The sequence below is a fragment of the Bacillus sp. ISO11 genome, assembly GCF_003458115.1.
GTDB classification, from domain to species: Bacteria; Bacillota; Bacilli; order Bacillales; family Bacillaceae_G; genus Bacillus_A; species Bacillus_A cereus.
The window spans coordinates 1-84,152 of sequence record NZ_QXCO01000026.1 but is presented as its reverse complement, the minus strand read 5'-3'; the positions used below and the strand labels follow the sequence as shown (position 1 = coordinate 84,152).

Below are 84,152 nucleotides of genomic sequence, written 5' to 3'. Positions count from 1 at the left end.
GCTTAAAAGGAATTGAAGCGAATGAAGATCGCTTAAAAGAGTATGTTGAGAAAAGTGTAGGAATTATTACAGCCGTGAACCCTCATATCGGTTATGAAGCAGCAGCTCGCGTTGCGAAAGAAGCAATTGCAACAGGCCAATCCGTTCGAGAACTTTGTGTGAAAAATGGTGTATTGTCACAAGAAGACTTAGAGTTAATTCTAGATCCATTCGAAATGACACACCCAGGGATTGCAGGAGCAACTCTTTTAAAGAAAAATTAAAAGAAGAGGGGGGACAATCCCCTCTTTTTTGTTTACAATATAGAAATGCTATATATGAATAGAGGTAGGGATGTTATGAGCAAGTTTACAGTAGCTTCTAATGGTGCATTAGAAACAACATTAAGAGGAGCAGAAGTATTATCAACACCACTTTTAAATAAAGGGGTAGCTTTCACACAAAATGAAAGAGAAGAGTTAGGTTTAAAAGGGTTATTACCGCCAGCGGTTTTAACGTTAGAAGAACAGGCACGCCGAGCATACGAACAATTTAGTTCTCAGCCGGATGATTTATTAAAGAATGTATACTTAACTGCGTTACATGATCGAAATGAAGTATTATTTTATCGTATATTAACAGATCATTTACGTGAAATGTTACCGATTGTATATACACCAACTGTCGGTGTAGCAATTCAAAGATATAGTCATGAATATCGTAAACCACGTGGTGTTTATTTATCAATTAACGATCCATCAGGTATCGAAGAAGCATTCACGAATATCGGTGCAACAGCTGAGAACATTGATTTAGTCGTTGTAACAGATGGAGAAGGCATATTAGGAATTGGTGACTGGGGCGTTGGTGGTATTAACATCGCAATCGGAAAATTAGCTGTTTACACTGCTGCAGTTGGAATCGATCCTAGTCGTGTATTACCGGTAATTTTAGATGTAGGTACAAACCGTGAGGAGCTATTAAACAATCCATTTTATATTGGAAATCGTCACCCTCGTATAACAGGTAAAGCTTACGATGAATTTATTGATACGTTTGTACAAGCGGTAAACAAACAATTCCCGAAAGCACTTTTACATTGGGAAGACTTTAGCTCTCGTAACGCACGAAAAATTTTAGATAAATATCGTCATGATGTTTGTACGTTTAATGATGATATTCAAGGTACAGGTGCAGTTTCACTTGCGGCAGTATTATCGGCAGTGAAAGCTTCTGGTGTACCGCTAAGTGAACACCGCGTTGTTGTATTTGGTGCTGGTACGGCTGGAATCGGTATCGCAGATCAAGTTAGAGATGCGATGGTCCGCGTAGGCGTATCTGAAGAAGAATCATATAAGCGTTTCTGGTGTATTGATCGTAACGGGTTAGTTACAGATAATATGGAAGATCTTCTTGATTTCCAAATTCCGTATGCAAGAAAAGAAGTAGAAGTAAGTGGGTGGAAGCAAAATGATGTGATCGGACTTGCTGAAGTTGTGAAACATGTAAAACCGACAATTTTAATTGGTACATCTACTGTTGCAGGTGCATTTAAAGAAGAGATTATTAAAGAAATGGCTTCTCACGTAGAAAGACCAATTATTTTACCAATGTCGAATCCGACGCCACTTGCTGAAGCAAAACCAGCAGATTTAATCGAGTGGACAGAAGGAAGAGCGTTAGTTGCAACAGGAAGTCCATTTGAACCAGTTACATATAACGGTGTAACGTATGTGATTGGACAATCAAATAATGCACTTATTTTCCCAGGTCTTGGTCTTGGAACAATTGTAGTACGAGCAAGCGTCATGACGGATGGAATGTTCGCAGCAGCAGCTGAAGCAGTTGCAAGTATGGTAGATACAAGTCAGCCAGGAGCACCTATTTTACCAGAGGTCGAAGAATTACGTAATATCTCAGAAATGGTTGCAATTGAAGTAGCTAAAGTTGCAGTTGCAGAAGGTGTTGCAAGAGTGAACTTAAGTGATAACGATATCAAGATGGCAGTGAAAGAAGCAATGTGGAAGCCAGAGTATCGCCAAATAAAAGCGGTAGAAAAGGTTAGAATATAGAAAAAAAGCCCGTTTATAACAATAAGCGGGCTTTCGCTTTTACTACTGAAAAAAAGTATAGGAAGTGTCACCTTTGAATTGGAATCAATTATGGAAGAAAGATATGTCCCTTTTAATTATATTAATGGTCGTTGTTCCGATTGCTGGGGAGCTGAACTTTCATCCCTTTAATGATACGTTTCGAGTTAGCTTCGGTACACCGCTATTCTTCTTTTTATTATTATTTTTAAGAAGAGTACCAGCAGGAGTTGCAGGTATTCTTGTTGGTATATCTGTAGTCTTATTCCGAGTATGTCTTGACTGGATCATGCAAGGTTCATTTCATATGACAGAATCATTTTATTTGCGTTATCCTGTGTTCTTCTATTATTTTATTTATGGCAGTTTTTTTTCGCTTTGCAGGGTAAATAAGTTCCATCAGAAACCAATCATTATTGGATGCCTTGGAATTTCAATTGAAATTGTTGCAAGTATGTCAGAACTTGCGTTTTATCACATGTTAGTACTAGGTACAATAATAACGATTTCTGAAGTAAATAAACTCATCATTATTGCTATTTTTCGTAGTTTCTTTGCACTTGGTTTTTTAAATATGATGAATTTATATGAAACGAAATTAAAAGAATCGCAAGTTCGAAAAGAAAATGAAAATATGTTAATGCATCTTTCTAATTTATATGTGGAATCTGTTCATTTGAAAAAGACGTTACAAAATGCGGAGTTAATTACACAAGAAGCATATCAACTATATCGAAATTTACAAGTAAGCGCTGATTCAAGTAGTAAAACAGCATTGAAAATAGCGGGGGAAGTGCATGAAATAAAAAAGGATAATCAAAGGATATTTGCAGGATTATCTAAACTGTTATTAGATAAAAATGTGGCTGAATATGTAGAAGGACATGAGTTAGCAGAAATGATTGTTAGAATAAACGAGAAGTATGCTGAAATGCTAGAAAAGGATATACGTTTTTCTAAACATATAGAAGGTGAGCATGCTGCATATCACGTGTATACAGTTCTATCAATTTTTAATAACCTCGCTGCAAATGCAGTTGAAGCAATTGAAGATAAAGGTGTCGTTATTATTAAGCTATATAAAAGAGATCAACATATATTTTTTGAAGTAATTGACGATGGACCTGGTATTGCACAAAAGTATAAGAAATTAGTATTTAAGCCAGGGTTTACTTCCAAGTATGATCAAACGGGAACGCCGTCAACTGGTATTGGGCTTTCTTACATAAATGAAATGGTAACAGAGCTAGGCGGAGAAGTGAGATTAGAAGGCCGAGAAAATAAAAGAGGATGTAAGTTTATCGTTTGTTTACCGGAGGGTAGTTTAAAGCGGGAAGGGGAATAGATTTGTTTTATTATATCGTAGACGATGATGAAGTTTTCCGTTCGATGCTTTCGCAAATTATTGAAGATGGAGATCTTGGAGAAGTAATTGGTGAGGCGGATGACGGAGCTTTTATTGAGGCGGATCAACTAAATTTTAAAAAAGTAGATATTTTATTTATTGATTTGTTGATGCCGATGAGGGACGGAATTGAAACAGTTCGTCACATTGCGTCAACTTTCACGGGGAAAATCATTATGATTTCTCAAGTGGAATCGAAGCAGCTTATAGGTGAGGCATATACACTTGGTGTAGAATATTATATTACAAAACCATTAAATAAAATCGAAGTTGTATCGGTTGTACGCAAAGTGATGGAGCGTATTAGATTGGAGCGTTCTATACACGATATTCAAAAATCATTGAATAACGTGTTTCAGTGGGAAAAACCGCAATTGCGTACTGAACCAGTGCAAGAAGGAAAAAAGATAGGGGATTTAGGGCGCTTTTTACTATCAGAACTCGGTATTGCGGGAGAGAATGGAAGTAAAGATTTACTTAGTATGCTGGAATATTTATATGGTCAAGAAAAGGCACAGACATTTGAGTTTGGCTTTCCTGCGTTAAAAGAAATTTTCCATCATATTACGATAAGAAAATTAGGGGATTTAGCTTTAGAGGCGGATATTGATAAAGAGAAAAAAGCGTCTGAACAAAGAGTACGTCGAGCTATTTATCAGTCGTTAAATCATTTGGCTTCTTTAGGATTAACAGACTTTTCAAATCCAAAATTTGAAAGCTATGCTCCAAAATTTTTCGATTTTACCGTAGTTAGAAAACGGATGACAGAAATGACGAAAGATGAACTCGCATCTTCTGGTCATACGCGAATTAATACGAAGAAGTTTATTCAAGTATTGTATTTTGAGGCGAAGAGGTTGATGGAGATAGAGTGAAGAAGATGCTTATAAATAAGCATCTTCTTTTGTTAAATCAACATTTTATATTTTCTCGTGGAGCATGTAAAATGTTAAGTAAGAGAAAATGGTTTTATATTAAGGAAGTGTCAAAGCGATGAGTTTCACATTGAATAAATCGATTATTAAAGAAGTGTGCGGAGAGACCTCATATAAAAGAGGTGAAGCCTATTATAAATCAAATAAAGTGATAATAGATCAGTACGATGAAAATAAAGAAATTTGTGAGGCGACAGTAAAAGGGAACGAGGATTTCCATGTTACAGTAGCAAAAGCCAAAAAGGGTGATGTTGTTGCAAAATGTAGTTGTCCTTCATTAGCGTCTTTTCAAACGTACTGTCAACATGTTGCAGCAGTATTAATACAAATAAACTATAATCAACAAACAGGTGGAATGAGCTCCACTAGTAGCAGAAATGATCAATTGACAAGTGGTATGTTTCAGCTGTTTGCAGACAAACCACTGAGGCCAAAAAGTAAACAACACCGTTTTGATACACGTGAAATATTAGATATTGAGTTTATATGTACACCAGTAGCTACGAGAAGTGGTGGGGCTCTTCTTGGAATTCAATTGAAACTTGCCAAAGTGTATTTCATAAATCATATTAGAGAATTTCTTTCTAAGGTGGAGAAAAGGGAATCTTTTCATTGTTCAAATGAATTTACATATACACCAGATGTACATAGTTTTAAACAAGAAACGGATGCAATTATTCAGCAGCTCATTAAAATGTATCATAATGAAAAAATGTATGAAGATACGCTAGAAGTACATGCGAAACAAGATGAAAGTATGATATTTATACCGCCAGCTTCGTGGAAGGATATGCTCTCTTCACTTTCTAAAGTTGAATATGTACAGCTGAAACAAAATGAACAACTGTTTCAGGGATTACAAGTTTCAAAAGGTTTGTTGCCGTTACACTTTGAATTTACGAAGGGAAATAATGGCGGATTTACACTTCATATAGATGGTCTAAATCGTGTACAAGTTATGGATATGTATAACAATGCACTTTACGATGGGAAATTATATCACTTACACATTGAAGATTGTATGCGACTTATTGAATTACAAAAGATGATGAGTCGCTCAAATAGTAATCAGTTTTATATTCCAGAAAGTAAGATGGAACATTTCGTCGCGAAAGTTGTACCAGGATTAATGAAGCTCGGAACTGTACACATTGATGAAGTAATATCGGATCGTGTTGAAACACCTTCGCTAAAAGCGAAATTGTATTTAGACCGCGTGAAAAGTCGCTTATTAGCAGGTCTTGAATTTCACTATGGGAACGTCATGATTAATCCGCTAGAAGAGGATGGACAGCCGTCTGTTTTTAATCGTGATGAGAAAAAGGAAAAAGAGATTTTAGACATTATGAGTGAAAGTGCCTTTGCAAAAACAGAAGGCGGTTACTTTATGCATAATGAAGAAGCTGAGTATAACTTTTTATATCACGTCGTGCCAACATTAAAAGGTTTAGTTGATATTTATGCGACGACAGCAATCAAATTGCGAATTAGTAAAGGGGATGCAGTTCCTCTTATTACAGTGAGAAGAAAAGAAAGAATTGATTGGTTGTCATTTCGTTTTGATATAAAAGGAATACCAGAAGCAGAAATTAAAGGTGTATTAGCGGCCCTTGAAGAGAAACGTAAATATTATCGATTGGCGAACGGTTCGTTTTTATCGCTAGAGAGTAAAGAGTTTAATGAAATTAATCAGTTTATAAAAGAATCAGGTATTCGGAAAGAATTTTTACATGGAGAAGAGGTAAATGTTCCACTTATTCGGAGTGTAAAATGGATGAACGGACTTCATGAAGGCAATGTTTTAAGTTTAGATGAGTCTGTTCAAGAGTTAGTAGAAAACATTCAAAACCCGAAAAAATTAAAATTTGCTGTGCCAAATACTTTAAATGCAGAAATGAGAAAGTATCAAGTATATGGGTTCGAATGGATGAAAACACTTGCTCATTACCGTTTTGGCGGTATTTTAGCAGATGATATGGGACTTGGAAAAACGTTGCAAAGCATTGCTTTTATAGATTCTGTTTTGCCTGAGATTCGAGAAAAGAAACTACCTATATTAGTCGTTTCACCATCATCTCTTGTTTATAATTGGTTTAGTGAATTGAAAAAATTCGCCCCGCATATTAGAGCAGTTATTGCAGATGGAAACCAAGCAGAGCGCCGGAAAATTTTGAAAGATATAATGGAATTTGATGTCGTAATTACGTCATATCCATTACTGAGAAGAGATATAAGATTATATGCAAGACCATTTCATACACTATTCCTTGATGAAGCGCAGGCGTTTAAAAACCCTACAACGCAAACGGCAAGAGCTGTGAAAACAATTCAAGCTGAATACCGTTTTGGGCTAACGGGTACACCTGTAGAAAATTCATTAGAAGAGCTATGGTCTATCTTCCATGTCGTCTTCCCAGAATTATTACCAGGAAGAAAAGAGTTCGGTGATTTAAGGCGTGAAGATATAGCGAAGCGAGTGAAACCATTCGTATTAAGACGATTAAAAGGGGACGTATTAAATGAGTTGCCAGAGAAAATAGAGCACTTACAATCATCGGAGTTATTACCCGATCAAAAGAGTCTCTATGCTGCTTATTTAGCGAAGCTAAGGGAAGAAACGTTAAAGCATTTAGACAAAGATACGTTACGTAAAAATAAAATTAGAATTTTAGCTGGTTTAACGAGATTGCGACAAATTTGTTGTCATCCTGCTTTATTTGTTGATGATTACAAAGGAAGTTCAGCTAAATTTGAACAACTGTTAGAGATTTTAGAGGAATGTAGAAGTACAGGGAAGAGAATATTAATTTTTTCTCAATTTACGAAGATGCTTTCCATTATTGGTCGTGAGTTAAATCGACAAGCAATTCCATACTTTTATTTAGACGGGAGTACACCAGCGCAGGAACGTGTAGAGCTGTGCGATCGGTTTAACGAAGGAGAAGGAGATCTATTTCTCATTTCTTTAAAAGCTGGTGGTACCGGACTTAATTTAACTGGTGCAGATACAGTAATATTATACGATTTATGGTGGAATCCAGCTGTTGAACAACAAGCGGCCGATAGAGCGTATCGAATGGGACAAAAAAATACAGTGCAAGTTATAAAGCTAGTAGCTCAGGGAACAATTGAGGAGAAAATGCATGAACTGCAAGAAAGTAAGAAAAATTTAATTGCTGAAGTGATTGAGCCGGGAGAAGAAAAATTAGCATCCATCACGGATGAAGAAATACGAGATATTTTAATGATTTAATATGAAAAAGCTATGCTTTCACATGTGAAAGCATAGCTTTTTGTTGTAATAATTATATTTTGTTTTGTGCAAAGTAAAGAAATCAAATGTTATTTAAATTACTTCTTTGTACCTTTACTTTTGTATGGCTTTGCAGCTGCCTTTTTCTTTGCACTTGATTGCCAACGGTTCCATCCTTTACTTCCTGTACCTTGTCCTACACCTTTTTTCGGTTTTGCCTTCGTTTTACTCATATGATCACTCCGTTATTTAAAAATCTTATTTGATAATAGTCAATGATTTAGAAAATACTCTTTATAAATGACTATGATTGCTTTAAGTAAAAATAAACTGCTTGAATGCTATAGTATATCATGAAATTGCAAGTAAACTGAAAGGAATTATAAAGAAAATGAAAATAATAAGAAATACTGCGGATTCTATATTCCGAACGATCACATTAATTATTGTGTATACGTTAGTTTCGGTCAGTGAAACATTTTTTGGATTGACGAGGCAGAAAAAGTAAAGATGTTAAATTAACAACAATCAATAAAGCCGTAAAATAAAGAATTGAAAAATATTTTAAAACTTTTTGTTGACTTTCTTTATTTTTTGTATAGAATAATCATTAATAAAATGTTTCAGAGATGTGACAACAAAACGACTATGAAAGGACGAGTAGTAGTAGGACGTAGTTTAAGCGAGTCAGGGGTGGTGTGAGCCTGATACGAAGCCTATTATGAAGAACCTCCTGGAGTTGCTAACCGAAATCCTTTATAGGAAAGTAGACTTAGCCGGGAACTTCGCCGTTACAAGAAGAACAGTATCGAGATATTTCATCTCCGTATTGTATAAGTGAGCAACCTCTGTTGCTAATTTGGGTGGTACCGCGGAACCAAAGCCTTTCGTCCCAGTTTTTTGGGAAAGAAGGGCTTTTTTTGTTGGCTTCTTTTCACAACATCCAAACATTTTAGGAGGAAACCACCATGTATCAATCATTAATGACAGTAAGAGAGACTCAAATTGCAATTAAGGAAGTTAAAACATTTTTCGAGGACCAATTAGCAAAACGCCTTGAACTATTCCGCGTATCTGCACCATTATTCGTAACGAAAAAATCAGGATTAAACGATCACCTAAACGGTGTAGAACGTCCAATTGAATTTGATATGTTACATTCAGGAGAAGAATTAGAAATTGTTCATTCACTAGCGAAATGGAAACGATTTGCATTACATGAATATGGATATGAAGCTGGTGAAGGTTTATATACAAACATGAACGCGATTCGTCGTGATGAAGAACTTGATGCAACGCATTCCATTTACGTTGACCAATGGGATTGGGAAAAAATCGTTCAAAAAGAATGGCGTACTGTCGATTACTTACAAAAAACAGTACAAACAATTTATGGAATATTCAAAGATTTAGAAGATCACTTATTTGAAAAATATCCGTTCCTTGGAAAGTATTTACCGGAAGAAATTGTTTTCGTTACTTCTCAAGAATTAGAAGATAAATATCCAGAATTAACACCGAAAGATCGTGAACATGCAATTGCGAAAGAACATGGTGCAGTCTTCATTATCGGAATTGGTGATGCACTTCGTTCAGGTGAAAAGCACGACGGACGCGCAGCTGATTATGACGATTGGAAATTAAACGGTGACATTTTATTCTGGCACCCAGTACTACAATCTTCATTTGAATTATCATCAATGGGAATTCGTGTTGATAGTAAATCACTTGATGAGCAGTTAACGAAAACTGGTGAAGACTTCAAACGTGAGTATGATTTCCATAAAGGTATACTAGAAGACGTACTACCATTAACAATCGGCGGTGGTATTGGACAATCAAGAATGTGCATGTACTTCTTACGTAAAGCTCATATCGGTGAAGTTCAATCTTCTGTATGGCCTGACGATTTACGTGCAGCTTGTAAAAAAGAAAACATTCATCTGTTTTAATAGAAGTGAGGGAATAGCTTAAATATAGAGCTATTCCCTCTTTTTTATAAAACATTACTTATTTATTACCGAGTTCTTCCGCTAAACCGATTAAAATTCCTTCGACTCCACGAATGTAGCAGAGACGATACGAGTTCTCATACTGAACTACTTCACCAACGAGCTCTGCACCATGCTTAGTGAGTCTCGATACCATTTCGTCAATGTCTTCAACGGTGAACATGACGCGTAGATAACCGAGGGCGTTTACAGGAGCAGTTCGGTGATCTGATATAGTAGGTGGGGTGAGAAATCGCGAAAGTTCAATTCGGCTGTGGCCATCTGGAGTGACCATCATAGCGATCTCTACGCACTGAGAACCGAGTCCAGTTACGCGACCAGCCCATTCACCTTCGACATTGGCTCGACCTTCGAGATTCAAGCCAATCTCCTCAAAGAAAGAGATTGCGTTATCAAGGGATTCTACAACGATGCTGACATTGTCCATTCGTAGTAATTTGTTTTTTGCCATAGTCTTATCTCCTTATGTATAAAAGTCTATTATTTAATTATCCTCATAATTATACTACTAAGTAGTTACAAATTCCTTTCAGTCAAAAACACCTTGTCACAGTATAGGAAAATGTGACAAGGTGTTTTTTAATATGTCATATAGCATCGTGTTAACGAACAGCTTTTTATTTAATAGGAAGGTAATACATTAATATGATTTTTTTAGCATTACTAAATATATCAGATTAGCTCATTTGCACTAAAGGCTCAATTTTCGCCATAAATGATTGATGCAGCGCCTCAACGCCTGTTACTAAATGAAGGCGGTCAATAACGACAGACACTTTAATTTCTGATGTACTTACCATTTTAATATGAATATCTTCTTCTTTTAAAGTAGTGAACATATTTGCAGCGACACCTGGGTTAGATACCATGCCAGATCCTACGATTGATACTTTTGCTAAGTGATTTTCATGTTCTACAGATTCATAGTGAAGAGTTTCTTGATTTTGTTCCAAAACTTCTAAAGTTTCTCTTAAATCATTCGAATGAATGGAGAAGGAGAGGTGTACAGTTCCTTCATTTGTAATACTTTGAATGATGATATCTACATTAATGTGTGCTGCTGCTAATGTAGAGAAAACTGTTGAAAGCGAGCCTTGTTCTAATCCTTTAATTGTGACACGTGTAATGTTATCCTCAAATGCAATACCTTTAACGATTGATTGTTGTTCCATGTTACATTCTCCTTTTACAATTGTTCCGTTTTCTTGTTCCATACTTGAGCGAACTTCTAAAATTACATTATGATTTTTAGCAAACTCAACAGCGCGCGGGTGTAATACGCCAGCACCGAGATTAGCAAGCTCTAACATTTCGTCATAAGAAATTTCGTCTAATTTGTAAGCATCTTTTACAACTCGTGGGTCCGTCGTATATACACCTGTCACATCCGTATAAATATCACATTTTTTTGCTTTAAGTGCAGCAGCTAATGCGACAGCAGTCGTATCAGAGCCACCACGGCCAAGCGTTGTAATTTCATTTTCTACACTTATACCTTGGAAACCAGCTACGATAACAATCGTACCTTCAGCAAGATAAGATTGAATACGATCTGTATGAATGTCAGTAATCCGTGCACTACTATGTACAGATTCTGTCGTAATACCTGCTTGCCACCCTGTTAATGAAATTGCATGATAGCCTTTTGCTTGCAGTGCCATTGTTAATAATGAAATAGTTACTTGTTCTCCTGTAGATAGAAGCATATCCATTTCACGTTTATTTGGATTTTCTGTGATAGCGTTAGCGAGTGCGACAAGTTCATCTGTGCTTTTTCCCATTGCTGAAACGACAGAGACAATGCTATGACCTCGTTCATATTCTTCAATAATTAAATTTGCTACATGTTGAATGCGTTCGACGCTTCCGACAGAAGTGCCACCAAATTTTTGAACAATTGTTTCCATTACAAATTCCTTCTTTCGTCTATTTTTAAGAATAGATTAGGAAATATATAAATCCCCAATACTCCTGTAGTTACCAGAAAGACAAACAAAAAACACCATCTCAAATAAGTGAGGATGGTGCTGTTACAGGAAAAGGGAAACAGAAAACGGAGCTAATAAAAAAACCGCCAAAAAAGGAATATCATAAAAAAATGATATCTCTTTTTTGTAGATAGCTCTTCATACGTACACGTCTGTACATATGACAGTTCTGTTTCTATTCGAAAACAGCCCCAATTGATAAATGCAGAGAAATTTATCAATTTCGGCAATACTTCCTTTCATCTAAGTTCATAGACATCTCTGTGTCTCCATTAGAATACTCATAAGTATCGCAACCTCTATCTCACGTTTTAGGCGAGAGTGTTTGATTTATGAAGTTGTTGGTAACATTTGTTTTATAATAATTTAAATTTTTCGTGGAATCAAGTGTTATATATATATTTTAAAAATTCTTTCTTTTTTTGAGGAAGTTTGTGAAAAATGTAGCAAAATAAATTCATTGCATGTACATTAAACTTATAGTGCATAGGAGGTGGGGAGAATGAAAAGGAAACAGCCTATTTATGTTGCGACAAAAATGAACACGACGATGGAAAAATCATGGGAATATACGCAAGAACCAGATATACATACAGAGTGGGATGCTCGCTTTACTGAAATTTCGTATTTAGAGAAAAAAGAAGGAGAACCACAGAAGTTTTTGTATAAAACAAAGATTGGATTTGGGCTTGAAATAGTTGGAGAAGGGGAATCAATAGGTGAAATAAGAAAAGATATTTTAATGCAGTTATGCAGTTTGATGAAAACGAAAATGAAATTGTAGATTATTTTGGTGAACCACATTTACTCGTTTCTACACTGCATTTTCATATCGATGAGTTAGGGGCAATGCATATTTCTTCAAAGAAACAATGGTTTTATATGTTTGGAAGAAAAATGCCGTTACCAAAATTTTTGTATGGTGAGGCAAAAATTGTTGAAAGTTATGATGAAACACTTCAGTGTTTTCGAATTCATGTACAAGTACGAAACCCGTTAATTGGTTCGCTTTTTTCATATAAGGGAACATTTGTGGAAAGGGAATAAACGATATGAAAAATATAATATTTGGGCTTGCTTGTTATGTTGTTTTTCTAATATGTGAGTGGTCGAATATAAATCCTGTTGAAGCAATTATATTATTATCTGTTTTATTATTTATACCAATGTCATTTTGTATTATTGATAAAAGAAAAAGAGATGGATCGCAATTATTATTTTATAAATCCGTATCATTTTTATATCCAATCGCAGCAATTTGTGCAATGCTAGCTTTCGTCACAAATCACTATTTATTTGCGCTAGTTTGGTTTGTATATACAGGAATTGTTGCGTTATTTGGTGTAAGTAGATTGCTAGAAAGAGGATGGAAGCCGTTAGAAGAGATCGCCATAGATAGTGCGTTTATTTATTTGTTTTTAGGTGGTTTTTGGTTTTCTGCTTCAGTAGCAAAACTTTCAATTATGCATTTTAGCTCTGACATTGTTTTACTCACAGCTGCACATTTTCATTATTCGGCGTTTCTATTGCCATTATCAGCTGGTTTAATAGGGAGAAAAAGAGAAAAGAGAAGTAAAGTGTATGATGCTATTATGTTTATCATCATGATTTCACCTATGACAGTTGCAATAGGAATTACATACTCAAGAATATTTGAATTTTTTGCAGTGTTCCTATATTTATGTGCAATTTATGGGTATGGATTTTACGTTTGGAGAGCAAAATTTAATGCTATCAGTGCAAAGATTCTTCTAATCGTTTCGTCTAGTACACTCATGGTTACAATTATGTTCTCACTTATATATTCATATGGAAATTTGAAGCATGTAATGACGATTACAATTGCTCAAATGGTTTGGATTCATGGTGTTGTCAACGGAATTGGAGTAGCTTTACCGGCATTTATCGGCTGGGTGATTGAAAAGAGTGTTCCGAATTATAAATACTATGGGAAACCAATGAGTAAGTTAAGAGGAAATGTGGCAATTGGTGAGGCTTATTTATATAGCAGCAATTTAGTAGACAGTAAGGAATACAACGGTTTAGTTGATAAAGTAAATGACTTTCATAGTGAGGCATTTGATGTGACGAAGGTTCCTTTAAGTATTATTCATTTTTATGAAAATACAGTAGAGTATGAATTGCAATCGAATATTAAATGGGCTCGTTGGTTCCGTCCGTTCGCACTTTGCTATGAGAAAATGAGTAAGCGTGTAGAACAAATACATTTAGGAATGGGCGGCAATTGGGAAACGATGCATGGCTCTATCATTAGTGTCATAGATGAGAAAGATGGAAGAGAGAATGTAAGGGCTTGGCTAAGAAAAAATGAAGCAGGTAAATCTATTTTTGTAGCTCTTTATTCAAAGCATACAAATAAGAATGAGACATATATGAATATCGCCTTACCTTTACCTTATTCGAATATGACTGGTATTTTGAAACTATATAATGATAGTCATGATTTAATTATTACTAGTAAGTTAAGAGAAAATGGTCAGGGAGATGAGGGGATTTATTTACATACTCGGTTCTTGACAATCCGTTTACCGTTAGCAGAGACTTTTATTATAAAAGAGCGCACGGATCACATACTAGAAGCTAATCATAGAATGTGGATATTTGGAGTTAAGTTTTTAGAAATTGATTATAAGATTAAGAAAGTACAGGAGAAGTAAGAAAAGCTTGGAGAGATTCCAAGCTTTTTTACGTATGTGTAATTGTTATAGCAACTTGTTTATCTAGCTCATTATCCCAAACACGTTGAATTTCAAAGGTGCCTTTTTCAAAAAATAATGGGAATCTTTCTTTAAACCAATCTTGCATAGGAAGCTTTAGTGCTGTATCGATTGGTATCCATAATAATTTGCCCTCAGGTGGGTTTAAAAGAAGTTCACCTTCAAATGAGTCTGTCCAGTAGTTAAATACCATGTACCGAACATTCCCTTTCGGATTTACATATTCATCTAATCCCTTAAAATTTAAATCCGAAACAAGTAATCCGGTTTCTTCTTTTACTTCCCTTATAGCGGCTTGAACGATACTTTCGGGAAAATCTACTTTGCCGCCAGGAGCTATGTAGCCAGGGAAACCTCGATGATTGGGTCGTTTTACGAGTAAAACTTCATTGTTGCGCTGGATCATACACATTGTATAGATTTGGTGTTCGATGTTATGTGAATTTGGAGGCATAATGATGCATTCTCCTTTATATTTTTTTGATAATTTTACCATAACATAATGGTTTCTTATATAATTGGAAATATAATATTATGAATTTTCAGTCGTATATTATGTATTCTATAGTCATTTGAAAAGAGGAGAGAGACATGCAAGGGGAAATACAAAAGGAGAAAAGTTTAAGTTATATTGGAAAATTATTATTACCAGTTAAAGTATCAACGCACTTTAAGTTTTTATGGATTGGACAATTACTCTCGGCCTTAGGTAGTTCGATAACTATGGTCATACTTCCAGTTGTTGTGTATTCATTAACTGGCTCAACAGTTGTAATGGGGATGACGATGGCAATGTACATGCTACCTAATATTCTTGCTTTACCGTTTGCAGGTTTAGTTGTAGACCGAATTGATCGGGTTAAATTAATGTTATTTACGGATATAATCCGCTGTATATTAATGCTATTACTTGCATCGCTTATATTTATGGATTTATTAACAATTACGATTTTATATATTCTCGTTGCCATATACGGACTTATGGAAGGGATATTCCAACCAGCATATTCTGCTGTAAGGGCGAAAGTATTCGTTCCTGAAATTCGTAATGCAGCTAACGCACTCACTCAAATGAGTAATCAAGGTATACGATTGATTGGGCCAGCACTTGGTGGGTTAATCGTATCGGTTGCATCTGCAGGGATAGGTTTCGGACTAGATGCAGCAACGTACTTATTATCATTTTTATGTTTATTATTTTTAAAAGAAATTAAGTTTAAAAAAGTAAAACCCATTGAAAAGAGTAAGCTTACTTACAAACAAGAGTTTATGGAAGGTGTTTTAGTTTTAAAAAGTCATCCGTGGCTGTGGATTACAATTTTAGTTTTTTCTTTTATAAATATTTGTTATGCCGGCATTATCGTCGTATTAATTCCATGGTTATTTAATGTTCATCATCATTTTGAAGCTTACGTGTATGGGCTTGGCATGGCCTTTTCTGGTGGTGGGGCTATAATTGCCGCAGTAATATTTGGTGGGAAAGAGCGGTGGCATAAGAGAGGATTACTGGCTTATGGAGGTGTTTTAATGAGTGGCATTGCTTTATTAATTATGCCATTCATTTCTTGGGCACCCGCTTTAATATTCTTAATGGCAATTGAAGGATTTGGCATGATGATATTTGGACTCATTTGGGAAACGAGTTTACAGGAGCTTGTACCAGAAGAAGCATTCGGAAGAGTGGCAAGCCTTGATATGTTGGGTTCTTTTGCTTTATTGCCATTAGGGTATGTAGTTGTAGGCTGGTTAGCTACTGTCATAGGTGGCGAAATAACTATTATAACACTAGCTAGTTTAGTAATTTTAACAATTGGAATAGCATTGTCTGTACCGAGTATTCGTCGATTTAATTGATTATATGGGAAAAGAGGGCTAGACCTATATAGAAAATAACTTAGCATATAATCAACTAGTATTAATAAAACACCTTTGTAATGAAAAACTGTCCGTACATATTTGGCACAACAAAATTAGAAATCACAAAAGAAGTGACGGAAGCGATACAAGCAGGTTTCAAAAAAGAAGACTAAGCCCTAAAGAAATTAGGACTTAGTCTTCATTAAATACAAATGTTTGTTTCATTTTTTTACCTTCATTTACCGGATGGCCATTGTAAGAGAAATTCTTTTCTTCCCAAGTGATTACAACTTTAAAATTATGACTATTAAAGTCTAATGGGAATACCATGTAGTCAAAGCTTGTATGACTTTTAGAAATATTTTCATTAGGTGTAGTAGGTTTAAAGGTAGCTTTAGAGGTAGGGTTGTTATCAAGTATTTCCACAGATACGTTTGATACATCATGACCGATGTTTTTTACGAGTAAACTATACGTATCAAATACACCTTGCTTTGGCTGGATTGCTTGCTTGTTTGAGTTATGAGATTTATCAATTTCGACATACCATTGTTTAGACTTTGACGCAATCGGTAGTGACTGAAATGTGTAAGCACTAGCTTGTATTGGTAGTGCTAAGCATAAAAGTGTAAAGAGAGTTAATATTTTTCGTTTCATTTTTTTAGAGCTCCCATTCTTTAATGGATTTACTTGTTATTATCTTCTTTTTACGAGTAAATATACCATATAATGTAAAGTGGCTATAAGAGTAGTGAATCAATATCTTATTCAATACTCTTATAGCCGGCATAATTACGTATGTAGTAAAAAAGAATAAATTTGTTTTTCTATACTTAGATTGCTGCCCTTTTTAAAAGGACTATTTTTACGTTTTAATAAAAAGAATATACTAAGAGTTCAGTATAAATTATTTATTTTAATGTAGTTAAATGTGCTTATATATGTGAAATTAGAGAAGGAAGCTGTGTAGAGATGTTTCTACACAGTTTTTTTAGGATATGAAAAAATTACCAAAAATATGTTAAAATAACATTGTCATACAACAAGGGGGATTTGTTTTATGGAAAATGGACATCTTGCTAAAGTAGACTTAACGAAAAAAATTGAATCAAAATCTAAGTACAATAAGAAATTAGAAAAATATCAAAGGCGCTTATTAGCATTACAGCAAATTTTGAAAGAAGAAAAAATCGCGGTTATGCTTGTTATGGAAGGATGGGATGCGGCTGGTAAAGGTGGGGCAATTAAGCGGGTGACGGAACATCTTGACCCGCGTGGGTTCCAAGTAAATCCAATTGGAGCGCCTGCACCTCATGAGAAACGTTACCATTATTTGCAACGTTTCTGGCGCAAAATTCCACAGTACGGGCAAATCACCATTTTTGATCGCTCATGGTACGGTCGTGTGTTAGTTGAGCGTGTTGAAGGATTTGCTACAAAGGAAGAGTGGATGAGAGCATATGATGAGATTAATGATTTTGAAAAACTACTAACAGATGACCATTACATAATAGGGAAGTTCTTCTACCATATAAGTAAAGAGGAACAGTTAAAGAGATTCAAAGATAGAGAGAAAAATCCTTTGAAAAGATGGAAAATTACAGACGAAGATTGGCGTAATCGTGAAAAATGGGATGAGTATGTTGAAGCAATGGAAGACATGTTTGAAAAAACAAGTAAGCCAAATGCAAAGTGGCATATTATTGAAAGTAACGATAAATTGTATGCTCGTGTGAAAACGTTAAAAATTATTATTTCATTCATTGAGGATTATTTCTTAGAACATGGTATAGAATTGCCTTCTTATTATTATGAAATGAAAGAGGATATTGAAGTTTTGCAAGGTGTAGGTGTTAAAGAGTAAATAAGAAAATGGCCCTGTGAATTGGTGAAACCAAATTATGGGGCTTTTTTATTTAGAAACATTTTACAATTAACAGAATAAGGTATATAATCAATAATCATATTAACAATGTTAATATGATTATTGATTATATACTATGTGGGGGTTTTACTTTGAAGGGAAGAGATGTTGTTTTAGGTTTATTAATGGAAAAGGAATTGTCTGGTTACGATATTAAAATTGTGTTTGAAGACGTATTTACTCATTTTTTTGATGGAAGTTTTGGAATGATTTATCCAACGTTACGACAATTGGAGAATGAAGGGAAAATAAAAAAAGAGGTTGTCATGCAAGAGGGGAAGCCAAATAAGAAAATGTACTTTATTACGGATGAAGGACGTGAAGAGTTTTATCAATACATGCAGACGCCTATAGAGAAGGATGTTTTACGTTCGGATTTTTTAATGAGAATGTATTTTGGCAACTATAGTGATGATGTAACAATAAAAAAATGGATTAAAGATGAAATTGAAAGAAAAGAAGCGTACATTGCAGATCTTCGATTGAAATATGAAAAGTGGAGAGTAGGTATTACTTTCGTCGAAGAAATTTCACTAGATGTAGGTATTGCATCGTATAGTGCACAAGTGGAGACTTTGAAGAAAAAATTAGAAGAGTTAGAGGCGAAAGAAAACAATAAAACAGAAGAATGAAAAACGCATTCACAATAAATAAAGGGGTATATAAAGATGGAGCAATCAAAGGGTATTAAGATTGTCTTTTTAATGTGTCTAGGTATCTTTCTTTGTATGATTGATACGACAATTATGAATATAGCTTTACCGGCAATACAATCGAGTGTAAATACTTCATTAGAAAAGATGTCTTGGGTATTAAATGTTTATACAATGACGATTGCAGTACTTGCCATTCCGTTAGGGCGGATAGCTGATATCTTTGGAAAAGCAAAGATGTATATTCTTGGTCTGGTGATTTTTGGGGGTGGATCGGTACTTTGCGCTTTTGCTAATACAGGTGATTTTCTTATTTTTTCTCGTTTTATACAAAGTATTGGGGCAGCAATTTTATTTCCAACAAGTATGGTAATTGGTGTATCAGCTATGCCGTTAGCTAAAAGGCATGTTGCACTTGCAATTTTAGGAGTAACACAAGGATTGTCAGCTGCTATGGGGCCAGTAATAGGTGGAATTATTACGCAAAATTTAGGATGGAGATGGGTGTTCTTCGTTAATGTTCCGGTTTGTATAATAGGAATTGTGTTATGTTGCATCATGCTACAAATAAAAAATGAAGAACGTATTATCTCAAAAATAGATTGGATAGGACTACTATTAAGTAGCACAGCAATTTTTTCATTTACTCTCATATTAGTAAAAGGTAATACATGGGGATGGCAAAGTAATATTGCTTTGTCTTGTTATGCAATTAGCACTATTTCTCTTATTCTATTTATTTTAGTAGAACGAAAGATTCATAACCCAATGGTGAATTTAAAGTTATTTCAAGATCGAATGTTTGTCGGAGCGTCGATCGTTGTTATATTGAGTAATTTATTTTTAATTGGAGTTACTGTATTGCTTCCAACGTTCTTGACGAAACTACAAGGTCGAACGGAAATTGAAGCGGCTTTTTTAGTGACACCTATTTCAGCGATGATATTTTTTGTCTCACCAGTTGCAGCAACTTTAATTAAAAAACTCGGAAAAGTAACTATTATTTTGTCAGGATTTCTTGTTATGGGGCTTTCCTACTATTGGTTGCAAATGATTGATGTTCATTCAACAAATATAGAAATTATTATTCCATGTATGATATTAGGTGTCGGATATGGCTTAGTTGTGGGGCCAATTACAGTTTTAAGTGCGTCTTCGTTTGAAGGAGAATTATTAACTGCTTCTCAAAGTGTTGTATCAATGTTACGACAAGTTGGAATTGTATTGGCGGTCGCAATATTTGTCTCTAACTTAACTCACAATTTAACTGTAAATAAAGAAAAAGTATATCGTTATGCAGAAGAAAAGGTGCGGAATATTCATGTGAATAGTACTGAGCAAACTGAAATTTTACAAATGACTAAAGAAAAAATAGAGAATCAAAGTTTAGAGTCGAATATAAATAAGAAACAAAATGCAATGACAATGGGATTAAGTAAAGAGAAAAAGGAAGAATTGATTCGCGACAAGACGGATGAAATATTAAGAAAAGTTCCAGTAGAATATAGGGATGTAAAAAGAGAAGAAGTTATGAGGCAAGTGACAAAAGAAGTTGAAAAACAAGAGGAAAGTATAAAGAAAGAGGTACTCACATTTTCGAATGATGTGAATCATTATGCCAAGAATCAGATGGCTATGAGTTTTACAGATTTATATAAAGCAAGTGTGCCAATTATTTTAATTTGTGCTTTCGTAAGTTTGTTGTTTTGGGAAGGAAAAGCTTTAAGTAAAAAGAGAAGGGGAAGATTAGTAGAAGATGCGTAAAGAAAAACAGGCTGCTATTAGCCTGTTTTTTCATTGTTTTCTCCTTGCATATTGTGAATAGTAGTATTTTTAATATAGCATGGGATAAGTCGAGTATGATTAGAAAGTTTTTTAGAATGAAAGGTATGAATGGAAAATGCCATTGAATATGTAACATTATACATAGTACATTAACAAGAGGGATTAATTTTAAAAGGAGGATGGAGAATTGCTAGATAAGGCAGGGGCTTTAATAGATAATCATGTGTACACAGAAGAAGAGCAACAAAAATTATACAAACGAACGTTAATAATCGTCAGCATTTCACAAATGTTTGGCGGTGCAGGACTAGCTGCTGGTATTACAGTGGGAGCACTTCTTGCGCAGCAAATGCTTGGAACAGATGCATTTGCAGGATTACCAACTGCTATGTTTACATTGGGATCAGCATTAGCAGCTTTCATAGTAGGGAAGCTTTCGCAACGATATGGACGCCGGATAGGTCTTGCAACAGGGTTTATAGTAGGTGGATTTGGAGCAATTGGTGTTGTAATGGCAGCTTTAACGAATAGCATTATTCTTTTACTTATTTCTTTACTCATATATGGTGCCGGTACAGCCACGAATCTACAAGCTCGTTATGCAGGTACAGATTTAGCAGATAAGAAGCAGAGAGCAACGGCTGTTAGTGTTACGATGGTAATGACGACTTTCGGTGCAGTTGCAGGACCAAATTTAGTAGGAGTAATGGGTAGTTTTGCGCATTCAATTGGAGTTCCTAAACTTGCAGGTCCGTTCATACTATCGGCAGCAGCATTTATACTGGCGGGTCTAGTTCTTTTTGTTATGCTTCGTCCAGATCCGTTAATTATTGCTAACATAATAGAAAGATATAAACAGGAACATACATATAAAGGGCAACCAATAACAGACGAAGTGAAAGAAAATAAACAAGGTATTACAGTTGGAGCAATCGTAATGATACTTACGCAAATCGTGATGGTTGCGATTATGACGATGACGCCAGTTCATATGGGACACCACGGTCACGGTTTAAGTGCAGTAGGACTTGTGATAGGTTTTCATGTAGGTGCAATGTATCTTCCATCTCTCGTTACAGGAATGTTAATTGATAAAATTGGCCGAACTACAATGAGCATAGCTGGTGGAGTGATTTTACTTGCAGCGGGTGTCATAGCTGCGATAGCGCCAAGTGATTCTTTATTATTATTAATCGTTGCTCTGTCTTTACTTGGGCTAGGATGGAACCTCGGATTGATTAGTGGTACAGCACAAATCGTTGATTCCACAACACCGTCTACACGTGCTAAAACACAAGGGAAAATAGATGTTTTTATTGCGCTAGCTGGAGCTTCTGGTGGAGCGATGTCAGGTATGGTAGTAGCGAATTCAAGTTATGCGGCATTGTCATTGGCTGGAGGCGTGTTAGCGTTATTACTTATTCCTGTTGTGATATGGTCTCGAAAAGGGGCAAGAAATTAAATGAAAAAGAGGTTCTAGTTACTGACTAGAGCCTCTTTTTATACACTTAAATTAAATTCCACTCTACAATAAGTCCTAAATGTGTAAGACCACCACCGAATCCGTATAGTAAAAGTGTGTCTCCATTATTTAACTTCCCTTCTTTTATAGCTAAATCTAGAGCGAGTGGAATGGTGACTGAAGAGGTATTCCCCATATATTCCACGCTCGTTAATGTTTTTTATATTGGAATTTGAGATTTTTCGCAAATAGATTCAATCATTCGTAAGTTAGCGCTGTGGGGTATGAACCAGTCTATATCATCTACTTGCATATTTGCGGTATGTATTAAATTTTTTATGCCTTTTGGCACTGTACGTGTTGCCCATTTATATACTTCTCTTCCATTTTGAACGATTTTTTCATTTGTTTGCAGTGGTGTGCCATTCATAGTAGTAGATAAGTTTGTTCTATATAGATGAATGCCGCCATCACCGTTTGTTCCCATGTGAGCAGCGATAAAGCTTGGGGTGTCTTCATCTCTTTCTAATAAAATAGCTCCAGCACCATCACCGAATAAAATACAGGTCGTTCTATCGGTATAATCAGTAACTTTAGATAATGTCTCTGTCGCTACGACAAGTACTTTTTCATGTGATCCAGAAGTGATTAAGCTATTACCGACGTGTAGTCCATATGTAAAACCAGCACAAGTTGCATTTAAATCAAAAGCTAGTGTATGAGGTATGTTGAAGTATTGTTGTATTTGGCAAGCAACACTAGGGAAAACGTAATCAGCAGTAGTAGTAGCGACAATGATACAGTCGACATCTTCTAAGTTTTTCTTATATGTTGTACATAAATTTTTAATTGCTTTAATGGCTAAGTTTGAGGAATATTCTTCTTCGCTAGCGATTCTTCTTTCCTTCATTCCTGTTCTTTGTACAATCCATTCATCATTCGTATGGACCATCTTTTCTAAATCGTTATTAGACAATATTTGATCTGGAACATAAGTACCAATTGCAGTAATACGAGATTTAGAATGCATAGGAACATCTCCTAATTTTTATTTTTATAACCTGATACTAATATTAGGTTATAAAAATGTCAATAAAGATTTTTGTTGTATTAAAACGATAATACTTAACTTACTATGAAGGAATTTGGCGAGTGCTGTAAAAATAATATACGAGAAGTTTCTAAAATTGATAATTGCTTTTGTTATTTTTATTGTGAGAAAAACTCGCAAAAAATGACGATTTTCTTTAGTGCGATATAGGTTGTTAAACCTTGTGAAAGCGAATTACTTATGCTACACTTTATGTAAATTAAAATGAACGGAGGGGCTTCCTTTGATCTTAATCAGATTACGTCTCAATACTTTGTGCCAATAATTGAATAGCGCTCAAAGGCTCTGTCTGTGTACAGAGTGAACGGGATTGGTCTGCCTATTTTAAAGGAACCCTTTATTAAGCTTATATGTGAAAAAGAGGGAGGGACGAATACGCCCTCTTTTTGTTTTGCCTTTATAAATAGAATGGGATTGTATAGGTGAACGCTTATTGTGTATACGTATACGATCTTGGGACTTTTTGACTATAAAATAGGATGAAAGCATAGCTTTCTTCTATTTCTTTGGTGAACCCTTATCCGTTTACGAAAACACAGGCAGCGACCTGTGTTTTTTATTTTACGTAATCGAAATGGAGGAATAAATATATGGAAGAAGTATTACAAAGAGCAGTTTTAGTTGGAGTAAATGTAGGTAATGAAGATGATTTTGCATATTCGATGGAAGAGTTAACAAATCTTGCGGAAGCCTGTGATGTAGAGGTAATTGGGCAAGTAACGCAAAATTTACAACGAGTAAATCCATCGCATTATATCGGAAAAGGAAAGATTGAAGAAGTAGCAGCGTATGTACAAGAAATAGATGCGAATATGGTCATCTTTAATGATGAATTATCTCCTTCACAAATTCGAAATTTAGAAGAGGATTTAGATTGTAAGGTAATTGATCGTACCATTTTAATTTTAGATATTTTTGCGCAACGTGCGAAAACGAAAGAAGCACAGCTACAAGTAGAAGTAGCACACCTTCAGTACATGATGCCTCGTTTAATCGGTCTTCGTGAATCGTTAGGGAGACAGAGTGGCGGCGTTGGTACGAAAAATAAAGGTGTCGGTGAGAAGAAGTTAGAGTTAGACCGTCGTAAAATTGAAGAACAAATTTCAGTTTTGAATAAAGATTTAGAAGCGCTCGTTGCCCAGCGTCAAACGCAGCGAAAGCAACGTAAGAAAAATGAAATACCTGTTGTAGCATTAGTAGGTTATACGAATGCAGGAAAGTCAACGACGATGAATGCAATGCTTGAAATTTATAATGGTACAGAAGAAAAACAAGTATTTGAAAAAGATATGTTATTTGCGACGTTAGAAACATCTGTACGAAATATTGATTTGCCAGATAATAAATCATTTTTATTAACAGATACAGTTGGATTTGTAAGTAAATTACCACATCATCTTGTGAAGGCGTTCCGTTCAACGTTAGAAGAAGTAGCGGAAGCAGATTTACTTATTCACGTCGTAGATTACGCAAATCCAAATTATGAACAATTAATTGATATTACAAATGAAACGTTAAAGAAAATTGGAGTAGAAAATATTCCAACGATCTATGCTTATAACAAATCAGATATGGTGGATGTTGAAATTCCGAAAGTACAAGAAGACCGCGTGTATTTATCTGCGAAGAAACATGTTGGAATTGAAGAGCTTGTAGAAATGATTCGTTCCCATATTTATAAAGAATATACGAAATGTGAAATGTTAATTCCGTATGATCAAGGACAGGTAGTTTCGTATTTCAATAATCATGCGCACGTTTTATCAACGAGTTATGAAAATGAAGGTACGAAACTAGAAGTGGAATGTAAGACGAGCGATTACGAGAAGTATAAGCGTTTTGCAATTTAATGTAAGAGGCAACCCAGTTTGTGATTGGGTTGCCTTTTTCTATAATGTTTTACTGCTGAAAGTTACAAGGATGCAAGTCAATGATGTGAGTTAAGTTATATTTCTGGAAAAAGAAATGAAAGCAGTATAGAATAGAAATGTTTCAAAAGTCAGAATTTATTACACCTACTGTAATAAATATATATTTTGTACAGAAAGGAGCGATTCACATATGCAGGCAGTTTCACAAAAAAACACAGTAGAAACACCGACAATATATCGAATATTATTTGCGATTAGTTTCGGACATTTTTTAAATGATTCGATGCAAGCAGTTGTGCCGGCGTTGTTTCCTATTTTGGAAAAAACGATGAATTTATCCTATATGCAAGTAGGGTGGATTGCGTTTGCGTTAAATATGACGTCATCGATTATGCAACCGGTGTTTGGTATGTATTCAGATAAGAAGCCGTCACCATTTTTATTACCACTCGGTATGTTTTCAAGTATGCTTGGAATGATTGGACTCGCGTTTGCACCAAACTTTATTATTGTTATTATTTCTGTTTTATTTATTGGCTTAGGTTCCGCAGTCTTTCATCCAGAAGGCGCTCGTGTTGCGTATATGGCGGCAGGTGCAAAACGAGGGTTAGCGCAAGCGATTTATCAAGTTGGGGGAAACACGGGGAATTCTTTAGCTCCTATTTTTACAGCGCTAATTTTCGTTCCACTCGGTCAAATTGGTTCATTAGGTTTTACAGCATTTGCAGCAGTAGGAATTGCATTATTAATTTTCGTATCGAATTGGTACAAAAATGAATTAGCAACCGGAGCTGTAAGAAGGAAGAAGAGAGCTGCGCTTGAGGCGGAAAATGCAATTGTAAGTACACACATTAAATTTGTTATTATACTTCTTGTTTTTCTTACTTTTGTGCGCTCTTGGTACGGTGCCGGTATCGGGAATTTCTATCAATTTTACTTAATTGAGCATTATGGTTTATCTATAAAAAATGCCCAGTATTTCGTATTCGCATTTATGATTGCTGGTGTGTTAGGCACTTTCTTCGGGGGACCGTTAGCAGATCGATTTGGTAAGAAAAATATCATCGTATTTTCAATGTTAGGTTCAGCGCCACTTGCGCTGTTATTACCACATGTCTCACTTGTGTGGGTCGTACCTTTATTTTTATGTATCGGTTTTATTAGTTCAAGTAGTTTTAGTGTAATTGTTGTATACGCGCAAGAGCTTGTTCCGGGAAAAGTAGGGATGGTATCAGGTCTAATTGTAGGTCTTGCGTTCGGCCTTGGTGCTCTAGGTGCTGTAGTACTAGGAAAGTTAGCTGATATATATAGCCTTCAGTTCATTATGATATTATGTAGTTGTTTACCGTTAATTGGACTTACTTCATGGTTATTACCAAGTGATAAGAAAACGATAGAATAGGGGATGCACTATGAAATTATGTGAAAACGTAACAGAATTAATAGGAGATACACCTGTCGTCCGATTATCTAAATTTATTCCGGAAGACGCAGCGGACGTGTATGTGAAACTAGAAATGTTTAATCCATCACGTAGTGTGAAAGACCGTGCTGCTTATAATTTACTTCACGTTGCAGAAGAAAATGGTCTTATTAAACCAGGGGATACAATTATTGAACCGACAAGCGGGAATACAGGAATTGGTTTAGCGATGAACGCAGCAGCTAAAGGGTATAAAGCGATTTTAATTATGCCAGACAATATGTCAAAAGAGCGTATTAATTTATTGAAAGCATACGGGGCAGAAGTAGTTTTAACACCAGCAGAACAAAGAATGCCAGGAGCAATTGCGAAGGCGTTAGAACTGCAAAAGCAAATACCGAATAGTTTTATCCCGCAACAATTTGAAAATCCAGCTAATCCGAATATTCACCGTTATACGACTGCACTTGAAATTTACGAACAAATGGATGGAGAGCTTGATGCTTTTGTTGCAACGGCAGGAACAGGCGGAACGATTACAGGGACTGGTGAAACGTTAAAAGAGAAATTACCAAACTTATATATTGCAGTAGTGGAACCGAAAGGATCTCCCGTTTTATCAGGTGGTGTACCAGGTCCTCATAAACTAGTAGGAACAAGCCCAGGATTTATTCCGAAAAACTTAAATACAGAAGTGTATAACGAAATTATTCAAATTGCAGACGAAGAGGCTTTAACGACAATGAGAAACTTAGCTAGACAAGAAGGATTATTAGTTGGGCCATCTTCTGGAGCATCTGTTTACGCTGCAATCATGATAGCGAAACGTCTAGGCGTTGGTAAAAAAGTTTTATGTATTGCGCCTGATACAGGTGAACGTTATTTGAGCATGGGGTTATTTGAATAAAAAGGATAGAAACACCTTAATAGTGAATAGCTGCTATTAAGGTGTTTGTTTTATGGAATGAAGAGGGGGAGAAGAACAATGAAACTATTAAAACCAACCCATGAATATAGTGAGCGTATTACGGCGTATAGACAAGCGTTTTTACACTCAGGGGAACAACCACATGGAAGTAGTTCTTTACAAAACTTTGATTCTCTTGATGAATGGTTTGAAAAAGTGAGTAAACAAGAACTAGGAGAAAATTTACTAGCTAATCGAGTGCCATCTAGTCAGTTTTTAAGTTTTGAAAAAGGGGATCTTATAGGTTTTGTGAATATTAGACATAGATTAAATCCAGAATTATTACGGGAAAGCGGTCATATTGGATATAGTGTCCATCCGAATAAACGTCGCCACGGTTACGCTACGAAACAACTACAACTTGCATTAGCTGAAGCGCAAAAATTAGGATTGCAGAAAGTATTAATAACTTGCGATAAATCCAATATCGGTTCTGCTAAAACGATTCAAAAGGTTGGAGGTGTGTTAGAAAATGAAGTAGTTTCTTCTCGTACTGGTGAAGTTATTCAGCGCTATTGGATAGAAATATGATTAAGTAGGAATTTGAAAAGGTAATGCAAGCTGTAATATCGAAATAGATAAATGAAATATAGGGGATTACTGCAATTTTAGGGGGAAATGAAATGGGATTAAAAGAGAGAGCGATAGAGATGTCAGAGATTTATAGGCAAAATCCGAAAGTAGAAGCTATTATTTTAGCGGGTTCAGTAGCTAGAAAGCTTGAAGATGAACATTCAGATATAGAATTACATATTTTATGGTCAACACCGCCGGAAGATGAGGATCGTAGGGCCCCTATTTATCATATTGATGGGAAAATATTATCGTATCATCCGTATGAGGAAGAAGAATGGTCGGAAACGTATTTAACGAAAGAGGGAATTAAATTAGAGATTAGTAACTTTTTAACAGAGACAGTAGAGAAAGTAATTTCGGATGTGGTGGATCAATATGATATAAATTATGAAAAACAATGTATTGTATCATCCATTCATGATGGTGTTAGTTTGTATGGAGAAGGGAAAGTGAATGAATTAAAAGAAAAAGTAGCGGCATATCCAGATGAACTAGCAAAACTGATGATTTCAGAAAATCTATGGTTAAGTAATCGTTGGCACAATCGAAAGGCGCTTTTAAAACGGAAAGATTGGCTTATGCTTTATGACGTTATTTGCGAAGTACAAAGGAACGTATTCGGTGTTTTATTTGGTTTGAATAAAATGTACGTACATCATCCAGCGTTTAAATGGATGCCTAATAATGTGGAACGAATGACTATTAAACCTGAAAAATTATATGAACGTATGGCGGACACATTAATAGGGAATCCAGAAAAAAGTGTGCAGGAGTTAGAGTTGCTAATAGAAGAAGTGTTGCAACAAGTTCATACATACGCGCCAGGAGTAAATGTGGATGAGCAAGAAAAATCTATTTTTTATTTTGTGAAATAGAAAATAGTAATAAGGGGGAAGTTATGGGTTTTTTTAATAGGTTTTTTAAAAAAGTTGAAAAAGTAAATGAGCAAGAAGCTACTCTTCATGAATTAAGTGAAGAATTGTATGTTGAATCACCGGTAGAGGAAGCGACTAGTTACTGGGCATCAATGGCACAAAATATAATTGTTAATGCTGTAAAAGCGGCTGACAATGATGTGGAACGTGCCTTCGTGTTATTGAATTTGAAGAAAGGTGAGGCTTCATTTGATATTTTTTATCAAATAAATGGGCAATTGTATTTCTGGGATCAGCTAGAAAATGAGACGATAAGAAATAGAATTCAGAACGAGTTGTTACCGCAAGCTCCAGAAGTTTCAAATGCAGTAAATGAGCAATTTCGTGGAGCTGATCACCCTATAATTTCGTTCGCACAATTGCAGTTTGAATGGGAAACGAAAGCCTGGTTCTCACATATAATTTGGGAAGATAGCCTTGCTGCTCAATTGCCCAAAACTCAAATTCTAAATGAATGGTTTCGTGTAATTAAAGAAGAAACGAAAAATAGACCACTGGATAGTGATGCGAAATTTTCTTGGTATCCATCAAACTCTTAAAAAATGAATACAGAGAGACAGGTTATGTTTCTAGATGATTTGTATTATTGAATAAGTATCAATAATACGTAATTCTTTTTCTATTGCCTGTTAGAATTCGTTATGTACTAAGCTACTTGTTTTCTAAACTAAAACTTATATTTCGAATTTTTAAATAGATTGTAATACATAAAAATTCGAAATATAAGTTGACACTATTTTTAATGTGTGATAAAAATGATAGTAATCAATTCGGAAAATAATATTTGGGCAATGAAAGGGTATAGTAGTGAATATCTCCCTATTTCAGAGAGCTGATGGTTGGTGTGAATCAGTATATAGATTATTCATGAAGTTCGTCCTGGAGCATCTTTCATAAATCTCATATTTTGAGGAAATGAAAGACGGTAGTTTATACCGTTATCAAATAAAGTGGTGAAGATTTTTTCACAACTAGGGTGGTACCGCGATATTTATCGTCCCTACGTATTTACGTAGGGACGTTTTTTATTTAGGTCCTAACTTTGGTGTGGCTTCATAACTAGGGTGGTACCGCGATATTTTATCGTCCCTACGTTTTTGCGTAGGGGCGTTTTTATTTAGGTGGTTTCTTAGTGTTCTTCACAACTAGGGTGGTACCGCGATATTTTTGTCGTCCCTACGTATTTACGTAGGGACGTTTTTTTATTATTAGGGAGGAAGTGAACGTATTAGAAAAGAGTATTGATAGAACAATATAAATACCGAATTGTAACAAAGAAAAAGAGATAGAGAGGAGATTAACAAATGAATTCACAGCAATGGACATCGAAATTAGGTTTCGTATTAGCTGCAGCAGGTTCGGCAATTGGTCTTGGGGCGATTTGGAAATTCCCATATATGGCTGGCATTGGAGGAGGCGGAGCGTTCTTCCTAATTTTCATCGGTTTCACATTATTAATTGGTTTACCGCTATTATTAGCTGAATTTGTTATTGGAAGAAGTACACAAAAAGAGGCTGTTGATGCATATAGAGAGATTGCTCCTAAAACGTTATGGCCTTGGTTAGGTAAATTAGGAATTGTAACATGTTTCATATTACTTTCTTTCTACAGTGTTGTGGGAGGCTGGATTTTATTATATTTATGGAATGCAATTACAGGTAGACTATGGGAAGGAAATGGAGCATACGAAGCTACGTTTGGTGAAATCATTTCCAATCCATATTTAGCAGTTGGATCACAGCTATTATTCATTCTTATTACTATTTTTATTGTAAGTAAAGGTGTACAAAATGGTGTTGAAAAAGTAAATAAATATTTCATGCCAGCACTATTCGTTTTATTCTTTGTATTAATCGTTCGTGCACTTACGTTAGATGGTGCTGGAGAAGGCGTTCGTTTCTTCTTACAACCTGATTTCTCACATGTAACATCAGAAGTTATTTTATACGCAATGGGGCAATCGTTCTTCTCATTATCTGTTGGGGTAGCCGTTATGGTAACGTATAGCTCATACTTACCGAAAGAAGAAAGCTTACCACGTTCAGCATTTTCTATCGTGGCCTTAACTCTTGTTATTACATTACTTGCAGGACTTGCAATTTTCCCAGTTGTGTTCGCATTTGGAATGGAACCATCTCAAGGACCGGGACTATTATTTATCGTATTGCCAGCTATTTTCAGTAAAATGGCGTTCGGAAAATTATTCTTCATCGTTTTCTTATTACTATTCTTCTTCGCTACAATTACATCAGCAATTTCGATGTTAGAAATTAGTGTTGCATCGTTAACATCAAAAGGTAAAGGGAAACGTGAAAAAATGGCCTTAATCGTAGGGTTATTAATCTTCGTTGTTGGGGTACCATCAGCGTTATCATTCGGTATATTAAGTGATCTGAAGATTTTCGGGAAGACAGTCTTTGATTTAGCGGACTATGCGGTAAGTAACGTATTAATGCCACTTGGTGTATTATTAGTTTCTATCTTTGTTCCTTTAAAAATGAAGAAAGATGTATTAATGAAAGAGCTAGGTGTAAGTAAAAATAAAGGTTATAAACTATTCGTATTATGGTTATTCTTACTTCGTTATATCGCACCAATTGCGATTATTATCGTATTCTTAAATGTACTTGGCATTATATAAAAAAAGGTAGCGTATCATACAAAGATACGCTACCTTTTTATTTTGCTCTTTTTTGCAATTCATTTACTGTTACGAACTGATAGCCCTTCTTAGATAAAATTTCGTGCTTTAAGAAGGGTGTGGATGCAAGGAGAAGGAATTTATCATATAATAAAATACAAAAGGTATATTAGGAGGTGTTTATATGGCGATTATAATTCAATTGCCAGACACTGCAACGTCTCATGCAAAGCCAAGTATGGAAATGGCGATACTTTGCGTGAGGTAGACAAGTAATATACAATCGCCTATATGAGCTCGTATCATTTTTTATATTTGGCTTTGCACCTTATTGAAATGAACCATAAAAAATAAGGGGCGAGCAGAAATGAAATACGTAAAAGCTAATGCTGTTTTACCGGAGAGTTTAATTACTGAAATTCAAAAGTATATACAAGGTGAAACAATTTACATTCCGAAACAAGAAACGAAACATTATAAATGGGGTACACGATCTGGCGGAAGAAAACAATTAGATGAAAGAAATAAAGCAATTAAAGAAGCGTTTAAAAGTGGGATTGCTATTCATCAACTTGCAGAAGAATATTTTCTTTCTGGGGAAACGATTAAAAAGATTGTGTATTCTAAATAAGAGGAAAAGAGTCTGATTCATATATTACTTTGAATCAGACTCTTTTTGTTTTATATGTATTGGATATATGAAGTGTGAACGGGCATGATAATAGAAAAAATGTGCCGTTTTTTTATTAAATGCTATACAGAACATTTGAAGAGTAGAAAGGTGAACATATATGAATCATATTGGACAAATAACGATAGAGCTTTTAATTGGTTTTTTTGTTCTATTAATTGCTACAAAAATATTAGGGAAAACACAAATATCTCAGCTAACGCCCTTTGATTTTATTTCTGCAATCGTCCTAGGTGAGCTCGTTGGAAATTCAATATATGATCCTAAAATTAAAGTATGGTCTATTTTATATTCAGTATTTGTTTGGGTAATTTTAATTTATACTATTGAAGTGATAACACAAAAAGTAAGAGGGACAAGAAGGTTTTTTGAAGGATATCCTTCAATTATTATTCGTAATGGAAAGATTGATCGTGAACAATTAAGCGTAAATCATTTGGATATAAACCAATTACAACAAATGCTTAGGCAACAAAAAGATATATTTTCAATCCGAGAAGTTGAATATATGATATTGGAACCTAACGGAAACATAAGCGTTTTGAAAAAAAGTAAATACGAATCTCCTACTGTAAATGATTTAAGTTTAAAACATAAGCCTGTATACTTACCAATTTCATTAATTAGTGATGGAAAAGTAGTTAAGGATAATTTGAGGGAAGCGGGATTTGATGAAGGGTGGCTTTATAAACAAATAAAGCAAAAAGGAATTACTAAATTTGAAGACGTATTATATGCGGAATGGAAAACAGATGATGGCTTCTTTTGTCAGGAAATGCAGCGGTAGAGAATAAGTGATATATGTAATGTTTGTTTCTAAGTTATCTTTTACATATCAAAAAACGTAATCATTGTATACAATAAAACTAGATCAACAATTTGTATGGAGTGATAAAGATGGAAGCGTTTATTAGAAGTGATCAATATAATTTTATAAAATCACAAGCTTATATTTTAGCAAACGGGCATGCAACGGCAAATGATAGAGGTGTAATTCAAGCGTTAAAATCGCTTGCGATTGAAAAGATAATACATGTATTTGAGAATTTAACGGATGAACAGAAAGAGTTAATTGATACGGTATTAACAGTTCAAAATAGAGAAGATGCAGAATCATTTTTAATGAAAATAAATCCGTATGTAATTCCGTTTCAAGAAGTTACAGCACAAACATTAAAAAAGTTATTTCCTAAGGCGAAAAAGTTAAAACTTCCTGATATGGAAGAAATGGATATGAAAGAAATATCTTATTTAAGCTGGATTGATAAGGGATCAAGCAGGAAATTTATTATAGCGAAAAATGATAAAAATAAATTTGTTGGTCTGCAAGGAACGTTCCAAAGTTTAAATAAAAAAAGCATTTGTTCATTATGTCATGGGCATGAAGAAGTAGGAATGTTTTTAGTTGAAATTAAAGGCGATGTACCAGGAACTTTCGTTAAAAAGGGAAACTACATTTGCAAAGATGGTGTAGCTTGCAATCAGAATATGAAATCGCTAGATAAATTGAACGATTTTATTGACCGCTTGAAGAAATAACGAGAAAACCTCTAGTATTTAAACTGGAGGTTTTTATTTTTTGAAGAAGTAAAATAAGCTTTCTTTGTAAATGTAGATTTATAATGAAATTTGATAAAAATATCTATTATGATACAGTTGCTTATATGCAAGGAGGTAAAACATGGATTACCTTTTATCGAAAGAAAAAGTGAAGCGATGGCCCAAAGATATGATAGCGGCGGGGCGTTGTCATACTGTTGGCCTTAAATCGGATGGCACGGTAGTAGCGGTGGGCCGGAATAAAGAAGGGGAATGTAATGTAAGTGGCTGGCGAGATATTGAAGCAGTCGCAGTGGGCAATGTTCATATGGCAACGAACACGGGTAATGCTCATACAATCGGTCTTACATGTGACAGTACTACGGTAGCAGTGGGTTGGAATAAGCATGAACAATGTGATGTAAACGATTGGCATAATATTGTAGCGGTTGCGGCAGGGTGGCGTCGTACTATTGGCCTTAAATCGGATGGCACGGTAGTAGCGGTGGGCCGAAATAAAGAAGGAGAATGCAATGTAAGCAGTTGGCAAGGTATTGTGGCAGTCACAGCGGGTGACTGGCATACAGTCGGTCTCAAATTGGACGGCACATTGACGACTGTGGGGAATAATCGATATGGTCAATGTAATGTAAGTAGCTGGCGAGGTATTGTAGCGGTCAAGGCTGGGTATCTTCATACTGTTGGTCTTAAACGAGACGGTACGGTGACAGCAGTGGGGAATGATAAACATAACCAGTGTGATGTAAGTGGCTGGATAGATATTGTAGCAATAGCGGCTGGTACGAATCATACAATCGGACTAAAATCAGACGGTACCGTGGTGGCAGTGGGCTGGAATGAGTATGGTCAATGTAACGTAAGCGATTGGCGCGATATTGTAGCGATAGCGGCTGGTTGTGCACATACAGTCGGACTAAAATCAGACGGCACGGTGGTCGCGGTAGGTAATAATGAATTTGGCCAATGCGATGTAGGTAGCTGGCGCGACATTCGGTTGCCTGGCAAATAGTCAATTTACAATCAATGATTAGTAATATTATTCTATTTTAGGAGTAATTATGGAATAGGATATGTAGAAAATAATTAAACTTAAATCTACTGAATAAGAATCTCTTTTGAAAAGGGATTCTTATTATTTTTCATAAAATGAGGGTCTAAATGGAATTTTTGAACAAACTATATTTCAAAATTACAGTAGAAGATATAAATAAAGTATAGAGGAGATAAAGAAATGCTTAAAAAGTTTTTGCTTTCTTTACCGGATGTTTTACTTATATGTATCGTTCTTTACATAACGTACACAAATTCTTTTAGCTTTGGACAAATGTTAGTAATTTCAATTGCAATCGGAATCATTGGTGGTCTTGTTATAAGGATTGGTAAGGGTGTATTTATGTATATAAGGTGGACAATGAAACAGAGGAAATCTTGAATACGTTGTATTGCTATTAGGAGGAGATGAAATGACTAAGAAAAAGAGTAGAGTGAAAAATGAAGTAGCGCTTTGGGCATTAACAGCGGTTGTTCTCATCATTGTATGGTACTTTTATCAAAAATAAAAACGCATCGTATTAAAAAAGCACGATGCGTTTTTATTATTCTTTTTGCCAATTTTCTTTTATAAAGTCTTCACGCCCAGATTCTTTTTGCTCAGTAGCATATTTCTCTGGATTCTTTTTATAGAAATGTTGGTGGTATTCCTCTGCTTCGTAAAAAGGTGCAGCAGGACGAATTTCAGTCACGATTGGATCTTTAAACATACCGCTTTCTGCAAGAGCTTGTTTTGATTTTTCAGCAAGCCCTTTTTGTGTTTCGTTATGGTAAAAAATAGCGGTACGATAAGATGGACCACGGTCAAAAAATTGTCCGCCATCGTCAGTTGGATCGATTTGTGGCCAATATAAGTCTAGTAATTTCTGATAAGGAAAAATAGAAGGATCGAATGTAATTTGAACAACTTCTAAATGTCCAGATGTTCCAGCTTTTACTTGTTCATATGTTGGATGTTCTACATGACCTCCTGCATAGCCAGAAAGTACTTTATGAATACCAGGAAGTTCATCAAATGGTTTTACCATGCACCAAAAGCAACCGCCTGCGAAGGTTGCGAGTTCGTATGTTTTTTCGGACATTGCTGTAATCCTCCTAAATGTATATGTTTTATATAGTATTATATAAATTGTTTTATTGCGCAATAAAAAAGATTTGAAAATATATGTTTTTTATAAACAAGATCCTCCGCTCACATCAATTAATTGTCCAGTAACCCAGCGGCTGTCTGGAGAAGCAAGAAATGCAGCAGTATCGGCAATGTCTTCTACTTCACCTAAGCGATTGAAAGCGGAAATAGTAGTAGCGTACTGCTTCATCATTGGGTCGCTCAAGAGTTCTGCATTCATATCTGTTTTAATAAATCCTGGAAGTATTGCATTCACCGTTATTCCTCGTGTTCCAAGCTGTTTTGCTAGCGTAAAAGTCATTGTATTAATAGCGCCTTTCGTCATACTATATGCAACAAAATCAGGTAAAGAAATGCGGGTGGCAGCGGATGAAATATTAATAATTCGGCTATTGTCACGTAAACGTGGTAGTGCTAGTTGAATGATAAAGAATGGTGCTTTTGCATTTACTGAAACCATTCTATCAAAAAACTGTTCAGTCGTTTCTTCAATAAAAGCACCAGGACCAATGCCAGCATTGTTTATTAAAATATCAAATTGTGTTTCACCAGTGCGTTTTTGTAATTCAGTATCTAAAGCTTTATAAAGGTTTTCTACACCGTGTAAGGATTCTAAATTTGCGCCGATAGAAAAAGCTTGGCCACCATCTGATCGAATTTCCTGAACAGTTTCTTCAGCGTCATCTTTTCGATTACCGTAATGAACAGCAACCAATGCACCGTCATTTGCTAAACGTTTAGCGATCGCTCGTCCAATTCCTCGGCTTGCTCCTGTAACTAACGCTACTTTCCCTTTTAACATAGTTTCCTCATCTCCTCATAAACTTTATAAGTTTTTCTTTATGTAGTAATGCAAACATACTTAAGTAATATATGAGTGTATGTAAGTAATGCATTCCAATTTTGATTTGAGAAAAAATAAATAGAATGAATTTTGATTTTTTTTGAAAAAATATGTTGACAACGAAAAGAACAACGTCCTATAATACGTGTAACAAATAAAAGTTAATTAAGAATTTTCTAACTTTATATGTTGTATATGCAAAGAAGAGGAAAGTAGATGATTATGATCGTTTCAGAGAGCTACTCCAAGGCTGTGAGGGTAGTAACAATCGAATCATTGAAGATCACCTCGGAGCATCGCTTGCGAAAGGGAAACTGAGTAGAGGGCGGCGGCATCGTCTCCGGTAAAAGGACGGAGGTCTGATTGGACCTACAAAGCTTATATTTCGTGAGAAGTATAAGGAAGCTGAGTGGTAACGCGAAACTCTCGCCTCAGCAATCAAAGCTACTAAATTGTAGTAGTTGATTGCTGAGGCGAGAGTTTTTATTTTTAAAAATAGAAGAAGAGAATGCGTAGAAGAGGAGAGTAAATGATAAAGATTGTTTCAGAGAGCTGCCCCGAGGCTGTGAGGGTGGTAACAATTCACTCATTGAAAATCACCTTGGAGCACTACTTTTGAAAACTAGTAAAAAGTAGCGGGGTTGTTCCTGATAGAAAAACAAAAGTCTAATTGGACTTGCAGAGCTTATGTTTCGTGAGAAGTATAAGGAAGCTGAGTGGTACCACGATTCCCTCGTCTCAGCAATGGATTGCTACAAGTATGTAAGTAATCGATTGTTGAGACGAGTATATTTTTAAGGGTTATATACTGAATATTCTGTTAAAAATACTCATCTCAGCAATCGATGTAGAAATAGATTGCAAAAATAGAGAAAAAAGAGGAGCGATGTGAGATGGGAAACCAGTACATTTACATGAATGGGGAATTTGTAGAAAAAGAAAAGGCAGTTGTTTCAGTGTATGATCACGGTTTTTTATACGGAGACGGTGTATTTGAAGGGATTCGTAGTTACGGAGGAAATGTATTTTGTTTAAAAGAACATGTGAAACGATTATATGAATCAGCGAAATCTATTTTACTAACAATTCCAATGACGGTAGAAGAAATGGAAGAAGCAGTTTTACATACACTCCAAAAAAATGAATACGCTGATGCTTATATTCGCTTAATTGTCTCAAGAGGAAAAGGTGACTTAGGACTTGATCCGAGAAGTTGTGTGAAGCCGAGCGTAATTATCATTGCAGAACAATTAAAGTTATTCCCACAAGAATTTTATGATAATGGGCTAAGCGTTGTATCTGTTGCATCAAGACGTAATACGCCAGACGCGTTAGATCCACGTATTAAGTCAATGAATTATTTAAATAACGTACTTGTAAAAATTGAGGCGGCACAAGCAGGAGTGTTAGAGGCTCTTATGTTAAATCAACAAGGATATGTTTGTGAAGGTTCTGGCGATAATGTTTTCGTTGTGAAAGATGGAAAAGTATTAACCCCGCCATCCTATTTAGGGGCATTAGAAGGTATTACGAGAAATAGTGTTATCGAGCTATGTGAACGACTGAGTATTCCGTGTGAGGAAAGACCATTCACTCGCCATGACGTATATGTAGCGGATGAAGTATTTTTAACAGGAACAGCAGCGGAGTTAATTCCAGTTGTAAAAGTTGATTCGAGAGAAATTGGAGATGGGAAACCAGGAAGTGTAACGAAACAATTGACCGAAGAATTTAAAAAATTAACGAGAGAAAGAGGAGTACGTGTTCCCGGGCTGACGGAAAGCTTAGCATAAATAAGGAGAGGAGTTAATTGAAATGAAGCAGCAGTATACAGCGTATGAGAAGTTACAGTGTGAAGAAATGACAGGCGCTGGGCACGTGATTCAAGGTTTGAAGAAATTGGGTGTAACGACCGTTTTCGGCTATCCAGGCGGAGCGATTTTACCAGTATACGATGCGTTATACGAAAGTGGTTTGAAACATGTTTTAACTCGTCATGAACAAGCTGCCATTCATGCGGCTGAAGGATATGCGAGAGCTTCTGGGAAGGTCGGGGTAGTCTTTGCTACCTCTGGCCCAGGGGCGACAAATTTAGTTACGGGCTTAGCAGACGCTTATATGGATTCGATTCCTTTAGTTGTCATTACCGGCCAAGTTGCAACGCCTTTAATTGGTAAAGATGGATTTCAAGAAGCGGATGTTGTCGGAATTACAGTACCTGTTACGAAGCATAATTACCAAGTTCGTGATGTAAATCATGTATCACGAATTGTGCAAGAAGCTTTTTACATCGCCAAAAGCGGACGACCGGGACCAGTATTAATCGATATTCCAAAAGATGTTCAAAATGCAAAAGTCACCAGTTTCTTTAATGAAGAAGTTGATATTCCGGGGTACAAACCAGAACTTGTACCAGACAGCATGAAACTTAGAGAGGTGGCTAAAGCAATTTCAAAATCAAAGCGTCCACTTCTTTATATTGGAGGAGGTGTCATTCATTCAGGTGGATCCGATGAACTCTTCGAATTCGCAAGGGAGAACCGGATTCCAGTCGTTTCAACTTTAATGGGACTTGGTGCATATCCACCGGGAGATCCATTGTTTCTAGGGATGCTTGGTATGCATGGGACATACGCTGCTAATATGGCGGTAACAGAATGTGATTTACTACTTGCATTAGGTGTTCGCTTCGATGATCGTGTAACAGGGAAATTAGAACTTTTTTCTCCGCACTCGAAAAAAGTACATATTGATATTGATCCTTCTGAGTTTCATAAAAATGTAACTGTAGAGCATCCGATTGTTGGTGATGTGAAAAAAGCGTTACACATGTTGTTACATATGTCTATTTATACACAAACAGATGAATGGCTTCAGAAAGTAAAGGCATGGAAAGAAGAATATCCACTTTCTTATAAGCAAAAAGAATCTGAGTTAAAACCACAGCATGTGATCAACTTAGTAAGTGAATTAACGAATGGTGAAGCGATTGTCACAACAGAAGTAGGACAGCATCAAATGTGGGCTGCTCACTTCTATAAAGCAAGAAAACCTCGGACGTTCCTTACCTCTGGAGGATTAGGAACAATGGGGTTTGGGTTCCCAGCGGCAATTGGTGCTCAGCTTGCAAAAGAAGAAGAACTCGTCGTTTGTATTGCAGGTGACGCTTCTTTTCAAATGAACATTCAAGAACTACAAACAATTGCTGAAAATAACATCCCTGTAAAAGTATTTATTATAAATAACAAATTTTTAGGGATGGTAAGGCAATGGCAAGAAATGTTTTATGAAAATCGTTTATCAGAGTCAAAAATTGGCTCACCAGATTTTGTGAAAGTGGCAGAAGCTTATGGAGTGAAGGGATTAAGGGCGACAAATTCAACAGAGGCGAAACAAGTGGTGTTAGAAGCATTTGCTCACGAAGGTCCTGTCGTAGTTGATTTTTGTGTAGAAGAAGGTGAAAACGTATTTCCGATGGTTCCGCCAAACAAAGGGAATAACGAAATGATTATGAAGAGGTGGGAAGAATGAGTCATACTTTTTCACTCGTTATTCATAACGAGCCAAGTGTCTTATTACGTATAAGTGGAATTTTTGCTCGGCGTGGCTATTATATTTCTTCTTTACATTTAAACGAAAGAGATACGAGTGGCGTTTCTGAAATGAAACTCACAGCAGTTTGTACTGAAAATGAAGCGACATTACTTGTTAGTCAGTTGAAAAAATTAATTGATGTACTGCAAGTAAATAAATTATAAGGGGTGTATGGAGTATGAAAACGTATTATGAGAAAGATGCAAATGTAGAGTTATTACAAGGGAAAACAGTTGCGGTAATTGGTTATGGATCTCAAGGGCATGCGCAGGCACAAAATTTACGTGATTCAGGTGTGGAAGTTGTAGTTGGTGTTAGACCTGGTAAATCGTATGAAGTAGCAAAAGCAGATGGATTTGAAGTAATGTCTGTTTCAGAAGCGGTTCGAACCGCACAAGTTGTACAAATGTTATTGCCAGATGAACAGCAAGCACATGTATATAAATCAGAAGTAGAAGAGAATCTCCGTGAAGGACAAATGTTACTTTTCTCACATGGATTTAACATTCACTTTGGCCAAATTAATCCGCCAAGTTACGTAGATGTAGCAATGGTTGCGCCAAAAAGTCCAGGTCATCTCGTTCGCCGTGTATATCAAGAAGGAAATGGTGTTCCGGCATTAGTCGCAGTGCATCAAGATGCGACGGGAACAGCGCTACATGTAGCATTAGCGTATGCAAAAGGTGTAGGTTGTACACGTGCGGGTGTAATTGAAACGACATTCCAAGAAGAAACCGAAACGGATTTATTCGGTGAGCAAGCTGTACTTTGCGGCGGGGTAACTGCACTTGTGAAGGCCGGGTTCGAAACGTTAACGGAAGGTGGATATCGTCCTGAAATTGCATACTTTGAATGTTTGCATGAATTAAAGCTAATTGTTGACTTAATGTACGAAGGTGGATTAACGAATATGCGCCATTCTATTTCAGATACGGCAGAGTTTGGAGATTATGTAACAGGATCGAGAATTGTTACAGATGAAACGAAGAAGGAAATGAAGCGTGTTCTGACAGAAATTCAGCAAGGTGAATTTGCGAAGAAATGGATTTTAGAAAATCAAGCAGGGCGTCCGACGTATAACGCAATGAAAAAAGCAGAACAAAATCATCAATTAGAAAAAGTGGGAGCAGAGCTTCGTGAAATGATGAGTTGGATTCATGCACCGAAAGAATTAGTAAAGAAATAGAGTAAGAGAGTATAAATGAAAAATATGTAAGAGGGGATTTGACAAGATGAGAAGTGACATGATTAAAAAAGGTTTTGATAAAGCGCCGCACCGTAGTTTATTAAAAGCAACTGGTTTGAAAGATGAAGATTTTGATAAACCTTTCATAGCGATTTGTAATTCTTTTATTGAAATTATTCCAGGGCATAAACACTTGAACGAGTTTGGGAAACTTGTAAAAGAGGCAGTTCGTGCGGCAGGTATGGTACCATTCGAATTCAATACAATTGGAGTTGACGATGGTATTGCGATGGGACATATCGGTATGCGTTATTCTCTTCCGAGTCGTGAAATAATTGCAGATTCAGTAGAAACGGTTGTAAATGCACACTGGTTTGACGGCATGATTTGTATTCCAAACTGTGACAAAATTACACCAGGTATGATGATGGCTGCACTACGTATTAATATTCCGACTGTGTTTGTTTCAGGCGGCCCAATGGCAGCAGGAAAAACATCTAAAGGAGAAGTTGTTGATCTGAGTTCCGTTTTTGAAGGAGTAGGAGCTTATCAATCTGGGAAAATTTCAGAAGAAGAATTAAAAGATATTGAAGATCATGGCTGTCCATCTTGTGGCTCTTGTTCGGGTATGTTTACCGCGAACTCTATGAATTGTTTATGTGAAGTGTTAGGTTTAGCTCTTCCTGGTAACGGGAGTATTTTAGCAATTGATCCAAGACGTGAAGAGTTAATTAAACAAGCAGCAGAGAAATTGAAAATTTTAATTGAAAGAGATATTAAACCAAGAGACATTGTAACGGAAGAAGCAATTGATGATGCGTTTGCGCTTGATATGGCGATGGGCGGTTCAACAAATACAGTGTTGCATACATTGGCGCTCGCGCAAGAGGCTGGATTAGATTACGATATGAACCGTATTGATGCCGTTTCAAGACGTGTACCACATTTATGTAAAGTAAGCCCTGCTTCCAATTGGCATATGGAAGATATTGATCGTGCGGGCGGGATTAGTGCAATTTTGAAAGAGATGAGCCGGAAAGAAGGAGTACTTCATCTTGATCGAATAACTGCTACTGGGCAAACATTAAGAGAAAATATTGCTGAGGCAGAGATTAAAGATAAGGAAGTTATTCACTCTCTTGAAAACCCTCATAGTGAGGAAGGAGGATTGCGTATATTAAAAGGCAACCTTGCGAAAGATGGAGCGGTTATTAAAAGCGGTGCAACAGAGGTAAAGCGTTTTGAAGGACCTTGCGTTATTTTTAATTCACAAGATGAGGCACTTGCTGGCATTATGCTTGGGAAAGTGAAAAAAGGAGATGTAGTTGTCATTCGTTATGAAGGACCAAGAGGTGGCCCTGGTATGCCAGAAATGTTAGCACCAACATCAGCAATTGCTGGAATGGGATTAGGTGCTGAGGTTGCATTATTAACGGATGGACGTTTCTCTGGAGCTTCACGTGGAATTTCAGTAGGACATATTTCACCAGAAGCAGCAGCTGGTGGAACGATCGCACTTCTTGAACAAGGGGATATTGTATGTATTGATGTTGAAGAACGCTTGCTAGAAGTAAGAGTGAGTAATGAAGAATTAGATAAGCGTAAAAAAGAATGGAAACGACCAGAACCGAAAGTGAAAACTGGCTGGCTTGGACGTTATGCACAAATGGTAACATCGGCGAATACAGGGGCTGTTCTGAAAATCCCACATTTTGATTGAGCCAATTTAAAAAAGATAAGGATGATATATAATGGTGCAAAAGGTAAAGGAGAGAGTGAAAATTGAAGATATCTTAATGGCTCATAATTGCATGAAAGATATCGTTATTAAAACACCGTTACAACGTGATACAGTTTTATCTGAGAAATATGATTGTGACGTTTATGTAAAACGAGAAGATTTACAATTAATTCGCTCTTTCAAAATTCGTGGTGCATACAATTTGATTCAAAGTTTACCGAAAGAAAAGTTACAAAACGGTGTTGTTTGTGCAAGTGCTGGTAATCATGCGCAAGGAGTTGCTTATACATGTAATTTATTGAAGATTCCGTCGAAAATATTTATGCCCACAACAACACCGAAACAAAAAGTATCACAAGTACAATTTTTCGGTGGTGATTTCGCAGAGATTGTATTAGTTGGTGATACATTCGATAGCTCTTTCCAAGAAGCACAGCGCTATTGTGAAGAAAATAGAATGACATTTGTTCATCCGTTTGATGATCCGTATGTAGTTGCTGGTCAAGGGACAGTGGCAGTTGAAATTATGCATGATATGGAGAAACCGGTTGATTATATCTTTACGGCAATCGGCGGTGGTGGATTAGCATCAGGTGTTGGTACATATGTAAAAGGTGTTAGTCCTACTACAAAGGTTATTGGTGTAGAACCGATGGGAGCTGCCTCTATGAAAGAGGCTTTTCTTCAAAATGATAATGTCGCATTAGAGAAAATAGATAGTTTTGTTGATGGGGCAGCGGTTAAAAAGGTAGGAAAGTTAACTTTTGAAACTTGTAAAGATGTAATTGATGACATCGTTTTAGTACCAGAGGGGAAAGTTTGTACGACGATTTTAGAACTGTATAAGAAAAATGCGATTGTAGCTGAACCGGCTGGTGCACTCTCTATTGCAGCACTTGATTTATACAGGGATGAAATAAAAGGTAAAACAGTTGTATGTACGCTAAGTGGTGGAAATAATGACATTGATAGAATGCAAGAAATGAAAGAACGATCTCTCATTTACGAAGGGTTAAAGCATTATTTCATCATTGAATTCCCACAGCGTTCAGGCGCGTTAAGAGAATTTCTTGATAAAGGATTGGGGCCAGAAGATGATATTACTCGTTTTGAGTATATTAAGAAACATAATAAGGAAAATGGTCCAGCATTAGTCGGAGTAGAGTTAAAACATAAAGAAGATTATGAGCAATTAATTACTCGCTTTAAAGAAAATAATATTCAATTTATGGAGCTTAATAAAAACCCTGTTTTGTTTGATTTGCTTATTTAATAGAAGGGAAGAATAAGCATCTAAATAAAAAAGATAGATACAAGCAAAGAAATATAGTGCTTGTTCTATCTTTTTTATAGTTAAACTAGATACTCATTAAATTCAAGAAGAATAAAGCTAGTTAACCAAAAAAATATCGCAATGCGAATAATTACATACATAGTAAATTCAAAGGTAGTAAGTTTTCGTTCGCGTTTTATTTTTTTAGAAATCTAACAGAAAAAACTGAACATAAAAGTAGAACGGCTATAGACATTTTATAAATATTTTCTAACAAACTTACATTTTCTAATAAGTTTTTCAGCATGTTTATCACCTATTCTGTAAAGTAGATTACAGAGAAATAGATCTTGAGCTGTCTAGTTTCGTTTATTTTTTATTTTCCCTGTATCATCAATTTCTACATCAGTTGAAATTGTTTGTAAATATTGAAGAGCTTTTTTCTTTTCTTCCTCATTTACAGGGGAAACTTGGTTGTTGCGAATGATATAAGGATTGAATGACATTTGGACATCCTTTCCTTTAAAAGTTAAAGTTAATACGCCAGTTTCGGCGCTTTTTCCATTCACATAACTTGGGAATAAAAAGTTACCTAATGAGTAAGCGATAGGAACTTTATTATAATACTCAAACCCTTGTAACCAATGTGGATGGCTTCCGACAATCGCGTTAGCTCCTGCTTCAACCATTTTAGGTACATATTGCTTTTGGTATTCTACCGGACGGTTTGATTTTTCAACGCCCCAATGCATATAGACGATTAAATAGTCTGCATCTTGTTTTTGTTCTTTAATTGTTTTTGTTACAAGATTTAAATCATAGCCATTCGCAACGCCAGGTTTATTCTCACCAGCTACCCAATTAGAATCAGGCATAAATCGAACGAAGGAAAGAAATTTAAACTTTTTCCCTTTTACGGTCATTTCTCGTGCTGTATATGTATCTTTCGCATTTTTTCCGGCTCCAATGTAAGGGAACTTTAATTTTTCTACGTGAGAAATCGTATCTAATAATCCATCTTGCCCATAATCAAGTGTGTGGTTATTCCCAATATTTACGATGTCATATCCAGTGTTTTTAATAGCTTGTAGTGTAGATGGATCACTTTTAATCCAAAACAGTTGCCCAGGTGCTTTCTTTTCTTTCGTTGTAAATGCCGATTCTAAATTCACAAAAGAAATATCAGCTTTTTTTATTTCTTCTTTTACATGTTGGAATGGGTAATCAGCCCCATTCTTTTCGATTATAGGACGTAATTGCCAATCAAACATTGTATCACCAGAGAAGGTGAGTGTGATTTCTTGGTCTTCTATTTTCTTTTCGCTTTTTGAAGCGGTTTTACTAGATTTGTTTTGTAAATCGGGTTTGTCTTTTGCTTTTGAAATAAAAGAGTAATTGATTAATAAAACAATCGGTGTAATGAAAAAGGCTATTAACAAAAATCGTTTTAGTAAAGTTTTCATATATACCTTCCCTTTTAATATTATCCCGCAATTAAATTAACAATGAATCTATTAAAGGTAATTAAAGTTACAAAAAAACAGCGGGTTATGTAGTGGAAAACATTTGTTAATATTCTCAATATTAAGTTAACATATAGATAACCTGTAAATCAATGTATAAACCAAAATATAGAAATAAAGAATTCGAAGGGTGAAGAATGAGAAATGGTTATATTAGGAGCAGTTGTAAATGGAATTTGCATTATATTTGGTACTTTACTTGGTAAATTATTTAGTAGGATTCCAGAAAGTATGAAAGGAACGATAATGCATGCAATCGGTTTAGCGGTTACTGTGCTTGGGCTTCAAAGGGCATTAAAAAGTGAAAACTTTCTTGTTGTCATACTGAGTTTAGTGATTGGTACGGTAATTGGAGAATGGTTACAATTAGAAGAAAAGTTAAAAAATTTAGGGGATTGGCTAGAAAATAAAGTTGGATCGAAGGGGAAAGGAAGCATATCAGAAGGTTTTGTAACAGCTACTCTAATTTTTGCAATTGGTGCGATGGGGATACTTGGTGCACTTGACAGTGGGATTCGCGGAAATCATAATATTTTATTTACCAAGGCAATTATCGATGGATTTATTTCTATTATATTAACGACAACTCTAGGAATTGGCGTAGTATTTTCGGCGATTCCAGTTGTTTTATATGAAGGTGGTATTGCAGTTTTTGCAACACAAATTAATAGTTTTGTCCCGGAAGAATTAATGAACCAATTTATAGTGGAGATGACGGCTACGGGCGGCATTATGATATCTGCTATTGGATTGAACTTGCTTAGTATTATTAAAATCAAGGTGGCAAATTTACTTCCAGGTATATTGGTAGTAGGTGTAATTGTTTCAATTATTTATGGTTACGGTTTGTTAGTAAATTAGTAGAGGGTGGAAACACATATGGAGGAATTTCAATTTACAAAACGTGTGCATAAAATATTGGAGATTGCAGCAGAAGAGAGTGAGTATAACATAATTCAACCAGTCCATCTGTTCATAGGTATGTGTAAAGAAGGTACAGGAGTTTGCGCTGAGTTATTTATGTATTTGTTTCATAAAGTCGGTCCAGATTTTTTAGAAAAACTTTCGTTACGAAAACGATTCGATTTACATCATCAAGAGTATAAAAAAATAGGGCAATATAAACTATCTTATAAGGCGATAGAAATTTTACAAATAGCGAAGAAACGTATGGAACGCTTTCAGCAAGTAGTAATCAATGAAGGACATGTTATGTATGCATTATTTCGTGTAGATACAGATATTGGTGAATTTATACATACACAAATGCAAAAAGATATATTACGTATTACAGCTGCACCGAGAGACTTAGCGGTTGATTTAAATAGTTTTAAATCTATTTATAATACATTATTTTGTCATGTAAGAAGAGCTAGTCCTTCTGATTTTGATAAGTTATCACGATTTGTGGCGGCTGAATTTGGTGAACGGTGGTTACAGTCGGTTGATTACGGATTTCGGACATATAATGAAAAGTTACCTATCTATATTGCACAGCAGGAGGAAGTAATAGTTGGTTTCGCCTGTTACGATGTAGTGAGAGGAAAGAAAGGATTGTTTGGTCCAATGGGCATAGCGAAACAAAATCGTGTGAAAGGTGTAGGAAAAGAATTATTGTATCATTGTTTATATAATATGAAGCAAGATGGATATGAATATGCGATTATTGGACAAGCAGGTCCCATTGAGTTTTACGAGAGAAATTGTAATGCTCGTTTAATACCGATAGATAATAAGTAACCAACTTCATATAGAGGAGTTGGTTTTATTATGAAAATGATGTAGAGATGTAGTGGTTTTTACTAGAAAATAGCGGGTTTTGTAGTAAATCTTGCATAAAAAGCAAATTACTAAACTTTTTACAAGAAAGGGTGTAGAATGGGTATCTAAAGAAAGAAGGTGTGAAAATGGCCAGCTGGAAACGAAATTTAATGATTTGTTGGCTAGGTTGTTTTACCACTGCAGCCGGTATGAGTTTAGTAATTCCTTTCTTATCTTTTTATATTGAGGAATTAGGAGTAACTGGCACTTCAAGTATTGCACAGTGGTCGGGACTTGCATTTGGTGTAACATTTTTAATGGGTGCGATCGTATCGCCAATATGGGGAAAGCTTGGTGATATACATGGACGGAAACTGATGCTTATTCGTGCTAGCCTCGGTATGGCGATTATTATGACGCTTATGGGGTTTGTAACGGATGTATATCAATTAGTCGCACTAAGATTTTTAATGGGAGCAGTATCTGGTTTCCTTTCAACCGCAATGACATTTATTGCAGCAGAAACTCCGAAAGAACATTCAGGTTGGGCAATTTCTACAATTTCAACTGGTGGCGTGAGCGGTTCTTTACTTGGTCCATTACTTGGTGGATATTTGTCTGAGTTAATTGGAATGCGTCATGTCTTTCTTGTTACAGGAGCTTTTTTATTCCTTTCCTTTCTCATCGTTTTTTTCTTCTTGCATGAAGAAAATCACTCTGCTCAAGCAAAAAAAACACAGCCGAAAAAAGTATGGACGATGGTCCCAGCGAAGCATTTAATTATTAGTTTATTTGTAACAACATTTATTATTCAACTTGCTAATATGTCAGTTCAACCAATTGTTACATTGTACGTGAAAAATTTAGTAGGTCCTCATACTGCACATATTGAAACAATTGCGGGAGCAGTTATGTCAGCAACAGGATTAGCCGTTATTTTGGCAGCACCAAGACTAGGAAGATTATCAGATCATATCGGTCCTCAAAAAACGTTAGTTGTAGCGTTATTTGCTGCAGGAATTATTTTTATCCCGCAAGCATTTGTAACCTCAGCTTGGCAACTATTAATTCTTCGATTTTTATTAGGTATCGCACAAGCAGGATTATTACCTTCCGTACAAACTCTACTAAAACAACATACACCAACCCATGTTACGGGACGGATATTTGGATATAATCAATCATTTCAGTTTTTAGGAAATATGATTGGTCCAGTGCTCGGGGGGCAAATTGCAGCACATGCAGGCTTCCAATATGTTTTCCTCTCTACATCATCACTATTATTTATTGCGTGTATCTGGGTTTATTTTCATAATAAGAACGAAGAGGTATCAGAGAAACAACATTTGGAAGTTAGTTAACTTAGTGAATAAAAAAAGGGTGAAGCAATGATTGCTTCATCCTTTTCTTTAAAATTTAAGACATAGATAGCTTAATGTACCAAGCTCATAACTACGGTGAATGACTTCACCGCTATTTTCACCACTTCCCATAGCGATAAATAAAGGAACAAAATGTTCTGCTCTTGGTACTGCTAATTGTGCATGAGGAGCATTTTTCTCCCAATTAAACAATACATCTTTATCGTTATGCTGCATATGTTTAATAATCCAATCATCAAATTCAATTGCCCATTTTTCAGGTGTAGTTTGATTCCATTTCAAAGCTCGTAAGTTATGGACGGTAACACCACTCCCGATTACTAAAATATCTTCTTGTCCGAGTCCTTTAAGTGCTTCTCCAATTTCAAATTGTTCTTTTGCAGAAAGGAATGGATTGACTGATATTTGCACGACAGGAATATTTGCTTCTGGATACATGCGGTGCAGGAGTGTCCATGAACCGTGATCTAAACCTCTCGTCATATTATGATGGACTGAAATACCTTTGTTCTTAAATTTTGTTTCTAACATAGATGCAATGCTAGAAGAGCCTTTCGCACGATATTTGATTTCGTATAACTCAGGGGGAAAACCTCCAAAATCATAAATTGTTTCATACTCGTTATCTGATGAGGAAATCGTTAATACTTCACTTTCCCAGTGAGCAGTGAAAATAACAATTGCTTTCGGTTTATATGTTTCTCCAAGTGTTTTTAAAAATCGTGTATAGTCTGTATCTTGAATAGCGAGCATAGGCGAACCATGTGCTAAAAATAATGATGGCATCATAATAGTAGAAACCTCCTAAAAATTATATAGTTACTTTATGTAAGTAACTATATAATTTTATTTTCGGTTCGTCAACATAATAGTTATTGAGCTAATTGGAAAAGTGAGTCATTTGTCATAATGAAGGCAATTGCATATAATACATAGTAAGAAAAATGAATCGATATTCATTTTTAAAGATACATAATAGAGTTGGGAGCTGACGAAATGAACGTACAGGAAAGTTTCGTTACGGCATTGGATGGATCAGAATTTTATTTACGCAAGTGGTTGCCAGAAGGTAAACCGAAAGGGATTATTCAAATTGCACATGGTATGACAGAACATGCAGGTGTTTATACAGACTTTATTGCTGCGTTATTAGAAGCAGGGTATGGTGTTTATGCACATGATCATAAAGGTCATGGGAAAACAGTGAAAAGAGAAGAAGATTATGGTCATTTTAAACCAAATGTAGGTTGGAATGAGGCTGTGTCTGATGTTATTTTTGTATCAGAAACGGTAAGAAAAGAGCAGACATGCCCGTTATTTTTACTTGGCCATAGTATGGGTTCTTTTTTATCAAGACGTGCTGTGCAACTTAGAGGCGAATTATATGATGGATTTCTGATTTCAGGAACAGGTGGAAATCCAGGGCTTTTAGGAGCTATTGGTCATAAAGTAGCAACAATCGAAATGAAATTGCGCGGGGCAAAAACGAAAAGTCCAATGCTAAACTTTTTATCTTTCGGAAACTTCAATTCGAACTTTAAGCCAAATCGTACAAAATTTGATTGGTTATCTTCAGATAATAATCAAGTTGATAAATATATTGCGGATCCGTTATGTGGTTTCATTTGTACGACAAGTTTTTACCGAGAATTATTTTCTGGTGTATTAGAAGTAAATAAACTAGAAGAATACAAGAAGACGCCAAAGAATCTTCCAATACATATATTTTCTGGTGATCGTGATCCTGTTGGCGATATGGGGAAAGGTGTAAAAGAAGTATATGAAAACTATAAAAAATGTGGTGTGAAAGACGTGACACTACGTTTATATGAAAATGGTAGACATGAAATGTTTCATGAAGTAAATAAGGATGAAGTATTTAAAGATTTAATTTCTTGGTTAGATGCGCATAATAAATGAGAAAGATAATCCCAAACTGTTTGTAGTTTGGGATTATTTATTTTACAGAAATACGGGCAATAAATTCTTAAATTCACTTTACTTAATAAAAAATAAATCTTATTCTATAGTCGTTAAAAAATAAAGAAATATTGTATGAGAGGAAACCTCACTTTTCTGAAGTGAGGCTTTTTGTAGTAACGAAGTAATAGTGAATAAAACTAATTTTAAAAGTAACTTAAAATCAAACTTTTTATAAAGCAACAGATGCTCGTTCATAATAGTAGTATAATAGTGAATGAGGTGTTAATAGAATGGAAGATAGAACATTAGGTTTATTACTAGATGTTGTTGGTGAATTATTTTCAGATGAAATTTCAATTGCTGTTTCGAATACGAAAGAATATATTTACTATCGGCCAAGTAAACGAATTGATTTAAAGATTAGCGCTGGGGATTCTATAAAGGAAGGAACGATTGCTCATAAAGCGATGGTGATGAATCAAAAAACATCTGAGTTTATGAATCGGGATGTTTTTGGTATTCCTTATCATGGAATGGCTGTACCATTTTCAAACAATGGAAAGCTTGAAGGGTGCGTAACGGCAATTTATCCAGCTTTAACGGATGGAAAGTCAGTCGTTACTTTAAAAACAACAGATGGCTGGATTCCGGTTCCTTTTTCAAAGGTTATGTATTTAGAGGCTAAAGATAAAAAGACGTACGTGAATTCAGAAGAGTTATCAGGAACACATAAATACTCTCTGCAAGAATTCGAATACTTGCTTCCTAAAGATTCATTTATTAGATGTCACCGTTCATTTATTGTAAATGTTAATCATATTAAAGCGATTTATCCTGATACCCATTCTACTTTTGTACTTTCGATGGATAATGGTGAGAGAGTACCAGTTAGTCAATCATACGCTAGTTATTTCCGTAAGCTTCTAGGATTCTAAATTTTTCTGCTTTAGAACCTAAATTTGCTGTTCTGTCTGAATTTTCGGCATTGTATACTAAAATCCCTATTTTGATAGTGTAAATGTGTAAAATAATTATGAATATTCAATGAGAGAGGGATTACATATGGAGAATAATTTAGATAGAATCAGAGATCAACGTCTAAAAGATCGGGTAGTTACACCTGAAGAAGCAGCTTCCTGGATTCAAAGTGGAATGACTTTAGGCTTAAGTGGGTTTACACGTGCAGGTGATGTAAAAGCAGTCCCATTTGCGCTTGTAAACCGAGTTAAGAATGATGAATCTTTTAAAGTAAATGTTTATACTGGGGCTTCTTTAGGCTCGGATGTAGACAAATTATTTGCTGAGGCAGGAATTTTAGGGAAAAGATTACCTTTCCAAGCTGACGCGACGATGCGAAAAGGAATTAATAACGGAGACTTTTTATTTGTGGATCAACACTTATCTCATACAGCAGAGTTACTCCGCGCTGACGTTCTGGATATAGATTTCGCTATTTTGGAAGCGGTTGCGATTACAGAGGACGGAATGATTATTCCAACCACTTCAATTGGAAATTCCTTAGCGTTTTCCTTAAATGCTAAGTCTATTATTATTGAAATGAATATGGCTCAATCCACGCAATTAGAGGGACTACATGATCTATATGAACCAGGTAAACAAGGGGAGAGGCTTCCAATTCCGCTTGTGAAAACAGATGACCGAATTGGAACAATCGGTATTCCAATTGATCCTGAAAAAGTAAAGGGAATTGTGTTTACGAATCAATTGGATTCGCCATCGACAATTGTTCCTCCGGATGAAGAAACGGTCATTATGGCACAGCATTTAATAGAATTCCTTCGAGAAGAAGTTAAAATAGGGCGATTAACAAATCGTTTAGCGCCGTTACAATCAGGAATTGGTTCAGTTGCTAACGCAGTATTGCATGGAATGTTAGATTCAGAATTTGAAGATTTAGAAGTGTATTCTGAAGTTTTACAAGATGCAGTTTTTGATCTTATGGATGCTGGAAAAGTCAATTTTGCTTCTTGTTGTTCTATCACGCTTTCTGAAGAGAAAATGCAACAAGTATTTTCTAACTTTGAAAAATATCGTGACAAATTAATGATGCGTCCGCAAGAGATTTCCAATCATCCTGAAATCATTCGTCGCCTTGGATTAATCTCAATTAATACTGCATTAGAATTAGATATATACGGAAATGTTAACTCTACTCACGTTTTAGGTACAAAAATGATGAATGGAATTGGTGGGTCTGGTGATTTTGCAAGAAATGCACGCCTAGCTATCTTTGTTACTAAATCGATTGCGAAAGGTGGTAACATTTCAAGTATTGTTCCTTTCGTTTCTCATGTAGACCATACTGAACATGATGTAGATGTTATTGTTACTGAACAGGGGTATGCCGACTTAAGGGGACTTGCGCCAAGAGAAAGAGTGGAACTTATTATTGAGAATTGCGCACATCCAATGTATCGTGATCAACTACGTGCTTATTACGAAGAAGCAAAAACAAGAGGTGGACAAACTCCTCATATTTTAGAAAAAGCTTTTTCTTGGCATACGAATTATGCTAAAAATGGAACAATGCTTGAAGCGGTAGTAGAAACTGTATAGGTTTGTATCGTACGAAATAGTAAAACGAATGAGTGAGTTTGAAGATTAAATTTTAGAAAAAGAGAACACCAACTTTTAGGGATGGTGTTCTTTTTCTTTAAAAAAATTGTACTGGTTATAATAAAGATTTATAAAAATAACCTCTAATTTATGAAAAAAAAGGTTTTTTGAAGTGCTTTCCGAATCAATTTAGTAGTTTACATATCGAAGGTGAGGAGAAAGAATCATGAAGATAAGAGAAGCGTTATTAAGTGAAGCAAATGAATTAAGTGAATTCGCACTACAATCAAAAGCAACGTGGGATTATAGTGAAGAATTCATACTTGCTTGTAAGGAAGATTTAACAATTACAGAAGAATACATAAAAAATAATTTTGTATATGTTTTAGAAAACGATAATGCGAAGATTGGTTTTTTCTCATTTTTACGTAATGATAAAGCTCTCGATTTCTTGTACATTCATCCTGATTACAAAGGAAAAGGTTACGGGAAAATACTTTGGGAGTACGTAATAGAAAAAGCCAATGAACTAGGATTAAAAAGTTTTACGATTGATAGTGATCCGAATGCAAAAGGATATTACTTGAAAATGGGGGCACAGTTAATAGGAGAGACACCATCAACTGTCTTTAAGGGTCGTGTACTGCCTCTTTTGAAATATGATGTGTAAAACTATTAATAGTAGGGGAAGATTAGAATGGATGATGTAAAGGAAAAAAGAATATATGAAGCACTAATAAAATCGTGGTCGATTGAAACGAGTTCAAAGTGGACAATTGAAAACCCAGCAAAGGGACAGTGTGGTGTAACGGCTCTAGTCGTTCAAGACATATATGGAGGAGAAATTAAAAAGACAAAAGTAAGAGAGGTATGGCACTTTTATAACTTTATAGATGGGCAGAGATTTGATTTTACAGAGACTCAATTCAATGGGAAATTGAATTATATGGATGTGGAATCAAATCGGAAAGAAGCATTTGCAGATACAAATGAAAAACAATATAGCATTTTGAAGGAAAAAGTAACGAAAGAATTCAAATTATCTTTTGACTCTTAATCTTTAATAAGTTACTATAATGGTGGTAACTTATTAAAGGGAACTTCATAGAGTTGAAAGGGGAAATACTTTTGAAAACAACTTATGTAAACGCTACAATTGTAACGATGAATGAACAAAACGAAGTGATAGAAAATGGATATATCATTGTAGAAAATGATCAAATTATAGATGTAAAGAGCGGAGAATTCGCTAATGATTTTGAAGTAGATGAAGTAATTGATATGAAAGGAAAGTGGGTTTTACCAGGGCTTGTAAATACACATACACACGTTGTAATGAGTCTCCTAAGAGGTATTGGCGATGATATGTTATTACAGCCGTGGCTTGAGACGAGAATTTGGCCACTGGAAAGTCAATTTACTCCCCAAATTGCGGTCGCTAGTACGGAATTAGGATTACTTGAGATGGTGAAAAGTGGTACAACATCATTCTCTGACATGTTTAATCCAATTGGAGTAGATCAAGACGCAATTATGGAAACGGTATCAAGGAGCGGGATGCGAGCTGCTGTTTCAAGGACTTTATTTAGCTTCGGAACGAAAGACGATGAAAAGAAAGCGATTGAAGAAGCTGAGAAATATGTGAAGCGTTACTATAACGAAAGTGGCATGTTAACTACGATGGTTGCACCACATAGTCCATATACATGTAGTACAGAATTGTTAGAAGAGTGCGCACGGATTGCAGTAGAGAATCAAACGATGGTTCATATCCATCTTTCTGAAACAGAGCGTGAAGTACGTGATATTGAAGCACAATATGGAAAACGTCCAGTAGAATATGCAGCGAGCTGCGGATTGTTTAAACGCCCAACAGTTATTGCACACGGTGTAGTATTAAATGAAGATGAGCGTGCATTTTTAGCAGAACATGACGTTCGAGTAGCTCATAATCCGAATAGTAATTTAAAACTAGGTTCTGGTATAGCGAATGTAAAAGCGATGCTAGAAGCAGGAATAAAAGTAGGAATTGCAACAGATAGTGTTGCATCTAACAATAATTTAGATATGTTTGAAGAAATGCGCATAGCGACTTTACTACAAAAAGGTATTCACCAAGATGCAACAGCTTTACCAGTTGAAACAGCTCTTACACTTGCGACAAAAGGAGCTGCTGAAGTAATCGGGATGAAACAAACAGGATCACTTGAGATTGGAAAATGTGCTGATTTCATTACAATTGATCCGTCTAATAAGCCTCATTTACAACCAGCGGATGAAGTGTTATCACACCTTGTATATGCTGCTAGTGGAAAAGATATAAGCGATGTAATTATTAACGGAAAACGTGTCGTTTGGAATGGCGAATGTAAAACGTTAGATGAAGAGCGTATTATATTTGAAGCAAGTCGTTATAAACGAGGTTTGCAAAGATAACTAATTATGTGGCAGTTGAAAAAGCTATCCTTTTAAAAGGATAGCTTTTTTCTTGAACGAATAAATATTCAAAAGAATGTCGCATCTTTCTGTTCATATTTCTGCTATAATATATAACGCTTTATAATATTTTATACTTAAGGAGAACAACTCATGAAGCGAAAAAAGAGCCATTTAATGGTAATGGCACTTGTTACATCTTTATTATTAACAGCTTGTAATAATAAAGCGAATAAAAGTGATACAGAGGTTAAAAAACAAGTGTTAAATGTAACAGTATCAGAAGAAATTCCTTCTCTGGACACTGCGAAAACGATGGATGGTACATCAGCACACGTTATGCAAAACATATTTGAAGGGTTATATGTATTAAATGATCAAGATCAGCCTACTCCAGCAGTAGCAAAATCGTTTAAAAGAAGTGAAGATGGTAAGAAATATACATTTAACTTGCGTAAAGATGCAAAATGGTCAAATGGAGATAATGTAACAGCAAATGATTTTATATTTGCATGGAAACGTGCAATTAACCCTGAAACGGCATCTCAATATGCATACATGCTCTTTTATGTGAAAAATGCGAAAGAGATTAATAAGGGAACAATGCCTCTTGATGCACTTGGGGTTAAAGCAATAAATAATTATACGTTAGAAGTTGAACTGGAACAGCCAGTTCCGTATTTTTTACAGTTGTTAGCACTACCTATATACTTACCACAGCATGAATCATTTTTGAAAGAACAAGGAAACAATTATGCATTGGAACCTAGTAATCTCATATATAATGGGCCATTTGTATTAGAAAAATGGAAGCATGAACAAGAGTTTCAATTAAAGAAGAATGCTGCATATTGGGATCGAAAGAAAGTGAAATTAGACGAAATAAACTTTCATATCGTAAAGGATACAATGACAGCTGTAAATTTATATGAAGCCGGAGATTTGGATCGAGTACCTATTAATTCGCAAATTGTAGACAAGTATAGAGGGAATAAGGAATTACATATGTCGAGTGATCCTGGAATTGCCATGCTTCGTTTTAATGAAAAAAATACCGCGTTAGCAAATAAAAAAGTGCGTCAATCTATTTCATTAGCGTTAAATAAAGATGATTTTGTTGCTCACTTTATTAATAACGGAGCAAAACCTGCAAGCGGGCTTGTACCAGTTGGTCATGTAAATGAAGTGACCGGTAAAGATTTTAGAAAAGAAAACGGAGATCTTTCTTCATATGATTTGCAAAATGCGCAAAAGATTTGGAAAGAAGCGAAAAAAGAGCTTGAAGTAGAGCAAGTAAACCTCGAGTTTTTAACGTTTGAACAAGATAATGCAAAACGGATGGCAGAATATATAAAAGGTGATTTAGAAAAGAATTTGCAAGGAATCGCGATACAAATTAAACAACAGCCATTTAAGCAAAAATTACAGTTAGAACAAACAGGTGATTACGATATAACTATGGCAAATTGGGGACCTGACTATAAAGACCCAATTAGTTATTTAGAGTTATTTACGACAGGGAATCCGAATAATAAAATGAATTATTCTAATGTTCATTACGATGAATTAATAAAGAAAGCGAAAACGGATTTTGTACTAGATACGGAAAACCGATGGGAAGCGTTGCGAGAAGCCGAGCAGGTATTATTAGAAGATGCTGCGGTAGCGCCGCTTTATCATATTGGCTCAGCATATGTACAAAAGGATTATGTAAAAGGAATTGAAAAGCATCAATTTGGTGGTATTTATACTTATAAGAATGCTTATATTGCTAATGAATAAATACAAAAAACCTTACTTTTTAAAAGTAAGGTTTTTTACACATGAATTCTATTAAACCGATTTTAATAAAGCGTAAAAATTCGTATCATATGGGACATCATCTTGATACATATAATTTTTTAGAACGCCTTCTTTTTCAAAGCCTAATTTTAATAGTACTTTATTGGAAGCTTCATTTTCAAGAAATACAATTGCTCCAATCCGCTTTAAATGAATCGTATGGAAACCGTATGATATAACCTCAGAAACAGCTTCAGTCGCATATCCTTTTCCCCAGTGTTCAGGCAAAAAGGCATAACTTATATTGGCTCGTTTATGCTCAGAAGACCAATCGTGAAAACCAATGGTACCAATGAGTTCTTTCGTGTCTTTTAATTCGATTCCCCATTTTATACCGCTTCTTGCATTGTAACTCAACTTAAAGTTATGAATGATTTGTTTCACTTGATCAACATCTTGTAACGGTTTTTGGCCATAATAGCGCAGTACATTAGTATTAGAAAAGCATTGTAGTATACGCGGTGCATCTTCTTCGGTAAGTTCTCTTAAAATGAGTCGGTCTGTTTTCAATATAGGAAACATGCTTTCACTCCATTTCTTTTGAAACTAGAATGTGTTGTTATTATATAATCTAGTCTGAAAATAAAGATTATTCAAGAGGGGAGTATGGTTTTAATTTATGATAAAATTGATTGTGGAATATATTTCAAAAAGAGGTTTGTATATGGAGAAAAATTCAATTTTAATTGTAGATGATGATCAAGATATTGTTCAATTTATAAAAGTGAATCTAATGCAAGAAGGTTTTAAAGTTTTTAGTGCTCATAACGGAGAAGAGGCTTTAGAAATAATAAATAATAACAGTATTCAACTTGCTATTTTGGATATTATGATGCCACAAATGGATGGGATAGAATTGTGTAGAAGGATTAGAGAGAAACATAGTTTACCAATTATGTTTTTAAGCGCGAAATCATCGGATGTCGATAAGGTAATTGGATTTAGTACTGGGGCAGATGATTATATTGTGAAGCCGTTCAGTACAATTGAATTTATCGCAAGAGTGAAAGCTCAATTAAGAAGGTATACATATTTCAACCAAAATGCTGTCCAAGTAATGGAAAAGAAAATAAATATTAGAGGTTTAGAAATAGATGAAGTGTCGAGAACTGTAATGTTATATGGAGAAACAATGAATCTTACGAAAACTGAATATGATATTTTACACTTAATGGCAGCCGCAAGGAATCGTGTGTTTACAATTGAAGAAATATATGAGAGCGTTTGGAACGAAAGAGCCTATGAAAGTAATAATACAGTAATGGTTCATATTGCAAGATTGAGAAATAAAATTGAAGAGAATCCAAAAGAACCGAAGTTTATACAAAATGTTTGGGGAGTCGGATATAAAATTGAAGATTAGATCTTTACAGGGTATTAGGGCGAAATTTTTTTTAGCTTTCATATGTAGCATCTTGTTAGCGACTGTAAGTATAATAGTGCTTCAAATTTTAGTTGGAAATATATATAGTCATGTTAATGCGTTAGAGGAAAAATATTCATTTTTATACTTTATAGTTTTTTTGATTTTTACTACGACATACTTTGCATGTATGACAAAAACAATGATGAAAAGATTGTCTGAAATTAATAAGAACGTGAAGGAAATAAGTAATGGTAATTTTGAAGTACATATACCTATTTCAAAAAATGACGAGATTGGTGAATTAGCGACGAATGTAAATAGAATGGCCAAAAGTTTAAAAGAGTCTATCGAGAATGAAAAAAAATCACAGGAAATGAAAAATGAAATGATTAGTAATATTTCTCATGATTTACGAACGCCAGTAACATCTTTAATCGGTTATGCGGACCTGTTAGGAAATAAACTCCATTCGAATGGAGAAGAATGTGAACAGTATGTAAGTATATTAAAGCGAAAAAGTTATGAATTAAAACATCAAGTAGATGATTTATTAGAATACTGTCAAATAAATTATAGAGAGATTGAATTACATAAAGATGAAGTAGATATGAAAGCATTAATTGAACAAATCATGATTGGCTTTGTACCACAATTAGATGATGCTAATATGAGCTTTTATATTAAAAGTGATGAAGTGCTGTATGTAGAAGTTGATGTGGCACTTATAGTGAGACTATTTGAAAATATAATAGGTAATAGTATTATGTATGGAAAAGATGGAAAGGAAATTGCAATTGGAATTTCCAATAAAACAATGAATGTTGAAGTAGAAATTAAAAATTTTGGACAATGTATTCCGGAAGAGGACCTTCCTTACGTTTTTGAGAAATTTTATCGTAGTGAAAAATCACGTAGTTCTTATACTGGTGGGAAAGGAATGGGGCTTGCAATTTCAAAAAGTATAGCCGAGCTCCATCAAGGGGATCTAACTGTACGTAGTAACGATAAAGAAACAGTTTTCACTGTGAAATTACCGCAGTATAAAAAAGTAAGAAAGTCGTAAGTATTTCTTTTATATGTCGTAATTTTTACTTTGTATCATTGAGAAAAAGGATATGAGAGTAGGGATGCGACATGTGGAAGAAATTTTTATTAGTGATTATAGTTTCTTTTTTAATTATAAGTTGGATCTTAGTTTATGTAGCTAATGGTGTTACATCAGTTTTTGTTTGGTGGAGTATTCAGGCTTTTAGTTTTATTTCAGTTTTCCTCTTGGTAGGATCAGTAATAATATTTTTTTGGAAAGGCATTTTTAGAAAGCGGATAGATAGAACGCTATTTTTAATCATTCTGTTTTCTATCATTGGAGCTTGGCCTGTCGGTTGGTTTGCTAATATAGGTAGAATTGCTTACCCAGCAGATATACAATCTATGAGTCCTAAAGCAGTAGTTCGTGTTCCTTTGAATGAACGAGCATTAATAGGCTGGGGCGGTGATCAGTTAGAAACGAACTATCATGTTATAAAGCCAAATGAAAGGTGGGCATATGATATCCTCATTCCACCTGCTGAAGTGAAAAGTAGTAAGTTAGAGGATTACGGAATATATGGAGCGAAAGTAATGGCACCAGCTTCTGGGACGGTTGTATCAATCAATAATGATGAAAAAGATTTAATTCCCGGATTGGATGATTTTCAGTCAATGGCAGGGAATTACATATATTTACGGATAGATGAAACAGAGACATTTTTGATTCTTGCCCACTTAAAGAAAGGGTCCATTAAAGTTAGAGAAGGACAACGTGTAAATGAAGGAGAATTTCTTGCTCAAGTCGGTAACTCAGGAAGTTCAAGTGAGCCACATTTACATATCCATCATCAAAGGCAAAATCCGTCCAAGGTAAGTATGTTTTTTGCGGAAGGATTGCCACTTTACTTTCGAACTGAAAATGGTGTCATGATGCCGGAAAGAGGGACATACATAAGTGGTAACTAGAAGAAAATCATTTCATCCAAAAAGGGTATTCCAAATTAAAATTGGAATACCCTTTTTCATTATCCTACAAATGTTTGATACAGTAAGAAGATATTTAAAATGATAACGAGTGCTGCAATTATCCAAGCGATAAATGTTGTTATACGGTGGTTAACGAGTGCACCCATAATCTTTTTGTTACTTGTAAACATAATAAGTGGTACTAGCGCAAATGCAATACCGAATGATAAGACGACTTGGCTCATGACTAGAGCGTAAGTTGGATTTACACCTAAAGCGATAATAACTAATGGTGGAATCATTGTAATAAATCGGCGTAAGTATAACGGAATATGCATGCGAATGAAACCTTGCATAATAATATCACCCGACATTGTACCGACAGAAGAGCTAGATAGTCCTGCTGATAAAAGTCCAATCCCAAATAATGCAGCCGATACAGGACCTACTAAATTGGTAAATTGAGTGTAAGCAACATCTAAATCTTCAACGTGCAAGCCGTTTTTAAAGAATAGTGCAGCAGCAACAATTAACATACTTGCATTAATTGCTCCAGCAATAACCATTGCAATAATAATATCGATAAATTCGAAACGAAAAATCTTTTTCTTTTGTTCGTCAGTTGTTCCGACCACGCGGCGTTGTGTTAATGCAGAATGCAAGTATATTGCATGTGGCATAACTGTTGCACCTAAAATCCCTGCTGCAAGTAATATACTGTCTACACCTTGGAATTTTGGAATAAATAGTCCTGAAAGAAGGGGGCTTAATTCTGGTTTTGCATAAAAAACTTGAATCCCAAAAGCAATTACTACAATGAAAATCATTCCTGTAATAATAGCTTCTAGTGGACGAAATCCTCTACGTTGAAACTCAAGAATAATAAATGATCCGGCTGCAGTAATTAAAGCGGAAGGTAGCATCGGGATTCCAAATAGTAAGTAAAGCCCCAAAGCAGCTCCAATAAATTCCGCTAAATCTGTAGCCATAATAACTAGTTCACCTTGTATCCATAAGCCGATAGACACAGGCTTTGGAAAGTTTTCACGAGCTATTTCGGGTAAATTGTTTCCTGTAGCAATTCCTAATTTAGCTGATAAAGTTTGGATTAATACAGCCATTAAGTTAGAAGCGAGTATAACCCATAATAGTAAATATCCATATTGTGAACCAGCTGCGATATTTGTAGCAAAGTTGCCAGGATCAATATAAGCAACGGACGCGATAAAAGCGGGTCCTAAAAATGGTAACAGTCTTTTCCAGCCTTTTGTTTCTCCACTTAAAGCTAAGTGAGCTGATTGTACAGTTGTACTTTCAGAAGGGAGATGTTCATCTTTTGTTATATCTTTATTCATAGTAGTTTTCCCCTTTAAAATGTTAACTTGATGAAATTATTGTATTTATTCTTACTCATTATTTCAATACATTTAAATATGTTATGTGATAATTTCATTTGAACACGAAAGTTTCCTTAATGCAAATTATATGCCTTTATACAATGGATGGTGTGATAACGTAAAATAAATTGGGAGTTTATGGTGTGATGACGTGGGGGAATATAATAAATTAAAGGGTCAATTTTGAAATTTATGTGAACATAAAGCCGATAATCCAGCATATTAATTGATGGAATTGCATTTGTATGATATATAATATATTGGGATTACAACATAACCATAGTGTTTTGATGTGTAATCTTGTTTTTTATTTTTGTTAACTGATAGAAAATAGTATAAAGAAAAGAAAATGGGATTCATTTTCTTATTATATATGTTTTGATATGAACGTTAACTTATACATGATTTTAAAAATTAGATAGGTGGTAGAAATACATTGGCAACTACAAAACCATACAGAGTATTACTATATTACATGTACACAACAATTGAAAACCCAGAAGAATTCGCGGCAGAGCATTTAGCATTTTGTAATTCACTTGAATTAAAAGGAAGAATTCTTGTAGCAAAAGAAGGTATTAACGGAACTTGTTCTGGAACTGTAGAACAAACAGAGAAATACATGGAAGCAATGAACAATGATCCACGTTTTGATGGCATCGTATTTAAAATAGATGAAGCTGATGGTCATGCATTCAAGAAAATGCACGTGCGTCCTCGTCCAGAGTTAGTTACACTTCGTCTAGAAGATGACATTAACCCACACGAAATAACTGGGAAGTATTTAGAGCCAAAAGATTTTTATGAAGCAATGAAACAAGAAGATACAGTTATCATTGATGCACGAAATGATTATGAATTTGATTTAGGTCACTTCAAAGGTGCGATTAAACCTGATATCGAATCCTTCCGTGAATTACCAGATTGGATTCGTGAAAACAAAGAAGTACTTGAAGGTAAAAAGATTTTAACTTATTGTACAGGCGGAATTCGTTGTGAGAAGTTTTCTGGTTGGTTAGTTCGTGAAGGCTATGAAGATGTAAGTCAGCTTCACGGCGGAATTGTAACGTACGGAAAAGACCCAGAAGTACAAGGTGAGCTTTGGGATGGACAATGTTACGTGTTCGATGAGCGTATCGCTGTACCAGTAAACCAAAAAGAACATGTTATCGTTGGTAAAGACCACTTTACAGGTGAACCTTGTGAGCGCTATGTAAACTGTTCAAATCCAGAATGTAATAAGAAAATTTTATGTTCTGAAGAAAACGAAGCGAAATATTTACGTGCATGTTCTCATGAATGTCGTGTAAGTCCACGTAACCGCTACGTAATACAACATGAATTAACGGAAGAGCAAGTAGCTGCTGCATTAGAGCAAATCGAAGCAGGGAAGTAAACTGAATTCTTATAGTAAAAGGGGTACTCCAAGTTTAATTTTGGAGCACCCTTTTTTTATTATACGGTTCTGTCATTTGTCGGTTTTTGTCGGTAAGTCGATATATAAAAAAAATCGCTGATATATTTCGAGTTGCGCCGATATAATCGGAAAATCGCTGATAAAAATTTCACTTACTGCAGCGCACCAAGAATTTGAAAATAACTTTCTTTAATTTTTATCTTCTTTCTCTTTAACGGCAGAAAGTACAGTTTGTTTTACCCAAGCTTTTCTTCGTTTATGCTGTAAACCCCATTGGTATAAACTTTGGGCTCCTAAAATAAGTGAAATGACAATGCCGCTAATCGCGATTAATAGAGCGAAAAATTCAAGAGGTGACGATATTTTGTTTGAATCGGTGTTTCTTAAAAGGTCAATCATAGTAAACCCTAACATTTGGCCCACTACAGAGTAGAGCGTTAAAATTAATAATAAAAGGCTATCTTTTTTAGAGGCGACATTTTCTTGATATTTAAACAAACTATCAAGATTTTGTTTCGCGTTCGAGTATAGAACCTCAATATTAAAAAGTTTTCTTAAGCGGAAGAAAATATCTTCACTTTGTGATTGGGATACTAATTCTAAAGAAAAATAATTAGCAGTGAACGAATTGATCGAATAAATTAATTTCTCTATTTCATTAGTATCTTGTTCAATGTTTAGCTCAGCATAGGCGTTTGCCATTTTTAATAAAACAATTTTATGGAATAGGTTTAATAATAAAGCGTAATAAAATTCTCCGTACATTTGACTAGCAAGTTTAGCGATTTCGCGTTCTCCTTCATTTGTTACACATGTAAAAATATGTTCTTCCATTATGAAATAACGATTTGGAGCCCATCTCTGGTAAGCGTGTTTTTTTAAATAGTCATGAATGTAAGGAAGGTTATTTGCACTCACATATGGCTTACCATCACTTGTTAATCCGGAAAGACTAGAAGTACGATAAACATCCACTTCATTAAGTTCCATACCTTCTTTTAGTGACAATAAAGTTTGGACGTACATTCTTTGGTCTTCGAAGAAAGGGAAGGTTTGAAAGTATGAACTTCTTAATCTCTTTTTTTCAAAGAAATCAGTTACGCCATGAAATAAATAACCAAAAATGAATTTTTCAACTTGGGAATACTTTTTTCCGTTACATTCAATACAAATAGTCTCATTTGTATCATTTTTAGTTTCAAGTACACGGAAGCGAGCAGCGAATTCGATTGCTTCAGATAAAGTCATGTTTGGAGCAGTGTTTACTTCTGTTCGAATTGTTAAGAAGCCAAGTTCATAAGGACAAAGTGTTACATCAATAGAGTGTATCTTGAATGGGATTGAAATAAGGTTTGTTGTTAAATGTCCAGTTAAGTTAAGGTCCTTTGAATAACGTTGCAAGCCCTTTTGATGCTCTGAGTGAGGAAAGAGAATTTTATTTGTAAATGAAAGATAGTATGCTTCCATATTTTGATGTGAAACTTTAAACTCCCCATAATATGTATTTTCATCATAGAGATGATCGAGCCGAAAAGGACGGAAATCGTTTTTTTGTAAGAAAGGGAACATATTTTGTTCATATCCAGCTTTAAACGAAAACGGGAATATAAATTGAAATATAGCTGTTGCTACATCTTTTTCCTCAATTGCTTGTATTGCCTCCATCTACATTGTTTCCTTTCCATATATGCTATAGAAACAACATGCCCAAATTTATTTGAAAATAACCACTGTTTTATACTCGATTGAGAGTGAAAATTCAGCTTATTTAGCAGAGGACATGTATAATGTTATGTATACTAAAAGTTATAAAATTGTATTTTGAAAAGGGGGATGCTGTATGCGGATTTTAGTATTAGGCGCTGGTGGAGTCGGAGGATTTTTTGGTGGCAGATTAGTCGAAAAGGGAGAAGATGTTACATTTCTTGTTCGTAGTAAACGGAAAAAACAATTAGAGGAAAGAGGACTTGTAATCCGAAGTGTTAACGGGGATTTTTCCTTTCAACCGAAATTAATAACGAAGGAAGAGAGAACTTCTCCATTTGATGTCATTTTATTTTCAACAAAAGCGTATCACTTAAACGAGGCAATTCAAGATTTGAAGCCGTTTGTTGGCGAAGGTACTGTAATCATTCCATTGTTAAATGGTATCGCTCATTTATCACTATTACAAAAAGAATTCGGCGAAGAAAAAGTACTTGGCGGTTTATGCTTTATCGAGACGACGTTAAACGATCAAGGAGAAATTGTACAAACTAGCGCTGCCAACAGACTTGTGTTTGGAGAAATTAAGTCTCAAAATTCAGAGAGAGTAAAGCATATTTCTAAAGCATTTGCAGGTACGAAATCTAGTTTTGTTTTAAGTGAAAATATTACGCAAGATATGTGGCATAAATATTTATTTATTACTGTAATGTCCGGTGTGACAACGTTAATGCGTGCACCAATTGGACCAATTCGTGAAAGTGAAGGCGGCCGTGATTTTATCCGTAATGTATTTGAGGAATCTGTACAAATTATGAAAGTATTAGGAGCTCCAATAAAGGTTAATATTGCCCAGGAACATATGAAAACAATTGATAAAATTTCGTATGATATGAAGTCATCGATGCAACGTGATATGGAGAAGGGTTCGTTTATTGAAGGGAAGCACTTGCAAGGATATTTACTGGATGTAGCAGAGCAATTTTCTATAGCGGCACCATTATTAGGCACTATATATCAAAATTTAAAGGTGTATGAAGAGATGACCTTTAACAGATCTGTAATAGAATTAGATGTATGAAAAAATAAAAAAGATAGCAATATATAAGTGTATTGCTATCTTTTTTATTTTTTTGTATGACAAATTATTTATTTCTTTTCGTTCTATCTGTCAAATTTATTTCCTGTTCACGTTTACCATATAACTGATTAATTTCATTTGCTACTGCATCTAAATATGAATCGGAAAAAATAGGCTTCTTTTCTTTAGACATAGGGGTCTCCTTTGCGGATTTTTTAGTATTCATTATGTATATTTCTCAGTGGATTATGCACAATCATTTTAATTTTTTTCTTATTAAAAATTTTTGTTTACTTTTTGAAAATAAAGGAGTATTATAATCCACAGTTTCAATTTTCTAAATCGCTGAAACCGCATGGTACGGGGGACCCGTTTTTACGGATTAGTACATAATCCGATGGGGTGAATCCTTAAAAAAGGTAGGGCTACTCATAGGCCCGAATCCGACAGCTAACCTCGTAAGCGTTATATTGAGAAGGAAGGTGGAGCTTGTGCGACAAAAAAAATAATGTCTACAAGTCTATTTCGCTATGGCTTGTAGACATTTTTTGTTTTCTGAGTAAATAGTTTACTGGCTGCAACAAGCAGAAAAGTTCGTACAAAATTATTGGAGAGTGGACAGCATTGGTTTCATCTATTAAAAGATTTTTAATTGGAAGACCGTTAAAATCAACGGAGCTTGGAGAACAAAAGCTTAATAAAACGAAAGCTTTAGCTATTTTATCTTCTGACGCATTGTCATCAGTTGCTTACGGTCCAGAGCAAATTTTAATTGCTTTAGCAGGTGTTGGAGCGATCGCTTATTGGTATTCCATTCCGATCGCTGTTGGGGTATTAGTATTATTGACAGCCCTTATTTTATCTTATCGTCAAATTATTTTTGCTTATCCGCATGGCGGGGGAGCGTATGTTGTATCAAAAGAAAATTTAGGGATGAATCCAGGCTTAATTGCTGGAGGATCTTTATTAGTTGACTATATTTTAACTGTTGCGGTAAGTGTGTCCGCTGGTACAGATGCAATTACGTCTGCGTTTCCTAGCTTACATGCACACAACGTAATTATTGCGGTTATATTTGTTATATTAATTACGATATTAAATTTAAGGGGAGTAACGGAATCAGCTTCCGTTTTAGCATATCCTGTTTATTTATTCGTTTTAGCACTATTTATATTAATTGGTGTGGGCATATATAATATTTTAACTGGTCATGTTTCACCCACTTTACATGCGCCAATTGGTACACCAGTTGCAGGGATTAGTTTATTTTTATTACTAAGAGCATTTGCATCAGGTAGTTCTGCTTTAACAGGTGTTGAAGCAATTTCAAATGCAATTCCGAACTTTAAAGATCCTGCGCCAAACAATGCTGCAAAAACATTGCTTGCAATGGGTGCATTACTTGCTGTGTTATTTTCAGGAATTGTATTTTTAGCTTATTATTACGGAGTGACTCCGAGTAAAGAAGTAACAGTTGTTTCTCAAATTGCTGAACAAACATTTGGACGTAATTTCATGTACTATTTCATACAAGGTACAACAGCTTTAATATTAATTCTTGCTGCTAATACAGGTTATTCTGCATTTCCTTTATTAGCGGTTAACCTTGCAAAAGATAAATTCATACCGAGAATGTTTACGATTAGAGGAGACCGCCTAGGTTACTCAAACGGTATTATTATACTTGGAGTTGCTTCGATTATTTTAATTGTAGCTTTCCAAGGACAAACAGAACATTTAATTCCACTATATGCAGTAGGTGTATTTATTCCATTTACACTTTCTCAAACAGGGATGGTATTAAAATGGCTTCGCGAAAAGCCTGAAGGATGGGCTTTAAGATTAACGGTTAATTTAATTGGTGCAGTTATTAGTTTTATCGTAATGAGCATGTTCTTTTTAACTAAATTTGCACAAGTTTGGTCGATTCTTATTTTCTTACCAGTTATTATCTTCTTATTCCATCGAATTAAGAAGCATTATGATGCAGTGGGTGATCAATTAAGTTTAAAAACTTGCGAGCCTCTTATTCCAATTGAGGGGAATGTAATTGTCGTTCCTGTAGCAGGTATGACGCATGTAGTAGAAAATTCATTGAACTATGCGAAATCGCTTTCGGCAGATCAAGTTATCGCAGTATATGTTGCTTTTGACAGAGAAGAGGAAAAGAAATTTGAGGAGAAATGGAAGAAGTGGCAACCTGAAGTAAGGCTTGTTACATTACATTCTCATTATAGAAGTATTATTCAGCCGCTAACGAAGTTTATCGATACAGTGCAATATAAGGCAAGTGAATCGAATTACCGTGTTACGGTCGTTATACCACAGTTCATTCCGAAAAAAGGTTGGCATAACATTCTTCATAATCAATCCAGTTTACTTATACGTGCGTATTTACTTTATAAAAGAAATGTTGTTATTACGACAGTTCCATATCATTTGAAAAAATAAGAAAATTTTTTAAGGATAGCTTCGCGAAAATGAAGCTATCCTTTTTGTGTATATGCTATGCATAATTGCATACGGGGTTAAAAACTATACTAATATAACTTCATTAGTTATTTGAAAGTAGTGTTTTCTGTTGTGATATATAGATATTTCAATCGATAAAGTGAATCGGATTATATTTTGAAATAAGGACATGAAAGCTTGAAAATAAAGGGAATGAAAATACTTCTTTACGATATATAAACAGCTGTGTTTAAATGACCTTACAGTACAAAACTTATATGAAAACAAAATGAAATTTCATATTTACGTATGTTGTTTAGTTTAAAATGAATAATATTTTTATGTAATATATTCACTGTGTGAATGTGGGAATTTCGATGAAATAGAAAATTTATACAATATTATTCATACTAAACACATATGAAAAATAATAAAATGTTTTGTGACGATAAGTAAGTACTGTAGCAATACGAGAGAGGTGGTTCATACATAGATCACGTTGAGAACGTTCTCTATTTTAACCATCTCAAATTATGGGCAAGAAAATAGAATAATAAAATGCGATAGTAATAGTTGCTAATACATAGGAGGAGTTAAAGTGAAAAAGACTTTAATTACAGGGTTATTGGTTACAGCGGTATCTACGAGTTGCTTCATTCCTGTAAGCGCTTACGCTAAGGAGGGGCAAACGGAAGTGAAAACAGTATATGCGCAAAATGTAATTGCTCCAAATACATTATCCAATTCAATTAGAATGTTAGGATCACAATCACCGCTTATTCAAGCATACGGATTAATTATTTTGCAACAGCCAGACATTAAGGTAAATGCGATGAGTAGCTTAACGAATCATCAAAAGTTTGCAAAGGCGAATGTACGAGAGTGGATTGATGAATATAATCCGAAGCTAATTGACTTAAATCAAGAGATGATGAGATACAGCACTAGATTCAATAGTTATTATAGTAAGCTCTATGAACTAGCAGGAAATGTAAATGAAGATCAGCAAGCAAAAACAGATTTTATGAGTGCATATGGAAAATTACAATTGCAAGTACAGAGCATCCAAGAGAGTATGGAGCAAGATTTATTAGAGTTAAATCGATTTAAAACAGTATTAGACAAAGATAGTAACAACTTATCAATTAAAGCCGATGAAGCAATAAAAACACTGCAAGGATCAAGTGGAGATATTGTGAAATTAAGAGAAGATATTAAAAGAATTCAAGGGGAAATTCAAGCTGAACTAACTACTATTTTGAATAGACCTCAAGAAATCATTAAAGGTTCTATTAATATCGGTAAACAAGTATTTACAATCACAAATCAAACTGCACAAACGAAAACAATCGATTTTGTTTCTATCGGTACTTTAAGTAATGAAATTGTAAATGCTGCAGATAGTCAAACGAGGGAAGCAGCTCTTCGCATTCAACAAAAGCAAAAAGAGTTATTGCCACTTATTCAAAAGTTATCACAAACTGAAGCAGAAGCGACTCAAATTACATTCGTTGAAGATCAAGTAAATAGCTTTACAGAATTAATTGATCGTCAAATTACAACTTTAGAAACGTTATTAACGGATTGGAAAGTTTTAAATAATAATATGATCCAAATTCAAACAAATGTTGAAGAAGGCACGTATACAGACAGTAGTTTACTTCAAAAACATTTTAATCAAATTAAAAAAGTAAGTGATGAAATGAATAAGCAAACAAATCAATTTGAAGATTACGTTACAAACGTTGAAGTACATTAAATAGAAAAATAATTAGCGATATAGGGAGAGAAGAAAAAATGACAAAAAAACCATATAAAGTAATGGCTCTATCAGCACTGATGGCAGTATTTGCAGCAGGAAATATTATGCCGGCTCATACGTATGCAGCTGAAAGTACAGTGAAACAAGCTCCAGTTCATGCGGTAGCAAAAGCTTATAATGACTATGAAGAATATTCATTAGGACCAGAAGGCTTGAAAGATGCAATGGAAAGAACAGGTTCAAATGCTTTAGTAATGGATCTGTATGCTTTAACAATTATTAAACAAGGTAATGTTAACTTTGGAAATGTATCGACTGTTGATGCAGCTTTAAAAGGAAAAGTGATTCAGCACCAAGATACAGCTAGAGGAAATGCGAAGCAATGGTTAGATGTATTAAAGCCACAGCTTATTTCAACGAATCAAAACATCATTAACTACAATACGAAATTCCAAAACTATTATGATACTTTAGTTGCTGCGGTAGATGCAAAAGATAAAGCGACTCTTACGAAAGGCCTAACTAGATTATCAAGTAGTATTAATGAAAATAAAGCGCAAGTGGATCAGTTAGTAGAAGACTTGAAAAAATTCCGAAATAAAATGACGTCGGATACGCAAAACTTCAAGGGTGATGCAAATCAAATTACATCTATATTAGCTAGTCAAGATGCAGGAATTCCGCTTCTACAAAATCAAATTACAACGTACAATGAGGCAATTAGTAAATATAATGCAATTATTATCGGTTCATCTGTTGCGACAGCTCTAGGACCAATTGCAATTATTGGTGGTGCAGTAGTTATTGCTACGGGCGCAGGAACACCGCTAGGAGTCGCATTAATTGCAGGTGGTGCAGCAGCTGTAGGCGGTGGTACAGCTGGTATCGTATTAGCGAAGAAAGAACTTGACAATGCACAAGCTGAAATTCAAAAAATAACTGGACAAATTACAACTGCTCAATTAGAAGTAGCTGGGTTAACGAACATTAAAACACAAACTGAGTATTTAACAAATACGATTGATACTGCAATTACAGCGTTGCAAAACATTTCAAACCAATGGTATACAATGGGATCGAAATACAATTCTTTACTTCAAAATGTGGATTCAATTAGTCCAAACGATCTTGTTTTCATTAAAGAAGATTTAAACATTGCGAAAGATAGCTGGAAAAACATTAAAGACTATGCAGAAAAGATTTATGCTGAAGATATTAAAGTAGTAGACACGAAAAAAGCATAATTGAATACGAATCGTTAGAGCGTTAAGTGTTGATGAATGATTTGAAGCTCCTGTTCAGTTGTGAGCAGGAGCTTTTGATATCCTTATAAAGAGAATAGGTGAAAAATATGCAGAAACGATTTTATAAAAAATGTCTTTTAGCGGTAATGATTGCTGGGGTGGCAACGAGTAACGCATTTCCTTTACATCCTTTTGCAGCAGAACAAAATGTAAAGGTGCTACAAGAAAATGTGAAAAACTATTCTCTTGGACCAGCAGGATTCCAAGATGTAATGGCACAAACGACATCAAGTATATTTGCAATGGATTCATATGCAAAATTAATTCAAAATCAACAAGAGACGGATTTAAGTAAAATAAGTTCGATTAATAGTGAATTTAAAGGGAATATGATTCAGCATCAAAGAGATGCAAAAATTAATGCAGCATATTGGTTAAATAATATGAAGCCTCAAATTATGAAAACAGATCAAAATATTATAAATTACAATAATACTTTTCAATCGTATTATAATGACATGTTAATAGCGATTGATCAAAAGGATAGTGGAAAATTAAAAGCGGATTTAGAAAAGTTGTATGCGGATATTGTAAAGAATCAAAATGAGGTAGATGGATTATTAGGAAATTTGAAAGCTTTTCGCGATAGAATGGCGAAAGATACAAATAGTTTCAAAGAGGATACAAATCAGTTAACAGCGATATTGGCAAGTACGAATGCTGGTATTCCAGCTCTAGAGCAACAAATAAATACATATAACGATTCAATTAAAAAGAGTAATGATATGGTCATTGCTGGTGGCGTACTTTGCGTAGCTCTAATAACATGTCTTGCTGGCGGGCCGATGATTGCGGTTGCGAAAAAAGATATCGCAAATGCAGAAAGAGAAATCGCCAATTTAAAAGATAGAATTTCAGGAGCACAAGCAGAAGTCGTAATTTTGACTGATGTAAAAAATAAAACAACAAACATGACAGAAACAATTGATGCAGCAATTACAGCACTACAAAACATATCAAATCAATGGTATACAGTAGGTGCAAAGTATAATAATTTATTACAAAACGTAAAAGGAATTAGTCCGGAAGAGTTTACGTTTATAAAAGAAGATTTACATACAGCGAAAGATAGCTGGAAAGATGTAAAGGATTATACAGAAAAATTACATGAAGGTGTGGCAAAGTAAACAGTGGACTAGTTCTGCTGTTTATTTTTCATCCTGTTTTTTGTGAGAGTTGAGCTTGCAATTATATATAAGTTTGTCATGTGTTTTATCAATGTGGCTATTGGGTAATAGTTAATCAAATTGATACGAATAATCTAAATAAATTTCTGATCAAGTCTTTTATATGTAATGTTTTAATGAAAAAAGCTATACTGTAAGCAAAACTAAAAATTGGAGAGGAAATACTACAACATGGAAAATTATCTATTATTTATCCTTACAGCAATGTTAATCATAATCATGCCTGGTCCTGGTTTTGCACTAGTTACAAAAAATACTATCTCGCATGGTAAAAATGGCGGGATAAAGACTGTTTTAGGAACGATATCTGGAATGATGATTCATACAATAATGGCTACGTTAGGACTTTCTGCTATCTTAATGAAATTTGCTATGTTATTTACATTTATAAAATATGCTGGGGCTGTTTATTTAATTTATTTAGCTGTAAAGTCAATTAAAAGTGCCTTACATAAAAAAGAAGATATGTCAGGTTCAGCAGAAATGGACTCTAAGGATATTGGGGCAATTAAAAGCTTTAGACAAGGATTTACTACGGCAATTTTAAATCCAAAAACCGCTGTATTTTTCCTTAGTTTTTTACCCCAATTTATTGTGAGTAATCAAAATCATTTCCTCCAATTTCTTTTATTAGGAGTCACATTTACGACTTTGACAGCAATATGGTATTTACTTTACATCTCACTCATACGTCAATTAAGAACTTTTTTAAGAAAAGAAAGAGTGAACCGTACAATAGAGGGTATTACAGGCGCCGTATTATTAGTATTTGGAGTTAGATTGTTTTTCCAAAAATAAATATGTAGATAAAACGAGAAATAAAAAAGTTGATTATTTCTCGTTTTATTCTTTAAAATCTGCAACAGAATCAGGATTTCCCCTCAAAGTATAAATTCCAAGAGGAACCGTTTTTTTATTTACTTATATACGTACAGCTGTACCACTGACAGCAACCATTAACATTCCATCACGAACAACTTCGTAATCTACGTCAATACCAACGATAGCGTTCGCACCTTTTTCTTTTGCAAGTTCTTTCATTTCGCCCATTGCAATATCACGAGCGTCTTTTAGTTTACTTTCGTAAGCACCAACACGGCCACCGACAACATCACGAACGGAAGCGAATACATCGCGGACAATATTTGCACCCATAATAGCTTCACCATTTACAATATCAATATACTCAATAATCTCTTTACCTTGAATTCCAGAAGTTGTTGTTACAATCATGACTGACACTCTCCTAATATTTTATAATTTTTGATTAGCTTTCTTATGTCATAGAAAAAGTAGTTCTGGTGCCAAAAATGCTTGATAGAAACATAGAATATTTTTGGCATCAGAAACAAGTCTAGTTTCTTACAGAATGAAAGCAAGGCAATTGTTTAACATATGTATCGCTATAACATATGCAATGGATCTTTTAGAAATAAGATAAGCCGCAGTAAGTATCAACGATCCAGGTAAATAAATAGCAATATCTGAAAGTTGGTTCGTATGAAGAAGTGTAAAAATCATAATCGAAATGATAGATGCAATAGCAGTACCAATATGGTAAGAAAAACGATTTATTAATATGTGGCGAAACACAATTTCTTCAAGTATTGGACCCAGAATACCAAATACAAGCAATGTAAATACAAGCGGTACCTCTGCACCCGTTTCAAGGAGCTGCTCTTGGTTCTCTGGTTGACCAGTTGCTAGAAAATACATAACACACTGTTCCACAATTAACGTAAATAAAACTACCATAGGAATACTTACTATTTTCAAAATTGTCTTCTCTTTAAAATAAGTAAAACTTTCAATAATTTCTTTCCTAAAGCAAATGATTCCTACAATAGCAGGTACAGTAAAACCGATGGCACTAAGAACAAATTCTGATTCAACTAAATTGACATTAGCTAAAAGTGATATGCCAAATAGTATGTACAAGCCAATTTGAAATGGTACAAACAGTGTAAAGATTATTAGCATAATGATTTCTTTTTTATTCATTTTTATAAAGTTCACTGTATTGCCCCCATAATTAAATTACCTATAATTTTTGATTTTTCTTTCTGCATAACGCTCTCCTTCTAAATATATTTATATAAGATTATAAACCGGACGGTTCGGTCCGAATCGAAATCTAATGATACTACAAGTTTCTAGTTTTTTAAACCCTTTTTATAAAGTATTAACAAAATCAAAATGGAAAAAAGCAAATATATTTATATTTCAGTTGCTTTGTTACAATTTAATTCCAGTAATCATTAATGGTTAATCTTTTATAGAATGAAGTGAAAGTGGGAGTAGTTCAAACACTTTAGCTAAACATATTAATAAAAATTATATATAATAATCATATGTCTATACATTAAAATTAACTATATATTTTTACACCTCTACGATTTTAGATAAAATTAGTTGTATAATATGACTGAACTAAACAATTGGTCATGTCTTTTTGACAGAAGATTCACTTAATTTATGTAGGTAATACAATTTGATTAACTTCTTTTCAAACCGTATTCTTTGAGGTTTCCATAAGATAGGGATTGATAAGATATTTCTGTTCCAAACTTATTTATACTTACAAAAAAATTAAGAAAATAGAGGGTAAACATTACCTAGAATATTAGGATCGTTTTCATTAGGAGGATTACAAAGCATGACTAAAGTTGATAAGGTTAAAGAAAAAATTATTGAAACATCTTTATATTTATTTAATACTAATGGGATAACTCGCACATCCATCCAGGATATAATGACAGCTACTGAACTACCTAAAGGATCTATTTATCGTAGATTCAAAAGTAAAGAAGAAATTGTCCTTGCTGCCTACGACAAAAGTGGTGAGATTATGTGGAGTCATTTTCATAAAGCAATGGAAAATAAAAAGACAGCAATTGATAAAATCCTTGCAATTTTCCTTGTATATCAAGATGCAGCTAATAATCCTCCTATTGCTGGAGGCTGTCCATTACTTAATAGTGCCATTGAAAGTACTGGAGTATTTCCAGAATTACAAAAAGCAGCAGCAAAAGGTTATGATGATACAGTAATGTTAATGGCTTCTCTCATAAAAGAAGGAATAGAGAAACAAGAATTTAAAGAAGATATAGAGGTTATATCACTCGCTTCCTTTCTTGCCTCTTCAATGGAGGGGGCTATTATGGCAAGTCGAGTATCTAACGATAATATACACCATCATTATTTTATTGAACAAATAAAACATCATCTTTTCACTTATTCTAAATAAGTGAGAACTTGCATTGTTTCCATCCAATTTTTATAAAATTAAATTGAGTAAATACCCCTTATAAATAGTAACTTCTGTTTATAAGGGGTATTTGAATAGACTTTAGCAAAGGGAGCTTTTTACACGTTGTTTGGATTATTTCACTAATACGAACTTTAGTTGAAGAGCAAGCCATAATGAAAAAGCTGTTTTAATATACTAATTATGTATCATATGTTAAAAAACTTATGTTATTTTGTTTTTCTAAGTTTATAGCTAAGAAGAATATAAGAATTAGAGGAGGGGGAAAATTGAAATTTTTTACGATATTTGCATCAAGGAATGATACAAGTGATATAGAAGGTTTCATTACTCAAGTTTTTCAAAATGGGTTTAAGGTTGAACGCAATAAAAATGAATATACGATTCAATCGAAAAGACTATTTGGCAAAAATAAAATTATTATTCGAGTGGATTCTGAAGAATCATCTCCTGATTATTTTTTCAATAATATTCCTGGAATGATGCACATGTACGATCAAATCGAATTTCAAGAAGAACATCTTAAGAAGATGGTTTTGGCACAGATTTCTGTAATTAATACCATAATCGCTATAGAGACGAAGAAGGATTATAGTGATGAATACGTGGAGCTGTTTCTTAAATTACTTAATGAGGTGAACGGTATTGGTTTTATTCCTGATCGAACTCTCATCGGGAAGGATGGAAAAGTAATTGTATTTCCGGATGGATCCTCTGGTCCTTCAGAATTTACTCCTCAAGCATGTACGAACAAAATAAGGGGACAGAATAGTACTTCTACCGATGGGGAGAAAAGAAAACAGAAATCGATAAGCTATCTGCAAGATAAAGGGATTCCATATATAGAAGGATTGCCTCAATTGCCTCCTTTGACAAGTATTCAATTAAGAAGCCGAGAAGAGATTACGAAGAGAGCAGTAGCTTTGTTGATTGTCATACAATATGCTTGTGATGTTGCCCAAGAAGGAGATTTGAAAACTTCCAAAGAGTTCGTCATGGAGCTGCTGAATCAATTTGATGTGGTTGAATCATTAACGATGCAGGAAAGGAATTTTCTAAATTCAGAGGAACCTGATGAGAAAGAAGCGATACAGATTGCATGGCAGTATGAAGCCCAATGGGTTTTGCTTTGGTCAATAGGCCTCGTGAATACACTGAAATTCCCAAGAGAAATCTGTGACTGTCATTATGCAATTAAACTTGTTTCTGATTGTAGTTCTTTTAATGAATTTTATCAAAAAACAAAATTGCGAAATGCAGAAGAAATTTTGGACGAGGCTGACCTTATTTATCGGCTTCATTGGGCTTGTGTACATGATAGAATTAATGCGAGAGAAGCAACTGCAGGTATGCATGAAAGTATTGTTATTGAAAGACGAAGAGGCTTGTTTTGGCTAATCAATTATAAAAATGAAGATTGGGATTGTATCTCCATGGATACATAATCCATATTCTTTGTCTGTAGAGCATTTGTATTCTAGATAATCGAATTATTGCTTCATCAGTTTAATCCCTTATAGAAAAACGGGCGAAAATGCCATAGATAGGAGAAAAAATAGTCTTTGATATCCTAAGCCTCATATACAACTTGAACGGCTTTGTTATCGTTACTACAGAAAAATGTGAATTAAATGTTAATCGATTTACATGTTTCAAGCGTATCTATATTGAGTTTGTAAATCTACACAATAAGTTTTCATTATATATTAAGTGTAGTAGAAGTTCAGATAGATAAAATTCGGTAGTCGAATTTTTTTGCATAAAGCTGTATAATGCTTGTAACGAAAGGGAAATACAGGAAGGGATTTGTAATGAGTTACTATGGAAAAAGATAAACAACAATTAAGCGTTGAAGTTGCAAGATTATATTATCAATCAGATTATAGTCAGCAAGAAATTGCTAACAAATTAAATATTTCAAGACCAACAATTTCTAGATTGTTAAAGTATGCGAAAGAAAAAGGGTTTGTTCAAATTAGCATCGCTGATCCATTTGCGGATTTAGATAACGTTGGGAATTTACTGAAAGAAAAATACAACTTGTTAGAGGCACATGTTGTATTTTCTCCAGTACCGGAATATGCAACGATTACAGAGTATATAAGTAAATATGCTGCTGAGTATATGGAAAAGACAGTTAAAAACGGTGATATTGTTGGTGTAAGCTGGGGAATGACTATGTATGAAATCGCTAGAAAAATCGTACCGCAACATGTAAAAGGGGTAGAGGTTGTCCAGCTAAAAGGTGGTATTAGTCATTCAAGTGTAAATACATATGCGAATGAAACGATAGCTTTATTTGCAGATGCTTTTCAAACGACGCCAAGAAATCTACCTCTTCCAGTTATATTTGATAATGCAGTGACAAAAGAATTAGTAGAGCAGGATCGACATATTCATCATATTATCGAAATGGGGAAGCAAGCGAATATTGCAATTTTCACTGTAGGAACAGTGCGAGACGAAGCGCTATTATTCCGATTAGGTTATTTCGATAAGGGTGAAACGAGTTTACTCAAAAAACAATCGGTCGGTGACATTTGTTCACGATTCTTTGATGGGGACGGAAATATTAGTAGTGAAGAAATTAATAAGCGGACCATTGGAATTGAGTTAGAAGAACTGAAATTAAAGAAACGTTCTATTTTAGTTGCAGGTGGTAATAGAAAAATCAAAGCAATTGATGGTGCGTTACGTGGCGGGTATGCAAATGTATTAATTATCGATCAGCATACAGCAAAAGAATTGTTACATTATCAAAAAGATTAGAAATAAAAGGCGTTCTCAAGATGTTAATTTTGAGAACGCCTTTTATTTTGTTATGTATGAATGATAGGAGTTTTTTGAACACAAGTTGCTTTTTTAAAAATAATTATGGATATGGAGATACATACTACCATTGTTAACATAAAAATTTTGATTATATATCTGAAATGTTCTTTGGTAGAATGCGCTTTATTTACTACAAGAAAATTCCTTTTAAAAAAGAATGAACAAAATTTCAAAAGTGTATTTACATTTGTTCAACTAAGAGTTAGAATGAAGTTGTTAAAAGATATGAGGAGTGAAGATAATGAACATTGCAAAGTTAATTGACCATACAATTTTAAAAGCTAATACTACTAAAGAAGATGTTATGAAAGTAATTGAAGAAGCAAAGGAATATAAATTCGCTTCTGTTTGTATTAACCCAACATGGGTAAAATTAGCGGCTGATGAACTAGCTGGACATGATGTAGACGTTTGTACTGTAATCGGTTTCCCATTAGGAGCAAGCACTACTGAAACAAAAGCATTTGAAACAAAAGATGCTATCGCAAAAGGTGCAACTGAAGTTGATATGGTAATCAACGTAGGCGCTTTAAAAGATGGCGACAACGAACTTGTTGAAAAAGATATTTATGAAGTAGTACAAGCAGCAAAAGGAAAAGCTCTTGTAAAAGTAATCATTGAAACTTGCCTATTAACAGATGAAGAGAAAGTACGCGCTTGTGAATTATCAGTAAAAGCTGGTGCTGACTTCGTAAAAACTTCAACTGGATTCTCAACTGGCGGAGCAACTGCTGAAGATATCGCATTAATGCGTAAAACAGTAGGACCAAACGTTGGTGTAAAAGCATCTGGTGGCGTTCGTACACGTGAAGATGCAGACAAAATGGTAGCTGCTGGAGCTTCTCGCGTTGGAGCAAGTGCTAGTGTTGCAATCGTATTAAATGATGCAAAAGGTGCTACAGATAACTACTAATCATTAATGAAGTCAAAAGCAATAGATACACAAAGTAAAGTGTATCTATTGCTTTAATAATTGAAAAAAATGTAAGCGGATACGAATGGGAGGAGACGGCTTATGAAATACTTAATCGGTGTTTTAGGCCTCGTATTGATTTTAGGTATCGCTTGGCTTGCTAGTAATGATAGAAAAAAAGTCAAATATCGCCCAATCATAACGATGGTTATATTACAATTCATTTTGGGATTTTTATTATTAAATACAAGTGTAGGGAATATATTAATTAGTGGAATAGCAGATGGTTTTGGAGAGTTATTAAAATATGCTGCTGACGGTGTGAATTTTGTATTTGGTGGATTAGTAAATCAAAAAGAGTTTTCGTTCTTTTTAAGTGTATTAATGCCAATCGTATTTATCTCGGCACTAATAGGTATATTACAACACATTAAAGTATTACCTATTATTGTGAAATCTATCGGTTTAGCATTAAGTAAAGTAAATGGAATGGGGAAACTAGAATCATATAATGCAGTTGCTTCTGCGATTTTAGGACAATCTGAAGTGTTTATTTCAGTTAAGAAACAACTAGGGTTATTGCCAGAGAAAAGAATGTATACATTATGTGCATCTGCAATGTCTACAGTTTCTATGTCTATCGTTGGATCATATATGGTGTTATTAAAACCACAATATGTTGTAACCGCTTTAGTGCTTAACTTATTCGGTGGCTTCATCATTGCTTCTATTATTAACCCGTATGAAGTTACTGAGGAAGAAGATATGTTAGAAGTGCAAGAAGAAGAGAAAAAGACTTTCTTTGAAGTATTAGGTGAATACATTATAGACGGATTTAAAGTTGCCATTACAGTAGCAGCTATGCTAGTCGGTTTCGTTGCTCTTATCGCATTCATCAATGCAGTATTTAAAGGTGTAATTGGTATCTCATTCCAAGAAATCCTTGGTTATGTATTTGCACCATTTGCATTTATTATGGGTGTGCCTTGGCATGAAGCAGTTAATGCAGGAAATATTATGGCAACAAAATTAGTATCAAATGAATTTGTCGCTATGACAGATTTAGCACAAGGAAACTTTAATTTCTCAGATAGAACGACAGCGATTATATCTGTATTCTTAGTTTCATTTGCAAACTTCTCTTCAATTGGAATTATTGCAGGGGCAGTTAAAAGCTTAAATGAAAAGCAGGGGAATGTAGTGGCAAGATTTGGTTTGAAATTACTATTCGGTGCAACGTTAGTAAGTTTCTTATCAGCAACAATCGTTGGCTTATTATTTTAATAGATTCGTATAATATAAAAAGGAATGGTGATTGTAATGAGAATGGTAGATATTATTGCAAAAAAACGTGACGGCAAAGAATTAACGACTGAAGAAATCAAATTCTTTATTAATGGATATACAGACGGAAGTATTCCTGATTATCAAGTGAGTGCACTTGCAATGGCAATCTTCTTTAAAGATATGACAGATCGCGAACGTGCAGATTTAACGATGGCGATGGTTGAGTCTGGTGAAACGATCGACTTATCAGCAATTGAAGGAATTAAAGTAGATAAACATTCAACTGGCGGTGTTGGTGATACTACAACATTAGTATTAGGACCATTAGTTGCTGCTTTAGATGTACCAGTAGCAAAAATGTCTGGTCGTGGTTTAGGACATACAGGCGGAACAATTGATAAATTAGAAGCGGTAGAAGGATTCCACGTTGAAATTACGAAAGAGCAGTTCATTGATATTGTAAACCGTGACAAAGTAGCTGTTATTGGACAAACAGGAAACTTAACACCTGCAGATAAAAAGATTTATGCATTACGCGATGTAACAGGAACGGTTAACTCAATTCCTCTCATTGCAAGTTCAATTATGAGTAAAAAAATTGCAGCAGGTGCTGACGCAATCGTACTTGATGTAAAAACAGGTGCTGGTGCATTTATGAAAACAGAAGAAGATGCAAAAGAATTAGCACATGCAATGGTACGTATCGGAAATAATGTAGGACGTCAAACTATGGCTGTTATTTCAGACATGTCACAACCGCTTGGTTTTGCTATTGGTAACGCTCTAGAAGTAAAAGAAGCGATTGATACGTTAAAAGGTGAAGGTCCAGAAGATTTAACAGAATTAGTACTTGTATTAGGTAGCCAAATGGTCGTACTTGCGAAAAAAGCAAATACGTTAGAAGAAGCTCGTGAAATGCTAATTGAAGTGATGAAAAACGGAAAAGCAACTGAGAAGTTTAAAGAGTTCTTAAGCAATCAAGGCGGAGATAGCTCAATTGTAGACAATCCAGAAAAAATGCCACAGGCGAAGTATGTAATTGATGTACCTGCAAAAACTTCAGGTGTTATTTCTAACATTGTTGCAGATGAGATTGGTATTGCAGCTATGTTACTTGGTGCAGGTCGTGCAACGAAGGAAGATGAAATCGATTTAGCAGTAGGATTAATGTTACGTAAAAAAGTTGGCGATGCAGTAAAAGAAGGCGAGCCATTCGTAACAATCTACGCAAATCGTGAAAATGTAGAAGATGTAAAAGCAAAAATTTATGAGAACATCTCTATCGCTGAAACAGCAGTGGCTCCTAAATTAGTTCATACAGTTATTACTGACTAATCATCATTTCATTTACTTTGAGGGGGAAATAATATGGATAAGAAAAAATATATTGAAGAAGCAAACAAGATGTTATCGAAAGCGTATATTCCGTATTCTAAATTTCCTGTTGGCGCAGCGTTAGTTACGAAAGAAGGGAAAATCTATACTGGTTGTAATATAGAAAATGCTTCTTACGGTTTATGTAACTGTGCAGAAAGAACAGCAATATTTAAAGCAGTATCAGAAGGTGAGCGCGATTTTAGTTACTTAGTTATTACAGGAGAAACTGATGGACCGATTTCACCATGTGGTGCGTGTAGACAAGTAATTGCTGAATTCTGTGATCCGAAAATGCCTGTATTATTAACGAATGTAAAAGGTGATGAAAAAGAAGTGACTGTTGAGCAGTTACTGCCAGGTGCTTTCTCAATAGAAGATTTAAAATAAATTGAAAAGCCATTCTACATGAAGTGACCCCCGAAAGTTAGACAGGTCGTTTCATTAGGCAGCCTCTAGGGTATGAGCCCGGTATTGTACTGGGCTCATACCCTTTAATTTTGCCTTAATTCTTTTATGGTTATAGTATTCTATATACTTTGCTAATTCTTGTTTGAAATGTGTTATATTTTCAAATTCTTTTCGATACAGAAATTCCGATTTCATGATACCGAAGAAATTTTCAATAACGGCATTGTCATAACAGTTTCCTTTGCGAGACATACTTTGAGTTATGCCACAATTCTTAAGAGAATG

The 84,152-nt window shown here is 34.9% G+C and carries 73 protein-coding genes, 4 pseudogenes, 2 riboswitches and 3 other annotated features; of the genes and pseudogenes, 59 read left to right on the top strand and 18 right to left on the bottom strand.

From position 1 onward, the window contains the following. From D1166_RS23165 to D1166_RS23145, 5 genes are all read left to right on the top strand, one after another. Positions 1-263, top strand: a 263-nt coding sequence (locus D1166_RS23165; RefSeq protein WP_118043439.1) for an aspartate ammonia-lyase, incomplete at its 5' end; no start/stop codon positions are given. Positions 264-338: 75 nt separating this feature from the next. Continuing rightward, positions 339-2,051, top strand: coding sequence for an oxaloacetate-decarboxylating malate dehydrogenase (gene malS, locus D1166_RS23160; RefSeq protein ID WP_002100899.1), 1,713 nt, complete (start codon positions 339-341; stop codon positions 2,049-2,051). Positions 2,052-2,115: 64 nt separating this feature from the next. Next, positions 2,116-3,414 (top strand): sensor histidine kinase, encoded by a 1,299-nt coding sequence (locus D1166_RS23155; protein WP_074595886.1) that lies wholly within the window; start codon positions 2,116-2,118, stop codon positions 3,412-3,414. A gap of 2 nt (positions 3,415-3,416) precedes the next feature. Then, positions 3,417-4,349 carry a response regulator gene (locus D1166_RS23150; protein WP_000500302.1) on the top strand — a complete coding sequence of 311 codons (933 nt, stop codon included), beginning with the start codon at positions 3,417-3,419 and terminating at the stop codon, positions 4,347-4,349. A 118-nt stretch (positions 4,350-4,467) separates the two neighbouring features. Further along, positions 4,468-7,662, top strand: a complete 3,195-nt coding sequence (locus D1166_RS23145) for a DEAD/DEAH box helicase (RefSeq protein ID WP_118043438.1) — start codon at positions 4,468-4,470, stop codon at positions 7,660-7,662. Between the two features lie 98 nt (positions 7,663-7,760). Here D1166_RS23145 and D1166_RS23140 read toward each other — a convergent pair whose 3' ends face one another. Then, positions 7,761-7,895, bottom strand: coding sequence for a DUF3934 domain-containing protein (locus D1166_RS23140; protein ID WP_000047588.1), 135 nt, complete (start codon positions 7,893-7,895; stop codon positions 7,761-7,763). A gap of 406 nt (positions 7,896-8,301) precedes the next feature. Next, positions 8,302-8,560, top strand: a binding site (T-box leader). Between the two features lie 70 nt (positions 8,561-8,630). On the opposite strand from D1166_RS23140, the gene asnA reads away from it, so the two are divergent. Beyond that, positions 8,631-9,614 carry an aspartate--ammonia ligase gene (gene asnA, locus D1166_RS23130; protein WP_000284914.1) on the top strand — a complete coding sequence of 328 codons (984 nt, stop codon included), beginning with the start codon at positions 8,631-8,633 and terminating at the stop codon, positions 9,612-9,614. A gap of 58 nt (positions 9,615-9,672) precedes the next feature. Here asnA and D1166_RS23125 read toward each other — a convergent pair whose 3' ends face one another. Continuing rightward, positions 9,673-10,125 carry a VOC family protein gene (locus D1166_RS23125; protein ID WP_097862109.1) on the bottom strand — a complete coding sequence of 151 codons (453 nt, stop codon included), beginning with the start codon at positions 10,123-10,125 and terminating at the stop codon, positions 9,673-9,675. A gap of 226 nt (positions 10,126-10,351) precedes the next feature. Next, a complete protein-coding gene (locus tag D1166_RS23120) occupies positions 10,352-11,581 on the bottom strand; it encodes an aspartate kinase (RefSeq protein WP_097862110.1) in 1,230 nt (409 codons plus the stop codon). Positions 11,582-11,785: 204 nt separating this feature from the next. After that, a riboswitch (Lysine riboswitch) is annotated at positions 11,786-11,972 on the bottom strand. A 192-nt stretch (positions 11,973-12,164) separates the two neighbouring features. Between D1166_RS23120 and D1166_RS23110 the strand changes: the two are divergent. From D1166_RS23110 to D1166_RS23100, 3 genes and pseudogenes are all read left to right on the top strand, one after another. Beyond that, positions 12,165-12,422, top strand: a pseudogene (locus D1166_RS23110) (hypothetical protein); the annotation flags it as partial. Then, positions 12,386-12,709: pseudogene (locus D1166_RS23105) on the top strand (DUF4166 domain-containing protein); the annotation flags it as partial. The pseudogenes D1166_RS23110 and D1166_RS23105, both read left to right, overlap by 37 nt. A 5-nt stretch (positions 12,710-12,714) precedes the next feature. Beyond that, positions 12,715-14,340 carry a YndJ family protein gene (locus D1166_RS23100; RefSeq protein WP_097862112.1) on the top strand — a complete coding sequence of 542 codons (1,626 nt, stop codon included), beginning with the start codon at positions 12,715-12,717 and terminating at the stop codon, positions 14,338-14,340. A gap of 28 nt (positions 14,341-14,368) precedes the next feature. Here the strand turns inward: D1166_RS23100 and D1166_RS23095 are convergent, their stop codons facing one another. Next, positions 14,369-14,854 carry an 8-oxo-dGTP diphosphatase gene (locus D1166_RS23095; protein WP_001134949.1) on the bottom strand — a complete coding sequence of 162 codons (486 nt, stop codon included), beginning with the start codon at positions 14,852-14,854 and terminating at the stop codon, positions 14,369-14,371. 137 nt (positions 14,855-14,991) lie between these two features. Between D1166_RS23095 and D1166_RS23090 the strand changes: the two genes are divergently transcribed. Further along, positions 14,992-16,254 carry an MFS transporter gene (locus D1166_RS23090; protein WP_001161173.1) on the top strand — a complete coding sequence of 421 codons (1,263 nt, stop codon included), beginning with the start codon at positions 14,992-14,994 and terminating at the stop codon, positions 16,252-16,254. Positions 16,255-16,449: 195 nt separating this feature from the next. On the opposite strand, the gene D1166_RS23085 is transcribed toward D1166_RS23090, so the two are convergent. Next, a complete protein-coding gene (locus tag D1166_RS23085; protein ID WP_000823343.1) occupies positions 16,450-16,914 on the bottom strand; it encodes a hypothetical protein in 465 nt (154 codons plus the stop codon). Positions 16,915-17,317: 403 nt separating this feature from the next. Between D1166_RS23085 and D1166_RS23080 the strand changes: the two genes are divergently transcribed. The 4 genes from D1166_RS23080 (at position 17,318) to D1166_RS23065 (ending at position 22,081) form a co-directional block, all read left to right on the top strand. Then, positions 17,318-18,121 (top strand): polyphosphate kinase 2 family protein, encoded by an 804-nt coding sequence (locus D1166_RS23080; protein WP_000427320.1) that lies wholly within the window; start codon positions 17,318-17,320, stop codon positions 18,119-18,121. A gap of 152 nt (positions 18,122-18,273) precedes the next feature. Next, positions 18,274-18,813, top strand: a complete 540-nt coding sequence (locus D1166_RS23075; RefSeq protein ID WP_070757096.1) for a PadR family transcriptional regulator — start codon at positions 18,274-18,276, stop codon at positions 18,811-18,813. A gap of 36 nt (positions 18,814-18,849) precedes the next feature. Beyond that, on the top strand, positions 18,850-20,598 hold the full coding sequence (locus D1166_RS23070) for an MDR family MFS transporter (RefSeq protein WP_069604831.1): 1,749 nt from the start codon (positions 18,850-18,852) through the stop codon (positions 20,596-20,598). Between the two features lie 208 nt (positions 20,599-20,806). Then, a complete protein-coding gene (locus tag D1166_RS23065) occupies positions 20,807-22,081 on the top strand; it encodes an MFS transporter (RefSeq protein ID WP_097862113.1) in 1,275 nt (424 codons plus the stop codon). Between the two features lie 46 nt (positions 22,082-22,127). Here the strand turns inward: D1166_RS23065 and D1166_RS23060 are convergent. Further along, positions 22,128-23,111 (bottom strand): annotated as a pseudogene (locus tag D1166_RS23060) (beta-ketoacyl-ACP synthase 3). Between the two features lie 671 nt (positions 23,112-23,782). Here D1166_RS23060 and hflX point away from each other — a divergent pair. The 12 genes from hflX to D1166_RS23000 all read left to right on the top strand — a co-directional run bounded on the left by hflX (position 23,783) and on the right by D1166_RS23000 (position 35,289). Next, positions 23,783-25,042: a GTPase HflX gene (hflX, locus tag D1166_RS23055; RefSeq protein ID WP_000393282.1), complete on the top strand. Its 1,260-nt coding sequence runs from the start codon at positions 23,783-23,785 to the stop codon at positions 25,040-25,042. Positions 25,043-25,253: 211 nt separating this feature from the next. After that, on the top strand, positions 25,254-26,465 hold the full coding sequence (locus tag D1166_RS23050; protein WP_001149411.1) for an MFS transporter: 1,212 nt from the start codon (positions 25,254-25,256) through the stop codon (positions 26,463-26,465). A gap of 10 nt (positions 26,466-26,475) precedes the next feature. Then, positions 26,476-27,393 (top strand): cysteine synthase A, encoded by a 918-nt coding sequence (gene cysK, locus D1166_RS23045; RefSeq protein ID WP_000762273.1) that lies wholly within the window; start codon positions 26,476-26,478, stop codon positions 27,391-27,393. A 78-nt stretch (positions 27,394-27,471) separates the two neighbouring features. After that, complete coding sequence (locus D1166_RS23040) at positions 27,472-27,984, top strand: GNAT family N-acetyltransferase (RefSeq protein ID WP_097862114.1); 513 nt, start codon at positions 27,472-27,474, stop codon at positions 27,982-27,984. Between the two features lie 92 nt (positions 27,985-28,076). Continuing rightward, positions 28,077-28,904 carry a DUF4037 domain-containing protein gene (locus tag D1166_RS23035; RefSeq protein WP_000523213.1) on the top strand — a complete coding sequence of 276 codons (828 nt, stop codon included), beginning with the start codon at positions 28,077-28,079 and terminating at the stop codon, positions 28,902-28,904. A gap of 23 nt (positions 28,905-28,927) precedes the next feature. Continuing rightward, a complete protein-coding gene (locus D1166_RS23030) occupies positions 28,928-29,503 on the top strand; it encodes a hypothetical protein (protein WP_087948446.1) in 576 nt (191 codons plus the stop codon). Positions 29,504-29,746: 243 nt separating this feature from the next. Then, positions 29,747-29,969: a binding site (T-box leader), on the top strand. Between the two features lie 299 nt (positions 29,970-30,268). Beyond that, positions 30,269-31,606: a sodium-dependent transporter gene (locus D1166_RS23025; RefSeq protein ID WP_001088187.1), complete on the top strand. Its 1,338-nt coding sequence runs from the start codon at positions 30,269-30,271 to the stop codon at positions 31,604-31,606. Positions 31,607-31,973: 367 nt separating this feature from the next. Further along, entirely contained in the window at positions 31,974-32,237 is a 264-nt protein-coding gene (locus D1166_RS23020) for a CD3324 family protein (RefSeq protein ID WP_000878325.1), read from the top strand. A 160-nt stretch (positions 32,238-32,397) separates the two neighbouring features. Beyond that, entirely contained in the window at positions 32,398-33,084 is a 687-nt protein-coding gene (locus D1166_RS23015; RefSeq protein WP_001015535.1) for a DUF421 domain-containing protein, read from the top strand. A 110-nt stretch (positions 33,085-33,194) separates the two neighbouring features. Continuing rightward, on the top strand, positions 33,195-33,836 hold the full coding sequence (locus D1166_RS23010; RefSeq protein ID WP_000387073.1) for a FusB/FusC family EF-G-binding protein: 642 nt from the start codon (positions 33,195-33,197) through the stop codon (positions 33,834-33,836). A gap of 142 nt (positions 33,837-33,978) precedes the next feature. Beyond that, positions 33,979-34,866 carry an RCC1 domain-containing protein gene (locus D1166_RS23005; RefSeq protein ID WP_097862115.1) on the top strand — a complete coding sequence of 296 codons (888 nt, stop codon included), beginning with the start codon at positions 33,979-33,981 and terminating at the stop codon, positions 34,864-34,866. 222 nt (positions 34,867-35,088) lie between these two features. After that, a complete protein-coding gene (locus tag D1166_RS23000; RefSeq protein ID WP_097862116.1) occupies positions 35,089-35,289 on the top strand; it encodes a hypothetical protein in 201 nt (66 codons plus the stop codon). 163 nt (positions 35,290-35,452) lie between these two features. Here D1166_RS23000 and msrA read toward each other — a convergent pair whose 3' ends face one another. Together msrA and D1166_RS22990 are read right to left on the bottom strand one after the other, a co-directional pair. Beyond that, positions 35,453-35,989 carry a peptide-methionine (S)-S-oxide reductase MsrA gene (gene msrA, locus D1166_RS22995; protein ID WP_097862117.1) on the bottom strand — a complete coding sequence of 179 codons (537 nt, stop codon included), beginning with the start codon at positions 35,987-35,989 and terminating at the stop codon, positions 35,453-35,455. Between the two features lie 90 nt (positions 35,990-36,079). Next, on the bottom strand, positions 36,080-36,838 hold the full coding sequence (locus D1166_RS22990; protein WP_000911816.1) for an SDR family oxidoreductase: 759 nt from the start codon (positions 36,836-36,838) through the stop codon (positions 36,080-36,082). A gap of 546 nt (positions 36,839-37,384) precedes the next feature. Further along, positions 37,385-37,624: a binding site (T-box leader), on the top strand. Positions 37,625-37,773: 149 nt separating this feature from the next. Here D1166_RS22990 and ilvE point away from each other — a divergent pair. Genes ilvE through ilvA form a run of 6 tightly spaced genes read left to right on the top strand, consistent with a single transcriptional unit; the run spans position 37,774 to position 44,674 of the window. Further along, on the top strand, positions 37,774-38,673 hold the full coding sequence (ilvE, locus tag D1166_RS22985; protein WP_000528156.1) for a branched-chain-amino-acid transaminase: 900 nt from the start codon (positions 37,774-37,776) through the stop codon (positions 38,671-38,673). A gap of 22 nt (positions 38,674-38,695) precedes the next feature. After that, complete coding sequence (gene ilvB / locus D1166_RS22980; RefSeq protein ID WP_000813473.1) at positions 38,696-40,411, top strand: acetolactate synthase large subunit; 1,716 nt, start codon at positions 38,696-38,698, stop codon at positions 40,409-40,411. After that, positions 40,408-40,638 carry an ACT domain-containing protein gene (locus tag D1166_RS22975; RefSeq protein WP_000019916.1) on the top strand — a complete coding sequence of 77 codons (231 nt, stop codon included), beginning with the start codon at positions 40,408-40,410 and terminating at the stop codon, positions 40,636-40,638. Before ilvB ends, D1166_RS22975 begins: the two co-directional genes overlap by 4 nt. 14 nt (positions 40,639-40,652) lie before the next feature. After that, on the top strand, positions 40,653-41,660 hold the full coding sequence (gene ilvC / locus D1166_RS22970; RefSeq protein ID WP_000861136.1) for a ketol-acid reductoisomerase: 1,008 nt from the start codon (positions 40,653-40,655) through the stop codon (positions 41,658-41,660). A gap of 46 nt (positions 41,661-41,706) precedes the next feature. Beyond that, positions 41,707-43,380, top strand: a complete 1,674-nt coding sequence (gene ilvD, locus D1166_RS22965) for a dihydroxy-acid dehydratase (protein WP_001255818.1) — start codon at positions 41,707-41,709, stop codon at positions 43,378-43,380. Between the two features lie 31 nt (positions 43,381-43,411). After that, positions 43,412-44,674 (top strand): threonine ammonia-lyase IlvA, encoded by a 1,263-nt coding sequence (ilvA, locus tag D1166_RS22960; RefSeq protein WP_097862119.1) that lies wholly within the window; start codon positions 43,412-43,414, stop codon positions 44,672-44,674. An 80-nt stretch (positions 44,675-44,754) separates the two neighbouring features. Here the strand turns inward: ilvA and D1166_RS22955 are convergent. Both D1166_RS22955 and D1166_RS22950 read right to left on the bottom strand, forming a co-directional pair. Next, positions 44,755-44,981 (bottom strand): annotated as a pseudogene (locus D1166_RS22955) (hypothetical protein). 52 nt (positions 44,982-45,033) lie between these two features. Continuing rightward, positions 45,034-46,137 carry a CapA family protein gene (locus D1166_RS22950; RefSeq protein WP_000854542.1) on the bottom strand — a complete coding sequence of 368 codons (1,104 nt, stop codon included), beginning with the start codon at positions 46,135-46,137 and terminating at the stop codon, positions 45,034-45,036. 204 nt (positions 46,138-46,341) lie between these two features. Here D1166_RS22950 and D1166_RS22945 point away from each other — a divergent pair, with 204 nt between their 5' ends. The 3 genes from D1166_RS22945 to D1166_RS22935 all read left to right on the top strand — a co-directional run bounded on the left by D1166_RS22945 (position 46,342) and on the right by D1166_RS22935 (position 49,319). Further along, entirely contained in the window at positions 46,342-47,058 is a 717-nt protein-coding gene (locus D1166_RS22945; RefSeq protein WP_097862120.1) for a DUF554 domain-containing protein, read from the top strand. A gap of 18 nt (positions 47,059-47,076) precedes the next feature. After that, entirely contained in the window at positions 47,077-47,937 is an 861-nt protein-coding gene (locus D1166_RS22940) for a GNAT family N-acetyltransferase (protein ID WP_047385911.1), read from the top strand. A gap of 167 nt (positions 47,938-48,104) precedes the next feature. After that, positions 48,105-49,319: a multidrug efflux MFS transporter gene (locus D1166_RS22935; protein ID WP_000179301.1), complete on the top strand. Its 1,215-nt coding sequence runs from the start codon at positions 48,105-48,107 to the stop codon at positions 49,317-49,319. A 48-nt stretch (positions 49,320-49,367) separates the two neighbouring features. Here D1166_RS22935 and D1166_RS22930 read toward each other — a convergent pair whose 3' ends face one another. Beyond that, a complete protein-coding gene (locus D1166_RS22930; RefSeq protein WP_097862121.1) occupies positions 49,368-50,129 on the bottom strand; it encodes a DODA-type extradiol aromatic ring-opening family dioxygenase in 762 nt (253 codons plus the stop codon). Between the two features lie 207 nt (positions 50,130-50,336). Between D1166_RS22930 and D1166_RS22925 the strand changes: the two genes are divergently transcribed. From D1166_RS22925 to D1166_RS22895, 7 genes are all read left to right on the top strand, one after another. Beyond that, the gene (locus D1166_RS22925) at positions 50,337-51,260 is read left to right on the top strand and encodes an alpha/beta fold hydrolase (RefSeq protein ID WP_097862122.1); all 924 of its coding nucleotides are present in this window, start codon (positions 50,337-50,339) and stop codon (positions 51,258-51,260) included. A gap of 293 nt (positions 51,261-51,553) precedes the next feature. Then, positions 51,554-52,198 (top strand): LytTR family DNA-binding domain-containing protein, encoded by a 645-nt coding sequence (locus tag D1166_RS22920; RefSeq protein ID WP_000390208.1) that lies wholly within the window; start codon positions 51,554-51,556, stop codon positions 52,196-52,198. A gap of 127 nt (positions 52,199-52,325) precedes the next feature. Further along, a complete protein-coding gene (locus D1166_RS22915) occupies positions 52,326-53,840 on the top strand; it encodes an acetyl-CoA hydrolase/transferase family protein (protein ID WP_000429821.1) in 1,515 nt (504 codons plus the stop codon). A gap of 226 nt (positions 53,841-54,066) precedes the next feature. Beyond that, positions 54,067-54,510, top strand: coding sequence for a GNAT family N-acetyltransferase (locus D1166_RS22910; protein ID WP_000701894.1), 444 nt, complete (start codon positions 54,067-54,069; stop codon positions 54,508-54,510). Between the two features lie 27 nt (positions 54,511-54,537). Then, positions 54,538-54,897: a YunG family protein gene (locus tag D1166_RS22905; protein WP_000342912.1), complete on the top strand. Its 360-nt coding sequence runs from the start codon at positions 54,538-54,540 to the stop codon at positions 54,895-54,897. Positions 54,898-54,950: 53 nt separating this feature from the next. Then, complete coding sequence (locus tag D1166_RS22900; RefSeq protein WP_118043437.1) at positions 54,951-56,276, top strand: bifunctional S-methyl-5'-thioadenosine deaminase/S-adenosylhomocysteine deaminase; 1,326 nt, start codon at positions 54,951-54,953, stop codon at positions 56,274-56,276. A 153-nt stretch (positions 56,277-56,429) separates the two neighbouring features. Next, positions 56,430-58,058 (top strand): peptide ABC transporter substrate-binding protein, encoded by a 1,629-nt coding sequence (locus D1166_RS22895; protein ID WP_000823519.1) that lies wholly within the window; start codon positions 56,430-56,432, stop codon positions 58,056-58,058. Between the two features lie 51 nt (positions 58,059-58,109). On the opposite strand, the gene D1166_RS22890 is transcribed toward D1166_RS22895, so the two are convergent. Further along, positions 58,110-58,640 carry a GNAT family N-acetyltransferase gene (locus D1166_RS22890; RefSeq protein WP_000483976.1) on the bottom strand — a complete coding sequence of 177 codons (531 nt, stop codon included), beginning with the start codon at positions 58,638-58,640 and terminating at the stop codon, positions 58,110-58,112. 142 nt (positions 58,641-58,782) lie between these two features. Here D1166_RS22890 and D1166_RS22885 point away from each other — a divergent pair, with 142 nt between their 5' ends. From D1166_RS22885 to D1166_RS22875, 3 genes are all read left to right on the top strand, one after another. Further along, positions 58,783-59,481 (top strand): response regulator transcription factor, encoded by a 699-nt coding sequence (locus D1166_RS22885; RefSeq protein ID WP_000414526.1) that lies wholly within the window; start codon positions 58,783-58,785, stop codon positions 59,479-59,481. Beyond that, on the top strand, positions 59,447-60,547 hold the full coding sequence (locus tag D1166_RS22880) for a HAMP domain-containing sensor histidine kinase (protein WP_114160070.1): 1,101 nt from the start codon (positions 59,447-59,449) through the stop codon (positions 60,545-60,547). Before D1166_RS22885 ends, D1166_RS22880 begins: the two co-directional genes overlap by 35 nt. A 71-nt stretch (positions 60,548-60,618) precedes the next feature. Continuing rightward, positions 60,619-61,479 carry a M23 family metallopeptidase gene (locus D1166_RS22875; protein ID WP_000265535.1) on the top strand — a complete coding sequence of 287 codons (861 nt, stop codon included), beginning with the start codon at positions 60,619-60,621 and terminating at the stop codon, positions 61,477-61,479. Between the two features lie 59 nt (positions 61,480-61,538). Here D1166_RS22875 and D1166_RS22870 read toward each other — a convergent pair whose 3' ends face one another. Further along, entirely contained in the window at positions 61,539-62,834 is a 1,296-nt protein-coding gene (locus tag D1166_RS22870; protein WP_097862124.1) for an Nramp family divalent metal transporter, read from the bottom strand. Between the two features lie 478 nt (positions 62,835-63,312). Here D1166_RS22870 and trhO point away from each other — a divergent pair, with 478 nt between their 5' ends. Beyond that, positions 63,313-64,272 (top strand): oxygen-dependent tRNA uridine(34) hydroxylase TrhO, encoded by a 960-nt coding sequence (gene trhO / locus D1166_RS22865; protein WP_000246214.1) that lies wholly within the window; start codon positions 63,313-63,315, stop codon positions 64,270-64,272. A 210-nt stretch (positions 64,273-64,482) separates the two neighbouring features. On the opposite strand, the gene D1166_RS22860 is transcribed toward trhO, so the two are convergent. Next, a complete protein-coding gene (locus D1166_RS22860; protein WP_074626210.1) occupies positions 64,483-65,958 on the bottom strand; it encodes a hypothetical protein in 1,476 nt (491 codons plus the stop codon). Positions 65,959-66,133: 175 nt separating this feature from the next. Between D1166_RS22860 and panE the strand changes: the two genes are divergently transcribed. Then, complete coding sequence (panE, locus tag D1166_RS22855) at positions 66,134-67,078, top strand: 2-dehydropantoate 2-reductase (protein WP_001221896.1); 945 nt, start codon at positions 66,134-66,136, stop codon at positions 67,076-67,078. A gap of 64 nt (positions 67,079-67,142) precedes the next feature. On the opposite strand, the gene D1166_RS31895 is transcribed toward panE, so the two are convergent. Further along, complete coding sequence (locus D1166_RS31895) at positions 67,143-67,271, bottom strand: hypothetical protein (protein ID WP_000031873.1); 129 nt, start codon at positions 67,269-67,271, stop codon at positions 67,143-67,145. Positions 67,272-67,411: 140 nt separating this feature from the next. Continuing rightward, positions 67,412-67,558, top strand: a riboswitch (cyclic di-AMP (ydaO/yuaA leader). 144 nt (positions 67,559-67,702) lie between these two features. On the opposite strand from D1166_RS31895, the gene D1166_RS22850 reads away from it, so the two are divergent. The 5 genes from D1166_RS22850 to D1166_RS22830 all read left to right on the top strand — a co-directional run bounded on the left by D1166_RS22850 (position 67,703) and on the right by D1166_RS22830 (position 74,580). Then, on the top strand, positions 67,703-69,529 hold the full coding sequence (locus D1166_RS22850; RefSeq protein ID WP_000254887.1) for an APC family permease: 1,827 nt from the start codon (positions 67,703-67,705) through the stop codon (positions 69,527-69,529). Between the two features lie 598 nt (positions 69,530-70,127). Continuing rightward, positions 70,128-71,288, top strand: coding sequence for a non-hemolytic enterotoxin NHE subunit A (gene nheA / locus D1166_RS22845; protein WP_000751833.1), 1,161 nt, complete (start codon positions 70,128-70,130; stop codon positions 71,286-71,288). 38 nt (positions 71,289-71,326) lie between these two features. Next, positions 71,327-72,535: a non-hemolytic enterotoxin NHE subunit B gene (gene nheB / locus D1166_RS22840; protein ID WP_000162975.1), complete on the top strand. Its 1,209-nt coding sequence runs from the start codon at positions 71,327-71,329 to the stop codon at positions 72,533-72,535. A 107-nt stretch (positions 72,536-72,642) separates the two neighbouring features. Beyond that, entirely contained in the window at positions 72,643-73,722 is a 1,080-nt protein-coding gene (gene nheC / locus D1166_RS22835) for a non-hemolytic enterotoxin NHE subunit C (RefSeq protein ID WP_001171982.1), read from the top strand. Between the two features lie 231 nt (positions 73,723-73,953). Beyond that, positions 73,954-74,580: a LysE family translocator gene (locus D1166_RS22830; RefSeq protein ID WP_000432987.1), complete on the top strand. Its 627-nt coding sequence runs from the start codon at positions 73,954-73,956 to the stop codon at positions 74,578-74,580. A 123-nt stretch (positions 74,581-74,703) separates the two neighbouring features. Here D1166_RS22830 and D1166_RS22825 read toward each other — a convergent pair whose 3' ends face one another. Next, a complete protein-coding gene (locus D1166_RS22825; protein ID WP_000637518.1) occupies positions 74,704-75,015 on the bottom strand; it encodes a heavy metal-binding domain-containing protein in 312 nt (103 codons plus the stop codon). A gap of 129 nt (positions 75,016-75,144) precedes the next feature. Next, positions 75,145-75,798, bottom strand: coding sequence for a CPBP family intramembrane glutamic endopeptidase (locus D1166_RS22820; protein ID WP_001009300.1), 654 nt, complete (start codon positions 75,796-75,798; stop codon positions 75,145-75,147). Between the two features lie 640 nt (positions 75,799-76,438). Between D1166_RS22820 and D1166_RS22815 the strand changes: the two genes are divergently transcribed. The 7 genes from D1166_RS22815 to D1166_RS22780 all read left to right on the top strand — a co-directional run bounded on the left by D1166_RS22815 (position 76,439) and on the right by D1166_RS22780 (position 83,846). Further along, positions 76,439-77,029 carry a TetR/AcrR family transcriptional regulator gene (locus tag D1166_RS22815; protein ID WP_000169648.1) on the top strand — a complete coding sequence of 197 codons (591 nt, stop codon included), beginning with the start codon at positions 76,439-76,441 and terminating at the stop codon, positions 77,027-77,029. Positions 77,030-77,319: 290 nt separating this feature from the next. Next, positions 77,320-78,495: a DUF4272 domain-containing protein gene (locus D1166_RS22810; RefSeq protein ID WP_000668091.1), complete on the top strand. Its 1,176-nt coding sequence runs from the start codon at positions 77,320-77,322 to the stop codon at positions 78,493-78,495. A gap of 376 nt (positions 78,496-78,871) precedes the next feature. Then, entirely contained in the window at positions 78,872-79,819 is a 948-nt protein-coding gene (locus tag D1166_RS22805) for a sugar-binding transcriptional regulator (protein ID WP_000409785.1), read from the top strand. Positions 79,820-80,123: 304 nt separating this feature from the next. After that, positions 80,124-80,795 (top strand): deoxyribose-phosphate aldolase, encoded by a 672-nt coding sequence (gene deoC / locus D1166_RS22795; protein ID WP_001017441.1) that lies wholly within the window; start codon positions 80,124-80,126, stop codon positions 80,793-80,795. Between the two features lie 102 nt (positions 80,796-80,897). After that, entirely contained in the window at positions 80,898-82,079 is a 1,182-nt protein-coding gene (locus D1166_RS22790) for a NupC/NupG family nucleoside CNT transporter (protein WP_000876192.1), read from the top strand. A gap of 36 nt (positions 82,080-82,115) precedes the next feature. Next, complete coding sequence (locus D1166_RS22785; RefSeq protein WP_001983022.1) at positions 82,116-83,417, top strand: pyrimidine-nucleoside phosphorylase; 1,302 nt, start codon at positions 82,116-82,118, stop codon at positions 83,415-83,417. Positions 83,418-83,450: 33 nt separating this feature from the next. Further along, the gene (locus D1166_RS22780) at positions 83,451-83,846 is read left to right on the top strand and encodes a cytidine deaminase (protein WP_000358532.1); all 396 of its coding nucleotides are present in this window, start codon (positions 83,451-83,453) and stop codon (positions 83,844-83,846) included. Between the two features lie 54 nt (positions 83,847-83,900). On the opposite strand, the gene D1166_RS22775 is transcribed toward D1166_RS22780, so the two are convergent. Then, positions 83,901-84,152 (bottom strand): IS3 family transposase (locus D1166_RS22775; RefSeq protein ID WP_165851669.1); only part of this gene is annotated, 252 nt, incomplete at its 5' end.

What these genes read in the sequence shown, in the direction of transcription:
- D1166_RS31895 (WP_000031873.1), bottom strand. Translation starts at nt 67,271, where the DNA reads ATGTCTAAAGAAAAGAAGCCTATTTTTTCCGATTCATATTTAGATGCA.
- D1166_RS23095 (WP_001134949.1), bottom strand. Translation starts at nt 14,854, where the DNA reads ATGCCTCCAAATTCACATAACATCGAACACCAAATCTATACAATGTGT.
- D1166_RS23050 (WP_001149411.1), top strand. Translation starts at nt 25,254, where the DNA reads ATGCAGGCAGTTTCACAAAAAAACACAGTAGAAACACCGACAATATAT.
- D1166_RS22860 (WP_074626210.1), bottom strand. Translation starts at nt 65,958, where the DNA reads ATGGAGGCAATACAAGCAATTGAGGAAAAAGATGTAGCAACAGCTATA.
- D1166_RS22915 (WP_000429821.1), top strand. Translation starts at nt 52,326, where the DNA reads ATGGAGAATAATTTAGATAGAATCAGAGATCAACGTCTAAAAGATCGG.
- malS (WP_002100899.1), top strand. Translation starts at nt 339, where the DNA reads ATGAGCAAGTTTACAGTAGCTTCTAATGGTGCATTAGAAACAACATTA.
- nheC (WP_001171982.1), top strand. Translation starts at nt 72,643, where the DNA reads ATGCAGAAACGATTTTATAAAAAATGTCTTTTAGCGGTAATGATTGCT.
- ilvD (WP_001255818.1), top strand. Translation starts at nt 41,707, where the DNA reads ATGAGAAGTGACATGATTAAAAAAGGTTTTGATAAAGCGCCGCACCGT.
- D1166_RS23035 (WP_000523213.1), top strand. Translation starts at nt 28,077, where the DNA reads ATGGGATTAAAAGAGAGAGCGATAGAGATGTCAGAGATTTATAGGCAA.
- D1166_RS22990 (WP_000911816.1), bottom strand. Translation starts at nt 36,838, where the DNA reads ATGTTAAAAGGGAAAGTAGCGTTAGTTACAGGAGCAAGCCGAGGAATT.
- D1166_RS22870 (WP_097862124.1), bottom strand. Translation starts at nt 62,834, where the DNA reads ATGAATAAAGATATAACAAAAGATGAACATCTCCCTTCTGAAAGTACA.
- D1166_RS22880 (WP_114160070.1), top strand. Translation starts at nt 59,447, where the DNA reads ATGTTTGGGGAGTCGGATATAAAATTGAAGATTAGATCTTTACAGGGT.
- deoC (WP_001017441.1), top strand. Translation starts at nt 80,124, where the DNA reads ATGAACATTGCAAAGTTAATTGACCATACAATTTTAAAAGCTAATACT.
- panE (WP_001221896.1), top strand. Translation starts at nt 66,134, where the DNA reads ATGCGGATTTTAGTATTAGGCGCTGGTGGAGTCGGAGGATTTTTTGGT.
- D1166_RS22890 (WP_000483976.1), bottom strand. Translation starts at nt 58,640, where the DNA reads ATGTTTCCTATATTGAAAACAGACCGACTCATTTTAAGAGAACTTACC.
- D1166_RS23005 (WP_097862115.1), top strand. Translation starts at nt 33,979, where the DNA reads ATGGATTACCTTTTATCGAAAGAAAAAGTGAAGCGATGGCCCAAAGAT.
- D1166_RS23125 (WP_097862109.1), bottom strand. Translation starts at nt 10,125, where the DNA reads ATGGCAAAAAACAAATTACTACGAATGGACAATGTCAGCATCGTTGTA.
- D1166_RS22945 (WP_097862120.1), top strand. Translation starts at nt 46,342, where the DNA reads ATGGTTATATTAGGAGCAGTTGTAAATGGAATTTGCATTATATTTGGT.
- msrA (WP_097862117.1), bottom strand. Translation starts at nt 35,989, where the DNA reads ATGTCCGAAAAAACATACGAACTCGCAACCTTCGCAGGCGGTTGCTTT.
- D1166_RS22815 (WP_000169648.1), top strand. Translation starts at nt 76,439, where the DNA reads ATGACTAAAGTTGATAAGGTTAAAGAAAAAATTATTGAAACATCTTTA.
- ilvC (WP_000861136.1), top strand. Translation starts at nt 40,653, where the DNA reads ATGAAAACGTATTATGAGAAAGATGCAAATGTAGAGTTATTACAAGGG.
- D1166_RS22790 (WP_000876192.1), top strand. Translation starts at nt 80,898, where the DNA reads ATGAAATACTTAATCGGTGTTTTAGGCCTCGTATTGATTTTAGGTATC.
- D1166_RS23145 (WP_118043438.1), top strand. Translation starts at nt 4,468, where the DNA reads ATGAGTTTCACATTGAATAAATCGATTATTAAAGAAGTGTGCGGAGAG.
- D1166_RS22825 (WP_000637518.1), bottom strand. Translation starts at nt 75,015, where the DNA reads ATGATTGTAACAACAACTTCTGGAATTCAAGGTAAAGAGATTATTGAG.
- D1166_RS22830 (WP_000432987.1), top strand. Translation starts at nt 73,954, where the DNA reads ATGGAAAATTATCTATTATTTATCCTTACAGCAATGTTAATCATAATC.
- D1166_RS22930 (WP_097862121.1), bottom strand. Translation starts at nt 50,129, where the DNA reads ATGATGCCATCATTATTTTTAGCACATGGTTCGCCTATGCTCGCTATT.
- D1166_RS23085 (WP_000823343.1), bottom strand. Translation starts at nt 16,914, where the DNA reads ATGAAACGAAAAATATTAACTCTCTTTACACTTTTATGCTTAGCACTA.
- D1166_RS23020 (WP_000878325.1), top strand. Translation starts at nt 31,974, where the DNA reads ATGAAATACGTAAAAGCTAATGCTGTTTTACCGGAGAGTTTAATTACT.
- D1166_RS22920 (WP_000390208.1), top strand. Translation starts at nt 51,554, where the DNA reads ATGGAAGATAGAACATTAGGTTTATTACTAGATGTTGTTGGTGAATTA.
- D1166_RS22875 (WP_000265535.1), top strand. Translation starts at nt 60,619, where the DNA reads ATGTGGAAGAAATTTTTATTAGTGATTATAGTTTCTTTTTTAATTATA.
- D1166_RS22925 (WP_097862122.1), top strand. Translation starts at nt 50,337, where the DNA reads ATGAACGTACAGGAAAGTTTCGTTACGGCATTGGATGGATCAGAATTT.
- ilvA (WP_097862119.1), top strand. Translation starts at nt 43,412, where the DNA reads ATGGTGCAAAAGGTAAAGGAGAGAGTGAAAATTGAAGATATCTTAATG.
- nheB (WP_000162975.1), top strand. Translation starts at nt 71,327, where the DNA reads ATGACAAAAAAACCATATAAAGTAATGGCTCTATCAGCACTGATGGCA.
- hflX (WP_000393282.1), top strand. Translation starts at nt 23,783, where the DNA reads ATGGAAGAAGTATTACAAAGAGCAGTTTTAGTTGGAGTAAATGTAGGT.
- D1166_RS23040 (WP_097862114.1), top strand. Translation starts at nt 27,472, where the DNA reads ATGAAACTATTAAAACCAACCCATGAATATAGTGAGCGTATTACGGCG.
- D1166_RS23015 (WP_001015535.1), top strand. Translation starts at nt 32,398, where the DNA reads ATGAATCATATTGGACAAATAACGATAGAGCTTTTAATTGGTTTTTTT.
- D1166_RS22895 (WP_000823519.1), top strand. Translation starts at nt 56,430, where the DNA reads ATGAAGCGAAAAAAGAGCCATTTAATGGTAATGGCACTTGTTACATCT.
- D1166_RS22950 (WP_000854542.1), bottom strand. Translation starts at nt 46,137, where the DNA reads ATGAAAACTTTACTAAAACGATTTTTGTTAATAGCCTTTTTCATTACA.
- D1166_RS23080 (WP_000427320.1), top strand. Translation starts at nt 17,318, where the DNA reads ATGGAAAATGGACATCTTGCTAAAGTAGACTTAACGAAAAAAATTGAA.
- D1166_RS23010 (WP_000387073.1), top strand. Translation starts at nt 33,195, where the DNA reads ATGGAAGCGTTTATTAGAAGTGATCAATATAATTTTATAAAATCACAA.
- D1166_RS23025 (WP_001088187.1), top strand. Translation starts at nt 30,269, where the DNA reads ATGAATTCACAGCAATGGACATCGAAATTAGGTTTCGTATTAGCTGCA.
- D1166_RS23140 (WP_000047588.1), bottom strand. Translation starts at nt 7,895, where the DNA reads ATGAGTAAAACGAAGGCAAAACCGAAAAAAGGTGTAGGACAAGGTACA.
- cysK (WP_000762273.1), top strand. Translation starts at nt 26,476, where the DNA reads ATGAAATTATGTGAAAACGTAACAGAATTAATAGGAGATACACCTGTC.
- D1166_RS22975 (WP_000019916.1), top strand. Translation starts at nt 40,408, where the DNA reads ATGAGTCATACTTTTTCACTCGTTATTCATAACGAGCCAAGTGTCTTA.
- D1166_RS23120 (WP_097862110.1), bottom strand. Translation starts at nt 11,581, where the DNA reads ATGGAAACAATTGTTCAAAAATTTGGTGGCACTTCTGTCGGAAGCGTC.
- D1166_RS23000 (WP_097862116.1), top strand. Translation starts at nt 35,089, where the DNA reads ATGCTTAAAAAGTTTTTGCTTTCTTTACCGGATGTTTTACTTATATGT.
- ilvE (WP_000528156.1), top strand. Translation starts at nt 37,774, where the DNA reads ATGGGAAACCAGTACATTTACATGAATGGGGAATTTGTAGAAAAAGAA.
- D1166_RS23090 (WP_001161173.1), top strand. Translation starts at nt 14,992, where the DNA reads ATGCAAGGGGAAATACAAAAGGAGAAAAGTTTAAGTTATATTGGAAAA.
- asnA (WP_000284914.1), top strand. Translation starts at nt 8,631, where the DNA reads ATGTATCAATCATTAATGACAGTAAGAGAGACTCAAATTGCAATTAAG.
- D1166_RS22905 (WP_000342912.1), top strand. Translation starts at nt 54,538, where the DNA reads ATGGATGATGTAAAGGAAAAAAGAATATATGAAGCACTAATAAAATCG.
- D1166_RS23100 (WP_097862112.1), top strand. Translation starts at nt 12,715, where the DNA reads ATGAAAAATATAATATTTGGGCTTGCTTGTTATGTTGTTTTTCTAATA.
- D1166_RS22780 (WP_000358532.1), top strand. Translation starts at nt 83,451, where the DNA reads ATGGATAAGAAAAAATATATTGAAGAAGCAAACAAGATGTTATCGAAA.
- D1166_RS22805 (WP_000409785.1), top strand. Translation starts at nt 78,872, where the DNA reads ATGGAAAAAGATAAACAACAATTAAGCGTTGAAGTTGCAAGATTATAT.
- D1166_RS23070 (WP_069604831.1), top strand. Translation starts at nt 18,850, where the DNA reads ATGGAGCAATCAAAGGGTATTAAGATTGTCTTTTTAATGTGTCTAGGT.
- D1166_RS22910 (WP_000701894.1), top strand. Translation starts at nt 54,067, where the DNA reads ATGAAGATAAGAGAAGCGTTATTAAGTGAAGCAAATGAATTAAGTGAA.
- D1166_RS22935 (WP_000179301.1), top strand. Translation starts at nt 48,105, where the DNA reads ATGGCCAGCTGGAAACGAAATTTAATGATTTGTTGGCTAGGTTGTTTT.
- D1166_RS22940 (WP_047385911.1), top strand. Translation starts at nt 47,077, where the DNA reads ATGGAGGAATTTCAATTTACAAAACGTGTGCATAAAATATTGGAGATT.
- ilvB (WP_000813473.1), top strand. Translation starts at nt 38,696, where the DNA reads ATGAAGCAGCAGTATACAGCGTATGAGAAGTTACAGTGTGAAGAAATG.
- D1166_RS23030 (WP_087948446.1), top strand. Translation starts at nt 28,928, where the DNA reads ATGGGTTTTTTTAATAGGTTTTTTAAAAAAGTTGAAAAAGTAAATGAG.
- D1166_RS22785 (WP_001983022.1), top strand. Translation starts at nt 82,116, where the DNA reads ATGAGAATGGTAGATATTATTGCAAAAAAACGTGACGGCAAAGAATTA.
- D1166_RS22885 (WP_000414526.1), top strand. Translation starts at nt 58,783, where the DNA reads ATGGAGAAAAATTCAATTTTAATTGTAGATGATGATCAAGATATTGTT.